The organism is Stenotrophomonas maltophilia, from assembly GCF_002799155.1.
Lineage (GTDB): Bacteria > Pseudomonadota > Gammaproteobacteria > Xanthomonadales > Xanthomonadaceae > Stenotrophomonas > Stenotrophomonas maltophilia_R.
In genome coordinates this window covers 3,169,141-3,282,375 of record NZ_NERD01000002.1, presented here as the reverse complement: position 1 = coordinate 3,282,375, position 113,235 = coordinate 3,169,141, and the positions used below count along the sequence as shown (strand labels likewise).

Here is a 113,235-nt window from a genome sequence, read left to right as displayed (position 1 = left end):
CTGCAGGACACCCCGAGCGTGCGCTTCACCTACAGTGCGCACGTGGTCTCGCGACCGGACGTGATGGTGCTGATGAGCGCCGACAACGACCCGAAGGCCGCGCGTGACGGTGACTACACCTTCAAGATGCCGCAGCCGATTCCGTCGTACCTGCTGGCCATCGCCGCCGGCGACCTGGTGTTCGAGCCGATTTCCGGCCGCTCCGGCGTCTGGGCCGAGCCGACCATGGTCAACAAGGCCGCCAAGGAATTCGAAGACACCGAGAAGATGATCGGTGCCGCCGAGAAGCTGTACGGCGAATACCGCTGGGGCCGCTACGACATGCTGGTGCTGCCGCCTTCGTTCCCGTTCGGTGGCATGGAGAACCCGCGCCTGACCTTCGCCACCCCGACCGTGATCGTCGGCGACAAGTCGCTGGTTTCGCTGGTCGCCCACGAACTGGCGCACAGCTGGTCGGGCAACCTGGTGACCAACGCCAGCTGGAAGGACATCTGGCTCAATGAAGGCTTCACCACCTACGTCCAGGGCCGCATCACCGAAGCCCTGTACGGCAAGGAGATGGCCGAGATGGAGAAGCAGATCGACCAGACCGACCTGCTGGCCGAAGTGAAGGACATGAGCCCGGCCGACCAGGCGCTGGCGCTGCCGCCGCTGAACGAGCGCGACCCCGACGAAGCCCTCAGCCAGGTGGCCTACGTCAAGGGTTCGTGGTTCCTGGAATTCCTCGAGCAGCGCTTCGGCCGCGAGACCTTCGATCCGTTCCTGCGCGGCTGGTTCGATGACCACGCGTTCCAGAGCGCGAACACCGACCAGTTCGTCGAGTACATGAAGAAGAACCTGCTGCCGAAGAATCCGTCGGCAGTGACCGAGGCCGAACTGAAGGCATGGCTGGACGAGCCGGGCATTCCGGCGTTCGCGGCCAAGGCGCAGTCGCGCAACTTCAGCAGTGTCGATACTGCGCGCATCGCCTTCGCCAGCGCCGGCACCGTGCCGAGCAGCCATGTCATCGCCGACTGGAGCACGCAGGAATGGGTGCGCTTCATCGACGGCCTGGGTGCGACCCAGCCGCTGGACAAGCTGGCCACGCTGGACAAGGCCTTCCACTTCACCGGCACCCCGAATGGCGAGATCGCCATGCGCTGGTACCCGCTGGCGATCCGCAGCGGCTACGAGCAGGCCAATGAAGGCGCAGCCGCGTTCATCGAGCGCGTCGGTCGTCGCAAGCTGATCATGCCGATCTACGCCGAACTGGTGAAGACCCCGAAGGGACTGGAGCTGGCCAAGCAGGCCTTTGAAAAGGCCAAGCCGGGCTATCACCCGATCACCACCGCCTCGGTCCAGGACATGCTGGCCAAGGCTGAAGCCAAGTAAGCGGTAGTGCCGGCCGCTGGCTGGCAACCGGTCACTGCTTCACCACCAACGGCGGGGAAACCCGCCGTTGGTGTATCCGCTTTTCGCTGCCGATAGAATCGGGATGCACTCGCAAAGGACCTCCGCCATGAAACGACTGATCCTGCTCACCGCCTGCACCCTGGCCCTGGCCGCCTGCAGCAACCCCGAGGAAGAGCGCAAGGCGCAGGAAGCCGCCGCGGCCGCCGTGCAGGCGCAGAAGGAAGCCAAGGCCGAGGATGTGGCCAAGCAGTACGACATGGCCGTGGCCGCGCAGGACTGGGAGCGTGCGCGCCTGCACGGCGCCTCGCTGCTGGACCAGTACAAGGACACCGCCGCCGCCGAGCGCATCGCCGCCGGCTTCGACGAGGTCAAGGCCAAGGGCGATGCCGCGCGCGACCTGCGCCGCATGCAGGCGCTGTGGCAGTACAACCAGATCCCGGTGGGCAGCAAGGGCAACCAGGTTTCGGCGCAGATCTACAGCAAGGAACGGGTGGACGTGGATGGCAGCGGTGCCAAGCCGGTGCAGCTGGTGTTCCGCGATCACCCGGAATGGAAGCGGCACGCCTACCTGGTGCTGCAGGCCGGCGATTTCCGCTGCCCGCAGTGCACGGTAAAAGTGACCGTGGACGACGGCAAGCCGGTGTCGATGGCGGCCTGGCGGCCGAAGACCGATGAAGCCATCGCCCTGTTCATCACCGACCAGAAGGCACTGTGGAAGCTGGCGCGCAAGGGCAAGTCGATCAGCATCGAGTTTCCGGTCAAGGCCGGCGGCACGCGTACGGCCGTGTTCGAAACCGGTGGTGTCGACGCCAGTCGCATGCCGCAGTGGTGGCAGTGATGATCGCGACGGGCAGCGCAGTGCACGCGTTGTCCGCGATCAGGCACTGGGTGTTCGACATGGACGGCACGCTGACGGTGGCCGTGCATGATTTCGCCGCGATCCGCCGCGCGCTGCAGATCGCGGCCGAGGAAGACATCCTCGACCATATCGCAGCGCTGCCGGACGCACCGGCGCAGGCCAAGCGGGAGTGGTTGCTGGATCACGAACGTGCGCTGGCCGAGGACGCGCTCCCGGCGCCGGGCGCGGTGGCGCTGCTGCGCGCGCTGGCGGAGGCTGGTTGCCGGCTGGGCATCCTGACCCGCAACGATCATGCATTGGCGAAGCTGACGCTGGACGCGATCGGGGTCGGGGCGTTGTTCGACGATGCCGACATCATCGGCCGCGACGAGGCGGTACCCAAGCCGTCGCCGGATGGCTTGCAGCAGCACCTTCGTCGCTGGGGAATCGGGGCTGCGGAGGCGGTGATGGTCGGAGACCACGCCTACGACCTGGAGTGCGGCCGCGCCGCGGGCACCCACACCGTGCTGGTCAACCTGCCGGAGAACCCGTGGCCGGACCACGCTGACTGGCATTTCGCTGATTGCCGCGACCTGTTGGCCGCCTGGCAGCGCAGGGGGTAGTGCCGGCCGCTGGCCGGCAGTGCCGACCAGGGTCGGCACCTGCCAGAGCACAGCGTGTCGACCAAGGTCGACACCCACCGAGCAGATGCGCGGGCAGTTCGGTTTACGCGCCCAGCGCGTAACCGAACTGCTGCTTGAACTGCTCGTTGAACTCATCAAAGGTGAAGCGCTGGTTCTGCGTGCCCGGGTGCTCGACCTTCAGCGCGCCCATCAGGTTGCCCATGCGGCCGATGGTCAGCCAGTCGTAGCCCTTCTGGATGCCGTAGATCAGGCCGGCGCGGAAAGCGTCGCCACAGCCGGTCGGGTCGACCACACGGCGCTCGTGCGCCGGCGGGATGTCGTAGCTCTTTTCCGGGGTGTGGATGACCGCGCCCTTCGGGCCGCGGGTGGTGATGTAGGCCTTCACCCGGCTGACGATCTCCTTCTCGTCCCAGCCGGTGCGTTCCTGCAGCAGGTTCGACTCGTAGTCGTTGACCACCACGTAGTCGGCCTGGTCGATGAAGGCGCGCAGCTCCGGGCCGTTGAACAGCGGCATGGCCTGGCCCGGGTCGAAGATGAACGGGATGCCGTCTTCGTGGAATTCCTGCGCGTTCTGGATCATGCCCTCGCGGCCGTCAGGGCCGACCAGGCCCAGGGTCACGCCCGGCACGCCGCGCACGTGGTTCTCGTAGGAACGCATCATCGCGCCCGGGTGGAAGGCGGTGATCTGGTTGTTGTCGTGGTCGGTGGTGATGAACGCCTGCGGGGTGAACAGCTCATCGATCACGCGCACGCGCGACAGGTCGATGCCCAGGCCGTCGAAGTATTCGCGGTACGGGCCGAAGTCCGAACCCACGGTGCCCATCGGGATCGGCTGGCCGCCCAGCAGGTGCAGGTTGTAGGCGATGTTGCCGGCACAGCCGCCGAACTCGCGGCGCATGCGCGGCACCAGGAAGGACACGTTCAGGATGTGCACCTTGTCCGGCAGGATGTGATTCTTGAACTGGTCCGGGAACACCATGATGGTGTCGAAGGCAAGAGAACCACAGATCAGAGCGGACATCGATGTAAGCCTATGCGGTGAATTTTGGGGTGGGCCGGCCCGGTTCAGCGGGCAAGCAAACGGCGCCCTTGGGCGCCCGACGGCGCAAAGGTTACCCGCTGGTGCCGCTCAGGGCCAGAACCGGGTGAGGCCCGATCAGGCCGAAAGCCTGTGAAGACGCGGGTTCAGCTAGTTTTTTCCTTGCTCGGCGGCAGGCGGGTTGCTAGGCTTGTCGGCCTCGATTTCTGCCCATTTTTTCGCCATCCCGCGGCGGGCACGACACCCCTCAGGACTCCTTCCTCAGATGTTCAAGAAACTCCGTGGCATGTTCTCCAATGACCTGTCCATCGACCTGGGCACGGCCAACACCCTCATCTACGTGCGCGGGCAGGGGATCGTGCTGAACGAGCCGTCGGTCGTGGCCGTGCGCCAGGACCGTGCCATCGGTGGCACCCGCTCGGTGGCAGCCGTGGGCGCCGAAGCCAAGCAGATGCTGGGCCGTACCCCGGGCCACATCACCACCATCCGCCCGATGAAGGATGGCGTCATCGCCGACTTCACCTACACCGAGGCGATGCTCAAGCATTTCATCAAGAAGGTGCACAAGTCGCGCGTGCTGCGCCCGAGCCCGCGCGTGCTGGTCTGCGTGCCGGCCGGCTCGACCCAGGTCGAGCGCCGCGCGATCAAGGAATCGGCCGAGGAAGCCGGTGCCCGCGACGTGTTCCTGATCGAAGAACCGATGGCGGCCGCGATCGGCGCCGGCATGCCGGTCACCGAAGCCCGTGGCTCGATGGTCATCGACATCGGCGGCGGCACCACCGAAGTGGCGGTGATCTCGCTCAACGGCATCGTCTACTCGGCCTCGGTCCGCATCGGCGGCGACCGCTTCGACGAGTCGATCACCAACTACGTGCGCCGCAACCACGGCATGCTGATCGGTGAAGCCACCGCCGAACGCATCAAGGTCGAGCTGGGCTGCGCCTACCCGCAGGCGGAAGTGATCGAGATGGAAATCTCTGGCCGCAACCTCGCCGAGGGCGTGCCGAAGATGATCAAGATCAGCTCCAACGAGGTGCTCGAGGCCCTGCACGAGCCGCTGTCGGGCATCGTCAGCGCGGTCAAGCTGGCGCTGGAGCAGACCCCGCCGGAGCTGTGCGCCGACGTCGCCGAACGCGGCATCGTGCTGACCGGTGGCGGCGCCCTGCTGCGTGACCTGGACCGCCTGATTTCCGAGGAAACCGGCCTGCACGTGCAGGTGGCCGACGATCCGCTGACCTGCGTGGCCCGCGGTGGCGGTCGTGCGCTGGAGCTGGTGGACATGCACGGCAACGAGTTCTTTGCGCCGGAATAAGCCGTCCCGGCCGTTCCTGCCCGCCGCGCCCTTCCGGGGTGCGGCCCGCTGTGATGGCGGGCCGGCACCGGCGGGGCGCCCGCGTGTTTCCCTTCCGCCTTCTGCCAGTTGAATCGTTGCCGTGCCGCCCTACGCCGGTCCTCCCGTCGCTTCCCGATCCGGTGATGCCGCCAGCCCCTTGCGGTTGCTGGCTTATCTCGCATTGGCCATCACCCTGATCGTGCTCGACGACCAGGCCGGCTGGCTGGCGCGCCTGCGCGAGCAGGCCAACAGCCTGGTGCAGCCGGTATGGGCACTGGCTGGCCTGCCCGGCAAACTCGGCAACCAGGTGAAGGATTCCGCCGCCAGCCACACCCAGCTGGTGACCGAGAACCGCGAACTGCGCAACCAGTTGCTGCTGGCCAACGCGCGCCTGACCCGCCTGCAGACCGCCGCGCTGGACAACGCCCAGCTGCGCGAACTGCTGAATGTGGCCGAGCGCAGTGGCCTGGACGTGCAGCTGGCGCCGATCCTGGATATCGACCTGGACCCGGTGAAGCAACGCCTGGTGCTCGATGCAGGTACCCGCGAGGGCGTGCACGTCGGCCAGGCGGTGATCGATGCCGGCGGCTTGATGGGGCAGGTGATCAGCGTCACCGGCGGCACTTCCACCGTGCTGCTGCTGACCGACCCCGACCACGCGGTGCCGGTCACCGTGGCCCGCAACGGCGTGCGCCTGATCGTCTACGGTCGCGGCGACACGCTGGAGCTGCGCGACATTCCGCTCAGCGCCGGGGTGGAAGTGGGCGATGAGATCGTCACCTCCGGCCTCGGCGGGCGTTTCCCGGCCGGCTTCCCGGTCGGCACCATCACCGGCCTGCGCCCGGACGATACCCATGCTTTCCTGGTCGGCGAACTGAAGCCGGCGGCGCAGCTCGACCGCGGTCGCGACGTGCTGCTGCTGCGCCCGGGGGCGGCAATTCGCTTGCCTGCGGCCAGCGAATTGCAGCCGACTGCACCTTCGGTGCAACCGGCCCCCGCACCCTCCCTTAACCCCCCGCCTTCGGCGCGTCCCCTTGAGCCGACCGCACCTTCGGCGCAACCGGCCCGCGCATCCTCCCTTACCCCCGCGCCTTCGGCGCGCCCCCCTCAACAAGAGGGGGGCTCTCCCCCAGCCGGCGCTCCGGTAGCGTCGGCCGCTGGCCGGCAACCGGCTCCGTCTTCGACGAAGCCGGTTGCCCCCGCATCCTCCCTTAACCCCGCGCCGTCGGCGCGCCCCCTTCAACAACAAGGGGGCTCCACTCCAGCCGGCTCTACGGTAGTGCCGGCCGCTGGCCTGCAACCGCAACCCACCCAGCCGCAGCCGGAGGCCCAGCGATGAGCCGCCTGCGCGACAATCCGTGGGTGCTGCCGGCCAGCCTGGTGGTGGCGCTGCTGCTGGGCCTGCTGCCGTTGCCGGCGCTGCTGCAGCCGTTGCGCCCGTACTGGCTGGCGCTGGTGCTGGCGTACTGGGTGATCGAAGCCCCCGAGCGCGTCGGCCTGGGCATCGCCTTCGCCAGCGGCGTGGTTGCCGACCTGCTGTACGGCGGCGTGCTCGGCGAACAGGCGCTGCGGCTGGTGATGCTGGCCTTCATCCTGCAGCGCTTCCGCGCCCGCATCCGCTTCTTCCCGATGTCGCAGCAGATGCTGGCCATCGGCGGCCTGCTGTTCAACGACCGCATCGTCAGCGCGCTGGTGCACATCCTGGTGGGTGAACCCACCCTGCCGTGGTCGTACTGGTGGGCACCGCTACTGGGCATGGGCCTGTGGCCGCTGGTGTTCGTGCTGCTGGACGCGGTGCGATTCGGCAAGCGCGGGCGCTGAGCCATGATCCCGCGCCGCCAGGTCAAGAACCCGCACGCCGAAGCCGAACAGTTCCGCCGTCGCGCGGCGCTGGGCTTCCTGGGCGTGCTGGTCTGCCTGCTGGGCCTGGGTGGCTGGTACTTCAAGCTGCAGGTGCTGGACCATGACGTCTACGCCACGCGCTCGGAAGCCAACCGCATCAAGCCGCGGCCGGTGGTGCCCGGGCGCGGCATGATCTACGACCGCAACGGCCGCCTGCTGGCCGAGAACGTGCCGGCCTTCCGCCTGGACGTGACTCCGGACAAGGTCAAGGACATGGACGCCACCCTGGAAGGGCTGGCGAAGATCATCAACATCAGCCCGGAAGAGCTGGAAGCGTTCAACAAGTCGCGCAAGGCGCGCCGCAAGTTCCTGCCGGTCACGCTGAAGCTGCGCATGAGCGACGAGGAGATGGCGCGCTTCGCGGTTGATCGCTGGCGCTTCCCCGGCGTCGAGCTGGAGCCCTACCTGACCCGCCGCTACCCGTATGGCGATCTGTTCGCGCACATCATCGGCTACGTCGGCCGCGTCGATGACAAGGACCTGGAGATTCTCGGCGAAGGCAATGCCGCGCTGACCCACATCGGCAAGTCCGGCCTGGAGCGCTACTACGAGCAGCAGCTGCGCGGCAAGGTCGGCTACGAGCAGGTCGAGACCAACGTGCAGGGCCGTGCGATCCGCACCATCGGCCGTGTCGCCGCGCAGTCCGGTGCCGACCTGCGACTGTCGATCGACGCCGACCTGCAGCGCGCCATGGTGGCCGCTTTCGGCGACCAGGAAGGCTCGGCGGTGGCGATGGACCCGCGTACCGGCGAAGTGCTGGCGATGGTCAGCCTGCCATCCTATGACCCCAATCTGTTCGTCAACGGCATTTCGCATGCCGACTTCAAGGCACTGAACGACAATCCCTCGCGGCCGCAGTTCAACCGCCTGGTGCTGGGTGGCGTCGCCCCCGGTTCCACGTTGAAGCCGCTGATCGGACTGGCCGGCCTCGATTCGGGCGTGCGCCGGCCCGAAGACAAAGTGCTTTCCACCGGCATGTTCTACCTGCCCGGTACTTCGCGCGGCTGGGGTGACTCGCACCGCGGCGGCCATGGCTGGACCGACCTGCGCAAATCCATCGCGCAGTCGGTCAACACGTACTACTACAAGCTGGCGCTGGACCTGGGCATCGAGCGTTTCGACCATTACATGGAGTACTACGGCTTCGGCCAGCCGACCGGGATCGACCTGACCGGCGAGATCGGCGGCATCCTGCCTTCGCCGGCCTACAAGCGGAAGAGCCGCAAGGAAGCCTGGTACCCCGGCGACACGGTCAACATCAGCATCGGCCAGGGCGACTGGAAGGTCACCCCTCTGCAGCTGGCGCGGGGTGTCAGTGGACTGGCCGACGGGCAGCTGCGCACGCCCCATCTGGTGATCCAGCAGCGCGCGGGGTTCGACCATGACTGGGTGGCGACCGACCCGGGCGAGAGCAAGCCGATCAGCCCGAACCCGAACAACCTGCAGGCGGTGCGCGAAGGCATGATGGCCACCATGCTGCCTGGCGGCAGTGCCGCACGCATGGCGGCCGGCGCTCCGTACACGATGGCCGGCAAGACCGGAACCGCGCAGGTCATCAGCCGCAAGGGCACCGCCGCGGTGAATCCCAAGAGCTTGCCGATGCACCTGCGCCACCGCGCGCTGTTCGTTGGCTTTGCGCCGGTGGACCAGCCGGTGATCGCGCTGGCGATCGCGGTGGAGGGCGGTGGTTACGGCGGCGCCGCGGCCGCGCCGATCGCCCGCAAGGTGTTCGACGCCTACCTGCTCGGCAAGATGCCCGAAGGCATGCAGCCGCTGGACAGCGAGCGCGGCACCACCGCCATCGGCGCCACTGCATTCGACAACGAAGATGTGGGCGCGCGCCAGGCGGGTGACCTCGCCGCGGCGCAGCTGGGTGAGCATCCGGTGCTGGTCGGCGTGCCTGCGCCCGAACCCGCGCCCGCACCGCAGCCGGGAACGCCGGCCGCCGCCGCGCTGCCGGCCACGCCGCGCCCGACCCCCGCGGAGCCCGCACGATGAGAGTGTTCCTGCGCTGGGCCGGCGACATGCTGCGCCGCTTCTTCAGCACGCTGGACTGGGTGCTGTGCCTCGCCCTGGGCGCGCTGATGGTGATTGGCCTGGCCACCTTGAAGAGCGCCGGTGGCGACGGCCTGGTGATGGCCCAGGGCGTGCGCTTCGCGGTGGGCATGGCCGCGCTGTGGGGCATCTCGAGGGTACCGATCCTGCGCATCCGCTCGGCCACGCCGATGATCTACGCGATCTCGATGATCCCGTTGCTGGCGGTGTTCGTGCTCGGCACCGGCAAGTACGGCCGGCAGTGGCTGGACCTGAAATTCTTCTACCTGCAGCCGGCCGAGCTGTTGAAGGTCAGCCTGCCCATGATGGTGGCGTGGTACCTGCACAAGATGCCGCTGCCACCGCGCTTCAGTACCGTGCTGACCGCGCTGGTCATCATCGGCGTGCCCACCGGCCTGGTGATGCTGCAGCCGGACTTTGGCACCGGCGTGCTGATCGCCGCCAGCGGCGTGTTCGTGCTGCTGCTGGCGGGCCTGCCATGGTGGTGGGTCGGTCTGGGCGTGGGCGGCGTCGCGGCGGTCGCTCCGGTGGCCTGGTTCTGGCTGCTGCGGCCGTACCAGAAGGACCGCATCATGATGTTCCTGGACCCGGAGATGGATGCGCTCGGGGCCGGCTGGAACATCATCCAGTCGAAGATCGCGATCGGTTCCGGCGGCTTCGACGGCAAGGGCTGGGGCGAGGGCTCGCAGTCGCACCTGAACTTCATTCCCGAACAGACCACCGACTTCGCGTTCTCGGTGCTGAGCGAGGAATTCGGCTGGATCGGCGTGGCCACCGTGCTGGCGCTGTACCTGGTGGTGATCGGGCGCTGCCTGTGGATTGCCAGCCAGTCGCGCGATTCCTATTCGCGCCTGCTGGCCGGCGCCACCGGCCTGGCGTTCTTCGTCTACGTGCTGGTGAACGGCGGGATGATCTCCGGCCTGCTGCCGGTAGTGGGCGTGCCGATGCCGCTGATCAGCTACGGTGGAACCTCGGCGGTATCGCTGCTGGCCGGTTTCGGGTTGGTGATGGCCGTGCGCAGTCACAACCCGGTGCACGGCGGCTACGGTTGAGTCCGGCGTCGGGGTCAGATCCCTTTTTCCACAGGAAAAAGGGATCTGACCCCACAGCTCGGCCACGGAGAGCAGGAGCACCATGACAGCTTCACGCAAGCGCCCGTTGCTAGCGTGCTGCGCGTGGAATGGAAACGACTGCTTGGCGGCTGCCGTGAGGTGGTGCGCACGATCGATCTGCCGTTGCTGGTCGCCTTGTTGATGCTGATGGGCGCGGGCCTGGCGGTGCTGCACAGCGTGTCCGGGCCAGTGGCCGGGCAGGCGGCGCGCTTTGCCGGTGGGCTGCTGGCCATGTGGCTGCTGTCGCGTGTTTCGCTGCTGCGCCTGCGCGCATGGACACCGGCGTTGTATGCCTTGTCGATGCTGCCGCTGGTGGCGGTGTACGTGATCGGCACCGGAAAGTACGGGCAGCGCTGGCTCAACCTGGGCGCGTTCTACCTGCAGCCGTCCGAGCTGCTCAAGCTCAGCCTGCCGCTGATGATGGCGTGGTACCTGCACCGGCAACCGCTGCCCCCTTCGCCGCGCACGGTGCTGACGGCCGCAGTGCTGATCGGCGTGCCGGCGGTGCTGATCCTGATGCAGCCCAACCTCGGCACCGCCACATTGGTGACTGCCAGCGGCGTGTTCGCATTGTTGCTGGCCGGACTGCACTGGGGCTGGGTGGCCACCGGCGCGGCGGGGCTGTCGGTGGCCGCACCGCTGGCGTGGTTCGGCCTGTTGCGGCAATACCAGAAGGATCGCGTACTGACCTTCCTCGACCCGGCAGCGGACCCGCTTGGTACGGGATGGAACATCCTGCAGTCGCGCATCGCGATCGGCTCCGGTGGCTGGGAGGGGCGTGGCTGGGGTCAGGGCACGCAGGCCACGCTGGATTTCCTGCCCGAGTACACCACCGACTTCGCATTTTCGGTGCTGGCCGAAGAGTTCGGCTGGCTTGGCGTGGTGACGCTGTTCGCGCTGTACCTGTTCGTGGTTGGCCGTTGCCTGTGGATTGCAGTGCATGCGCGCGACACCCATGCGCGGTTGCTGGCCGGCAGCCTGGGGCTGGCGTTCTTCGTCTACGTGCTGGTGAACGGTGGAATGATTTCCGGCCTGCTGCCGGTGGTGGGCATTCCGATGCCGCTGATCAGTTACGGCGGGACCTCGGCGGTCTCGCTGTTGGCCGGCATCGGGCTGGTGATGGCGGTGCGTGGGCACCGGCCTGTACACGGGGGATAGGGTTTCCAGCCAACGGCGCAGCCCCTCGTGGGTGGTCGCGTAACGCGGCTCATGTGTGGGGCGGGCACGGTGGGTTCGCGGGACACGCCGTAAACCCGTCCTTGGGGGCTCGATGGCGCCATCCATGGCGCCAACGGTCCCGCGAACCCACCGCGCCCGCCCCCTGACAGTTTTCGGGCGCGTCCACCCACGGAAAAGAAAAAGAAGATCAAAAGCAAAACCAGCTTGGCCGCCCGCTTCATTGCATCCTGCAGCGCCGAAGGCAGCGGCAGGAGCCGCTGCCAACGTCGCCCATGGCGGCGGCCCGAAGGGTGCCGGTCAGGACGACCGGCATAGCAGTGCTCGGCTCACGAGCAAGCGCAGCGCCGCGACCCGCTTTTGATCTTCTCTTTCTTCTCCGTGGATAGACGCGCACGGAACCTTGGCCTCACCCCTGAACTGCTTTGCGCGGCCACACACGAGGGGCTGCGCCGTTGGCTGGAGCCTTCCTGACTCTGCGCAATGCCCGTTGTGGAAGCGTTCTCACAACGCCGCACAGCAACACGCGCTCTGACCAAATTCCATAAAAAATGTTAGCTGGTTCACATTTTTACAGCGCGTTGATCTTGATCAATGGACTTGTCGTAATCGGCCTGCACAATGGCGGCCCGTTCGGCACGGCGCGCCGTCAATCGATGCAGCGCGAGGGGGCGTCGGGCGGGAAGCAGTACTGATCCAACGGGTACAGGGAGCGCGGGGTACTGCCACTGGGGAGCGGCAGCCGCGCAGGTACCGACCGGATCCGGTCGCCGGTTGCGTCTGCGGGGATGGGGACGCAACCGGCAACCTCTATCTGAATGGGGCGGGGTGATCACGACGTCTTCACATTTCCCGCTGAACGCGGGCAAATCGTTGTGATTCATGGTGTTAGGGGTTTTAATTCATCCATGACCTGCTAACCTGCGACGATGATTCGACGCACTCTGGCCTGCATGCTCACCCTCGGCCTGGTCGCCTGCGCGACCCAGCCGAAGTCCCCACCGTCTTCACCCCAGGCCAGCAGTACGCCGCGCCAGCCCGCCGCCAAGGCCCATGGCCCGGCCGAGGCCGCACCCGAAGCCACTGCCGCCACTGCGCCGCCGGTCGATCTCACCCCGGTGCCGTTCGAGGTCGCGCGGGCCCGCTTCATTGCCGATACCGCCAAGCGCTATGGCCTGAAGCCGGAGCAGATCAGCAACGTGCTCGACCAGGCGCAGGTGCGCCAGCCGATCATCGCGGCGATGTCGCGCCCGGCCGAGCGGGTCAAGCCGTGGAACGAGTACCGGCCGATGTTCATCAGCAAGGCACGCATCGACGGCGGTCGTGCGTTCCTGGCCCAGCACCGTGCCGAACTGGATCGCGTGCAGCAGCGCACCGGCGTCCCGGCCGAAGTGATCGTGGCGATCATTGGCGTGGAAACCAGTTACGGCAAGAACGCAGGCAGCCATCGCGTGCTGGATGCGCTGTATACGCTGGCGTTCTATTACCCGCGCAGCGGCGACCCGGCCAAGCTGGAACGCGAAGTGCGCCGCGAGCTGTTCTTCCGCGATGAGCTGGCCAAGCTGTTCGAGCTGGGCCGCGAAGAGAAACTGGACATCACTACGCTCAAGGGCAGCTATGCCGGCGCGATGGGCATGGGCCAGTTCATGCCGTCCAGTTACCTCGATTACGCCGTGGACGGTAATGGTGATGGCCGTCGCGACCTGTTCACCAGCTACGACGATGTGTTCTCGTCCATCGCCAACTACTTCGTGAAGAAGGGCGGCTGGGTGCGTGGCGGGCAGGTGGCCGTGCCGGCCACGCTGGCGCCGGGCCGCGAGGAATTCAACCCGACCGAATGGATGCCGACCTGGTCGCTGGCCGACCTGGCGCAGCGCGGCTACCAGCCGAGCGCAGCGGTGCAGCCGGGTGCCACCGCCACCCCGGTCACGCTGGAAGGCAGCGCCGGCAAGCAGTACTGGCTGGGCTTCCAGAACTATTACGCGATCACCCGCTACAACCTTTCGAAGATGTACGCGATGGCCGTGTTCCAGTTGTCCCAGGCCATCGCCGGACAGGAGCTGCCCCCGGCATGAACATCAGATGGCTGGTTCCAGGCTTGATCGTCCTCGCGTTGGCTGCCTGCAGCAGCGCGCCGAAGAAGCCGGCCACGGCCGGCCATGGTGGCAAGTCCGGCGGCACGCTGGTGCAGGGGCGTGGCTCGCGCCCGGCGCATTGCCCGGAAGGGTCGCCGTACGCGGCGGCCAAGGAAGACCTGAGCACCCGCGGCAATTACACCGCCGGTGGCCTGTACAAGCCGGGCGTGCGTGACAGCACGCCGGACTACGTTCCGAACGTCGCCTGCATTCCCGAGCCGGAAGTGACCGCCGAGCAACGCTCGGCGATCGGCAACAAGTCGCCGTACGTGGTGCTGGGCAAGTCGTACAAGGTGCTCGACGATACCCGCAACTACGTCGAGCGCGGCACCGCGTCGTACTACGGCGCCAAGTTCCATGGCCGCCTGACCTCCAACCGCGAGGTCTACGACATGTACCAGTTCACCGCCGCGCACAAGACGCTGCCGTTGCCCAGCTTCGCCCGCGTGACCAACCTGGACAATGGCGAATCGGTGATCGTGCGCGTCAACGATCGCGGCCCGTTCCATGATGGCCGCGTGGTCGATCTCAGCTATGCCGCCGCCGTGCGCTTGGGCATCACCCAACGCGGTACCGGCAACGTCGAAGTGCGCGCGCTGCAGCCGGGCGAGAGCAACCTGATGGCGCAGAAGCCGTCGCGCCGCGAGCGTCGTGCCGCCGAAGCGGCTGCCGCAGTGGCCAGCGCGCGGCCCGCAGCGACCGCGCGCGGCACCGCCGACAGCGATATCGATCGCCTGGTCAAGCGCCTGCCGGCCGACGGCATGCCTGCGCGTGGCCAGCCGGCCACCACCCAGGGCGTGGCCAGCGCCGTGCCGGATGTGGCGGTCAGCAGCCTGCCGCCGAGTGCGCCGCCGCCGCGCAGCACCGCGCCGGCACCGGTTGCGGTCGCCAGTGCCGCGCCGCGCGCCGTCGCGCCCGCACCGGTGCGCGACGCCACGTCGGCAGCACCCAGCCTGTCGCAGCAGGTGGTGGGCGCGGTGATGGTACAGGTCGCCAGCTTCTCCAACCGCGACAATGCCAACCGTGCGATGGGGCAGCTCAACGCCGCTGGCATCGTCGGTGCGACCATCAGCGACATTGCCGCCGGTGGCCGCACCCTGTTCCGCCTGCGCGTTCCCGCCAGCGACCATGCCAGTGCTGCGGAACTTGTCGGGCGCATCGCCGGTCTGGGCCTGGGTTCGCCGCAGATCGTCAAGGATTGATCCGCGTGGGCCGGTGCTGCCGGCCCATGCTCCCCCGGCCTTACAATGGCCGTTACGTTCCACCCTCCATTCCTGGCCGTCCCCTGGAGCCTGCTGTCCAATGAATTTCCGTTCCGCCGCCACCGCCCTGGCCGCCACCCTGGTGGTGGGCCTGGCTTCCGCCCAGACACCGCTGCCGACCCCGGCCACGCCGGCGCCTGCCGCCGCTGCCCCGGCCACCGTTGCCACCCCGCCGGCCCCCGCGCCGAGCGTGTCCAAGGCCTGGATCCTGATGGACTACGCCACCGGCCAGGTGCTGGCTGGCGAGAACGTCCACGAGCAGCTGGCACCGGCCAGCATCACCAAGGTGATGACGTCCTACGTGATCGCCGCCGAGGTCAAGAACGGCAAGGTTCGTGCGGATGACCAGGTGATGATGAGCGAGCGCGCCTGGCGCGAAGGTGGCGCCGGCACCGACGGCAGCTACAGCGGCTTCCCGGTCAACCAGACCGCACGCCTGGAGGACATGGAAAAGGGCATGGCGATCCAGTCCGGCAATGACGCCGCGATCGCCCTGGCCGAGCACGTGGCCGGCAGCGAAGAAGCCTTTGCGTCGCTGATGAACAGCTACGCCGCCAAGATCGGCATGAAAAACTCGCACTTCGTCAACGCCCACGGCCTGACCGCCGAAGGCCACCACAGCACCGCCTATGACCTGGCGCTGCTGGGTCGCGCGATGGTGCGTGATTACCCGGAAACCTACGCGTACAACAAGATCAAGGAATTCCAGGTCGGCAACATCAAGCAGCCGAACCGCAACCTGCTGCTGTGGCGCGATGGCAGCGTGGACGGCATCAAGACCGGCCACACGTCCGAAGCCGGCTACTGCCTGATGAGCTCGGCCCAGCGTGGCGACCAGCGCCTGATCGCCGTGGTGCTGGGCGGCGCGTCGGAGAAGCAGCGTGCCGACGACAGCCTGGCCCTGCTGAACTGGGGCTTCCGCTTCTTCGAGACCCACCGCCTGTACGAACCGGGCAAGGCCGTGGCCGAGCACAAGGTCTGGAAGGGCACCAGCGACAAGGTGCAGCTGGGCGTGGCCCAGCCGATGCTGGTGAGCGTGCCGCGCGGCCGCTACAACGACCTGAAGCCGAGCATCGATGTGCCCAAGACCCTGGAAGCCCCGTTCACCGCCGGCCAGCAGATCGGCACCGTGAAGGTCACCCTGGATGGAAAGGTCATCGCCGAGGCACCGCTGGTAGCGGTGGCCGCCGTCGAGCAGGCCGGCTTCTTCAAGCGCCTGTGGGACAGCTTCTGGATGTGGTGGGAATCGGAATGATCCACGTCCCGGCGTGGTGAACGGAAAAGGCCGGCGAATGCCGGCCTTTTTTTTGCCTGTATCGGCGCTGTCGGGCCGGGTCAGGTACGTGGAATTGGTACACGTCCGATGGGTTTGCCAGCGTGTCCGGCCGAGCATGTGCGCATCAGGACTGCCGGGCACTGCGGCTGTCCGTCCCATCCCAGAGGAGTACATGCCAATGACCATGCGCACACTGATATCCGTGATTTCCCCAACGACGCGTTGCGCTGCGCGCCGCACCCCGCTGGCAGTGGCGCTGGCGGGAGCCTTGATGCTGCCGGCAGCCCTGGCTGTCGCAGCAGCGGACCACGGGGACTGCGCCAATGAAGCAACCAATGCGGAGCGTGAGCGCTGCCCCCGTGACCAGGGGCTGACCAGGTCGAGTGTGCTTGCCACCAAGGTTGAACTTGGCGATGGCGCCGTAGCGGGGGGCGCGCGCGATATTGCCATCGGCAATTTCGCGAAGACGGACAGCTCACGCTCGCCGGGCACTGATTCGCCTGACTACTCGATTGCGATCGGACCCGGTGCAGAGGTGGCGGGCGGAGGTTCGCTGGCGCTGGGCGGCGGCGCCAGCGTGGACGGCGCCGCAACCACCAAGATGAAGGCGGTAGCCTTGGGCAATGCCAGCACTGTTTCGGCCGAAGGTGGCGTGGCAGTGGGCTATGAAGCGACCGCCAGCCACAGCAACAGTGTGGCGCTGGGAGCCGGGGCGACCACCCATGCGGACAATACGGTATCGGTGGGCAATGGCGTCGACAATCGCCGCATCACCAATATGGCTGACGGTACGATTGCTGCAGGCAGTACCGATGCCATCACCGGCGCGCAGCTGTTCTCGACCAACGAGCGCGTTGAGCGGGTGGAGAGTGACGTCGATACGATCAAGGACGATGCCTCGAAGCTGGGTGCCCGGGTGGATTCGCTGGGAAGCGACGTTGGCGGATTGCAGGCGCGCATGTCCGGCGCAGAAGGCTCGCTGAAGACGCTGAGTGATGACGTCGCAGGCCTTGCTGACGGCTCCTCCGGCATCGTGACCCATGATTCCGCTACAGGCGTGGTGAGCGTGGCGGCCGGCAAGGGCGGCACTGTGGTGGATTTCGCAGGGGGGGATGGCAACCGGCGCCTGAGTGGCGTGGCCAATGGCCTCAACGATGATGATGTGGTGACCATTGCGCAGCTGCGGGCGGCGGGCGCGATTGACCCGGTCAGCGGTGAGACGCTGAGCGTACTCACCTATGACGATGCAAGCCTGTCCAGGGCCTCGCTCGGCGGAACGGGGGGCACCGTGCTGGACAAGGTCGCCGCAGGCCAGATTGGCCAGTTCAGCATGGAAGCCGTCAATGGCAGCCAGCTGTGGCAGATGAATGCCAACTGGGAAGCCCAGTGGCGACAGATGGACGACCGGCTGGGTTCGATCGAACGTGGGATCGAGGAGGGTTCCATTGGTGGCCCGGGCACCGGAGATCCCGGCACGGGCAATCCCGGTGTCTCCCCCGGTACCGGTGAGGGATCGGTGGCCATTGGCGAAGGGAGCGATGCCTCCGGCAAGGGCGCGATCGGCCTCGGCAATGGAAGTGCGGCATCCGGCGCTGGCTCGGTGGCCGTGGGCGAGGGCAGTGTGGCCTCGGGCACGGGCTCGGTTGCCATGGGCGAAGGCGCCAGTGCGACGGGCAACAACTCGGTTGCTGTCGGTGCCGGATCTACGGCTGACCGCGACAGTGAGTTCTCGGTAGGCTCCCAGGGTAATGAGCGCGTCGTCAGCAATGTCGCGGCCGGTGTACGCCCGACCGATGCCGTGAACGTGCAGCAGATGGATGATCGCTTCAAGGCCGAACGTGAGTACACCGATGGCCGCTTCAACGCGATGGACAAGCGGCTTGACCGCATGGGGGCGATCAGCGCGGCCTATGCGGGCATGGCGATCAACACCGCCGGCTTGAGCGGCAACAACCGTTTGGGTGCGGGTGTCGGTTCGCAGAACGGGCGTTCGGCGTTGGCCGTGGGTTACCAGCGGATACTGGGCGAGAAGAAGAACGTCTCGGTGTCCTTGGGCGGCGCCTTCAGTGGTAGTGACCAGAGTGTTTCCGCCGGTGCGGGTTTCAGCTGGTAAAGCGGTAGCGCCGGACCACGCCCAGGCGCGGTGAACGAAAAGGCCGGCGAAAGCCGGCCTTTTTTTGTTGGATCCGGTGTGCCGGCCAGCGGCCGCCACTCACATTACAGCGCGCGGCTGATGGTGAAACTGCCGAACACCGGCGCTTCGCGCTGGCCGTTGAACTCGCGCGTGCTGTGGTAACGCGCCATTGCAAACTTCCAGCGCCCACGCATCACGGCCACGCCGTAGCCGCCGTAGGCCACCACATGGCGCTTGTCCACGCTGTGACTGTTGCGGAAGGTGTTGCCGTCCAGCGTGATGTCGCGGATCACCCAGGCGACGTCCGAGGTCGCGAACAGGTGCCATGACCAGCCATTGGGGCGACCGCCGCGGGTCGGTGCCGTGTTTTCACCGGCCGGGCGCAACGGCGTGCTGCCGAAGTCGTCCGGCAGCTTCCAGCCGAAGCGCACTTCACCGCCGAAGTTGGCCTTGGTTTCCAGGTTGCCGATGGAGCCGCCGTAGTGGCTGATCGCGTCCCAACCCCAGCCGTCGGCATTGATGCTGGCATCACCCGGCCAGCGGCGCATGCGCTCATGGGTCAGCATGAAGAGCGGCTCGTTGTGCAGCTGGTTGTCCCAGCCCTTGAATTTCTCGTCGCCCAGCACTTCGTGCACGGCATTCTGCACCTGCCTTCCCTGTGCCCACGGGCCAACCACGCCCAGCGTCAGCTGGGTGGTCTGCAGGCGGTCGCCGCTGCGCGCATTGAAACCGAAGTTTGCGATCAGTACGCCGGCGTAAGGGCGGTCATCCTCGATCAGGTCCCTGCGGCTGAAATCGGTCGGGGTGAAGATGCCCTGGCCAATGCTGAAGATCATGTTCTGCTGTTCGAACCTGCCCGGATGCAGGCCTTCCAGATACCGGTTCACCCAGCGCGCCATGCGCGGCAGGCATGGGTCGTCGGTGTAATCGACCAGGTTTGGCGAGACCAGGGTCAACAGCGCACCGTTGGTATAGCCCTGGTCCTGGTGGCGGCCGCCAAACAGATCGTTGTCGACGCGGAAATTGACCTGCGGCGGGTGATCGCGCATCGCGTCCGGGCCACATTGTTCGGCCGCCTGGGCGGCAAGGGGGAGGGTAGCGGCCATCAGGCCGGCCAGCCCGAGGGCTGCGACACTACGCATGGATGGAATGCTCATGGGGAAGGGGGCGATTTTCTGTCGTTTTCTGCAACGTTACGGTACTCGCGCCCGCGTCCCGGAACGAGCACGTTCGGATCACTTGTCTGTTCCGAAAACAACATTGTCCGGCGGACACAATTCGTTACCCGCGCACGCGCCGCGGGCTTGGTGTGAAGGCGACCGCAGGGACGCCCGCACGGTGCCGGGCCCAGTGCGGGACAGGGGATTTTAGTCAGCTGTTGTTTGGCTTTGGCCCGGACATCCGGGGGCACCTGCAACGCAGCAGGCCGCCGGTGCCGTCTTTGACGTTGATGAATACTCTTGGGTTTGTTGCCCTGCGGCCCGATAATGGGGCCATGGAAATCAAGTCCGACAACCCCGACCACGGCTTCCAGTTCCCCGGCCAGTTCGAGCTCAGTGCCATGGGCCCGGCCAACCGCGGCCTGGAGCATGAGCTTCCCCGTCTGCTGCTGGCTGCCGGCATTGATGTGGTGAACGAACGCATCAGCTGGAAGCACTCGTCCAACGGCAAGTACGTGTCCGTGCGTATCGTGTTCAAGGCCGAGAGCCGCGAGCAGTACGACCTGGCGCACCAGGCACTGCGCGACCACCCGGAAGTGAAGTGGACGCTGTAGCCGACAGCTGCCCGGCCGAAGCCGCCCCGGAAGACCGCGCGCCGCGTCCGGCGGTGGTCCGTGACCTCGGCCGCCAGGCTTATGAACCGGTGTGGCGCGCGATGCAGCGCTTCACCGACCAGCGCAGCGACGCCGATGCCGACGAGCTGTGGGTGGTGGAACACGATCCGGTGTTCACCCTGGGCCAGGCCGGCAAGGACGAGCATGTGCTGGCGCCGGGCGAGATCCCGGTGCTGCACGTGGACCGCGGCGGCCAGGTGACCTATCACGGCCCCGGCCAGATCGTGGTCTATCCATTGCTGCGCCTGCCGCGGCTGGGCATCGGCGTGCGCGACTACGTGTGCCGCATCGAGCAGGCCCTCATCGATACCCTGGCCGAGTGGAACATCGGCGCCGAGCGCCGAGAGGGCGCCCCGGGCGTCTATGTCGGTGGCGCCAAGATCGCCGCGCTCGGCATCCGCGTGCGCCGGGGATGCACCTTCCATGGCCTGGCGTTCAACGTGTCCATGGACCTGGAACCCTTCCACCGCATCAACCCCTGTGGCTATCAGGGGTTGCAGGTGACCTCGGTGGTAGACTTGGGCGGCCCCTCAGGGATGGAAGCCGTCAAGCCGGTGCTGCTGGACCACCTGGCCCGCCAGTTCGGCCTGCTGCTGCAGCACACGCCGGAACTGCCCGATCTTTCTGCGGCCGCCTGACCGCCCCCCGGAACTGCCATGACTGAAACCACCGCCCGTTCCATTCCCCTGCAGATCGTGCAGGGCGACTCCCCGTCCGCCGCGCCGTTGCAGGCCGGGGTCAAGCAGCTGGGCGGTGACAAGATCAACCGTTCGCCGGTGCAGTTCGCCGACGCACCGGTGCTGCGCAAGCCTTCCTGGATCCGCGTGCGCATTCCCTCGGGCAATGCCGTGCAGAACCTGAAGGCCAAGCTGCGCGAGAACCGCCTGGTGACGGTGTGCGAGGAAGCCAGCTGCCCGAACATCCACGAATGCTTCGGGCATGGCACCGCCACCTTCATGATCCTCGGCGAGGTCTGCACTCGCCGCTGCTCGTTCTGCGACGTGGCCCACGGCCGCCCGAAGCCGCCGGATGCCAACGAGCCGGCCAGCCTCGGCCAGACCGTGGCCGACATGGGCCTGAAGTACGTGGTGGTGACCAGCGTCGACCGCGATGACCTGCGCGATGGCGGTGCCCAGCACTTCGTCGACTGCATCACCGCCATCCGCGCGAAGTCGCCGGGTACCCGCATCGAAGTGCTGACCCCCGATTTCCGCGGCAAGGGCCGCATGGAGCGCGCGCTGGAAATCCTGGCGCAGAACCCGCCGGATGTGTTCAACCACAACATCGAGACCGTGCCGGACCTGTACCGCAACGTGCGCCCGGGTGCGGACTACCAGTGGTCGCTGAACCTGCTGAAGAACTTCAAGGCGCAGCATCCTGAGGTGCCGACCAAGAGCGGCATCATGCTGGGCCTGGGCGAAGAGTTCGAACAGATCAAGGCCACCATGCGCGATCTGCGCGCGCACGACGTGGACATGATCACCATCGGCCAGTACCTGCAGCCGACCGCGCATCACCACCCGGTGCTGAAGTACTGGACCCCGGAAGACTACAAGGCGCTGGAAGACTACGGCTACGAGCTGGGCTTCAGCCACGTGGCGTCCGGCCCGATGGTGCGCTCGTCGTACCACGCCGACGTGCAGGCCAAGGGCGCCGGCATTTCCTGAGGTGGGTGCGGACCGTTGGTCCGTACGCCTTCGCCAGCCATGGCCCGGCGCTGCCAATGGGGGCCACCACCATGGTGGGCGCGGAGCGTTGGCCCGCACGCCTTTGCCTGCATTCACAATTTGCTACACCGGCCCCGCTAGGCTGGTTTTCCACCGAGCGCGGCCGGGTGACAAACCCGGCAACTTTCGGCACTGTCGTGGTGTCTTAACACCCCGCAGTCTCTCCCTTGGCAAGGCGCCTTCGAGCACGTCAATGAAATTCAAAGCCCCCGCATTCCTGATGGCCCTGGCGCTGGTCGCGCCGCTGGCGCTGGCGGCCAAGGCCGACTCGCCCGCATTGCCCGCGGCGGCCACCGCCGATCAGGTGACCACCTCCAAGCTGGTGTACGGCCTGTTGTCCGACAGCCGCTACGCCTACCGCCCGCGCGCGCTGGACGAGGCCACCTCCAAGGACGTATTCAAGCGCTACCTGGAGACGCTGGACGGCGGCAAGCAGTACTTCACCCAGGCCGATGTGGCGCGCTTCGCGCCGTTCGAAGCGAACATTTCCTCGGCCATCCGTGGCGGCGAGCTTGAGCCAGCGTTCCAGGTGTTCGCGGTCTACAAGCAGCGTGTCGGCGAACGCGTGGCCTATGCGCGCAAGCTGCTCAGGCAGGAGCCGGACTTCACCACCGACGAGCGCTTCGAATACGACCGCAAGAAGGTGCCGTGGGCGGCCAGCAGCGCCGAGCTGGATGAACTGTGGCGCAAGTCGGTCAAGAACGATTGGCTGCGCCTGAAGCTGGCCGGCAAGAAGCCGGACGACATCCGCAAGACGCTGGACAAGCGCTACGCGACGCTGGAGAAGTCGGTCAACGAGCTGAAGGGCGAAGATGTCTTCCAGTTCTTCATGAACTCGTACACCAGCGCGGTCGATCCGCATACCGACTACTTCACCCCCCGCACCGCCGAGAACTTCAACCAGGCGATGTCGCTGTCGCTGGAAGGCATCGGTGCGCAGCTGCAGCGCCAGGACGATGTGGTGGTGATCCGCGAGATCATCGCCGGCGGTCCGGCTGCGGTGGACGGCACGCTGAAGCCGGGTGACCGCATTGTCGGCGTTGGCCAGGGCAAGTCCGGCCTGGTCGAGGACGTGATCGGCTGGCGCATCGACGATGTCGTGGCCAAGATCCGCGGCGCCAAGGACACCCAGGTCAAGCTGGAATTCATTCCGGCTGCCGAAGGTGCCGACGGCAAGCACCACACGCTGGTGCTGACCCGCCAGAAGGTGCGCCTGGCCGAACAGGCTGCCAAGGGCGAGACCATGAGTATTCCGGCTGCCAATGGCGAACCGGCGCGGAAGATCGGCGTGATCAAGCTGCCGACCTTCTACCAGGACTTCGAAGGCCGTCGCCGCAATGCCACCGACTACGCCTCGGCGACCCGCGACGTGGCCAAGCTGCTGGCCGGTTTCAAGAACGACAAGCTGGACGGTGTGGTGCTGGACCTGCGCAACAACGGTGGTGGTTCGCTGGATGAAGCCATCGAACTGACCGGCCTGTTCATCGAGCAGGGCCCGGTGGTGCAGGTGCGCGAGTCCGGTGGCCGCATCACCGTCAACAGCGACCGCAACCAGGGCGTGGCGTGGGACGGCCCGCTGGCGGTACTGATCAACCGTGGCTCGGCCTCGGCCTCGGAGATCTTCGCCGGTGCCATCCAGGATTACGGTCGTGGCCTGGTGATCGGTGAAACCAGCTTCGGCAAGGGCACCGTGCAGAACATCGTCGACCTTGATCGTTGGCCGAGCGGCGAGACCCAGCGCTTCGGCCAGGTCAAGCTGACCATCGCCCAGTTCTTCCGCATCAGCGGCAGCAGCACCCAGCACAAGGGTGTGGTGCCGGACCTGGCCTTCCCGGCCAGCGTCGATGCCACCGAGTTCGGCGAAAGCACCTACGACAACGCCCTGCCGTGGACCCGCATCGCCGCCGTGCCGCACACCCAGTACGGCAACTTCGCGCCGCTGCTGCCGAAGCTGGAAACCCGCCATGACGCGCGCATTGCCGCCGACAAGGAATTCCAGTGGTGGAACGAGGATGTGCAGCAGTTCCGCACCGAGGCCGCGAAGAAGTACATCTCGCTCAACGAGGCCACGCGCCGCACCGAGCGTGAGCGCCAGGACACCCAGCGCAAGGAGCGCCAGGTGATGCGCAAGGAGCTGGGCCTGGCCCTGGATCCGTTGGCTGATGACAGCAGCGACGATGGCCTGACCGGCAACGAGCGTGACATCGTCAAGGATGCCGCGCGCGAGAAGGCTGCCGAGAAGCGTCCGGACCCGCTGCTGCGCGAGTCGGCCTCGATCCTGGCCGACGCGGTGAACCTGCTGGCCAACGACCGTCCGCTGTCCGCACAGGTGCTGCCGCAGTCCACCGGCGCCGGCCGCTGGGCGGACTGAGCCGGCGACGGCATGTGATACCCGAGGGGCCGGCATTGCCGGCCCCTCGGCGTAAAAAGGGACCGTAAAAGGGACCGTAAAAGGGGACGGAGGGAATTAAGTCGTTTGTGGCAGAAACGACGTAATTCCCTCCGTCCCCTTTTACGTGCATGAACCGGGAGCAACGTGGGAGGCCATGTCGACCTGCCGCACACGGGGGCGGGACTACCCTTGGTGCTTCCGTTCTCGCAGGAGTACCCATGCGGGCCTCCCGTCTTTCCGGCGCTGCCGTGGCACTCACCAGCGCCCTGATCCTCTCGGCCTGTGGTGGCCGTGCCGCCGACAGCACCCTGCTGCGCGAATCCTTCGACTCCGGAGATACCTTCTCGCGCACGGTCGATGGACACCCCGCCGATGCCTGCGAGGCGGCGCGGCGCACCCTGCTCAGCCAGGGCTATGCGATTGCCCGCTCCGACGAGGCGCAGGTGGAGGGCAACAAGAACTTCCAGCCGCGCGAGGATGACCATGAGCAGCTGGTGCTGCGCATCTCCTGTGCGCCGCGTGGCAGCCAGGCGCTGGTGTTCGTCAGCGCGGTGCAGGACCGCTACGCCCTGAAGAAGAGCCCGACCTCGGCCAGCGTCGGCGTGGGCGCGCTGGGTTCGGTATCGCTGCCGTTCGGCAGCAATGACGATTCGCTGGTGAAGGTGGCCAGCAGCACGGTCACCGACGCCGAGTTCTATCGTCGCTTCTTCCAGCGCCTGCAGCAGTACCTGCCGGCGGCGACGGGCAAACCTGCGCCATCGCCATCGCCATCGCCATCGCCGGAAGCGGCGCCGGAACCCGCAGCGGCGGTCCCGGACCAGGGTTGAGCGTGCGCGGCAGGTGGCTGATTGCAGCCCTGCTGCTGGCGCCCGCGTGGGTCGGGGCAGCGCCATCTCCGGACTGTGCGCAGGGCCTGCTGCAGCGGCTGGGATGGCGCTTCGAAGAAGCGTCGCTCGGTGCACCGCAGGTGCAGGGAGGGCCTGTGTGCACGCGTGCTTCTCTGGCTGCTTCACAGGCGGCCGGTGACATGCGCGTGCGGTGGCCGGCTGCGCTGTCCGCCGGCGCGCGGCAGGCACTGCTGCAGCAGCTGCTGGATGACCCGGCCACGGTCTGCGCCTATGCCTTCGAGCTGGGGGCGGCCACGCGGCGCGCGACCTCTGCATTGCAGGGCAATCCCTCGTTCCGCTTCTCCGGCCCGCAGTTGGGCTGGATCGGCTTTGGCCTGCACGGCGCGCCGGCACAAGGCTGGCAGCGCACGCGCAGTTTCGGCCGTGGCTTCGTGCCCAGTGCGGGCAACAGCCAGGCGCTGCAGGCGTTCTACAGCGGTGCCGTGCGTGCCGAGTGCGGTGTCGGCCGCCAGGTTGCGCAGCTGGCCGCCCAGCGCGAGCTGTATGGCGATACCGCGTTCGATGCTGAGTTCGCTGCGGATGAGCTGTCGATCGGTACCTTCCTGGCCCTGCACGAGACCGACAGCATCCTGCTCGGCGCGCATGCCGGTGATTTCTTCGCCGATGGCAAGGCGGTGCGCACATCGGCGATGGGACGCCAGGCCTTTGTCGGCGTGCCTGGTTTCATTGAGCACGTGTACGACAAGGGCACCCTGGATGACCTGAGCAACCAGGCCGAGAACTTCGTGGTGGTCGACGTCGGCGAGGGCGCTGCGCAGGCCCTGGCGCAGCACGGCGGCCTGGCCTGGTACGACCAGCGCAATGCCGAGTTGTGGACCCTGGCGCAGGGCATCCCGCGCATCGGCCAGCGCTACTTCGAGCGACTGCTTTTCGAGCGCGACCCTCGCCTGCGTGCACGGCTGGCGCCGCGCTACCACGATACGCTGGCACGCATGGACCACTTGCTGGACGATCCGTTCTACCGGCAGTTCGTGATCTATGTGCATCCGCGCGGTATACGTCCGATTGGCTACCACATCGCCCGCCTGCTCGATCGCAACCCGCGCACGCCGTTTTCAATCGACCTGGCGGTGCACAATCTGCATACCACGCTCTACCGGCGTTGGCGCGAGGCGCAGCTGCGCCACTGCGCGGCTACCGGCAGGCCAGGCAGCCTGACCCTAGACCCCAACTGAAGGTGAAACAATGGATATTGCAATGATCGGCCTCGGCCGCATGGGCGCCAACATGGCCCAGCGCCTGCATCGCGGCGGCCACCGCGTGGTCGGCTACGACCCGGGCGAAGGTGCCCGCCAGCGCGCCGCCGAGGCCGGCCTGGAGGTGGTTGATTCGCTGGCCGCCGCCGTGGCCGCGCTGCCGGTACCGCGCGTGGTGTGGCTGATGGTGCCGGCCGGCGAAACCGTCGACCAGACGCTGGGCCAGCTGACCCCGCACCTGGCCGAGGGTGACATCGTCATCGACGGCGGCAACTCCAACTACCAGGACTCGATCCGCCGCGCCAAGGCGCTGGCCGAGGACGATCTGGGCTATGTCGACTGCGGCACCAGTGGTGGCGTGTGGGGCCTGCAGGAAGGCTACAGCCTGATGGTCGGTGGCGAAGCCTCGGTGGTGGAGCAGATTGCACCGCTGCTGCGCACGCTGGCTCCGGCCGAGGATCGTGGCTGGGGGCGTGTCGGCCCGTCCGGCGCCGGCCACTTCACCAAGATGGTCCACAACGGCATCGAGTACGGAATGATGCAGGCCTATGCCGAAGGCTTCGCGCTGATGGAGCGCAAGCAGGAGATGGAGCTGGACCTGGCCCAGGTGGCCGAGGTGTGGCGCCACGGCAGCGTGGTGCGTTCGTGGCTGCTGGACCTGAGCACCGAAGCCCTCAAGCGCAATCCGTCGCTGGATGGCATCGCGCCGTATGTGGAGGATTCCGGCGAAGGCCGCTGGACTGTCGCCGAAGCCATCGCGCTCGATGTGCCGGCACCGGTGATCACGCTGTCGCTGCTGGAACGCCTGCGTTCGCGTGAATCCAATTCGTTCACTGATCGCCTGCTGTCGGCGATGCGCAACGAATTCGGCGGCCACGCCATCAAGAAATCGTAAGCACCGCGGTGCGGTGGGGTCAGAGCCCTTCGGCGTTGCCGAAGGGCTCTGACCCCAGGCAGATCGGGGTCGGATCCCTTTTCGCAGGAAAGGGCTCTGACCCCATACAGCCAGTCGAGCATGGCTCGACTCTACAAAAGCCTTCTCCGATCGTTCCCACGTCATCCACGCATGGCGTGGATCTACTGGTCAATCCAACGCGATTCGCCGCCCTTCGCGCGCGCTGTCCATGCCGGCCTGCAGCAACCGCATCAGCTGCAGCGCCTGCACCGGACTGACCGCCGGCTCGCCATCGCCCTGCATCGCTGCAGCGAACTGCGCATACAGCCGCCGGTAATCGCCCGGCAGGTTGTCGACCGTCGTGCGTTGCACGTTGTCCTCGGCGTCGCAACGCAGCAGCTCGCCATGCCGCGGATCAATGCCCCAGCCCGGCGCTCCCGGTGCCACGCCACGGCGCAGCTGCGCCTCCTGCACATCCAGTCCGTGCTTGATCCAGCTGCCATTGCGGCCATGCACTGCGAAGTGCGGCGTGGGTGCAGCCACCATCGAACCGGCGTGCACGATCGCGCGGTGCCGCGGGTAGTGCAGCACCGCGTGGAAGTAATCGATGCCGCTGCCGCCTTCGCGCTGCACGGCCAGATCGGCATCGATCGCCTCGGGCCAGCCGAACAGCACCAGCATCTGGTCCAGCAGATGCGGGCCAAGGTCGTACCACAAGCCGCTTCCCGGACCGTTCTGTTCGCGCCAGCGGTCGCGCACCTGAGGCCGGTAGCGATCGAAATGTGCATGGCACTCGGCGACGTCGCCCAGCGCGCCTTCGGACAGCAGCGCCTGCAGGGTGAGGAAGTCGGCGTCGAAGCGCCGGTTCTGGAACACGGTGACGATGCGTCCGGCGTCGCGCGCTGCAGCCAGCACCGTTTCCGCTTCGGCCACATCCAGTGCGAACGGCTTGTCGACCAGCACGTGCTTGCCCGCCGCCAGCGCGGCGATCGCCAGCGGCGCGTGTTGCGCGTTCGGTGTGGCGATCACCACCGCATCCACTGCTGGATCGTCGAACACGTCCTGGGGCGTGGCGCGCACGTGCACGTCGCTGAACACGCGCAACAGGGTGTCGCGTTGCGAACTGACGATGCTGTGCAGCGCCAGGCCCGGTGTGTGCTGGATCAGCGGCGCATGGAAGACGCGGCCGGCGAGGCCGTAGCCGACCAGGGCCAGTTGCAGGTCGGGGCGCATGGCAGAGGGCTCCGGCAATGGGGAAGGGCAGGGTAAACGACGGCGGCGGACAGGCCAAAACTGAACCGTTGCCGTTGGAAACGCTTCGATTCACGGCGGCATGACCGCAACGCCACGCCTGCTCTACGGCCGCTTGTCCAGACTGGCAGCACATTCCGAAGGAGTACGACACGATGAGCAACACTACCCGAACGCTGATTGCTTATGCCCTGACGCTGGGCCTGGCGCTGTCCTCCTCGGCTGCATTCGCCAAGGACCCGGCCGCGAAGAGCCCGCCGACCAGCACCCATCCGACGACCCATGCCGATCGCCATGACTCCAATGAGCCGGTGACCGACAGCTGGATCACCACCAAGGTGAAGGCCGACCTGCTGGCCAGCAGCAACGTCCCGGGCACTGAAATCAAGGTGGAAACCGTGAACGGCGTGGTCAGCCTGAGCGGTGCCGTGGCGACCCAGGCCGAGAAGGACAAGGCGGTCACCACCGCCAAGAGCATCAAGGGCGTGACCCGCGTCGATGCTGCGGCATTGAAGGTCAGCGCCGCAGCCAAGCGCTGAATCCGGTGGGCGCCCCGGCATGGGGCGCCCGCTGCATGGGGTTCCCATAACCTGTTCAGGCAACCCGGCTGGAAACTCCAGAGTTGTGACCGCCTGCGCTATATTGCCGGTTCCGCCGCAGCCGGGTTCGTCCCGGCCAACGCTTCGCGGCTGAGCTGACGAGGAACTATGGCGCTGGTTTTCAGTGACGACATCTGGGACCGCTGGCGGTTGCCGGCCCTGGCGCTGGCCGCTGCCGCGATCATCGTGGTGCCGTGGTTGACCCTGCGCAAACTGCAGCAGGACAGTGAACAAGCGATGGCCTGGGTCAACCACACCCAGGCCGTTGGCGTGGCGCTGCAGCAACTGCAGGCCGACGTGCGCGATGTCGAATCGGCGGCATTGACCCTGTCCAAGGGTGTGGATGCCCCCGGCCTGCGCGAGCGCATGGCCAGGGCCGACGAGATTCCCGGGCGCCTGGCCGAACTGGGGCGGATGACACGCGACAATCCGGATCAGCTGATCCGGATCGGTCGCATTGAATCGATGCTGGAGGGCCGCTTGGCCGTGGCCCGCGATCTGGCCAGGTCCGAACCGAACTCCGACCAGCATGAGCTGGTACAGGACCTGAGCACGCGTTATCCGATTCGTGGGCTGGTGGAAGAGCTGCAGGCCAGCGAGCAGAAGCTGCTCACGCTTCGTGCCGAGCAGGCCGCGCGCCAGCGCAAGCAGACCGAACTGGTGTCGTGGAGTTCGCTGGTGATCCAGCTGGCGCTGCTCGGACTGGTGCTTTGGCTGTTGCAGCGGCAGATCGGCCGCCGCCTGCAAGCGGAGCGGCAATCGCTGCGCTCGGCCGCGCGTGCGGCCTCGGTGCTGCAGACCGTACGCGAACCGATCGTGCTGCTCGACCGCGACCTGCGCGTGCAGCTGCACAACCCGGCATTCGCCGAGCTGTACGGCCTGCAGGACGAGCGCGCTGATGGCCTGTTGCTGGAGACGGTTGGCGACAATGCCTGGCAGGATCCGGTGGTGCGGCAGCGGCTGTCCGACGTACTGTCGCGTGGCCGCGAACTCTGGGACTTCGAGCACGAGCAGCGCACCGCCGACGGCATGGTGCGCTACATGTTGCTCAATGCACGGCGCATGCCGCTGCCCGACACCGATGACGAAGTGGTGCTGCTGACCATCAGCGACGTCACCATGCAGCGCGCGGTGCAGCTGCGGGTGGAAGAGCTGAACCGCCAGCTGGAAGGCAAGGTTGCGCAGGTGTCCGAGGTCAACAGGGAACTGGAGGCCTTCAGCTATTCCGTCTCGCACGATCTGCGCGCGCCGCTGCGCCATGTGGCCGGATTCTCCGACAAGCTGTCGCGCCACCTTGGCGAGCAGGCCGACGACAAGAGCCGCCACTACCTGGAGGTGATCTCCAGTTCGGCCCGGCGCATGGCGGCGCTGATCGACGACCTGCTGGTCTATTCGCGGCTGGGCCGCGTGGCGATGCGCCAGCAGGCGGTGGACATGCAGTCGCTGGTGGCCGATACCCGCGCCATGCTCGATTCCAACCTGCAGGCCGAGGCCGAGAACAGCGGCCATGCGCACCAGGTGGAGTGGAGCATCGCACCGCTGCCGATCGTGGTGGGCGACGAGAACATGATCCGCCAGGTCTGGCTGAACCTGCTCGGCAACGCGGTGAAGTACTCGGGCAACCGCGAGCCGGCGAAGATCCGCGTGGATTACCAGCAGCAGCCCGATGGTGGCCATCAGTTCACGGTCAGCGACAATGGTGCAGGCTTTGACATGGCCTACGCCGGCAAGCTGTTTGGTGTGTTCCAGCGCCTGCACAAGGCCAGCGACTACCCGGGTACCGGCATCGGCCTGGCCAGCGTGCGCCGCGTTCTGACCCGCCATGGCGGCCGTATCTGGGCCGAGGCCGAACCGGACGTCGGCGCCACCTTCCACTTCTACCTGCCTCCCGCGATCGACGCGGACAAACAAGGGCCCTCTGCATGACCACTCTGCGCACCATTCTTCTCGCCGAAGACAGCCCGGCCGATGCCGAAATGGCGATCGACGCCCTGGAAGAGGCGCGTCTGGCCAATCCCATCGTGCACGTCGAAGACGGCGTGGAAGTGATGGACTACCTGCTGCGCCGCGGCGCCTTCGCCAGCCGCGAGGAAGGCCTGCCGGCGGTACTGCTGCTGGACATCAAGATGCCGCGCATGGATGGCCTGGAGGTGCTGCGGCAGATCCGCGAGCACGAAGAACTCAAGCGCCTGCCGGTGGTGATCCTGTCGTCCTCGCGCGAGGAAAGCGATCTGGCCCGCAGCTGGGACATGGGCGTGAACGCCTACGTGGTCAAGCCGGTGGACGTGGACCAGTTCTTCGGCGCGGTGCAGACACTGGGCAAGTTCTGGGCGTTGATCAACCAGGCACCGGAACTCGAGTGAGCCCATGCCCCTGACCGGTCCCGCCCTGGGGGCGCTGCGCATCCTGCTGGTGGAGGACTCACCGGAAGATGCCGAGCTGATGTCCGAACAGATGCTCGACGCGGGCCTGGACGCCCGCTTCGAGCGTGTCGAGAGCGAGGCGGAACTGCGCCAGGCACTGGCTGCGTTCCAGCCGGACATCGTGCTGTCCGACCTGAGCATGCCGGGGTTCTCCGGTGATGACGCGCTGCGCATCGTGCGCGAGACCTCCCCGGACGTACCCTTCATCTTCGTCTCCGGCACCATGGGTGAGGAGAACGCGGTGGCGGCGCTGCAGAAGGGCGCCAATGACTACATCATCAAGCATCTGCCGGCGCGCCTGCCGTCGGCGGTGGCGCGTGCGATCCGCGATGCACGCAGCGCGGTGGAGCGTGCACGCGTGGAAACCGAACTGATGCGCGCGCAGCGCCTGGAAAGCCTGTCGCTGCTTGCCGCCGGCCTCAGCCACGACCTGCGCAACATCCTGCAGCCGTTGCTGATCATGCCTGACCTGCTGAAGGCGCGCACCGAGGATCCGCAGCTGCACCACCTGGCCGACGTCATCGCCGAGTGTGGCCGCCGCGGCCACGAGATGGCCGAATCGATGCTGTCGTTCGTGCGCGGTTCGCGCAAGCCGAGCGAGCGCATCGAGATCGATGGCCTGTTCGATGCCGTGGCACTCCTGTTGCGCAGCAACGTACCCGATGCCGTGCGCCTGGAACTGCAGGTGCAGGACGAAGGCCTGGCGGTCGATGCCAACTACACCGAGCTGCAGCAGGTGATGTTGAACCTGGCGCTCAATGCGATCCAGGCGATGCCCAACGGCGGCCGCCTGAGCCTGACCGCCAGCCATGCCGGCGAGCGTGATGGCGTGGACTGGATGCGGATCTGCGTGGCCGATGAAGGCATCGGCATGGATGCGGACACGCTGTCGCACCTGTTCAATCCGTTCTTCACCACCAAGGCCGATGGCACCGGCCTGGGCCTGATTTCCTGCAAGCGCATCGTCGAAGGTGCCGGCGGCAGCATCCATGTCAGCAGCCAGCCGGGGCAAGGCACCTGTTTCGAGCTGCGCTTGCCGATGCACGAAGCCAGCGACGGCAGCGAGCCGATCGAGCAGCTGGTGGCGCTGGGCAGCGGCCAGTCGATCCTGGTGGTCGACGGCGAGGCCACGCGCCTGTCGCTGCTCGGCAATGCGCTGTCCAGCCAGGGTTACCAGCTGCAGCTGGCCTCCGATGGCCCGGCAGCGCTGCGTTGGATGCAGCAGGAGGCGATGCCGGCGCTGGTGATTGCCGATGCCGGCTCGAAGTTGCTGCCGGCCAGCCAGCTGCTGGGCGAGATGGCCACGCTGGGCTATCGCGGCCCGGCACTGGTGCTGGAGGATGCGGCGATTGCGGTGCCCGCCGATGCATTCCCGGCCGGCGTGGAGGTGCATGTTCTGCGCAAGCCGCTGCAGATGCAGCAGGTGTTCCGCGCGGTGGCCGAAGCGCTGGGCTGATGCCACTGGGGTTCTACAGGACGGTTTCCCACGGGAACCGCGGCAGGGCGTCCACCGCCTGCTCCAGCCGCCGCGACCAGTTCTGGTGGATATCGGCATACAGCGCTGAATCCGCGCCCAGCCGCAGCTGCTGGGCGATGCGCAGTTCACCGTCGCGCAGCAGCGCCAGGTCGATCGGCAGGCCCACCGACAGGTTGGACCGGATGGTGGAGTCCAGCGAGACGATGGCGGTGCGGGCCGCATCCTCCAGGCGCGTGGCCGGGCTGAGGATGCGGTCGAGGATCGGCTTGCCGTACTTGGATTCACCAATCTGCAGGTAGGGCGTCTCCGGCGAGGCGGCGATGGCGTTGCCGAGCGGGTAGATCATGTACAGCCCGGGACGCTCGCCGGCGATCTGGCCGCCGAAGATCAGCGTGGCCTGGGTGTTGACCCCGTCGTGGCCGTGTTCGCTGTGGCTGCTGTGCACCTGGCTGTCCACCAGCAGCTGGCCGACGTACTCGGCGGCTTCGAACAGGTGGGTCATGTCGCGCAGGTTGGGCGCGCGCCGTTCGTCGGCATCGCGTCCCAGGCGCGACACCAGCAGCTGGGTGGTGGCCAGGTTGCCAGCCGCCATCAGCACGTAGGCTGCCTGGCCGGGATATTCGAACACGTGCAGCTTGCGATGCACGCGCACATCGTCCAGCGAGGCATTGGTCCGGGTGTCGGCGGCGAAGACCAGGCCCTCGTCCACCTCGATTCCAACGCAATAGGTCATGTCGGTGCCCTATCATGTGCGTCCCGGATTGTAGGCAGGCCGCCGTGACGACGGCATGTCCACGCCCCCATCGCTGCCACCTGAACCGCATGACGACCGTGCTCCTGAGCCTGGGCAGCAATGTCCAGCCCCGCCGCTACCTCCACGCCGCGGTGGCGGCCCTGCGCGAGCGCTTCGGCGCGCTGCAGGTATCACCGGCTTACCGTACCGCCGCGGTCGGCTTCGATGGCCCGGCCTTCCTCAACAATGCAGTAGCAATCGAGACCGACCTGCCGCTGCAGGAACTGGATGACTGGCTGCATGCGCTGGAAGACGCACACGGCCGCGACCGCAGCGGGCCGCGCTTCTCCGACCGGACGCTGGACATCGACGTGGTGTTCTATGGGGATCTGGTGGTGGAGGGCCCCGGCCACCTGCGCATTCCGCGCCCGGAGCTGAAGCATGCCTTCGTGCTGAAGCCGCTGGCCGACATCGCGCCGGGCTTCATCGACCCGGTCAGCGGGCTGGACCTGGCTACGCTGTGGCGTGCGCACAAGCAGTTTGGTGAGGCGTTCGAGGTGGTGGACCTGGAATGATGGTGAGTGACGGGGTCAGATCCCTTTTCCCGGCGGGAAAAGGGATCTGACCCCGTTGTGGATCCCGGCAACCTTTCAGCTGACCGTACGCCCGCCATCCACGCGCAGGGTGTGGCCGGTGACGAAGCTGGCCTCGGCCACCAGCCAGTACACCGCCTCGGCGATCTCCTCGACGGTGCCGATCCGTGCCAGCGGGGTGCGTGCCAGCAGCGCCTCACGCGCGAAATCGTCCTTGCCCTGTTCCGGCCACAGGATCGCGCCCGGCGCCACCGCATTCACCCGCACCTTCGGCGCCAGCTCCAGCGCCAGCGAGCGGGTGGCCATTTCCAGCGCGGCCTTGGCCATGGTGTAGGCGATGTGGTCGCGCATCGGGTCGGTGCCGTGCAGGTCGGTCAGGTTGACGATGCTGCCCTGCTGGCGGCGCAGGTAGGGCGCCGCCGCCTGTGACAGCAGCAGCGGCGCGCGTGCATTGACCGCATACAGCTCGTCCATCGCCTCGGCGGTGACCTGGCCGAGCGGGGTGGGGAAGAAGTTGGAGGCGTTGTTGACCAGCGCATCCAGCCGGCCGAAGTGGGTGACGGCCTGTTCCACCAGGTCGGGCAGGGCGTCAGCGTCACGCAGGTCGGCCTGCAGGGCCAGCACGCTGCCCGGGCGCACGTTGTCGAAATCGAACGCCGCCTGTTGCAGCTCGGCGCTGGAGGTGTTGGCGTGCAGCACCACCGACCAGCCACAGGCGTGGAACTGGCGGGCGATGGCCGCACCGATCCGGCGCGCGCTGCCGGTGATCAGCACCACAGGGTGGGTGTCGCTCATCGAGGGTCCTCCAAGGCTCGGCTATCCTGTGCACCATTGTCACCGCATTCGAAGACGCCATGCAGCCCACCTTCCCCCTGCCCGAAGCCGATGCCCTGGCCCACAGCGACCAGCTGGCCGCCGCCCTGCGTGCCGAAATCCTTGCGCAGGGTGGGGCGATGCCGTTCTCCCGCTTCATGGAACTGTGCCTGTATACCCCCGGCTGGGGCTATTACAGCGCCGGTGCCAGCAAGTTCGGCGGCAGCGGCGACTTCACCACCGCGCCCGAGCTCGGCAGCCTGTTTGCCGGCAGCGTGGCCAATGCGTTGGCGCCGGTGTTCGCCCAGTTGGGTGCGCAGGCGCGGATGCTGGAACTGGGTGGTGGTACCGGCGCCTTCGCTGAGGCCGTGCTGCTGCGGCTGGCCGAGCTGGACGCGCTGCCATCATGCTACGCCATCCTCGAACCCAGTGCGGACCTGCGCGAGCGCCAGCAGCAACGCCTGCAGCAGAACCTGCCGGCCGAGCTGGCCGCGCGCGTGGACTGGGTTGATCGCCCGTTTGAAGAGGACTGGGAAGGCGTGGTGTTCGCCAATGAGGTGATCGACGCGCTGCCCACCCCGCGCTTCCTGATCAGGGATGGCGAGGTCTACGAGGAAACCGTCGAGCTGGACGCCGAAGGCAACTTCATCCGGGGCGCGCAGCCGGCTGACATCCTGCTCAACGGTGCGGTGCGGCATATCGAGCGTTACCTGGAAAAGCCCTTCGCCGAGGGCTACCGCTCCGAGGTGCTGCCGCAGCTGCCGTACTGGCTGCAGGCGGTGGCTGGCGGCCTGCAGCGCGGCGCGATGTTGTTCGTCGATTACGGCTACAACCGCGGCGAGTTCTACCAGCACGACCGTGGCGATGGCACCGTGCGCGCGTTCTACCGCCACCACGTGCACAACGACGTGCATCGTTGGCCGGGCCTGCAGGACATCACCGCGTCGGTGGATTTCACCGCCATGGCCGAGGCCGGCATGCACGGTGGCTTTGAGCTGGCGGGCTACTGCAGCCAGGCCAGCTTCCTGCTCGGCAACGGCCTGGACCAGGTGCTGCTGCTGGCCGAAGAGCGTACTGATGAGGTCGGCCGCATCCAGCTGCGCGACCAGGTGAAGAAGCTGACCCTGCCGACCGAGATGGGCGAACGCTTCCAGGCAATAGGCCTGCAGCGTGGCGTCGACTTCGAGCCGGCCTTCGAGCTGGGTGACCTGAGCTGGCGCCTGTGAGTGATGCGCAGCCGGTGACCAAGCCGCTGCGTCGGCCGCGTCTGTGGGCCGCACTGTGGGTGTCGGCGGTGCTGCTGGTGATCGTGGTCTGCCTGATTCCACCGCCGCCGATTCCGTTGCCGGAGAACAGCGACAAGGGCGAGCATTTCCTCGCCTATTTCATCCTGGCCGGCAGTGCGGTGCAGCTGTTCCGTCGCGGACGTCCGCTGCTGTGGGTGGGCGTGGGCCTGGTGCTGATGGGTGTCGGCATCGAGTTCGCGCAGGGCGCACTGACCAGCAATCGCACCGCCGACCCGGTGGATGCGCTCGCCAATACGATCGGCGTGCTGGCCGGCATGGCTACCGCATTGACCCCGCTGCGCGACCTGCTGCTGCGCTGGCACGGCTGAGGGCGTGCCAACCAAGGTTGGCACCTACCCGTAGATCCGCGCCATGCGTGGATGGAATTCCAGTAGATCCACGCCGTGCGTGGATGAACTGCCCGAGGTGCCGACCAGGGTCGGCACCCACCAGGACGGACCTGCCGTCATTTCCCCAGCGTGACCTCGTCCAGCACCCACATCGCCGGGCGCGTGTCGCCGGTGAAGTTGATGCACAGGTCACCGGTGCCCTGGGTTCCCTTCGGCAGCGTCGCACGCAGCGTCACGAAGCCATCGGCATCCGGCGTGGCCGGCAGCGGCACTTCGGCCAGCACCTTGCCGCTGCAGTCGCCGCGACGCACCCGCATCTCGCCATGCGCGCGCTTGGCCTTCTCGAAGCGACGCTTGGGTTCGTCATGGGCCAGCTGGAAGTAGTACGGAATACGGCCCGCGCGGACCTCGACGCTGCCGATGCCGTCCAGCTGTGCCTGCGGCCAGCGCCAGCACGGCTGGAAAATGTCGACGTTGAACACCGCGCGCGTTCCCTCGCGCGGGCCATCGTCTTCCAGGCGCAGCACCAGCCCCTTCTTGCCTACGCAGCTGAGCAGTTCATCACTGCGGCGGCTGAGCAGCGACTGCGCAGTGAAGTCCGCGACCGTCGGCTTCGCGGCCAGCATCTGGCCCTGGTAGAACGCGGCGGCCTGCACGGTGGCGGGCAGCGTCGCGGTCAGCGGCTGCTGGTACAGCGGCGACTGCGCGGTCACCGGCTGGCCATCGGTGCTGTAGCGCACTTCATAGCCCAGCGGGTTGGCCAGCGAAACGGTTACGGTGTTCTTCGCACGATCATCGGTGTAGTCCACGCCCACTTCGAATGGGGTCTGCGCATACGCCAGGCCCCAGGCGCGGTAGCGTTGCAGCTGCGCCGGCAGGCGTGCGAGGAAATCGCGGAAGTCACGATGTTCCGGCGTGCTCCAGCCGGTTTCGGCCACCGCGGCCAGGCGTGGGAACAGGTTGTGCTGCAGGCGTGCGTAGCTGCGCGTGTGCTCGGTGAACATGTTGGCCTGCAGGCCGAGGATGTGGCCGCGCTTGTCGGCAGCCAGTTCAGCCGGTACCGGTTCGAAGTTGTACAGCTTGCCGAGGTTGACCTGGGCCGGGCGGCCCGGCGGTTCATTTGGGGAGGCGGTCTGCAGGTAGTCCAGGTACAGGTAGCCGACCGGTGACATGATCACGTCATGGCCGGCGCTGGCCGCAGCCAGTCCGCCTTCGGTGCCCTGCCACGACATCACCGTGGCCTGTGGCGGCAGGCCACCTTCGAGGATTTCGTCCCAACCGATCAGGCGCCGGTCGTGTTCCTCAAGGAACGTTTCCAGGCGCTTGATGATGTGGCTCTGCATGGCCATCTCATCCTTGATGCCCAGTGCACGCATGCGCTGCTGCACCTGCCTGGAGGCTTCCCACTGGTCCTTCACCGCCTCGTCGCCACCCACGTGCACGTACTTGGCCGGGAACAGTTCGATCACTTCCTCCAGCACGTTCTCGAGGAAGGTGACGGTGCTGTCTTCCACGTTGAACAGGTTCGGGAACACGCCCCATTCGCTGATCGGCTTCAGCGGGGTGCTGATCGAGCCCAGTTCCGGGTACGCGGCAATCGCTGCGGTCGCGTGGCCGGGTACGTCGATCTCCGGAATCACCTGGATGTGCAGCTTCGCGGCATAGGCGATCACTTCGCGGATCTGCTCCTGCGTGTAGAAGCCGCAGTACGGGTGCTCCTGGCCACTGACCGGGTCGATGCCACCGTCGCCGGCCGGCAGGCGGCAGCTGCCCACCTCGGTCAGCTTCGGGTAGCGCTTGATCTCCATGCGCCAGCCCTGGTCATCGGTGAGGTGCCAGTGGAAGGTGTTGAGCTTGTGCGCGGCCATCGCGTCGAGCACGCGCTTGATCTCGTCCAGGCTCTGGAAATGCCGTGCCGAGTCGAGCATGAAACCGCGCCAGCTGAAGCGCGGTGCATCCTGGATCTGCACCGCTGGAAGCACGCCGTTGCTGCCGCCGGTGGCGAGCTGGGCGAGCGTGGTGGCGCCATAGAACAGGCCGGTTTCGTTGCCAGCCTGGATCACCACGCCCTGCGCGGTGCTTTCCAGCGTGTAGCCTTCGCCGCTGTCGCGGAAGGTGGGCACGATCTGGAAGCGGATGCTGCCCGACTTGCCAGCAGCCTTGCCCTTGGCCAGTGCAAGACGCGGGCCGCCACTGCGGGCCAGCAGGTCGGCGAACTGGGTGGCGACCCGCTGTGCGGCCTCGCCTTCGGCGCGCAGCACGGTATCGGCGCGCACGGTGATGCCGCTGCCCTGGCCGGGCTGCACGGTGGCCGGGGCGGGAATCAGCATCAGGCTGCCGGCACGCAGCTGCGGACCAGGTGCTTCAGCGGCGGGCGTGGGATCGGCGGCGAGTGCCGGCAGCGCCTGCAACATCGCGAGCAGGCTGCCCAGCAGCAGTGCGCTGCGCATCCGGGCGCGGGAAGGCTTGACCATCGGAACGACTCCTTGGAACGGTGCGATGAACGCTATACATGAAAAACGCCGGGCCCGGAATGACCCAGGCCCGGCGTGCGTGCACGACTCGGCGATGTTGCCGCCGCTGGATCAGTACTTGAAGCGGAAGTTGAGGTAGTACTGGCGACCGTTGCTGTAGAACGAGGTCGGGATGGCCGCGGTCTGGTAGTACTTGTAGGTTGGGTTGTTGAGGTTGAGCGCATCGAAGCTGATGCTCAGCCAGTCGGTGGCCTTGTAGCTCAGCGATGCCGACAGCGTGCCGAAATCATCCTGGTAGTACGGGTTGGCGCCGGACAGGCCGATCAGGAACGACGAACGGCGGGTGTAGCTGACACGCGCACCGAAGGTGTCGTTCTCGAAGTAGGCTCCCACGTTGTAGGTGTTCTTCGAAGTGCCCAGCAGGTTGTCGGTTCCGTCGGCCCAGGTGTGTTCGGTGCTGCCATCGGCGTAGGTGTAGTTGGCATTGACGCCGAAGTACTCGCCGATCGGCTGCTCGTAGGCCACTTCGATACCGCGCACCTTGCCGTCGGCGTTCTTCGGACGCGAGATGTCGTACTCCTCGAGCTGGTTGGTCAGCTCGCTGAACAGCATCTGCTTCTCGGTGCTGAAGGCCACGTAGTCCTTCAGGCGCATCGAGTAGGCACCAACCGACAGCATGCCGCGGGGCATGAAGTACCACTCCAGGTTGGCGTCGAAGTTGGTCGAGATCACCGGCTTCAGCTTCGGATTGCCGCCGCCGCCCTTGCGGTTCAGATCCGAGCCGTACGAAGACGCGCCCAATGCGGAGTAATCGGGCAGCGTCTGGGTCTGCGAGGCGGCGAGGCGCAGCACCAGATCGTCGCGCAGATCGTACTTGAAGTTGGCGCTCGGCAGCACGCGGTTGTGCTTGTTCTCGAAGGCCTCGCGGGTCCATGCGCCGAACAGGCTCCTCACGTCCGGCACGGTCGAACCTGTCGCCGTGGCGTAAGTGTCGATATCCTGCTTGATATTGACGTAGCGCAGGCCGACGTTGCCGCTCCAGCGGTCGCCACTGAAGTTGCCCTGCACGTAGGCAGCGAAGTTCTTCTCGGTCACCTTCCATTCCGCGCCGTAGTTGTGGCGGCCGTCGGGACCATCGTTGCCGGACAGCCATTCGGAATTGTTGGTCACCGCATTGCGCAGCGCTGCTGGGGTGTAGTACCAGATGTTGCGCGGGAAGTTGCCGCCGATGTCGTCGGCGAAGCCACCCGGATAGTTGGCGGTCGGGCTGCCACGCAGGGCGTCCCAGATGTTGCCGGGAGTGGCGCCTTCCGGCGACTTTGCTTCACGCGTGTGGTCGGCGTAGCGTGCGCCGAAATCGATCGAGCTCAACACGCCCGCGTTGAAATACTGGCTGAAATCAACGTTGGCCCACTTTTCCTTGTCGATTGCAGTGACCTGCTGGTTACCCCAGGTGCCGCCCCAGCTGGCGCCGGCGGGGCTGATGTCGCCCCCCACATTCCAATCCACCGGCGAGCCGTTGCCATGAGTGGTCCAGCTGGCGCCACCCCCGTTTGCGGTCAACAGCTCGGCGATGTACTGGCGCGGCGTTTCGCCAGTGCCCTTGGTGGTACCGGCCTGGAACTTCGCGGTCAGGTTGTCGCTGACCTGCCAGTCGGCATCCAGGGTGATGTAGTTGGTCTTGGCCGTCGACTCGCGGTAGATCATGTCGTACACCGCGTAGTTGGTGCCCGGCTTGCCTGCATAGCTGGCCTGGGTCAGCACGCCATCCTTGACCACGTATCCCGGATCAGGTGCCTGCGACTTGCCGAAGCTGTTGCCGAACATCATGAAGTTGCGATTGTAGTTGTTCGCTTCCAGCTTGGAGCTGAAGCCGCTGAGTACGAAGCTCAGGTCATCGGTCGGCTTGAACTGCAGCGAAACCAAGCCGCCGGTGCGCTTGCGGGTCTGTTCGAACAGGGTGGAGCCCAGCAGGCCCGGGACCTGAACGCCGACCAGATCCGGATTGGTCTGGGCGACCGGATCATTGGCTTCAATGGTGAAGAAGCCACCCGGGATTTCCTGCGCTTCGCGGCGCAGCTCGCGCTTCTGGCTGAAGGCCTGCAGCATCACGCCGAAGGTGCCTTCGTCGTTCTTGTAGTTGAACAGGGCCGACAGCTGCGGGTCGTTCGACTTGGCCTGGTCCGAACGCACCATGCCGATCGAGCCTTCAGCGGTGAACGGCTTGGAGAATTCCAGCGGCTTGCGGGTGATGATGTTGACGGTACCGGTGGTGCCGCCGTCCTGCAGCTTGGCCTGCGAGGACTTGTTCACTTCCACCGAGCTGACCAGTTCCGACGGCAGCAGCGAGTAGCTGACGCTGCGACCGACGTTGTTGCCCTGGCTGAGCACGAACCAGTCGGCCGAGCCGACGGTGTGGCCGTTGATCAGGGTCTGGGTCAGGCTCGGGCTGGTGCCGCGCAGGCTGACACGGTCGGCTTCGTCGAAGCCGCCTTCATCGGCGCTGGACGAGCTGATGTTCACGCCCGGCAGGCGCTGCAGGGTGTCGGCGACGTTGTGCGCCGGCAGCTTGCCCACGTCTTCGGCGGTGACCACTTCCACGCGCGCATTGGCTTCGCGCTTGGTGTCCAGCGACTTTTCCATCGAACCACGGATGCCCGTGACAGTCACGGTGTCCAGGTCGGTGGCGGTCGGGGCAGCCTGCTGCGCGTGCGCACTGAAGGCGATGCAGCTGACGATGGCGGCCGAAAGCAGGGTCTTGCGGGTGTTCATGATGTCTCTCCTCATCACTCGATTGGATGCCGGCGGCGGTGTTCGGTTGCGGTTGCGATGACATGCGCGGGGCGGCGGCGAAGTCCCGTGCGTTGGCGTGCCACGTACAGCGTGCTGCGATTGCGTTGAAGCCTGTTGCGGTGTCAGGCGGCCGACTGCTGCAGGTACCAGCTGGCAGCGCCGACCACGCCCAGCTGGCCGTGTTCGACGACCTTCACCGGGATGCGTGCCAGCGCTTCGCCCATCGGCCCCTTCTGCAGGTAGCGTTCGACGAAGGTGCTGGCGTGCAGGTACTCGCGGATCTGCGGCAGGATGCCGCCGGCCAGGTAGACGCCACCATGGGCGCCGTAGAACAGCGCCATGTCGCCGATGGTGCTGCCGAGCAGGCCGCAGAACACATCCAGCGCCTGGCGCGCATGTGCATCGCTGTCGGCCATGGCCGCAGCGGTGACCGCGTCGGGGCTGGCCAGGGTCGGCGCCTGGCCCTGCAGCGCGCATACCGCGCGGTACAGGTTCATCAGGCCCGGGCCGGAGATCGCGTGTTCGATCGACACGTGCGCGCGGTCGCGCTGCATGTGGCGGACGATGGCCATTTCCAGTTCGGTGCTGGCGGCCAGGGTCGGTTGGCCGGCTTCGGTCGGCAGGACCACCGGGCCATGCGCGGTGGGGATCCACAGCGCGGCGCCGAGGCCGGTGCCAGGGCCGACCACCAGGGTCGGGCCGCGCGCGGCGGTGTCCGGCCCGCACAGGTGCAGCACGCCGCTGGCGTCCACCTGCGCAGCGGCATAGGCCACCGCTTCGAAGTCGTTGACGATGTAGACCCGCTGCAGGCCGACGTCCGCTTCCACCTGGCGGGCCGACAGCGGCCACGGCAGGTTGGCGGTGATCACGGTGCCGTCCTCGCGGGCATAGCCGGCGCTGGCGACCACGCAGTGTGCCGGGCGCGGGCCTTCGCCGAGGAAGTCGGACAGGATCGCGCTGAGGCCGGCGTGGTCGGCATTGCGGTACTTGCGGTACTCCAGCACCTGCACCGGGTGGGCGGCATCACCGCTGGCCTGGACCCGGGCCACGCGCACATGGGTGCCACCGACGTCCGCGGCCAGGAACGAGGGCGCGACGCGGGACAGGACATGGGCCGGGGCGGGGTGGCTGGCGGTCACGCGGGCTCCTGCTGCAGGTGGGGCCGACCCCGGGATCGGGGCGGCGATTGGGGCGGAGTCTGTAACCCTGCTGACAACGATGTCAACGAGTTCGTGACACTTTCGTTGCTGCGCCGCAACGAATGCGGCAGGCAGTAAACGTTTACATGACGTGAGTGCTGGATTCACACGGGAACCGTTGCCGCATGGGGTTCAAGGGCTATCGCGCATTCAGTGCGGTGCGCGGCAATCGGCTTGCGCAGTGCAGCACGAGGTTGATGGGGGCGTGCACGGAAGTTGACAAACCGCGGTTGTCCATCGAAAGAATGTGACAACGTTGTTCCCAGCCACTCTCCGACGCCGCGTTCTGCGGCCGTCGCCGCAGGAGCCCTCCTGATGTCCGCCGTCCCCGCTGCAAGCGCGCGCCCGAACGTGGCCACCTCCATCGCCATCGTCGGCGTGTTGTTCTTCCTGATCGGCTTCTTCACCTGGCTCAACGGCCCGCTGATCACCTTCGTCAAGCTCGCCTTCGAACTCAGCGAGGTCGGCGCCTTCCTGGTGCTGATGGTGTTCTACCTGTCCTACTTCTTCCTGGCCCTGCCGGCCTCGTGGATCCTGCGCCGCACCGGCATGAAGAAGGGCCTGAGCCTGAGCCTGCTGGTGATGGCCGGTGGTGCCGCGTTGTTCGGTGAGTTCGCCACCCAGCGCTGGTATCCGGGGGCGCTCGGCGGCCTGTTCGTGATCGGCAGCGGCCTGGCGCTGCTGCAGACCGCGATCAACCCCTACATCTCCATCCTCGGCCCGATCGAGACGGCGGCACGCCGCATTGCGCTGATGGGCATCTGCAACAAGATCGCCGGCATGCTGGCGCCGGTGCTGATCGGCACGCTGGTGCTGCACGGCATCGGTGACCTCGATGCGCAGGTGCAGGCGGCAGATGCGGTCACCAAGGCCGCGCTGCTGAACGAGTTTGCCGCCAAGATCCACACCCCGTACCTGGCGATGGCTGCGCTGCTGGTGGTGCTGGCGGTGGCGGTGCTGTTCTCGCCGCTGCCGGAAATCAAGTCGTCCGAAGCCAACGCCACGCCGGCGGCTGCCGGTGCCGCCGAGCGCCGCAGCATCTTCCAGTTCCCGCACCTGTGGCTGGGCGTGCTGTGCCTGTTCGTCTACGTGGGCGTGGAGGTGATGGCCGGTGATGCGATCGGTACCTACGGCCATGGTTTCGACCTGCCGCTGGACCAGACCAAGATGTTCACCTCGCTTACCCTTGGCGCGATGCTGGTCGGCTATGTGGTCGGCCTGCTGTTGATCCCCAAGGTCGTTTCGCAGTCGCGCTACCTGACCTTCTCTGCCGTGCTGGGCGTGGTGTTCTGCCTGGGCGCCTGGGCCACCCACGGCTACGTATCGGTGGCCTTCGTGGCCCTGTTGGGCTTCGCCAACGCGATGATGTGGCCGGCGATCTTCCCGCTGGCGATCCGCGGCCTGGGCCGCTTCACCGAGACCGGCTCGGCCTTGCTGGTGATGGGCATCGCCGGTGGCGCGATCATTCCGCAGCTGTTCGCCGTGCTCAAGCAGCACATCGACTTCCAGCTGGTGTTCGTGCTGCTGATGGTGCCGTGCTACCTGTACATCCTGTTCTACTCGGTGATCGGCCATCGCGCCGGCCTGCCGCAGGAGCGCTGATCGGCGATGATGGACGGCAGCCAACCCGAGGGAAAACCCATGCGCAGAGCGACCATCAAGGACGTTGCGGAGAAGGCCAAGGTCTCGCTGAAGACGGTCTCGCGGGTGATCAACAACGAACCTTCGGTGATGCAGGCCACCCGTGCACGGGTGCTGCGTGCCATCGCCGAGCTCGATTACGAGCCCGATCCGTCCGCGCGCAACCTGCGCAGCGGCACCACCTTCGTGATCGGGCTGGTCTACGACAACCCGAACCCGTACCACATCATCGGCGTGCAGAACGGGGTGCTCGCTGCGTGCCGCGAGACCGGCTTCGGCCTGCAGATCCATCCCTGCGATTCCAGCTCGCCGCTGCTGGCCGATGAACTGGCCGACTGGGTGCAGCGCTCGCGGCTGGCCGGGCTGGTGCTGACCGCGCCGATGTCCGAGCGCCGCGACCTGATCCAGGCGCTGACCGCGCGTGGCATCAAGCTGGTGCGCATCATTGCGGCCACCGAAGACCCGGCCGACGGTGCCTGCGTATTCGTCGACGACCGCGAGGCCGCCTACGAGATCACCGAGCACCTGATCCAGCTGGGTCACCAGCGCATCGGCTTCCTCTGGGGCGGCATCTCGCACCGGTCCTCGGGCGAGCGCTATGCCGGTTACGAAGCCGCGCTGAAGGACTACGGCATGACCGTGGACAAGCACCTGGTGGTGCAGGGCGACTACACCTTCGACGATGGCTTCCGAGGCGCGCGCCGCCTGCTGGCGCTGCGCGAGCCGCCCACCGCCATCTTCGGTTCCAACGACGAAATCGCCGCCGGCGTGCTGGCCGCCGCGAAGTCGGCCGGCATGAACGTGCCGTATGACCTGTCGATTGCCGGTTTCGAGGACAGCCCGTTCTCCCGCCAGTCGTGGCCGCCGCTGACCACCGCCAAGCAGGCCACCGAGGACATCGCCCGCCACGCTGCGCGCCTGCTGATCGCGCAGCTGCGCAGCGATGCCTACGACGATGCGCCGGCACCGCTGCACAACCAGGGCTTCGTGCCGCAGCTGGTGGTGCGCGGTTCGACCGCGCCGATGCGCCCGGCCGGCGCACGCCCCCTTCCTTCCGATCCTGCCTGAGCCTGCCATGTCGCTGTCAGACCCCACTGCCACCCTGATGTTTGCCGAGGCCGCTGAAGCGGCCGACGTGGTCGCGCGCCAGTTCTCGCGCAACCACGCCACCATGGAAACCCTGGCCGCCAGCCTGCGCGCCGCGCCGCCGCCGTTCGTGGTCACCTGCGCACGCGGCAGCTCCGACCATGCCGCCACCTATGGCAAGTACCTGCTGGAGACCCAGCTGGGCCTGGTGGTTGCCTCGGCCTCGCCGTCGGTGGGGTCGGTCTACGCTGCTCCGCTGCAGCTGCGTGGTGCGCTGTTCATCGTCATCTCGCAGTCGGGCAAGAGCCCGGACCTGCTGCGCAATGCGGAAGCTGCCAAGGCCGCCGGTGCGCGCGTGGTCGCGCTGGTCAACGTCGAGGATTCGCCGCTGGCGCAGCTGGCCGATACGGTCATTCCGCTGCATGCCGGTGCCGAGAAGAGCGTGGCGGCCACCAAGAGCTACCTGGCTTCGCTGGCGGCACTGCTGCAGCTGGCCGCGTACTGGAAGCAGGACAGCAGCCTGCGTGCGGCGCTGGATCTGCTGCCGGACGCGATGCGCGAGGCCTGGCAGTGCGACTGGAGTGCGGTGACCGAGGGCCTGGTCGATGCCACCAACCTGTTCGTGCTGGGCCGTGGCCTGGGCCTGGGCGCGGCGCAGGAGGCGGCATTGAAGTTCAAGGAAACGTGCAGCCTGCATGCCGAAGCCTACAGCTCGGCCGAGGTCAAGCATGGCCCGATGGCCCTTGTCGATCGCGGTTTCCCGGTGCTGGCCTTCGCCCAGCCGGACGAGACCGGCGCCGGTACCCGTGCGGTGGTCGAAGAATTTACTTCGCGCGGCGCGCAGGTGTGGATGGCAGGTGCCGGTGGCAACCTGCCGGTGGCTGCCGCGCCGCATCCGCTGTGCGCACCGTTGCTGACCGTGCAGAGCTTCTATCGCGCGATCAATGCGCTGGCGCTGCGCCGTGGCTTCAACCCGGACCTGCCGCCGCACCTGAACAAGGTTACGGAGACGGTGTAATGGCAACGGTCCTGCGCAACGCCCGCATCCTTGCGGGCGATGAGTTCCGCGACGGTCTGGCGGTAGTGATCGAGAATGGCCGCATCAGCGCGCTGCTGCCCGATGCAGCGCCGCAGCTGGGCCAGGCGGCCGAGCAGGTCGATCTGGGCGGTGGCTGGCTGCTGCCCGGCTTCATCGACGTGCAGGTCAATGGTGGCGGCGGCGCGCTGTTCAACAACACGCCGGACGTGGCGTCGCTGCGCACCATCGCGCAGGCGCACCGCCGCTTCGGTACCACCGCGATGCTGCCGACGCTGATCAGCGACGACGTGGGCGTGATGCGCGAAGCCATCAGCGCGATGCGCGATGCGATCGAGCAGGGTGTGCCGGGTGTGATCGGTATCCATCTGGAAGGCCCGTACATCGCGCCGGCCCGCAAGGGCACGCACGATGCCAGCAAGTTCCGCGTGCCGGACGAAGAGGAGATCGCGCTGGCCGCATCGCTCGACAACGGCGTGACCCTGCTGACCCTGGCGCCCGAACGCGTGCCGCTGGAGACCATCCGTGCGCTGGTCGAGCGCGGTGTGATCGTTGCCGCTGGGCATACCGCAGGCACCTACGAAGAAATCCGTGCCGGCCTGGATGCCGGCGTGCGTGGCTTCACCCATCTGTACAACGCGATGTCGCCGCTGCAGGGCCGTGAGCCCGGCGCGGTGGGCGCTGCGCTGGAAGACCGCGACAGCTGGATCGGCATCATCGTCGATGGCGTGCATGTGCATCCGGCCAGCCTGCGCGTGGCACTGGCGGCCAAGCCGCGCGGCCGCCTGCTGCTGGTGACCGATGCGATGCCGCCGGTCGGTGCGGATGATCCCAGCTACGTGCTGTATGGCGAAACCATCACTGCCATCGATGGCGTGGTGCGCAATGCCGCCGGTTCGCTGGCCGGCTCTGCGCTGGACATGGCCACCGCCGTGCGCAACACCGTGCAGCTGCTCGGCCAGCCGCTGGCCGAAGCCGCACGCATGGCCTCGACCTACCCGGCGCAGTTCCTCAACGTCGACGACCGCCTCGGCCACATCGCCGAGGGCTACCAGGCCGACCTGGTCCTGCTGGATGACGCCTTGCAGGTGCGCGGCACCTGGATTGCCGGACAGTACGAGGCCGCCTGATGAATGGTATGCCGCCGCGCCGCTTGGGCTCGATCGATGCCCTGCGCGGCATCACCGTGGCGGCAATGCTGCTGGTCAACAACCCGGGCGACTGGAGTGCGGTGTTCGCGCCGCTGCGTCATTCGGAATGGCACGGCTGCACGCCTACCGACCTGGTGTTCCCGTTCTTCCTGTTCCTGGTCGGCGTGTCGATGGCCTTCAGCGTGGCACCGCGTGCGCGGGATGCGGTGGCGCGACCGGCATTGGCGCGCGGCGTACTGGAGCGCGCGCTGCGCATCCTGGTGGCCGGTGCGCTGCTGCACCTGCTGATCTGGTGGGCACTGCACACCCCTCACTTCCGCATCTGGGGCGTGCTGCAGCGGATTGCGGCATGTGCGGCGCTGGTGGGCGTGCTGGCCGTGTATGCCCGCCCGCGCGCACAGGCGGCCGTGCTGGTCACGCTGCTGGTGGGGTATACCGTGCTGCTGCTGGGTATCGGTGATCTGGCGCCATGGACCAACCCGGCCAGCCGCCTGGATACCACGCTGTTCGCACCGTGGATCTACCAGTGGCACGCCGATACCGGGCTCGGTCATGACCCGGAAGGATTGCTGAGCACCTTGGGCGGCCTGGCCAGCACCGTACTCGGCCTGATTGCCGGTGGCCTGCTGCGCAACGGGCGTCCGGCAGCATTGGCCGGGCTGGGTGTGGCGACTGCTGTGCTGGGCCTGCTGCTGGCTACGGTGCTGCCGCTGAACAAGCAGCTATGGACGCCCAGCTATGTGCTGTGGACCGGCGGCCTGGCCGCGCTGGCGCTGTGGCTGGGGCACGTGCTGATCGACCAGAAGGGCTGGCCGGCGTTGGGCCGGCGCTTCGGGGTCAACGCGATCACCGCGTATCTGGGGGCATCGGTGATGTCGGTGGTGCTGATGGCGACCGGCGCCTGGGGCTGGATCTGGCAGCAGCTGGCCAACGTGATGCCGCAGGCACTGGAACTGGCGTCGATGCTGCAGGCGCTGGCGTTCGTCGCACTGTGGTGGGGTGTGGCGTGGTGGCTGGACCGGCGGAAGATCTATCTGAAGATCTGATGGCGCGTCATCCATGCATGGCGCGGTTCGGCCTGTACACGGGGCGAACGCGATGGAGGTGGCGCGGTGGAAGTGGAATGTCCGGTAGATGACGCCATGCGCAAATGCTCTCCACTGATTCATGATCGCTGCAAAGATGAACGATTTCAGCCAGGTAGAAGCGAAGTGATGCCCGATCAGGTTCGAATCTGAACTGTGATAAGTGGCACGCAAATTCACCTATCGAAACCGTTCACCACACGTCACACTGCCCGCGCAGTTCTGCAGTTCCTGATCCCCTGTACAGGAGTACTGTATGTCCCGTGCCGCCCCGCGCGCTTTCCGTCCACGCCGCCTCACTGTTTCCCTGCTGCAGGCCCTGGCCGTCCCGTCCGTCATACTGTTGACCGCCAGTGCCGCCTGGGCCGGCTGTGACAATGCCACCCCGGCCGCCGGCCAGACGGTCACCTGCGACGCCAACGCGCCGAATCCGCAGACCGTTCCCGTCACCGCCAATGGCGCGGCCGGCATCACCGTCAACGTCGCCAACGGTGCCCAGTTGCAGCAAAGCGGTGGTGGGTCGGCCATCGCCCTGGTCGGTGCAGGCGGCCACCTGTTGTCAAACCAGGGCGCGATCAGTTCGGCGGGCGGTGTGGCGGTCCAGCTGGGCGGTGGCAGCCGCGTCGAAAATACCGGCAGCATCAGCACCGGCAACAACACGGCCCTGCAGTTCGTTGGCGCAGGCGACAGCGTGCTGGTCAACAGCGGAACGATCAGTGGGCGCACCGGCGTGCAGTTCGGCGCCGGCAATGATCGCCTGGAGATGCAGGCAGGCAGCATCTCCGGCGGTGTCCTGCAGGGCGACGGCAACGATGTGCTGCTGCTGAGCAATGGCACCATCGACAGCGTCGACCAGGGCAATGGCGATGACCAGCTGACCGTCACCGGCGGCACCGTCACCGGCGTGGTGGCGCAGGGCAGCGGCCGCGACGATTTCGTCATGAGTGGCGGCACGATCGGCGCGCTGCAGCAGGGCGACAATATCGATACGTTCCGCATGAGCGCTGGCCGCATCATCGGCGCGTTCGAGGATGGCGACCAGGCGTGGATGACCGGTGGGCGCATCGGCCGCGTCAACATGAAGTTGGACAAGAACCTGTGGGACCAGTCCGGCGGCACCGTGGACGGCAACGTGGTGACCGGCTTCGATACCGACACCATCATCATCTCGGGTACGGCGTATATCGGCGGCAACATCAGCGTCAGTGGCGGCGCCGACAGCGTGACCATCACCGATGGCACCGTGCGCGGCCAGGTGCTGCTCAGTACCGGTGACGACACCTTCAACTGGAATGGCGGCGGCATCGTCTACGGCGCGATCGACATGGGCCCGGACAACGACGTGGCCAACTTCAGCAACCTCAACCAGGGCAACCTCGGTGCAGTGCCGCTGTTCGACGGTGGCAGCGGCATCGACCAGCTCAACTTCAGCAACGTCAAGACCGAGGGCGTGGGCCGATTCCAGAACTGGGAGACGATCCGCCTGGCCAACAGCACCGAACTGGCCTTCGATGGCGACCTGGTGCTCGGCGACAGCGCAACCGGCACTGGCACGCTGACCGTAGATGACACCAGCACCGTCTACGCGGGCAGTGGTGGCCACGCCATCCGTCCGCTCAACGGTGGTGCCCTGGTGGAGATGGTCAACGCCGGGCGTATCGACCTGACCGGTACTGGCGCTGGCGATGTGTTCACCGTGCGTGGCAACTATCGCGGTGATGGCGGTGGCCTGTACCTGCGCACCGTGCTGGGTGCGGACGATTCCACCAGCGACCGCCTGGTGATCGATGGCGGTACTGCCACCGGGACTACCGGCATCGGTGTGCTCAATGCGGGCGGCAGCGGCGCGGCCACGCTGGCCGATGGCATCCTGGTGGTGCAGGCCTTGAATGGTGGCCGCACCGCGCCGGGCGCGTTTTCGTTGTTTGCACCGGTCGCGGCCGGTGCCTACGAGTACTTCCTGTTCAAGGGCGGTGTCAGTGCCGGTACCAGCGAGAACTGGTACCTGCGCTCGACGCTGGTGACCGGGCCGACGCCGGCACCCAACGGCGGCGGCAGTGCCACGCCACCGCCATTGACGCCGCCGGTAGCCCCACCGCCGCCGATCACCCCGGCACCGCCGCCGCCGCCCGAAGGCGCCACCGATCCGGACCTGACCGCGGGCGAGACCGCGCCGCCACCGCCGCCGCCGGAACCGGCACCGGTGGCGCCGCCCAGCGATCCGGCAGTGCCGGACGTGCCTGTGGCCGGCGGTGCATTGCCCGGAACCGGGCAACCGCCGACGCCGGGTGCACGTCCGGCCGAAGGGGCAGTGGTACCGCTGTACCGCGTGGAGACCGCCGCTTACGCCGTGGTGCCGCCACTGCTGCGCGAGACTTCACTGGCCAGTCTCGGCACGTTCCACGAGCGGCAGGGCGAACAACGCCTGCTGTACAACCAGGGCGCATTCCGCACCGCCTGGGGCCGGTTGGTGGGCCAGAGCAGCGAGATCCACTGGAAGGGCGATGCACAGCCGGGTTTCGATGGCGATGTGATGGGCCTGCAGGCCGGTCTGGATGTGTGGGCCGCTGCTTCTGACAACCATCGCAACCAGATCGGCGTGTTTGTCGGCCGCACCCGCGCGCAGGGCAAGACCACCGGCCTGGCATTGGGGTGGGAGAACGTGCAGGTGGGCCAGAACCGCCTGGACGACAAGCACGTGGGCCTGTACTGGACGCTCACCGACAGCAGCGGGGGGTACATCGACGCGGTGGCGATGCAGAGCCGCTACGACGGCCGCGTGCGTTCCTCGCGTGGGCTCGGCTTCGGCCTGAGCGGCGACGGCACCAGTGCGTCGGTGGAAGCGGGAAAGCCGCTGCTGCATTTTGGCCAGTCCGCGTGGTGGCTGGAACCGCAGGTGCAGGTGATCTGGCAACGCACCTCGCTGGATGACCGCCGCGATGAGGTTTCGAGCGTGCGCTTCGACAACGACAACGCCTGGACCGGCCGCGTCGGCCTGCGCCTGGCCGGTGATTACCAGTTGGCCGACAACGGCTGGCAGCCGTATTTCAAGCTCAATTACTGGCATGGCCGTTCCGGCGAAGATCGGATCCGCTTCGACGACGACGTGATCGTCAATTCGCAGCGCTCGCGCGCGCTGGAAGCCGGTGTGGGTGTGGTAGGTCGCTTCAATCGCACCATCAGCGCTTATGCCGTGGCCGATTACACGCGCGAGCTGGGCAGCGACCGCAACGAGAAGCGCCGCATCATTGAAGGCAACATCGGCCTGCGCGCGGATTGGTGACAACCGCAGGCTTGGGTAGGTGCCGACCTGGGTCGGCACTCACCCCATCACAGCCATGATCCGCTCCGGGTTCCAACCGACGCGCCGATCCGCTCTGGATTCCAACCGGCGCCATAATCCGCTCTGGTGGGTGTCGACCTTGGTCGACACGAATCCAGCGGCGTCACGATGCCGCGCGCGCACCCGGTGCCTCCGGCCCACCTGCATGATCGGCCAGCACCACCACCGCGTGCAGCAGGCCTTCCTCCACCTGCGGCAGGCACTGCGCCGGCGCATCCTCCATCTCGCGGGCCGGCTGCGCCGCGAGCAACATGCCGCCGCACGCAGACAATGCAGCTAGGCAGCGCGTAGCCTTGGCCAGTTCCCGGCGACGCGCCTCGCTGAGGTGCCGTTCGCGCCAGGGCTGGCCATCGGCAGCGTGGCTTTCCGCGATACCACGCAACCGCGCGAAGAATGCGGATGGGCGCCTGCTCGATGGCTTCGGTCAGCGCATCTTCCATGAGCAACGGTAAATCGCCTCCCGCACGGCGCATGCCAAAGCCGGCACACAACGATGGTGGCGAACGCGTATGCTGCGGTACTCATCCACGACGAAGGAACGTCGAATGCCTCTTGATCTCCGCGTGATGGCCGCTGCACTGGGTGTCTTGTTCTGCAGCAGCGCACAGGCCGCCGCCCCGGATGCCATCGACCTGCCGACAGCACAGGCGCAGGCCCAGCTGCTGGACATGCTTGAGAAGGAATCGCTGCACCGCGACCGCGTGGACTGGCCCGCCATCCGTACGCGCCTGAAGGCGGCGCAGAACGATCCGGCCAAGACCCGCGAGCTGCTGCGGGAGGCCACCGGCCGCAGTTCCGGAGGGCATGGTGCCTGGATCAGCGCGAAGCAGCTGCAGGCGAAGGCAGAGCGCCTGGCGCGCGCCAATGGCGCATCGGCGCCAGCCTCGGGCGCAACGACTGCCCCGGCTGAATCACTGGACCCGCGCATCGGTCGGGTGGAGATCGGGGGCTACGGTGTCATGCAGGGCCCTACCGCGCATCAGCAGATGAAGGAACGTGCGCAGCGCTGGCAGGCGATCATCCGTGACCAGGACAGCGGCCTCCGTTGCGGCTGGATCGTTGATCTGCGTGGCAACACCGGCGGCAACATGTGGCCGATGCTGCTGGGCGCGGCGCCGCTGCTGCGGACCACGCCCGGCGCCGAAGAGGACGTGGGTTCCTTCGCCACTGTGGACGGTCCGTCGCGCTGGCAGCTGACTACGACCAGCGTGCGCCTCGGCGGGCGCGTGCGGATCGATCTTGGCGGGCCCGGCCATCTGCTGAAGCACCCGGGAGCGCCCGTGGCCGTACTGACCGGGCCGCGCACCGCCAGTTCCGGCGAAGCGACCGTGCTTGCCTTCCGCGGTCGCCCGCAGACGCGCAGTTTTGGCCTGGCCACCTCGGGGCTTTCCACCGCCAACGTGATGCGGCCGCTGGTCGATGGCAGCGCGCTGCTGCTGACCACCAGCGTGATGCAGGACCGCAACGGCCAGGGGGATGGGCTGAAGATCGAACCGGACCAGCGCATCGAAGGTGATGCAGCTACCGTGGCCGCCGCGCAGGCCTGGCTGCTGGCCCAGCCCGCCTGCCAGGCGCGCTGACCCATGATCCTGATCGGCCAACAGGAACGGGTGGTGATCGTCGGCCCCACCGAAGCGCACCACTGCCTGCGCTGCCAGGCGGAAACCGAGTTCGCCCTGCAGCTACGCTACAAGATGGCGCGCATCGACCTGCTGTTTGGCTTCACCTACCAGCGCCGCTACGAACTGGCCTGCACCCGCTGCGAGCACGGCTGGGTGCTCGATACCGAGACCATGGACCAGCAGCTGGGCGGGGTGCCGATCCCGTGGCGGCACCGCTTCGGGCTGCCGCTGATGCTGGTGGTGGTCGCCGCGCTGGCGGTGGCCGGATGGATGTGGCGGAACCTGTATTCCTCCTAGGGAGAGGGGGGCCGACATAGCCTCAGCAGGCCGTTCCAGTGGGCGCTAGCCTCGGGTGGAGCCAAGCAATTCACGCTGGCCTAGCCCAGGCGCATCGCTGTTCGGGTCTGCTCTTGGGTTTGCTCTTGCTGAGCGACCTGATGTGCCTGCGAAATCTGCTCGACCTTGGCGAGCGACTGCTCTACGGGTGTATTGACGGCCTCGCTGACCGCAATCGATGCCCGCAGGTGTGCCGGATTGTCGAGCGCTCCCTGCACGACGAACATGCGAGGGCCTGAACCATCGCTGGGGGTGTTGCCCAAGACAACATGATCGACGCGTTCCAGGCCGCTGCGCTTGGCCGTTGCAAGCAGGCCGGCCGTCACACGCTCACTGGTTTCATCGAAGCTGCGCCCGTGCCTGGCATCCACGGCCGATACACCATCGCGAATCTGCCGGTAGAGCGCATGGTCTGGGTGGCCTTCCGTTCTGGGATCCAGGCCTGCCTTGTCCAAGGTTGATTCGATGCTCTCCTGCAATGAGCTCTTGGGAGCGAAGCCTGGGTTGCTCAGAGAGGGCGAGCCCATTTCGGTCGCCTCTTGGACCAAACGCTCCCCTGGTTTCAATGGGTTTTCTGCGCGCTGCACGGCTTCGGCTTCGCGACGGACGTATGCTCCGGCTTCCTCGGTGCCGCGAAGGTAATTGACCCCGTCGCGCAGGAGTCCAGGGCCACCGCCGACAAGTACGGTCGCTCCCAGGCGTAACTGGTGGATGTCTTTGCGATACTCCACTATCCGGCGCAGGTCCTCCGCATCTGTGATCCGCGCCTCGGGGTCGTCCAGCACGGACTGCAATGGACCCTTGTCGGTCATACGGTCAATGAAGTGAACCATTCGATGGGAATCACCCAACTGGACCGCAACCGCAGCGGGCATGACATGGCCGCTTTTCATCCCAAGCGATCCGAGCGAGGCGATGCGCTGGCCCTGCTCGGCATTGCGCAGGACCTCCAGTTCCTTGGGCAGCGCGTACATCTCAACCTTGCCGTAATGAGGGCCGGCCGCACTAACCAGGTCGCCCGCCATCACATGGTTGGTGAAGGGCGCCGCATTGGCCGGCTGGCCTTCAGGCAGGCGATACGCCAACCCGGCAGCGCCGTAGGGATTGAAGGCGTCGCCCGGGAGGTTGTAGTGGTGGGCAGTGATCTGCGCGAGTGCGCCGCCTAGGGAATGTCCAGTGACGTACACCGGACCATATCCGTTTTCTCAGCTTGCTTGATTGCCTGCTTGGTCAGTACGAGGGCATCATCAATCTGTGCGTTGACTCTGGCGCTGACCATCGCTGCGTCGACGCCGCCATCAAGTATGGCCTGGCGATCAAACTCGGTGCCTCGATGGGCGATGATGATCTCGTTGGTCTTGATGTTCCGGTACACAACGCCTTGATAGCCGCTGGCTGCATCACGCCGCCCTAGAACTTCGAAGTCTTCACCATCAACGCGCAGCGATTCCTTATCACCTGGGGCTGGATGTGACGGTGGGGAGTAGGCTGCATTGGCCAGGGCTGCATTGGTTAGAGGTCTCATGGGACGAATCCTTTCGAAGGAGACGATATCTCTATGGGAAAGTACTTCTGCTTCTCGATATCAGACAATCTGTCGTAGCTATACTGGGACTGCGTTCGCACCCACCCCGGCGTCGAACTCGCTGTTTGCAGGGTCATTTGACTGTCTGCGTACGAAATCGACGTGAGTAGTTTCTTCAGTTCGAGATGGTGGACGGCAACTGATATGAAGCCTTCGTGTCCCTCGGAAATGACTGGGAATGAAGCTCGAATGATGCTGGGTTTCCATTCGCATGGCCCGCGCCCGTAATAGTCAGCGACTGCCATGCCGTCCTCGAACACGGTGCTGCTGAACTCGGTTGCACTGACACGTTGTACTGGGAACTCTACTGACTGCCGTTGGGGGGCGTACTGCACACCCTCGTAGTTGTTGATCGGCGGGAGGCAGAGCGGATCTATCTCGTAGGAGACGAAAACCTTCGGGAGAGCGAGCTCCACAGGTGCATCGTGGACCCGAATCACAATCGGTAGCGCATCCTTGGGTGCCGGATTCTCGCGATAGACCGGGTATGAGCGTTCCTTGTTGCATCCAGAAACGGCCAGTGTGATCAAGGCGATCAACACAACGTGAGTGAGGGGGGGGGAGGGTTTCAGCATGAGCGGTCCGTGTCGCTTATTGAGGTACTACGGGGGGCGCCTCTTCAGGGTTACTGCGGGGCACGGTTCTCTGCGCGTGAGGATACCGGCAGGATTGCCCTGATCCTTGATCGGCTGGACAGGAGGGATGGCCGAGGAAGACGGCGCGATGTACCGCGTTACGGGGCACATGCGACAGGTTGCGCCGCTCGTGCTGCCAGCTTCCTTGGCCTCCATCCATGCATGCCTGTGGCGCGAGGCCTTGCGAGGTAGCGTTCATCGGCGTTCCATTGCTCTACGTCATCCGACTATACGACCCGCTCCAACCGTGCTCAAAGCTCCTGGTCATGCCAGTCTCAACGTCCTTCCAGGATTGAGTGGAGCGGCGCCGGCACACGGTCACAAGCGAATTGGACACATTGACCATTTCGTCAGACTGTCGAAGCAGGTCTTAACAATTCCACCGTCGAACGGTTCAGGTGGGGTAGCAGGGTTCGTCGCATCTGCGGCCGGCCGTATCCTGCCCGCCATGCTTTCCTTCCAAGGCTATCAAGACTTCCGCACGGCCCCGAATCCCTATGGCCGGGCCCAGGCCGGTGAGCGCTGGGCGCTTTGGTACATCGGCCACTGAAGCCCCGCGAGTCCCTGCCGATGCGCTGCCGTGCCTCACCCCCGGCCTGCTAAAGTTGCAGCCTGCAATCACGTACCGGAACCGACCATGGACCACGACACCCCGTTCGAACCCCTCAACGACCTCGAGGTGCGCCTGCTGCAGGCCCAGGACGGCACGCTGACCGCATCGCAGTTCCTCGACGGCCTGCTGACCTCGACGGCGTTCGTGCTGCTGGACAAGGCCATTGGCGAAGACGGCGCCTGGGACGAGAGCATCTCGCCTCTGGTGCTGACCAGCGAGAGCGGCGAGCCGATGTTCGCGGTGTTCACCGCCCCCGAGCGCGCGGGCCTGTGGCACGAGCAGCTGCCGCAGTTCGCGCATGCCATGCCGATCGCGGTGCACGCGCTGCTGGCCGGTATCGGCGATGGCGTCGGCCTGGTGCTGAACCCGGGCCTGGACGTGGGCATGGAGATGATTCCCGATGCCGTGGCCCAGCTGAAGCAGCGTGCGGCAGCGATCACCCGCGGCATGGCGCACTGAGTCCAGGGATTGCCTGGTTGCCGGCCAGCGACCGGCACTACCCGGTGCTTCAGCGGGCGGCGGCGATGGCTTTCACCCGTGCCTTGGCCAGTGCCTCACCGATGGCTGGGCCCTTCAGATGCGTGGTATCCAAGTCCCGCGCCTGCACTGACAGTGCCGCCTGGTGCAGCCGCTTGAGCGTCTCGCCCTGTGGGTAAGCGGCGTCCTCGAAGCCGAGCCGGCCGCGTTTGTCGGCCTCGCAGCACAGTGCGATACGAGCCACGCGTTCTGGCCGGCGCAGTGCATCACAGCGGCCCAGCAGTTCCAGCACGGTGGCATCGCGCAGTTCGTCGATGCGGTGCACGTTCAAGTGTTCGCGGCAGACCGCTTCTGCCAGCTGTTGGTGCTCGGTGGGAATCTTCAACCGTGCGCACAATGCCTTCAGTGGCTTGATGCCGCGCTGCTCGTGCATGATGTGGCGCGGCCATTCCTCCGGCGGGGTCAGGCCCTTGCCGAGATCGTGGGTGAGGGCAGCGAAGCCGACCAGGTCATCGCCCGGCGCCAGCCTCGCGGCCATGTCGCTGACCATCTCCTGGTGGATCCCGGTGTCGACTTCTGGGTGGAATTCGGCACGCTGCGGCACGCCATACAGCGCTTCCAGCTCGGGCAGGATCGGGCCCAGTGCCTGCGCATCGTGCAGCGTGCGCAGGAAGGCGGAGGGCCGTTCACTGGCCAGCGCCTTGCGCAGTTCCTGCCAGACGCGTTCCGGCACCAGCGCATCCAGTTCGCCACTGGCGGCGACTTCGCGCATCAGCGCCATGGTCTCCTCGGCGACGGTGAAGCCCAGTGGCGCGAAGCGCGCCATGAAGCGCGCCGCGCGCAGCACGCGCAGTGGATCTTCCACGAACGCAGGGCCGACGTGGCGCAACACGCGCTGCTCGATATCGCGCACACCGCCATAGGGATCGACCAGCGTGCCGGTGTCTTCGTCACAGGCAATTGCGTTGATGGTGAAGTCGCGGCGCTGCAGGTCTTCTTCCAGCGTCACCGCCGGATCGGCATCGACCACGAAGCCGCGATAGCCACGGCCGGATTTGCGCTCGGTGCGCGCCAGCGCGTATTCCTCGCCGGTCTTCGGGTGCAGGAACACCGGGAAATCGCGGCCGACGGCGGCGTAGCCCTGCGCTTCCATCTGCGCGGGCGTGGCGCCGACCACCACCCAGTCACGGTCGCCGGCAGGGCGCTGCAGCAGGCGGTCGCGCACGGCGCCGCCGACAAGATAGATCTTCATGGGGGGATGATCGCATGGCCGGCACTACCGATGCAGAGGCACTATGGAAGGCCGCGCCACTCCGGCACGAACAGGCCGGCCACGAACCACAGCCCGTAGACGATCCACAGGCAGAGGAAGTAGAGCTTGATCTGCGCTTCGTCCCACAGGCTGCCCCAGCTGTCGACGAAGGCCAGCGACTTCCAGCCTTCCATCCAGGCCGCGCCACCCCAGCGCAGCACCCAGGTGGTGAACAGGCTCCAAGCGGCGAATATTCCGATCCAGGCCAGCAGGCTCATTGTTTCCCTCCCCAGGGAAAGGATATCGGGTCGTGCCGGCCAGCGGCCGGCACGACCGTGCTGCGATCAATCGCCGCCCTGGTCGGCGTTGGCCGCGCAGCTGAAGCTCTTGCGCTTGTCCACCAGGCGACCCATCAGGCGGTCGCTCAGCGGCAGCGCATCGCCGTTGAGGCGCCAGTCGTAGATCACGCTGAACGCGAGCACGCGCGCCACGTACTCGCGGGTTTCCTTGTAGCTGATGGTCTCGATCCACAGGTCCGGATCAAAGCCCGGGCGCTGGCTCTGCCAGCGCGCGGTGGGCGTGGGACCGGCGTTGTAGGCAGCGATGGTCACGTACGGCAGGCCGTCGTACTTGTTCATCAGCTGGCGCAGGTAGGCGGTGCCGATGGCGATGTTGGTGTCCGGGTCGTACAGGCTGTCGGCACCGCCGTAGCCGGTCAGGCCGATCGACTTGGCCACGCCGGCACCGGTGGCCGGCAGCACCTGCATCAGGCCCATGGCATTGGCAGGCGAGCGCGCGCGCGGGGTGAACGTGCTCTCAGCGCGGATCTCCGCCGCCACCCAGGCCGGATCGATCGCGTTGCGTGCCGACTCGCGGCGGATGGTGGCGTCGTGGTGCAGCGGGAAGCGCAGGTCGTAGAGACGCTGCTCCTGCGGCTGCTTGCCGAGCGCGAACACGGCGCGGTCGAACCAGCCGTTGTCCTGCGCCACGCGCACGGCGAGGCGGCGCTGGGTGTCATCGAAACGCGACAGCGCGCTGTTCCATTCGGCCACGGCCCAGCCGGCGCGATCGATCTGGTAAAGCGCCATCGCGCGCTGGATGGCCGGGTCACGCGCGATCACCGCCTGCGCCTGCGCGCTGTCGTTCGGCTTCCACGGGCACAGCGTGTAGCCCTGCTGCAGCTTGTCGGCGGCGAGGAAGCCGTGGAAGGTCGGTGCGCGCGCCGCCTCGCGGAACAGCGGCTGCGCCTGTTGGGCCTGGCCGGTCTTCTCCAGCATGCGGCCTTCGAAGTAGCGCCAGCGCGGATCGCTGCGCTGCTTGCTGCCCATCTTGCGGATTGCGGTCAGCGCCGCCGGCCAATCGCCGCGCGACATTGCCTCGCGCACGCGCCACTCGTGCAGGCGTTCGTCATACGCCGATTCTGGCACCGCGTTGAGGCGGCGCGCCGAATCGGGCAGGTAGGAGGCCACCGTCCACAGCGCGATCTGGTACAGCACCTGGCCCTGCTGCTCGGCACTCAGGCCGAGGGCCTGGGCGTACTGCGGCAGCTGCTGTTCGGTGGCGCCGGGGTCGGCCTTGGCCAGCTTGGCCAGGCCATCGGTGGCGATGCGCCGGCTGCGCTCGTTGCGCGGCCAGTTCAACGCGCTGGCATTGGGCTTGTCGACAAAGGCAGCGTAATTGTTGGCCAGTGCCAGGTCGGTGGCGGGCAGGCCGCGTGCGGCGCTGCGCATCACGGCCGGCTGTTGCGCGTCGGCGGCGGCATCGATGCGTTCCCAGCGCAGGGCGTCGCTCAGACCACCCTGGGCCTGCAGCACGGCGAAAACAGCGTCACAGCCATCCGGCAGCGACTTGCCGTTCTTGCGCCACAGATCCTGCGCTTCACTGATCCATTGTGGATCGACCTTGCCGGTCACCTGGCGCGCGGTCAGCTGCGCACAGCGCAGGCCGGCATTGTCGGTGGGCACCCAGTTGGCCAGCAGGGTCGGCCAGTCCTGGCGGCGTGCGACCGAGGGCAGCCACACGCTGCGGAAGGTGGTGGCCACAGCCTGGCCGTCGTAACGCTTGAGGAAGGCCTGGGCCTGCGCGGTATCGACGGTGTCGATGTTGCGGCGCAGGTTGGCGTACTCCAGCCAGCCGTAAGCCGGATGGCGGCTGAGCGCAGCGGCCTGGCCGGGATCGAACTGGCCGCGTTCGGCGGCCGCGATCGCGGCCTTGAGCTGCGCGTTCTGGGCGTCGAGGGACTGGGCATTGGCGCAGCCGATCAGCAGCGTGGTGGCCAAGGGCAGCAGGGACAGGGCGGTCGAAGAGCGTCGGGTCATGGCGGGCAGCATAGCGGGCAATGGCTGAATTCAGTTTCGCATTGCGTGCACGCCGGGCGTCGACAACGACAGCTGAATGATCCCGCGCAGGCCCCTGCCACAGGTGATGGCAGGCGTCGTAACGTCGGTCCTGGGCGAACGGCCCGGCTGCAGGGAGCGGCACATGGCGTTCAGTAGCGCAGGAAGAAGCGGCCCGCTGGCGGACATCAATGTCACGCCACTGGTGGATGTGATGCTGGTGCTGTTGATCATCTTCATCGTGACCGCGCCGATCGTGGCCCGGCCGATTGCCGTGCAGTTGCCACAGGCCACCGATCGCACGATCGATCGCCCCGAACCACCGCCGCCGATCGAGCTGCGCCTGGATGCGTCGAACCAGCTGAGCTGGAATGGCCAGCCGATGGCCATCGACGATCTGCAGGCGCGCCTGCAGGCGCAGGCCGGCGAGCATGCCGGCAACCTGCCGGAGCTGCGCATCGCCACCGATCCGTCAGCCGAGTACGAAGGCATGGCGCGGATCCTGGCCGCCGCCGAGGCCACCGGCATGGAGCGCATCGCCTTCGTGCGGTGAGTTTCATGCGGTGAATCCCGCAACGGGCGGCCTGCTGTCGGCGGGCCGCTCTTCCTGTCAGGGAACGTGGCATGCGATACGGGACACAGCGCGCGACCTCACTGATGGCCACCCCCAATCTGGCACCGCTGGTGGAGGTGTTGCTGGTGCTGCTGGCGCTGGTGATCACCACGTTGCCGATGGCCCAGGCAACCGGCCTGCTGGCGTTCCAGCAGCGCACCTCGTGCCCACCCTGGCCGGCGTCCTCGCCCGCGCCGATCAACCTGCGCATCGACGCGCCAGGCAATTAGCGGCGGCGCTGGCAAGACCGCTTGATGGGCTGTGGCGGATCTCGGCGCAGGCTGTCGCAGTCGGCATCAAGATAAAGAGTGGTGAACAGTATCGTCCGGTTCTAAGACGCCCTCATGTGACGTAAATGGCCGTCAATTGCGTCAAAACTACGTGAAATAGTGTCGATCATCACGCCGTGATTTTTACCGCTTGTTTACAAAGGAGACGCTGCCGCCATGCAGGGGGGAGCGCGGCAGTCCATGTCCCGACATTCCTTTGGAGAGAGAGCGAATGAATCACCTGCACCACCGCCCGTTGGCGGTTGCCGTCACGCTGTGCGTGATGGCCCTGGCACCCTTGGGTGCCGCTGCACAATCCACCACCAACCTCGACGCGGTGGAAGTCACCGGTACCCGCATCAAGCGCGCTGAAGTCGAGGGCCAGGTCCCGATCCAGACGCTGACCCGCGGTGACATCGAACGCACCGGCCTGAACTCGATCAGCGAGGTGCTGCAGCAGCTCACCGGCTCCGGTTCGGCGCTCAATGCCAAGTTCAATTCGTCCGGCAACTTCGGCTTCCCGCCGGATGGCAGCGGCGTGGGTGCCGGTTCGGCGCAGGTCGACCTGCGCCACCTCGGTGCCAAGCGCGTGCTGGTACTGGTCGATGGCATCCGCTGGGTCAACGAGTCGTCGGCATCGGGCGTGGGTGCGGCCACCGACCTCAACACCATTCCGCTGGCCATCGTCGAACGCATCGAGGTGCTGGAGGATGGCGCATCGTCGCTGTATGGCTCCGACGCCATCGCCGGCGTGGTCAACATCATCACCCGCCGCGACTTCGATGGCGGCCAGGTGACCCTGAACTACGGCGAGTACAGCAAGGGCGACGGCACGCAGAAGGGCGTGGACCTGGCGTGGGGCAAGAGTGGCGATCGCTACAGCCTGTTCCTCGGTGCCAGCTGGACCAAGCAGGACCCGGTGTTCGCCCGCGACCGCGAGCAGTCGCGCTTCCCGATCCCGGGCACCGGCCTGGCCTTCGGCAGCGGCGGCATTCCGCAGGGCCGCTTCGCCTTCGTCGACCCCAACACCGGTGCGGAACAGGACATCGTGCCCAACACCGGCGTGAACAGCCCGCGCTACGACGGCAGCGCCGGCTGCAACCGCACCGACGATTACCACTGCTTCACCAGCGCCGACCGCTTCAACTTCGCCGAATACAACATGGTGCTGACCCCGTCCGAGCGTAAGGGTCTGTTCGGCCAGTTCCGCTTCGACATCACCGACAACGTGCAGTGGTACATCAAGGCGCTGGGCAACCGCCGCGAGTCGACCAACCAGGCCGGCCCCGAGCCGCTGTTCTTCGGCCCGGACGGTGCCACCGGCAACCCGCTGGCCGACAACATCGTGGTCTCGCGCCTGAACCCGTACAACCCGTTCGGGTTCGATCTGGTGTCCTCGGGCAACATGAGCCTGATCGGCCGCCGACCGGTGGAGGGCGGCGCGCGCGTGTTCAAGCAGGAGGTCAACACGACCTACGTGGCCACCGGCCTGGTCGGCAACTTCCAGGCCGCCGACCGCAGCTGGTACTGGGACGTCAACGGCATGTACAGCAAGAACAAGGCCGAACAGACCAACTACGGCAGCTACAACATCTACAACGTCAACATGGCGCTGGGTGATCCGGCGGTGTGTGCGGCAACGCCGGGCTGCGTGCCGCTGAACATCTTCGGCGGTGTCGGCTCGATCACCCCGGACATGCTGAAGTGGATCCAGCCGGTGGTGCGCGACCGCAGCCAGAACGAGCTGAGCCTGTTCACTGCCAACCTGTCCAGCGACCTGTTCACCCTGCCGGCCGGCCCGGTGTCGTTCGCCAGCGGCTATGAGTACCGCAAGTACAAGGGCTGGTACCAGCCTGATCCGCTGACGGTGATCGGCCACTACAACGGTGTGCCGTCGCAGCCGACGTCCGGTTCGTATGACGTCAACGAAGCGTACTTGGAGCTGAGCGTTCCGATCTTTGCCGACTCGGCGCTGGGCAAGAAGCTGGACCTGAGCCTGGCTGGGCGCTACTCGGACTACTCCACCTTCGGTGGCGAGTTCACTCCCAAGTACGGCCTGCGCTGGCAGGTGACCGACGACTTCGTGCTGCGCACCACCTATGCAGAGGGCTTCCGTGCGCCGTCGATCGGTGAACTGTACGGCTCGGCTGCGCGCGCCGACCTGCAGCTGTTCGACCCGTGCTCGGTGGGCCTGGGCGGTACGCCGCCGCGTGGCAGCGCCGCCAACTGTGCCGCGCTGGGCGTGCCGGCCGGCTTCCAGCAGGCCAATTCGCAGATCTCGGTGACCACCGGCGGCAACCGCGAGCTGGAACCGGAGCGCTCGCGCAGCTTCAGCACCGGCTTCGTGTGGAGCCCGTGGTTCGGCAACAACGCATCGTGGTCGGAGCGCTTCGACGTGGAAGTGACCTTCTACCGCCATGCCATCGATGGCGCGATCCAGGCGATCAACGCGCAGACCCAGCTGGACCTGTGCGTGGACACGCTCGATCCGGTGTACTGCGATGGCATCACCCGCGCCAGCACCGGTGCGGTCAGCAGCTTCAACAACCGCCTGACCAACCTCGGCTCGATCAAGACCGACGGCTGGGACGTGGACCTGTTCTGGACGCTGCCGCAGAGCTCCATCGGCCAGTTCAAGCTGGCCTGGAAGAACACCTTCGTCGGCCGTTACGAAGCCACCGGCGCGGCCGGGCAGAAGCAGCCGCAGAAGCCGGGCGTGGAAGTGGCTGACAGTTCGATTCCGGAATGGACCAGCAATGCCAGCATCGGCTGGACGCTGGACCGCTGGAGTGCGAACTGGACGGTGCGGCACATCTCTGAACTGACCGAGGACTGCGGCGATGCCGTGGCGTTCCCGGTGTGCAGCAACCAGGCCGCCGGCACCAACACGCTCTCGGCCACCACCTTCCACGACATGCAGGTGGGCTACAAGATCGACTGGATGAAGGGGCTGCAGCTGACCGCGGGCCTGAACAACGTGTTCGACAAGGATCCGCCGATCTGCCTGTCGTGCTCGTTGAACGGCTACGACGCTTCGACCTACGACATCCCGCGTGGCCGCTACTGGTACCTGCGCGCGGACCTGCGGTTCTGATGTGGGAGCGGCGCCGGGTTATCCCGGCGCCGCCTTGTGGCGTAGAGCCGAGCCCACGCTCGGCTACAGGTGCGGGGCGATCATGCCCCGCGCCTGATCAGAACGACCAGGTGAACGTCAGTGAGCCATTGCGGCCGTCACCGAACGCGCCGTAGCCGTTGATCTGCGAGTAGTACTTCTTGTCCAGCAGGTTGTTGAGGTTGGCCTGCACGCTGAACTCCGGCGAGATGCGGTAGCGCACGAAGGCACTGACCAGTGCGTAGCCGCTCTGCTCGATGCGGCCATAGGCCGGTACCGGGTAGTAAATGCGGTTCTGCCAGTTCGCACCGCCACCGACGGTCAGCTCCTGCAGCGACTGCGGGGTATAGCTGGTGAACAGCTTCAACGCGGTCTGTGGCAGGTTGGTGTTGATGTCGGCGTCGTTGATGTCCTTGGCCACATAACGCGAAGCACCAAAGGTCGCGTTCCAGCCGGGTGCCAGCTCGCCGTTCACTTCGAACTCGAAGCCACGGCTGACGGTGCCGCGCGCAGCGCGATAGGCGAACTCGTTCTGGCTGCCCTGCACCGGTTCACCGGTGGCCTGGCCGACGTTGTCCTGTTCGATGCGGAACACGGCCAGCGAGGCATTCAGGCGGTTATCGAACCAGGCGCCCTTGACGCCCACTTCGTAGCTCTTGCCGTCGACTGGGTCGAGGTAGCTGCCGTTGCGGTCCTTCAGTGTCTGCGGCTGGAAGATCTCGGTGTAGCTGGCATAGGTGGAGTACGTACCGTTGATGTCGAACACCAGTCCGGCGTAGGGCGTGGTGACCTTGTGCGCGCGGTCGGCGCCTTCGCCCTCGCTTTTCCAGTCGGTGTAGCGGGCGCCGATGATCAGCTTCAGCGGGTCGGCCAGTGACAGGCGTGCGGCCGCGTAGCCGGCCTTCTGGGTGATGGTGCCCTCGCTGGCCAGTGCCAGCGGGTTCCAGTTCGGTTCGCTGATGTTGCCCGTCCAGTTCAGATAGCTGGCGAACGGGTCCCACGTCTGGCCCGCGCCTCCGACCTGGTAGTCGCCGTAGTTGGCATACTCGCGCTTGTTGTAGCTCAGGCCGGCCATGAACTGGTGCTCACGGCCGAACAGCTGGAACGGACCGTCAACGTAGCCGTCAACGCCGGTGACCTTGCGCTCGGTGTTGTAGAAGCCCGCGGATGGCGAGATGCCTGTGCCGGTGCTCTTGTCGAAATTCGACGCGCCCGTGGTCCAGTCGTTGTAGGCCGGGTAGAACAGCTTGTCGTCGGCCTTCGTCTCATCGTGCGTGGCACCCACCTTGAACTTCCAGCCGTTGCTGAAGGCGTGCTGCAGGGTGGCGAACGCACGCTTGCTGGTGGTGTCCCAGTAGGTCCAGTTCGGGCTGGCGTTGAACGATTCGTCGTAGCCCGTGCGCGAGCCATCGGAGTACAGCATCGGGAAGCCGCCCCAGGTCGCGCCATTGGCGCGCTTCTGTTGGTAGTCGTAACCCACGCTCAACTGCGTGTCCGGGGTCAGGTCGGCGTCGATGACGGCGTAGCCCAGCGTCTTGCGCTGGTTGTAGCGGTCCATCTGGCCATCGGTGTCCAGGTAGCTGCCGATCACGCGGCCTCGCACCGTGCCACTGGCGTTCAGTGCGCTGCCCACGTCCACCGTGGTGCGGGTGCGGCCCCAGCTGCCGACGTTCACCGAGACGCTGCCGGCCAGCTCGGCGCTGTCGGCGTGCTTGCGGATCAGGTTCACCGACGCCGAGGGATTGCCGGCACCGCTGAGCAGGCCGGTGGCACCGCGCACCACTTCCACGCGGTCGTACAGGGCCAGGTCGAGGCCGGAATCGCCGTAGCTCCAGTTCTGCACCATCTGCGTCGGCAGGCCATCGAACTGGTAGGCATCGATGTAGAACCCGCGCGCGTAGAACTCGGTGCGCTCGCTGTCGGACTGGGTGCTGGTCACGCCGGTGGTGTTGGCCAGCACGTCGATGATGTCGTCCAGGTTCTGATCTTCGATGCGCTGGTGGCTGATGATGCTGACCGACTGCGGGATCTCGCGCGGTGCAAGGTCGAAGCGGGTACCGGCCGAAGTGCGGCGCACCGAATAGCCTTCGGCGCGTTCGCCCTTCACCACCACCTTGTCGAGGGTGGTCGGGTCGGCGGCGGTGTCGGCGAAGGCGGCCGGAGCCACGGCGCAGAGTACGGCAAGCACGGCAACGGACAGCCGCTGGGGCTGCGGAATACGGAAGGCGGAACGGGTCATGGGGGTCCTGGACGAGCACGCGCGCTCGGCCGGCATCCAGAAGGCGAGGCGCTACGGGTGGGAAACGGGCGGGCAGGCCGTCCTGGCACCACCGGAAACGAAAGAAATGGTAATACGAACTATTCCTATTTACAAATCATGAATGACGAAGGCGCTCAAGCGGGGTGCGACGCCGTGCATGGGGGTCAGCGCAGTAGTGGCAGTGGATCGCGCGCGCCGTCGGCGCCGTAGATGCCCCAGTGCAGGTGCGGCGGCGTGCCCCTGGCATTGCCGCTGTCGCCGACGTGGCCGAGCAGGTCCCCGGCCTGGACCACCTGGCCGCGCGCCAGGCCCTCGGCCCAGTCCTCCAGATGCGCGTAGTAGTAGCGTTCGCGCCCGGGCCCGATCACCCACACCTGGCGGCCACCGAGGCCGCGGTCGCTGACATCCACGACGACGCCGGCGGTGGCACTGCGCACCGGGGTACCGCGCTTGGCGAAGATGTCGATGCCGGCGTGGGAGCGGTCACGGCCACGCGGCGCGCCGAAAGTGTCGGCGATCTGGCGGGGGCGGACGCCCTCCACCGGCACCGGCAGGTGCGTGGCGGCCGGCATCCGCGAAAGCGACCAGAGCATCTTCGGTGCGGCCGCCCATGGGCTGTTCCACAACGCCATCGCCGCAACGAGGGCCATGGCCAGCCACAGGCCACGCAGCAGCCAGCGGCGCAGGCGACGGGCGGGGGAGGGGAGTGCATTCATGGTTTCCGACTGTAGCGTCGAGCCATGCTCGATGGCTGTCGCTTTGCGGTAAAAAGGCAGTCGAGCATGGCTCGACGCTACAGAACCGGTGCCAGCGGGACCTCGAAACTCCGCTTCAGCGTGCCCAGTGCCACCGAGGTGCGGAAGCGCTCGATGTTGTCATCGCCACCGAACAGGCGCTCGGTGATCGCCTCGTACTCCTCCATCGACGCCGCCGAAAGCAGCAGCAGGAAATCGCCATCGCCGGTGATCGAGTAACACTGCTGCACCGCGGGGTCATCCTGCACGCGGCGCTTGAACGGCGCCACGCGTTCACGCTGCTCGCTGACCACGCGCACCTCGACGATGATGGTCAGCGGCCGCCCGACCTTGGCGGCGGCGAGCACCGCCACGTTGGCCGCGATCACGCCGCTGTCCTGCAGGCGCTTGATGCGGCGCTGCACGGCCGGGGTGGACAGGTGCACGGCCTCGGCGATTTCGCGCTGCGGCAGCGTGTTGTCCCGCTGCAGCAGGTCGAGGATGGCGCGGTCGAAGCTGTCGAGCACAGGGGCGGTGGCCATGGCGAGCAGAAGTTGCACGAACGGGCCGTCAATTGAGCCAAGTGCTCGGCGCCGGCGCAATAGACTTTGCCCATGCAGACCTCACGACTTGCGCCGATGTTGCCGGCGCTGGCGGTGCTTGGCTCGGTCACCTCGCTGGCCATCGGCACCTCCTACGCAAAACACCTGTTCCCGCTGATCGGCGCCCAAGGCACCAGCGCGCTGCGCGTGGGCTTCTCGGCGCTGTTGCTGCTGCTGTTCTGGCGGCCGTGGCGCTGGAAGACCAGCCGCGTGGATGCGATCACCATCCTGCGCTACGGGCTCACCCTGGGCCTGATGAACCTGCTGTTCTACATGGCCCTGCGCACGATTCCCTTCGGCATTGCGGTGGCCATCGAGTTCACCGGACCGCTGACGGTGGCGATGTTGTCGTCGCGGCGGCCCATCGATTTCCTCTGGGTGGGTTGTGCGGCGGTGGGGTTGCTGTTGCTGCTGCCGATCGGCGGCGGCCCGGCGCTGGATCCGGCCGGCGTGCTGTATGCGATGGGCGCAGCGGCGTGCTGGGGCCTGTACATCGTATTCGGCAAGCGCGCCGGCCACCTGCACGCCGGGCATTCGGTGTCGCTGGGGCTGCTGGCGGCGTCGCTGGTGGTGGTGCCGGTGGGCGTGGTGCATGCCGGTGCCGCGCTGCTCGATCCGAAGATCCTGGCCGCTGGCCTGCTGGTGGCGCTGGTATCCAGCGCGATCCCGATGTCGCTGGAGATGATGGCACTCAAGCGCCTGCCGAAGGAGACCTTCGGCATCCTGATCAGCATGGAACCGGCGGTCGCCGCGCTGTGGGCGATGCTGCTGCTGCACGAGCACCTGCACGGGCTGCAGTGGCTGGCGATCGGCTGCACGGTGCTGGCCTCGGTGGGCAGCACGATGACCGCGCGGCGGTTGAAGGTACCGGTCACCGCATGAAAAAAGGGACGGAGGGGATTAAGTCGTTTGTGCCTCAAACGACTTAATCCCCTCCGTCCCCTTTTTCGGGTTCAGCGCAGGGCGTTGGCTGGGACGTCGATCGCCATCGCCAGGGCAAGGTGATCGGAAAATGCGGCCGGTATGGCTTCCACGGTGCGGGTCTGCAGGCCACTGCTGACCAGGATGTGGTCGATGGCGCGGTCGGGGCGCCAGCTGGGGAAGGTCGGCACAATGCAGCCTGGCGGCTGCAGCCGGGTCTTCTGGTACAGCACCTGCATTTCCGGGCGTTCGGCCAGGCAGTTGAAGTCGCCCATCAGTACCGCATTGGGGTGGTCGGACAGCAGCTCGGCGATGAAGCCCAGCTGCGACATCCGCGAGCCCGCGCCCAGCGACAGATGGGCCACCGCCACCGCCAGGCCGTCGGTACCGTCGCCGAACTTGGCCAGCAGCACGCCGCGCCCGCCGATGCGGCCGGGCAGGGCGTGGTCCTGTACCTCCACCGGTTCCAGCTTGCTCAGCAGGCCATTGGCGCTGGACGCGACGCCGCCCATGCGCCGGTTCGGCTGGTGGCTCCAGTAGTTGAAGCCGGCGCGCTGGGCCAGGTAGTGGGTCTGGTTGGTGAAGCCCGAGCGCAGGCTGCCCGGGTCGGCCTCCTGCAGGCCGACAATGTCATGTTCGCGCGCCAGGGTGGCGATCGCGTCCAGGCTGCTGCGCTTGCGACCCGCCGGCAGCGCATGTGACCAGCTGCGGGTCACATAGTCGCTGTAGCGGCGGGTACTTGAGCCGGCCTGGATGTTGGCCGTCAGCAAGCGCAGGGTCCGTGTACGGGGGGAATTCACGGCCGGGAAACGCTTCTCTTGGATCAGTGAGCCTGGGCCGCACCGCGTTCGCGGGCGATCAGGTGGTCGGCGATGCGCAGCATGTCCGGGAAGCTCTTGCCTTTCACCAGGTACTTGCCGTTGACGATGATCGACGGGGTGCCGCTGATCTGGCTGCGCTGGGCGAACTGCTTGGCCGAGTTGGTCTTGGCATTCACCGCGAAGCTGCCCATGGTGGCGGCGAACTGCTTCGGGTCCACGCCGTAGGCGGTGTAGAACTTGGCGATGTCTTCCACCGAGTCACGGCCGCGCTCGCCCTTCAGCGTCTTCTGCGAGTGGATGGCGGCATACAGTGCTTCGTGGGTCTTTTCCTGCACGCCCAGGGTCTGCGCGGCGTAGAACGCACGGGCGTAGTCATCCCAGGTGCCGCCGAACATGGCCGGCACGTAGACGAAGTTCACGTCACTCGGCAGGCCGGCCTTCCACGGGCCGACCAGCGGCTGGAACGCGGCGCAGGCCGGGCAGACGTAGCCGAAGATCTCGGTCACTTCGATCTTGCCGGCGGCCGGCTGGAACGGCTGGCCGTTCGGGATCACCTGGTAGTCGGTGCCTTCCACCGGGGCCGGGCCGGTCAGCGCAGCGGTGGTCGGGGCCGGCGCGGCGGCGGGGGCGGCTTCGGCCGGGGCCTTCTCGCCTTCGGCGGTGGCTGGGGCAGCGCCCTCGGCGCCAGCGGCAGGCGCAGCGGGTTCGGTGGTGGCCGGGGTAGCTGCCGGTTCGACCGGGGCGGCGGTGGTGTTGGTGCTGCCGTCGTCGGCCTTGCAGGCGGCCAGGATCGGCAGCAGCGCTGCGAGGGCGAGGGCGTAACGGATCTTCATGGAAACGTCTCCAGCATCTGGAATGGTGGGGCCGGCGGCAGGCGCCGGCCAGAGGGAAATGATGACACGCGGCGGCGACAGCGCCGTGTCGGTGGTGGGTGTTGGTTCAGCGGCCGCGGGCAGCGCGGGCCTGGGCAATCAGCGCCGAGGCGATGCGCAGCTGATCGTCGAAGCTGTCACCACGGACCAGGTACTGGCCGTTGATGATCAGCGCCGGGGTCCCCGGGATCCTGGTGCGCTGGGCGAATGCGCGGGCGGCATCGACCTTCTTCTGTACGGGATCACCGCGCAGGGCCTGCAGGTAACGGTCCGGGGTCACGCCGTAGGCCTTGTAGAAGGTGGCGAGCTCATCGGCCGAGACGTTCTGCATCGGCAGCGAGCCGTCCTGGTGCAGGGCCTTGAACACGGCCGCGTGGCTGCGCTTGGCCACGCCGACTTCATCGGCGGCGTAATAGGCCAGGGCCCAGGCGTCCCAGGCGCCGCCGAAGGCGGCCGGAACCGGGGTGAAGCGCACGTCGGCCGGCAGCTTGGCCGCCCAGGCTTCCAGCTGCGGTTCGAAACGGGCGCAGTGCGGGCAGGTGTAGCCGAACACCTCGACCACCTCGATCTTGCCGGCCAGCGGCTGGAACGGGCCAGGCTGGGCGATGCGCTCGTAGTCTTTGCCCTCGACCAGCGGGGCATTGGCGGGGGTGGCGGCGCAGGCTACCAGCGGCAGCAGCACCAGCAAGGACAACAGCAGGCGGGAAATCAACCTCATCGACACGCATCTCCGTTGAAAAAAGCAACGCCGGCGCGGTCGCCGGCGTGATGGAAACATACCGCAGGCGAGGGCCGCGGTGACGGCCCGGGCCGACCAGTGGTGGTCAGGGGGCGGCAGCCGGTTGCACCGGCGGGGTGGCTGCGGCGACATCATCAGCCTTGTTGTGCAGGCCCTGCAGGTAGCTCGACAGCGCCTGCACCTCCTGCTCGCTGAGCTTCTGCGCGACCGCGGCCATGATCTGGAAGTGCGCCTTGTCGGTTTCGTTGGTCTGGCCGGCCTGGTACTCCTGCAGGCGGCGCGCGACATAACTGGCGTGCTGGCCACCGATGTGCGGATAGGCCGGACCCGGATTGCCGGCGCCACTGGGGCCGTGGCAGGCCATGCAGGCCGGCAGCCCACGCTTGGCATCGCCACCGCGGTACAGCTGCTGGCCGATCTCATAGAACTTCATGCCCTTGTAGGGGCCGTCGGCAACCACGGTGTCGTCGGCGATGCCGGCGGTGGCCTTCTGCGTGGCGAAGAAGGCGCCGATATCACGCATGTCCTGCGGGGTGAGGTTCTGCACGAACGGCACCATCGCCACCGCTGCGCCCGAACTGCGCTGGCCATTGGCGATCAGGGCCATCTGCTGGGCCACGTAGCGTTCGCTCTGGCCGGCGATGGACGGGTACATCTCCACCGTGGAATTGCCGTCGGCGCCATGGCAGGCCGCGCAGGCCGAGGCCTTGGTCTGGCCGGCCTTGGCATCGCCCCAGTGGGTCTTGCTGAAGTCCACCTCCAGCGAGGCGGTGTTGATCGGCCCGTTGTCGGGCAGCGGGGTCAACGTGGTCTGCGCGAACGCAGCAGCGGCAACAACGACGGCAGTGGCAAGGGCAGATACGGCAAGAACGCGAGCGTGGCGCATGCTGAAGCTCCGTATGGACCGGGCCGGGCGGTGGCCGCCGGCATCGCCCGGATTATCAACGCCGTTTCCGCGCACGGTCAACGCAGCAGTGCAGCAAAATGGCCGCAGCGGCCGCCGGCACGGGCGCGCGGCGCCGCAACATGCGATCCTAGGCACATGACATTGCTCATCGAACGCGCCCGTTACCACCTTTCGGCCCACAACGTGCGGCAGCTGCCGCCCGACGAAGGGGCCGAAGTGGCCTTTGCCGGCCGCTCCAACGCCGGCAAGTCCAGTGCGCTCAACGCGCTGACCCGCCAGAACGCCCTGGCCCGTGTCTCCAAGACGCCCGGCCGCACCCAGCAGCTGGTGTTCTTCCAGGTCACCCCGGACGCCCATCTGGTCGACCTGCCCGGTTACGGCTACGCCAAGGTGCCGCTGGACCTGCAGGCGCACTGGCAGGCCTTCATCGACCGGTATTTCCGTACCCGCGAGGCCCTGAAGGGGCTGGTGGTGGTGATGGACATCCGCCATCCGCTGAAGGATTACGACCGGCAGATGCTGTCCTATGCCGTGCAGCGTGGCCTGCCGGCGCACGCGCTGCTGACCAAGGCCGACAAGCTCAGCCGCAGCCAGCAGATGCAGTCCCTGCAGAAGGTGCGCAAGGAGCTGCAATCGGCTTACGGCGACAGCGTCAGCGTGCAGGTGTTCTCCGGCGAGGACCGCACCGGCGTGGACGAAGCCCGTGGCGTGATCGGCGGCTGGCTGGGGCTGGAGTAAGAACTCGGCAACAGCGGCTCATTCCAGCGGGAAATACGCTGCCGGTACTCATGCCACATGGGCGCCGAGCAGGCGACCGACGCCGGCGGCGGCGGCCATCGCCAACGCACCCCAGAACACGACGCGGAGTGCACCGCGCAACGGCGAAGCACCGCCGGCCTGGGCCGCCATCGCGCCGGTCAGGCACAGGCCGAGCAAGGTGCTGGCGGTGGTCATCATCGCGACCTTGTCCGACGGCGCCAGCAGTGCGGTCAGCACCGGCAGCGCCGCGCCACAGGTGAAGGCGCCGGCCGAGGCCAGCGCCGCCTGCAGCGGGCGGGCGCGCAGCGTATCGGTGATGCCCAGTTCATCGCGGGCGTGGGCGCCCAGTGCATCGTGGGCAGTGAGCTGTTCGGCCACCTGCCGGGCAAGCGCAGGCTCCAGGCCGCGCTGGCGGTAGATCGCGGCCAGTTCTTCCAGCTCGCTGTGCGGGTCTTCGTGCAGTTCGCGCTTTTCCATCGCCAGGTCGGCGTCTTCGGTGTCGGCCTGGGTCTGCACCGAGACATACTCGCCGGCGGCCATCGACATCGCGCCGGCCACGGTGCCAGCCACGCCGGTGGCCAGGATGGTCACTGCGGAGGCACCGCTGGCGGCCACGCCCACCACCAGGCCGGCCACCGAGACGATGCCATCGTTGGCCCCCAGCACGGCGGCACGCAGCCAGCCGACGCGCTCGGAGCGATGCAGTTCGGGGTGTCGCGAATGGCGGCTCATGGCCTTGAGTGTACGAGGGTCAAGAGGGCGTCGGTGGGATGCTGCAACCTGCCACCGTCGCATGACGCAACGGGTCGCCACGCTATAGTGCGCCCTTGCGATGGAAGGCCCCGGGCCCCACATCCCCCGCCACAGTCCAGCGAGCCTTCCCCTTGTCGAGCCCCAGCCACGTCGCCGATACCCCCATTACCGACCGCTCGCAGCTGGTGGAGGTGATCGCCTCCGGCGAGAAGCCCCGCGCACAATGGCGCATCGGTACCGAGCACGAGAAGTTCGGGTTCCGCCTGGATGACCTGCGCCCGCCGACCTTCGAAGGCGAGCGCGGCATCGAAGCGCTGCTCAACGGCCTGGTCCGCTTCGGCTGGGAGCCGGTGCGGGAGAATGGCAACACCATCGCCCTGTTGCGCGACGGGGCCTCGGTGACGCTGGAACCGGCCGGCCAGCTGGAACTGTCCGGCGCGGCGCTGGAGACCATCCACCAGACCTGCGTCGAGACCGGTACCCATCTCAACGAAGTGGCACAGGTGGCCGGTGAACTGCAGCTGGGTTTCCTCGGCATGGGTTTCCAGCCGAAGTGGAAGCGCGATGAAATGCCGTGGATGCCGAAAGGCCGCTACAAGATCATGCGCGCGTACATGCCCAAGGTCGGCTCGCTCGGCCTGGACATGATGACCCGCACCTGCACGGTGCAGGTGAACCTGGACTACGCCACCGAAGCGGACATGGTGAAGAAGTTCCGCGTGTCGCTGGCGCTGCAGCCGATCGCCACCGCGCTGTTCGCCGATTCGCCGTTCACCGAAGGCAAGCCGAACGGCTACCTGAGCTACCGCTCGCACATCTGGACCGACACCGACGCCGACCGCACCGGCATGCTCGACTTCGTGTTCGAGGATGGCTTCGGTTACGAGCGCTATGTCGACTACCTGCTCGACGTGCCGATGTACTTCTCCTACCGCGACGGCACCTACCACGACGCCAGCGGGCAGAGCTTCCGCGATTTCATGCAGGCCAGGCTGCCGGTGCTGCCGGGTGCGCTGCCCACGCTGCGCGACTGGTCGGACCACATGACCACCGCGTTCCCGGAAGTGCGCCTGAAGAAGTACCTGGAGATGCGTGGTGCCGACGGTGGCCCGTGGAGCCGCCTGTGTGCGCTGCCGGCGTTCTGGGTCGGCCTGCTGTACGACGACACCGCGCTGGATGCGGCGTGGGACCTGGTGCGTGACTTCACCCTGGCCGAGCGCCATGCACTGCGTGACGGCGTGCCGAAGCATGCGATGAACCTGCCGTTCCGCAACGGCACGGTGCGCGACCTGGCCCGCGAGGCGGTGAAGATTTCGGTGGAAGGCCTCAAGCGCCGCGCGGCGCGCAATGCCGATGGCCAGGACGAGAGCAAGTTCCTGGACGTGCTGCAGGAGATCGTCGAATCCGGCCTGACCCCGGCCGAGCGCAAGCTGGCCCTGTTCCATGGCCGCTGGCACGGTGATGTCGATCCGGTGTTCCGCGAGTTCGCGTACTGAGTGGATTGCGGTGGCGGCCGGGCATGGCCCGGCGCTACCGATGGACGTTGCCTGGCCGGCGATGCGGTCAGCCCGGTTTGCCGTCGCGTCGAGGGCTCAGGTAGATCCAGCCCAGCCGGGCCACCCATGGGGACAGTGCCAGCAGCCAACCGATGGCGGCGGCGAAATGCCACGCATAGGCATCGGGCATCAGCTCGGCAAGGATGCGCATGATCGCCACTGCCTGCAGCGCGACGAACGCGAACCAGGCCACTGCCGGCATCACCAGCGGTCGCCCGGAATGACCTTGGGTGACCCGGGTCACCATCGCCACCAGCAGGCTGCCGAACAGTCCCACGGCGAGTGCGTGCAGCGGCGCGCGGCCGAGCAGCTGCGGATGGGCGAGCATCTGGCCGATGTCCTGCAGCAGATACAACGCGAAGCTGATCGGCAGCCACGCCAGCGCCAGGAACAGGGCCACGAGCAGGCCCGGCATCGGCCCGCGTGGCCACCAGTGCCATAGCGCCTGCAGCGACAACACCAGCAGCGGCGCATCGGCCAGCCACAGCAGGTTGTCGATCTGCAACGCACTCAACAGCAAGCGCAGCATCAGCAGCGCCCACATCGCGGCCAGCCAGCGCAGCGGTCGCCACGGCACGTAGCCGTCCACCACGTTGTTGGCGAAGAACGGGATCATCCGATGCGCGACGGTGAGGTAGACCGGCAGCAGCAGGCCGAACGTACCGAGTGCCACAGTGACCGGCATCAGCGTGGCGTGGCCGCGCACCACCGCCATGAACAGCAGCAGCCCCAGCCAGCCCAACAGCAGAGCTGCATGGCAGGCGCGCGCATGCCAGTTGCGGTTGGGGCCGGCGGCCTTGAGCACGCGTCCCAGCACGATCAGTCCGGCGCTCCAGCCGGCCAGTGCCAGCAGCAGGCCGGGCCACAACCCGGGTGCCCAGCCGCAGGCGGTGGCAATCAGCAGCGCCTGCCCGCCAAACAGGCCGATGCCCACCGGCGCGTAATGGTTGCGTGACAGCTCCGGTTGCGCCATCCAACGCGGGAACACCGTGAGCAGGAAACCGAAGATGAAACTGGGCAGCACCAGGTACTGCATCAGCAGCGCGTGCAACCAGGCCGGTGGCAGTGGCGGCGGCTGCGGCGTCCACAACCCGCGCAATGCGCCCAGCCACATCGCCCACCACAGCATCGCCAGCAGCAGGTTGCTGGCGCCGATGAAGAACAGCAGTCGATGCGGCGCGCGCATCAGCATCGCAGGGGAGGGCAGGCGGGCCATGCGGTGAGTCTGCGCCTGGGCGGTTGCCGCCTCCTTGACCTTCGTCATGCCCAATGCATGGGTCGTGCCGGCCAGCGGCCGACGCGACCCAAAAGAACCCCGGCAGTGCCGGGGTTCTTCGTTCACAGTCGCCAATCGGTCAGGCGGCGTTCTTCATCGTCGCCATGTCGATCACGAAGCGGTAGCGCACATCGTTCTTCGCCATGCGTTCCCAGGCCTCGTTGACGTTCTTGATGTCGATCATCTCGACGTCGCTGACGATGCCGTGCTCGGCACAGAAGTCCATCATTTCCTGGGTCTCGGCCATGCCGCCGATCGCCGAGCCGGTCAGGTGCTTGCGGCCGAAGATCACGCTGCCGCCGGTCAGCGGCGGGTCCAGTTCGGTCAGCACGCCGACCAGGCACATGGTGGCCTCGCGCTTGAGCAGGCCCATGTACGGGTTGGTGTCATGGCCGACCGGGATGGTATTGAGCAGGAAGTCGAAGCTGCCGGCGTGCGCCTTCATCTGCGCGGCATCGCGCGAGACCAGTACTTCATCGGCGCCCAGGCGCTTGGCGTCGGCACCCTTTTCCGGGGTGGTGGTGATCATCACCACGTGCGCGCCGAGCGCCTTGGCGAACTTCACGCCCATGTGGCCGAGGCCGCCGAGGCCGATCACGCCGACCTTCTGGCCGGGGCCGACCTTCCAATGGCGCAGCGGCGACCAGGTGGTGATGCCGGCGCACAGCAGCGGCGCGGCCGCCTTCAGGTCGAGGCTGTCGGACACCTTCACCACGAAGCGCTGCTCGACCACCACGTGGTCGGAATAGCCGCCGTAGGTCGGCGCACCGCTTTCGCGTTCACGGCCGTTGTAGGTCCAGGTCGCGCCTTCGGCGCAGTACTGCTCCAGGTCATGTTCGCAGGCGTCGCAGTGGCGGCACGAGTCGACCATGCAGCCCACGCCGGCGTGGTCGCCGACCTTGAAGCGGGTGACGTTGCTGCCGACCTCGGTGACCCGGCCGATGATCTCGTGGCCCGGCACCATTGGGTAGATCGAGCCACCCCAGTCATCACGGGCCTGGTGCAGGTCCGAATGGCAGATGCCGCTGTAGAGGATCTCGATGCGCACATCGTTCGGGCCAACGGCGCGGCGCTCGAACTCGAAGGGTACCAGCGGGTCGGTATGGGTATGGGCGGCGTAACCACGGGCGAGGGACATGGGGGGATCCTTGGCGGGTTTGTCGAAAGGCGTTTTACAATACGCGCCGTAACCCGGGCCAAGAAGCCCGGATATCGGCATGATTCATCAAGTGGAACTGCACAATCATGGCCACTGACAATCTTTCCCACCTGGCCGCGTTCGCGGCGGTCGCCCGTCACCGCAGCTTCCGCCGTGCCGGCGCCGAGCTGGCGCTGTCGACCTCGGCGGTGAGCTATGCCATCCGCGCGCTGGAAGAACGGTTGGGCGTGGGCCTGTTCCATCGCACCACCCGCAGCGTGGCCCTGACTGAGGCCGGGCAGCGCCTGCTGGAGCGGTTGCAGCCGGCCTTGGGGCAGGTGCATGACGCACTGGAAGAGATGAACCAGTTCCGCGCCGCTCCGGCGGGCCTGCTACGCATCAACGCCACCCGCGCGGCGGTGCCGACCCAGCTGGGGCCGCGGCTGGCGCGCTTCCTGCACGCGCATCCGGACATCCGCGTGGAACTGACCGAAAACGATGGCCTGGTCGACATTGTCGCCGAGGGCTACGACGCCGGTGTGCGCCTGCATGAGTTCGTGCCCGAAGACATGGTCGCGGTGCCGATGGGCCCGCCGCTGCGCGGCCTGATCGTTGGTGCGCCGGAGTACCTGCGGCGGCGGGCCGCACCCCGGCACCCGCGTGAGCTGGCCATGCACGAATGCATCCGTTTCCGCTTTGCCAGTGGTCATCTGTACAAGTGGCAGTTCGAGCGCGACGGGCAGGCGCTGGAGATCGACGTGCCGGGGCGGCTGACCCTGGGCGAGCAGGGCACCGTGGTCAGTGCCGTGCTCGATGGCATCGGGCTGGCCTATGTGCTGGAAGACACCGCGCGGCCGTACATCGATTCGGGGCAGATGGTGGCGGTGCTGGAAGACTGGAGCGAACCGTTCGCGGGATTCGCGTTGTACTACCCGAAGCAGCGGCAGATGCCTGGCGCGCTGCGCGCGTTCGTGGATATGTTGCGGGAGTAGCTGCGATGGGAGATGCAGTCCCGGCCAAGGGCCGGCACCGACCACGATCGGTCATTCGACCAGCGCATCGTAGCCTTCGCGGCTGAACTGGATCAGGCAGAAGCCGTGGCCGAACGGATCGGCCAGTACGGCGATCCACCCCCAGCGTCGCGCGCGCACCGGTTGTTCGAGTGTTGCCCCAGCCGTTACCGCGCGTGTCAGCGCGGCGTCGATGTCATCCACCACCCAGTCCAGGTGCAGCGGCGTCCAGTGGCGCTCGTAGTCGCGTACATCGCCGTCTTCGGTGGCGGCGCTGCCAGCCTCGTTCTGCAACAGGTACAGTGGTGTCGGTCCACCGAGCAGTTCCACCGCGCCGGCACCGAGCCGACGTCCGATATGCAATCCAAAGGCGGCCACGTAGAAGACTTCGGCGGCGGCCAGGTCGGGCACGTCGATGTTGACGATGAAGCTGCGGGCAGTGGCGTTCATGGCGGCGATTTCCAGCATCCGGTGCTTGCAGTCTAGTCCTGCCGCCGGCTGCTGCCGGTACATCTCCTGCGCGGATTCGGGCAAGCTGGGCGGCCTCCATCGGCAAGGACATCCATGAGCGCGCTATCTGACATCGAACAGGCCACCGGCCAGTCCTTCCCGCCCTTGTTCAAGCAGTTGCATGCCGCGGGTCGATTGAGCTGGGGCACTCCCCATCCGGAATGGTCCGAGGTGGTGTTCCCTACGCTGCAGGCGGATCCGCCGGTGCTGCTGTACGCCCAGGACTACGAGCCGTTGGAACACGATGAGCTGCTCGAGGCGTGGCAGGAGCTGACCGCCGAGGATCACTACAACCCCCTGCGCACTGACCTGCAGCTGCTGCCCTTTGCGCGCACCGGCGCGGGTGACAGCTACTGCTTCTGGAGCAACGCGCCCGGTTTCAGCGAGCCGCCGGTGGTGATGGTGTGGCATGACGACGACCGCGCGGATGTGCTGGCCGCCAGCTACCAGGATTTCCTGTTCCGCAAGATGGTCGAAGCCGTTGCCGACTACCAGCCGCCGTACACGCTGCTGTCGCACGGCGAGCTGGCCGGGAATCTGCAGCGCTGGCTGCAGACCCATCAGTCCTTCCTGCGCGGCGACCAGTACGTGGCGTTGCAGCGGCTGTTCGCCCGCGTTGACGATATTGAAGAAGGCAACATCAGTGAAGACGACGCGCAGGCGATCGTCGCTGACGTGATCGGCTTTGCGCGGTTGGACGAGTCGTTCGCCTACGTGCGCGAGGACGCCTGAACCAAAGGTCGGAGCCCCGCCTGTGGTGGGGATCCGACCTCGTGCGGGATCAGCCTGCAGCCGGGTAGTCCAGGTAGCCTTCCCTGCCGCCCCCGTAGTAGGTGCTGCGGTCGGGCGTGGCCAGCGCGATGTCCCGCTGCAGGCGTTCGACCAGATCCGGGTTGGCGATGAACGGTTGGCCGAAGGCGGCGATATCGATGGTGCCTTCGTCGACCAGGCGCAGCGCGCGTTCGCGGGTCATGCCGCCGGCCAGGATCACGTTGCCACCGTAGGCCTGCTTGAACTGCTGCAGGAAGGCCTCGCCCAGCACCGCCTGCCCCGCCTGCAGGTTGTCGTTGAGATGCACATAGGCCAGCCCGCGCTTGCCCAGTTCCTCGGCCAGGTACAGGTAGGTGGCCTCGTTGTCGGGGTAGTACGGCATGTCGAAGGTGAGGTTGTTCGGCGCCAGGCGCACGCCGATGCGGTGGGCGCCGATGCGCTCGGCCATCGCATCCACCGTCTCCAGGATCAATCGCGCACGGTTCGGCAATGAGCCGCCGTAGCGGTCTTCGCGCTGGTTGATGAGTGGGTTGAGGAACTGCTCGAACAGGTAGCCGTTGGCGGCATGCAGCTCGATGCCATCGAAACCGGCGGCGATGGCGTTGTCGGCGCCGCGCACGAAGTCCTCGACGATGCCGGGAATCTCTGCGGTCTCCAGTGTACGTGCCGGGGTGGGATCGGCGTGGCCGCGGCTGCCATCGGCCAGGTACACGAACGAGGTGTTCTTCGGTGCGCTGGCGACCGGGCGGGTACCGGCGCTGACCGGTTGCCCGCCGTCAGGCTGCAGCGAGGAATGCGACATGCGGCCGACGTGCCAGAGCTGGGCGAAGATCGTGCCCTGCGCGGCATGCACCGCCTCGGTGACGACCTTCCACCCGGCCACCTGCTCGGCCGACCAGATGCCGGGCACGTCGATGTAGCCCTGGCCCTGCGGCGAGACCGGCGTGCCTTCACTGATGATCAGGCCGGCGCTGGCACGCTGCCGGTAGTACTGCGCGGTGAGTTCATTGGCGACCGCACCGGGGTTGCGGGCGCGGGTCATCGGGGCCATCGCGATGCGGTTGCGCAGGGCGGTGCCTGCCAGGTCGAAGGGGTGGAACAGGGCGGCGGTCATGTCGGTCATCTCGGTGCGGGGGGAGGAGCGCCAGGGGCGCGATGCACACAGGATGGAGTTGACATGCAGGCGCATAAAGCGCTTCGATCTCCCTTCGGACGGGACTATTTGTCCCCAATGTGGGGTGAGAGATGCTGCCGCTGGAATCGTTGAATGGCCTGGTCACGTTCGTCACCACGGCCCGCTCGGGCAGCTTCACCGAGGCTGCCGACGCGCTGGGCATCTCGCGCTCGGCGGTGGGCAAGGCCATCGCCCGGCTGGAAGCGCGGCTGGGCGTGCGTTTGTTCCACCGCACCACGCGGCGCATCGCGCTGACCACCGACGGCGAGGCGTACTACGCATCGTGTGCGGCGGCGCTGGAAGAGATCTCCGCCGCCGAGGCCTGCCTGGGTTCGGCCGGCCTGCCCAGCGGACGGCTGCGCATCGACATGCCGTCCTCGTTCGGGCGCCTGGTGGTGCTGCCGGTGCTGTTGCGCCTGTGCCGGCACTACCCGGACCTGCAGCTGACGATGACCTTCACCGATCACTTCGTCGATCCGGTCGAAGAGGGCATCGACCTGCTGATCCGTTTCGGCGGCCTGCACCACGCAGAGCACCTGGTCGCGCGTCGGCTGGGCCGCCAACGCCTGGTCACCTGCGCATCGCCGGAGTACCTGCAGGCGCATGGCGTGCCGGCTACCGTGGAAGAACTGGCGCAGCACCGCAGCATCGTTGGCTTCCGCCACGGGCAGCCGGTGTGGTGGCGGATTGGCAGTGACGATGCCGAGGGAACGTTCGTCCCGAACGCGGCCTACCAGCTCAACGACGGCGACGCGGTGATCGAAGCGGCCATCGCCGGGCTGGGCATCTGCCAGATGCCCATTTCACTGGTGCGCCGTCATCTGGAATCCGGCGTGCTGCACTCGGTGCTGGACGCACACATGCAGCGGCACATCGACATCCATGCGCTGTGGCCACCGACCCGCCACCTGCGGCCGAAGGTGCGCTATGTGGTGGACGAGCTGGCGCGGCTGGCGGCTCAGGGCGTGTTTGACTGAGCCCAGGGCGTCAGTAGCTGACGATCCGGGCGGACGTGTCTTCGCCATCCTGGAGTGCTTCAAGCACATCAATCAGAAGCGCAATCAGATCACGCCCATGTGCAGTGACGAAATAGGTCGCCAAGCTGTCGATATCGGGAGCGATATCGTCCCCCCACGGCGGACGCTGCGCTCGATCATCGAACGACCAGATGGCATGGGTCGGTTGCATTTCGGCCAGCTCAGTGCGGATGACGTACATCTCGGACAGCGCGGTGGCCGCATCTGATTTCTGCACGCAGCCGGCATAGAGCTGCTTCATGATGATCGGGAAGCGGCTTCCCCATCCATCCGGTTCCAGATTGCCGGTGATTGTCGAGAAGAACGCATACAGAAAATCGCTGCTGCCGATTTCATCGGTGATGCGCCCGAGTTGGATGCCAATACCCATTGTTTGATTCCAGCTGTTGCCGACCCAGAGCTTGCCTGACACAGTGTTGGCGGCCGCTGGATCGTCGCAAGTAATTGATTCGGTTGGATTCAAGGCTGTTTCAGAAAGCCATTTGCGTCAAGTCATAGGCTTCTATGTATACTATCCCCCAGTATAGTTCCGAGGTGGCCTCGCCATGCCGCACTCCCCCGAAGAGAAGAAAAAAGTCCTGGCCCGCGTGCGTCGCATCCGCGGCCAGTGCGATGCGTTGGACCGCGCGCTGGAAGCCGGAGCCGACTGCGGGCCGGTGCTGCAGCAGATCGCCGCCATCCGTGGCGCGGTCAACGGCCTGATGTCCGAGGTGATGGAGGCCCATCTGCGCGAGGAGTTCGGCCAGCCTGCGGCCTCTGACGAACAACGCGCCGAACGCGTGCGCGACATGAGCGCGTTGATCCGCTCGTACCTGAAATAAACGACGGCGCAACATGGCGCCGCCCATCCTGTCATTGCCTGTCTCTGGAGAAACCACCCATGAAGTCCCGTGCCGCCGTCGCCTTTGGTCCCGGCCAGCCGCTGCAGATCGTCGAGATCGACGTCGCCCCGCCGAAGAAGGGCGAAGTGCTGGTCAAGATCACCCACACCGGTGTCTGCCACACCGATGCGTTCACCCTGTCCGGCGATGATCCGGAAGGCCTGTTCCCGGTGGTGCTGGGCCATGAAGGCGCCGGCATCGTGGTGGAGGTGGGCGAGGGCGTGACCAGCGTCAAGCCGGGCGACCACGTGATTCCGCTGTACACCGCCGAGTGCGGCGAGTGCCTGTTCTGCAAGAGCGGCAAGACCAACCTGTGCGTGTCGGTGCGCGCCACCCAGGGCAAGGGCGTGATGCCCGACGGTACCAGCCGCTTCAGCTACAACGGCGAGCCGCTGTACCACTACATGGGCTGCTCGACCTTCAGCGAGTACACCGTGGTGGCCGAGGTGTCGCTGGCGAAGATCAATCCGGAAGCCAACCCGGAGCACGTCTGCCTGCTCGGCTGCGGAGTCACCACCGGCATCGGCGCGGTGCACAACACCGCCAAGGTGCAGGAAGGCGACAGCGTGGCGGTGTTCGGCCTCGGTGGCATCGGCCTGGCGGTGATCCAGGGCGCGCGCCAGGCCAAGGCCGGCCGCATCATCGCGGTGGACACCAATCCGTCCAAGTTCGAGCTGGCGCGCGCATTCGGCGCCACCGACTGCATCAACCCGAAGGACTACGACACGCCCATCCAGCAGGTCATCGTCGAGATGACCACCTGGGGCGTGGACCACAGTTTCGAGTGCATCGGCAACGTCAACGTGATGCGTGCGGCGCTGGAATGCGCGCACCGTGGCTGGGGCCAGAGCGTGGTGATCGGCGTGGCGGGTGCCGGCCAGGAAATCTCCACCCGCCCGTTCCAGCTGGTGACAGGCCGCAAGTGGATGGGCACCGCCTTCGGTGGCGTGAAGGGCCGCAGCCAGCTGCCGGGCATGGTGGAAGACGCGATGAAGGGCGATATCGAACTGGCGCCGTTCGTCACCCACACCATGGACCTGGACAAGATCAACGAAGCCTTCGACCTGATGCATGAAGGCAAGTCGATCCGTTCGGTGGTCCACTACTGAGCAACGCCGGGTGGCAGGCCGCCGTGCCTGCCACTCTTCCGGAGGAACCCATGGAACGCATTGAACATCGCGCCTGTTTCGGCGGCTGGCAGGACGTCTACCGCCATCATTCGGCCACGCTGGGCTGCGACATGCAGTTCGCCGTGTACCTGCCGCCGCAGGCGGAAACACAGAAACTGCCGGTGCTGTACTGGCTGAGCGGCCTGACCTGCACCGAGCAGAATTTCATCACCAAGTCCGGCGCGCAGCGTTACGCAGCCGAGCACGGGGTGATCATCGTCGCGCCGGACACCAGCCCGCGGGGCGATGACGTGGCCGATGCCGAAGGCTACGACCTGGGCAAGGGGGCAGGCTTCTACCTCAATGCCACCCGCGCTCCGTGGGCGAAGCACTACCGCATGCACGACTACGTGGCGCAGGAGTTGCCGGCGCTGATCGAGGCGAACTTCGCGGTGACCGATGGGCGCGCGATCAGTGGCCATTCGATGGGCGGCCATGGCGCGCTGGTGATCGCCCTGCGCAACCCGGGGCGCTACCGCAGCGTGTCGGCGTTCTCGCCGATCGTCGCGCCCAGCCATGTGCCGTGGGGGCAGAAGGCGTTCCATGCCTACCTGGGGGACAACCCGGCCGACTGGGCGCAGTGGGATGCCTGCGAGCTGATCGCCGTGGCCGGCGAGCGCCTGCCGCTGCTGGTCGACCAGGGCGAGGCGGATGAGTTCCTGCAGAGCCAGCTGCAGCCGCAGCGCCTGCGGGAAGCCTGCAATGCCGCAGGCCATCCGCTGACCCTGCGCCTGCAGCCGGGTTACGACCACAGCTACTACTTCATTGGCAGCTTCATCGGCGAGCATATCGCCCACCACGCCCAGGCCCTGCAGGGCTGAACGCAGTCCGGTAGTGCCGGCCACCGGCCGGCACCCTCCGGCGCCGGTGTGTCCAATCGGGTTTTCTGCGGTGGATCACGCCCTTGTGGCGCGCTGCCGCGCTATCGTGCGCGCATACGGCCTTGCGGATCGGGGGAAGCATGCCGGTAGTGCTGGCGCTGCTGTACGTGGTGTGCCATGGCCTGGTCGTCACCGTGTGGCCTGGGGTGACCGGCGCGGGTTCCTTCGTGTTCCTGGCCGGGGCGCCGCTGCTGGCTGCGGCCGCCTGCCTGTGGCGGGCGCGTCGTGACCGTGCCGCGCTGGGCTGGCGTGCCACCGCACTGGCGCTGCTGCTGTGGGCGGGCGGCATGGTCATGAACATGATCGACGCGCTGGGGGCAGGGCGCGCGGATGCGACGCCGCAGGCCAGCCTGTTCCTGTACGTGCTGTACGGCGTCCCGCTGGTGTTCATCCTGGCCCGCGCGCGCCGCGAGCGGATGAGCATCAGCCTGATCGATGCCGCGATGGCGGCGCTGCTGGGCGTGCTGTTCTTCGTGCATGCGCAATCGTTCGCCGCCCGTATCGACGTCGATGATTCGGCGATGGCCAGCATGCAACGCTTGTTCGACATCCAGAACCTGTGCATCGCCGGGTTCGCGGTGGTGCGATGGCTGGCCGTTGACGTGCCCGAGCGGCGCAGTTTCTTCCGCGCGTTGGCGCTCTACGCGCTGGCTTACCTGGTGGTGGCCTACTACATCAACCACTTCACCTCGGAGGATTCCTTCGGTGCCTACAACGATCTGCTGATCGATCTGCCGTTCCTGCTGCTGGCGCTGCTGGCACTGAGCCATACGCCGCTGCCGGCCTCCATGCCGCATCCACGGCTGGCGCGCACAGTGCAGGCGGCCGGGCCGATGATCCTGCCGTTGCTGCTGCTGGTGGTGGGCACCCTGGTGGTCGACCACGCACGGCCTCTGGCGGTCACCGGTTTCGTGGTGGCGACGCTGGGCTTCGGCCTGCGCAGCATCCTGCTGCAGATGGACCTGATGGAACGGCAGGCGTCGCTGGATCAGCTGGCGCGCCAGGATGGCCTGACCGGCGTGGCCAATCGTCGCCAGTTCGACGCACTGCTGCAGGCGGAGTGGAACCGGGCGCGCCGCAGCGGCAGCGAGCTGGCCCTGCTGCTGGTCGACATCGATCACTTCAAGGCATTCAACGACCAGCACGGGCACCCGGCCGGGGACCGCTGCCTGCAGGCGGTGGCTGCGGTGCTGAAGGTCATTGCCGGTCGCGGCGGCGACAGTGTTGCGCGTTACGGCGGCGAAGAATTCGCGGTGATCGTGCCGGCAAGCCCGCTGTCGGGCGTGCTGGCACTGGCCGAACGCCTGCGCGAGGCAGTGGAAGTGCTGCCGCTGCCGGAGGGGCGGGTGAGCATCAGCGTTGGCGTGGGCTACCTGCACCCGCCCGCGCTGGCCAGTGCGGACCAGCTGCTGGCCGATGCCGACGCCGGCCTTTACGCCGCCAAGCGCGCCGGCCGCAACCGGGTGGTACTGCATGCGCAGGTGCTTGACGACGAAGGCAGCGCACACGGAACGATCGACTGCTGAATGCCATGCGGCCGCGTCCGCGCGTGGGTTCAGCGCTGACGCAGCCAGCCGGCCGGGTCCAGCAATCTCAGCCCGACCGGTGACAGCGAGCGCTGTCGCAACGTCAGGTTCGCCGCGTGGACAGCACGTGCGCAGCGCGCCAACTGCTGGCGCAACGTTGCCAGCGCGTCGTCCTCGCGGGGGCGTGCATGCTGCCACTGGGCAATGCGCAGCAGACAGACCAGCAGGTCCAGTTCGCTGGCGGCAATGAAGGGAGAGCCGGCGGGTAGCAGGTCGATCGGGGCGGCGGGCGCGGCCAGCAATGGCAGCAGGGCGACGAACGCATCGCGGCCCTCGCGGTCCAGACCAAGGTGGCTCAAGCCGGCCAGCCCTTCGGGCTGCAGCATAGGGTCACCCAGCTGGCGTATCGCCACCAGTAGCGCCTGCTCGCCACGGCCGAACTGGCGGCCGAAGGCACGGTAGCTGACCCGGGTGGGAAACAACGGGGAACGGGAAGCCATGGTTGCTAGGGCTGTGGGTCGCGGGTTTCCACCAGCACGGGACAGGGCGCGTGGTCGATGGTCCATTGCCCGATCGAGGGTTCGAACAGGCGTTCCAGGCGGGACAGATGGCGGTGGCCGATCACGATCAGGTCGCACTTCAGGCGCCGGGCCTGCTCGCTGATCACTTCGCCCGGATCGCCGGAGGGAATCTGCGCGATGGCGTCGACGCCGCGCTCGCGCAGCTCGGCCAGGGCTTCGGCCAGCACCGCCTCGGCCCGCGAGCGCTGGCGCGCGGCTTCCGGGTACTCGATGCGGTCGGCTTCACTGGCATCGGCGGCCAGCGCGAATTCGGGGTCGAGCACGCACAGCAGGTGCAGGCGGCTGCGCGGGCCGGCGATGGCCGCGGCCAGGTCCAGCACGCGTGCGTGCTGGGGGCCGCCGTCCAGGGCGACCAGCAGGGTGTTGAACATGGATGTCTCCTTGGCAGGCCGGGGATGGTCGCCGATGTCTCCGCGCGCACCCATGCCGTGCGCGGCAGTCAATGAATGCGTATAACGCAATCCACTGAGGTTACACGTGTCGTAGAGTCATCTGATTTACGGGAGACTGTCATGCCCCTGCCGGACCTGAACCTGTTGCTGGCACTGGACGTGCTGATCGACGAATGCAGCGTGGCCGCCGCCGCGCGGCGGATGAACCTGAGCGCCCCGGCGATGAGCCGTACCCTCGGCCGGATCCGTACCGCCCTGGGTGACCCGGTGCTGGTGCGAGCCGGTCGCGGGTTGGCGCCCACGCCGCGCGCCCTGCAGCTGCGCGAGCAGGTCCGCGACGTCATCGAACAGGCCCACCGTGTTTTCCATGCGGGCCGCGAGATCGACGTGGGTACCCTTGAGCGCACCTTCAACGTGCGTGCCAACGATGTCTTCATCGGTGGCTTTGGCGGTCGCCTGCGCGAGATATTCCGGCAGCAGGCGCCGCGCGCGGTACTGCGCTTCGTGCCTGAAGGCGATACCGATGATGATGCGATGGCGCAGGGCCGGATCGATCTGTACATCAGCACCGCCGGCAAGCACGCGCCCGACACCAAGGTGCAGAACCTGTTCAGTACCTCGTTCATGGGTGCTGCCCGCGAGGACCATCCGTTGTTCGATGGCGAGATCAGTGCCGAACGCTTTGCCGCCTGCGATCACATCGCGGTGTCGCGCCGTGGCCTGCCACGCGGACCGATCGATGACGACCTGGCCGCGCTCGGCCTGCAGCGACGGGTGGCACTGATCAGCCCGACCTTCCACGGTGCGATTTTCGCGGCGGCCGAATCGGACCTGATCCTGCCGCAGATGCCGAGCGTGATGCTGGAGCGCATCATCAGCATGCGCCTGCCGTTGCGCCTGTTCCCGCTGCCGATTCCGGTGCGCACGGCGGCCATCGTGCAGGCCTGGCACCCGCGCCTGGACAACGACGCTGCCCACCAGTGGCTGCGCCGCTCGATCAAGACCATGTGCGAAAGCGTCGAGGACATCCGTCGCTGAGGTTACGGGCGTGCGCCCGACGCACGCCTGCGATGCCGGTGACGCCATTTTTTGCACGTTACCGGCTCCCTAGACTGCGCTCCCCGGAGTTTCACTGAGCGCATTCCAATGACCCCCAACATGCCGTGCCCTGCACGGATTGGTGCCCGGCGATGAGTACGCCGGCCGCCGCTGTCCCGGCCGCTGCAGCGCCCCGTCCTGCCGCCGCCCCCGGGCTCGACCGCCGCGTCCTGGTCGGCCTGTGCGGCGTGCTGCTGGCGGTGCTGGTGTCGGGCTTCAACGAGAACATCACCAAGGTCGCCCTGGCCGACATCCGCGGTGCGATGGGTTTCAGCGTCGATGACGGCAGCTGGATCGTCGCCCTCTATAGCGCCATGTCGGTCAGCGCGATGGCCTTCGCACCGTGGTGTGCCGCCACTTTCTCGCTGCGCCGTTTCGCGCTGGCGATGATAAGTGGCTTCATGGTGCTGGGCGTGCTGTGCCCGCTTGCCCCGAACCTGCAGGTGTTCCTGCTGCTGCGCGCGCTGCAGGGCCTGTGCGGTGGCGCGCTACCGCCGCTGCTGATGAGCGTGGCGCTGCGCTTCCTGCCGCCGGGCATCAAGCTGTACGGCCTGGCCGGCTACGCGCTGACGGCGACGTTCGGCCCGAGCATGGGCACGCCGCTGGCCGCGTTCTGGGTCGAGCAGGTGGGCTGGCATTGGGCGTTCTGGCAGATCGTGCCGTACTGCCTGGCGGCCATGGCGATGGTCAGCTGGGGCCTGCCGCAGGACCCGCTGCGGCTGGAACGCTTCGCCCAGTTCGATACGGCCGGCTTGCTGCTGGGCCTGCCGGCGCTGGTGCTGCTGGTGCTGGGCCTGGTGCAGGGCCCGCGCCTGAACTGGTTCGACTCGCCGATGATCACGCTGATGATTGGTGGCGGTGCCGGCCTGATGGTGCTGTTCATGATCAATGAATGGTTCCACCCGCTGCCATTCTTCAAGCTGCAGTTGCTGGCCAACCGCAACCTCAGCTACTCGCTGGTGACGTTGGGCGGCGTGTTGTTCGTGCTGCTGGCAGTGATCTCGATCCCGTCCGGTTTCCTGGCCAGCGTGCAGGGCTACCGACCGCTGCAGACCGCACCGATGCTGCTGTGGGTGGCGTTGCCACAGGTGATCGCGCTGCCGCTGGTGGCGGCGCTGCTGAACATCCGCGCGGTGGACTGCCGCTGGGTGCAGGCCACGGGCCTGGCGATGCTGGCCCTGGCCTGCTGGCTGGGCTCGCACCTGGATGTGACCTGGATCCGCGACAACTTCCTGTGGGTGCAGCTGCTGCAGGTGTTCGCCCAGCCGATGGCGGTGCTGCCGTTGCTGATGCTGGCCACCGGCGGCCTGGCGCCGCAGGACGGCCCGTTTGCCTCGGCGTGGTTCAACACGGTCAAGGGCTTCGCTGCAGTGCTCGCCAGTGGCGTGCTGGATGCCGTCGCGCAGGGCCGCCGTCATTTCCATTCCACCGTGCTGGTCGACCGCCTTGGCGAGCAACCGTGGCTGGCCGAGGGCCCGCAGCTGGGCGCGCGCCTGCATGCACAGGTACAGGCGCTGACCTCGGCCGACCTGTACTGGGTGGTCGCGCTGGTGGCACTGGCCTTCATTCCCCTCATTGCCTGGATGCCCACCCGCATCCATCCGCCACGTGCCGTGGCCTGAACCTTTCGCAGGAACCCCCTCATGACGATCAATCGAACCACTCTCAATACCGGCCTGGGCCTGGGCGTTCTGGCGCTGGCCATCGGCGCCTGGCTGCTGCTGCGCGACGGCGGCCACCAGACCACAAACAATGCCTATGTCGTGGCCGACTACACGCTGGTGGCGCCGAAGATTCCGGGCTTCGTCAGTGCCGTGGACGTAGAGGACAACCAGCCGGTGAAGGCCGGCGACGTGCTCGCCCGCATCGACGATCGCGACTACCAGGTGGCCTTGCAGGCAGCCCGTGCCGACCTCGCCAACGCCCGTGCACAGCTGGCCAACGCACAGGCCGCACTGGCCCAGCAGGACTCGCTGATCGAACAGGCCAGGGCCAGCGTCGATGTCAGCCGTTCCGAACTGACCCTGGCCAGCGCCGACCAGCAGCGTTACCGCGAACTGGCCCGCGACGGCGCCGGTACCGTACAGAACGCGCAGCAGGCGCAATCGAAGCAGGCCGTGGCCAGTGCCCACCTGCAGCAGGGCCAGGCTGCGCTGTCGACCGCGCGCCAGCGCACCGGCATCCTCAGCGCTGGCGTGCAGGCCGCGCAGGCGGCGGTACAGCGTGCCGAGGCGGCGCAGGCACGCGCCGAACTGGATCTGTCGCACACCGTGCTGCGTGCACCGATCGATGGCATGGTTGGTCGTCGCGCAGTGCGCGTGGGTGCCTACCTGACCCCGGGGACGCCGGTGGCTGCGGTGGTGCCGCTGAAGCGCGCCTTTGTGGTCGCCAACTTCCAGGAAACGCAGATGACCCGCATGCAGGCCGGCCAGCAGGTCGAGCTGAAGGTGGACGTGTTCCCGGGCAAGCCGCTGCGCGGGCACATCGACAGCATCGCACCGGCCACCGGCGTCACCTTCGCCGCCGTCGCACCGGAAAACGCCACCGGCAACTTCACCAAGGTGGTGCAGCGCATTCCGGTGAAGATCGTGCTGGAACCGGGCCAGCCACTGCTGGACCAGCTGCGTGCCGGCATGTCGGTGGAAGCCCGCGTTGACCTGGGCAGCCGCGCGCGCGCGCAGAGCGTGCAGCACCGTCCGGGGCACAAGAGCGGGGAGGGTGCATGAGCGCCGTCACCGTGTTCCGCACCGTCGTTGCGGCCAGCCTGTGTACGGCCCTGGCTGCCTGCACGATGGGTCCGGACTTCGTACGCCCGCAGGCAGAACTGCCCAGCCACTGGCAGGGAGAAGCTGTCGCCGGCAGCGCCATCGACCAGGACGCGGACTGGTGGGCCGGTTTCGACGATCCGCTGCTGGGGCGGTTGGCCAGCCAGGTGCTGGCGGCCAACCTGGACCTGCAGCTGGCCGCCAACCGCGTGCAGCAGAGCCGCGCCGCGCGTGGCATCAGCGCCGCCGACCGGCTGCCCAGCGTCAGCGCGAGCGCCAGTGGCGTGCGTGCACGCAACAGCGAAGTGGGCTTGAACGATCCGTCCGGCAACGGCGGCCGCGACGACTACGGGCTGTTCCAGGCCGGTATCGGCCTGAGCTGGGAGCTGGACCTGTGGGGTCGCGTGCGTCGCCAGGTGGAAGCCGCGGACGCACGCGTACAGATGGCCGAGGAAGATGCACATGCGGTGCGCATCGCGCTGCTGGCGGAAACCGCGCGTGATTACCTGCAGCTGCGCGCGACGCGGCAGCTGCTGGCGATCACCGAGGACAACCTCAGCATCGCCCTCGACATGAAGCGCCTGACCGAGGCACGCCAGCAACAGGGCGTGGCCAGCATGCTGCAGGTGTCCAGTGCGGCCGCGCAGGTGGCATCGTTGCAGGCGCGCATCGCGCCGCTGCGGCATCGCGAATCGCAGCTGCGCAACGCGCTGGCGTTCCTGCTGGCGCAACCGCCGCAGGCGCTGGATGCTCAGCTGCAGGGCGTGCGCCGTGACTGGCCGGCGTTGCCGGCCGTGGCGGTGGGGGTGCCGAGTGAACTGGCCGAGCGTCGCCCGGACATCCGTCGTGCCGAAGCGGCATTGCATGCGGCAACGGCCGGCATCGGCGTGGCCAAGGCCAGTTTCCTGCCGCGCATCACCTTGAATGGCGATGCCGGCTTCCAGGCCAGACAGCTGGATGATCTGGATGGCTGGAACGCGCACCGCTTCAGCATCGGGCCGTCGATCAGCGTGCCGATCTTCCAGGGCGGGCGGTTGAAGGCCAACCTGGCGCTGAGCCGGCTGCAGCAGCAACAGGCGGCGCTGCAGTTCCGCCGCACCGTGCTGCAGGCCTGGCATGAAGTGGATGACGCCATCGATGGCTATGCCGCCGAGCAGCAGCGGACCGTGCAGCTGCACGTGGCCGTGGACGAGAGCGAGACCGCACTGGCTGCGGCGCGCCGGCAGTACCAGGCCGGTGTGGTCGACATGCTGGATGTGCTGAGCACCCAGCGCATCGCGCTGGACAACCAGGCCGCGCTGGCCAACAGCCAGGCCACGGCGGCGATTGCACGGGTGGAGCTGTACCGCGCGTTGGGTGGCGGCTGGTAGGGAATCGTCGGGGGAGTGCCGGCCGCTGGCCGGCACCTTCATGGTTGTTGCGGTTGCAGGCCAGCGGCCGGCACTGCCAGGGCCTGGCCTCAACGCACGTCGCGCAGTTCCCAGTGATGGCCAGCCAGCAGGCGCAGGCGCTGCTTGAACACGTCACTGTCGATGCGGGTGGTGGCGACCAGGTTGATGCGCAGGTCTTTCTGCTCGCCGGTCACGGTGGCATCCGGATCGGTCACGCCCCATTGCGGTTCCACCGCATCCGGGTCGGGCTGCTTGGCCTTCCAGCGCTCGAACAGCGTGCCGTTGCGCAGGGCGTCCTGCAGCTCTTCGGCGAAACCGGCGGCGCCCTGTGAATGGAAAGACAGGTCGGGGTCATTGCCGCGGGCCTTGGACGGGTCGGGCAGGCTGATGTGGTACTGCGCAGGCATGGAGTTCTCCTTGAAGTGCGGCAAGGCTGGCACAACCGCGGTGGAATCGATGTGCAGATTCCGGCCGCGGCCAGCGCTCATTCGAACCGATGCGGCCCATCGGCAAAGCCCACGGTGACTGCGCCCTTGCCGACGTTGACCATGCCGGTCAGGCTCATCACCGATTCGTACACGGTCACGCCGTGGCCGGCACAGACCTCCTTCATCCGTGCATAGCCGGGCAGGGTGCGCAGCTCGTCCAGTTCGCCGCCGTAGCTGACGCACACCGTTGGCGTCATCAGCCCGACACGCACGCGCTGGCCGACCACCGCGAACAGCTTCTGCACGGCACTGTCGAAACCCTTGATCTTGGCCACCGGCCCGGTCTCGCCACGGTAGCCGTGCAGCACCGGCTTGATGTCCAGTGCGCTGCCCAGCGCGGCGCTGAGCAGGCCGACACTGCGGTCACCCTTGTGCCGTGCACGTGCGCGCATGTAGTACAGGTCGCGGGTGACCATGTAGCCGTGCACGTTGCCGGCCAGTTCTTCCAGCCGTTCGCGGATCTGCTGCACGCTGGCGCCACTGCCACGCAGGCGTACCGCCTCCACCGCGGTCACCGCCTGCGCGGCGAACAGGTTCTGGGTATCGAGCACGCGCAGCGCGAACGGTGAGTTGTAGCCCGCCGCCTGCCGCACCGGCTTGTAATCATTGAGGATGGCGAAGCTGGCCTGCAGCGCGTTGTCGTGGATCGGGCTGCGGGTCTTGGTGATGGTCATGCAGAACACGTGGTCGTAATCGATCACCAGCTGCTGCAGGAACAGGTCGCGGATCTGGTTGACGCTGAAGGGGATGGTCTCCGCTTCAGCACCATGTTCGGCCACATGCGCGTGCAGGAAGCTCAGGGTGGCCTGCTCATCGCGATGATCGGCCAGCACGGCTTCGCCGATCCGTACAGTGATCGGCAGCAGCACGATGTTGTGCTCGGCAATGAAGTCCTGCGGCAGGTCGCAGGCCGAGTCGACGACGATTCCGATGCGCATCCGCGGCTCCCCCTCCAGGGCGGTTGTAGGTTCGGAAACGTGAAATCTATCTCAAAACATGGCGGGGCGCGCGAGGGAAACGCGCCACGCCCTGTTCAGCGACTGCGCTGCACCGCCACCGGCAGGCTGGCCAGGCGCTGCCACTCGGGTTGCTGCAGCAGGCCAGGGTCGGCCAGCACCGCCGCCATCAGCGGGTGGGCGTCGTTGCCCCAGAACAGTTCGCCATCGATGGCCAGGGTCGGCACGCCGAACACGCCGGCGGCAATGGCGGCCTCGGTGTTGCGCCGCAGCTGCTCCTTGACCGCCGGGGCGGCGATGGCGCTGGCGACATCCTCGATCCCCAGCCGTGCAGCCGGTTCGCGCAGGGCCTCGGCGCTGTCGGCGGCATTGCCGTCGCGCCAGATCCAGTCGAACAGCACGTCCACTGCCTGCACGCTGCCACCCGCCGCCAGGCACAGGCGCAGCGCCGACAACGGATTGAACGGGTGACCCGGCGGAAACCGCAGTGGTGTGCCTTCGGCCTGCGCGGTCCACAGCAGCTGGCGGTAGATGAAGCGGCGCTTGGCCGGAATCTCGGCCGGCCCGAGGTTGCCCAGGTGGTGCAGGACCGCGCCGAAGGCGATCGGCACGGTCTGGATCTGGGCGAACCGGGGCAGCTGCTTCAGCTTCTGCCAATGCAGGTAGGAATAGGGCGAGACGAAGTCGAAGTACCAGCGCAGCGTGGCCATTGGCGGCTCCTTGCAGGCAGTCAGGGGTGCGCGTTGCGCTGCAGGTAGCGGTCGCGCAGTTCGGTCTGGCGCGAGCGCATCGGCATTGCACGACCGCCCAGCCAGACCTGCTCGGCATAGTGCGCCACGTCCAGTGGGTCGCCCTCCCACAGCACCAGATCGGCGCGCTTGCCCGGTTCGATGCTGCCGATCTGGTCGCCCACGCCAAAGGCCTGTGCAGGCACCCGGGTCAACCCGGCCAGGCCGTCGGCCCAGGGCAGGCCGTTGGCCACGGCATTGCCCGCCAGCTGGCGCATCTTGCGTGCGTTGTGGGAGGCGTCGCCCCGTTGCACGAACGAGACGGCTACGCCGGAACGTTGCAGGCGTGCCGCATTTTCCAGAGTGGCCCCGATCTGGTCGAAGCTGGCCGGCAGGTTGGACAGCACGTCGACGAACACCGGCACCTGCGCGGCCGCCAGCTCCGGCGCCAGCTGCCAGGCTTCGCTGCCACCGGCAATGGCGATTTTCACCTTCTCGCGGGCGGCCCAGCGCAGCAGTTGGCGGATGTCGGCGGCACGGTCCGCTTCCACCACGATGCGGCCCTGGCCGGCCAGGTAGCGGCTGAGCGTGCGGCGCCCGGCAGGCGTCAGCAGCGCGTGCGGCGAGTCCGCGGCCACCTGTCCGCGTGCTTCGTCGATCATCTGCTGCAGCAGCATCCATTGCGCGGCGCGCGAATGCCCGGTCAGTTCGGAGGCCGCTGCGCCGATGCGCAGGAACAGGGCGCGCGGGCCGATCGGGTCGGCGCTGCCGTCCAGCCGCATCACGCCGCCCTGGCCTGCCACGAAGCCGCCGCCGGTGGCCGCGCCCAGTGCAGTGAAGCCGATGCCTTCCAGTCGCGTTACCGGGATCAGTACCGAGGCCGGGTTGTAGGCCAGGGTGACATCGAATTCCGGGCGCAGCGGCTGCTCGCCGATCTTCAACGTGCTGTCGACCGTGCTCGCTTCGCCGGAAACCTCTTCGATGCCGATCTCGGTGATACCCCCGAACAGCGCCGGGGTCAGCGGCCGGCCGTTGGCCTCGACCACGGTGGCGCCGGCCGGCGCGGCCAGACCGTTGCCCACCGCACGGATGATGCCCCCCTGCACCAGTACGTCCGCATTCTGCAGGCTGCCGCGCGTGCTGGCGGTATGCACCGTCGCGTTGCGCACCAGCAGGTCCTGTGCCTGTGCGGATGCGGAGATGCAGGCCAGCACCATGACGATCGGGCCGAGCCATGCCCGGCGACGCTTGTTCAACGCGCCCATCAGTGCACCTCCTGGCCGAGCTGGAAATCGGAACGCGGCGTTGCTGCCGGCGCACTGCGGTCGTACAGGCGTCGTCCATCGACGAAGACCTGTTCGGCCAGCGCATACGAACTGAAGGGGTTGCCATTCCACACCACCACGTCGGCCATCTTGCCCGCCTCCAGGGTGCCGGTCTGGCCTTCAATGCCCAGCGCCTTGGCGGCGTTGGCGGTCATCCAGGTGATGGCGTGTTCGGGCGTGATCTCCGGCATGCGTGCGCGGCGTGCGGCGGCCATCACCTTGGCCGCTTCCTGGTTCAGGCGCTGGATGCCTTCGGGCGAGTCGGAGTGGACGATGGCGCAGCTGTTCTTCGGGCGGTCGACCAGCGCGATGTTCTCGGGGATGCCATCGAAGGCTTCCATCTTGAAGCCCCACCAGTCGGCCCACAGCGCACCGCAGACGCCATCGGCGGCCAGCCGGTCGGCCAGCTTGTAGGCTTCCACGCCGTGGTGGAAGGCGGCCACCTTGAAACCGAATTCCTTGGCCAGGTCGAGCATGGTGGCCATCTCGTCGGCGCGGTAGCAGTGGATGTGCACGCGGATGTCGCCTTCGATCGCGCCAGCCAGCGTGTCCAGCTTGAGATCGCGCTTGCCGCCGGCGTCACCGGCGCTGTCGCCCTTGTCGCTGCCGAACCAGCCCTTGCGCTTGGCCGGCTTGGGTTTGCTTTTGGCGATGTAGTCGGCGGCATCGATGAAGGCGGCGCGGTAGCCGGCGACATTGCCCATCCGCGTGGCCGGGGCCACGCCCTTGCCTTCGCCGTAGACCCGTTTCGGGTTCTCGCCGCAGGCCATTTTCAGCCCCCACGGTGCGCCGGGAAACTTCATCGCCTGGTAGGTGATGGCCGGTACGTTCTTCAGGGTCACGCCACGGCCACCGACCAGGTTGGCCGAGCCGGGCAGCACCTGCATGCTGGTCACGCCGCCGGCCAGTGCGGTGGCGAAGCCTGGGTCCTGCGGCCATACCGAGTGCTCGGCCCAGACGTTGGCGGTGACCGGCGCGGTCATTTCGTTGCCGTCACTGTGCGCGCCGACACCGGGGCTGGGGTACACGCCCAGGTGCGAATGCACGTCGATCAGGCCCGGGGTGACCCACTTGCCCTGCGCGTCGATGCGGGTGACGCCGGCATCGGCCTGCAGCTGGCGGCCGACCGCGACGATGCGGCCCTCGCGCAGCAGCACGTCGGCATTGTCCAGGCGCTGGCCGGTACCGGTCAGCACGGTGGCGTTCTGGATCAGCACCGGCGCATCGGGATGGGCCTGGTAGGTGCTGGGGTAGGGATCGGCGACGAAGCGCGAGGCGCCCACCGCTGGCGCCGTGCTCAATGAAAGCAGCGCCAGTGCCACCCCGGCGCGCAACAACGTCGATGCCATGCAGTTCCCCTCGCAGCGTAGTCCAGCCGCCGACGCTAGCCGGACGGCGGCGTGCTTGCCAAGTGACCTTCTTCACACGCGTGCCGGCAATGCCTCGACGGGGCCGCCCGGCTGGCTGAAAATAGCCGGTTCCCACGCCGTACACCGGACCACCGCCCATGAAGAGCAAGCAGGAAATCGTCGACAACTGGCTACCGCGCTACACCGGCGTGCCCCTGGACCAGTTCGGCCAGCACATCCTGCTGACCAACTTCGGCGGCTACCTGCACACCTTTTCCGAGCTGACCGGTGCCCCCGTCATCGGCCTGGACCGGCCGATGGCCAGTGCCACCATCGACGGCATCACCATGATCAACTTCGGCATGGGCAGCCCCAATGCCGCGATCATCATGGACCTGCTGTCGGCGGTGATGCCCAAGGCGGTGCTGTTCCTGGGCAAGTGCGGCGGCCTCAAGCGCAAGAACCAGCTGGGCGACCTGGTGCTGCCGATCGCGGCGATCCGTGGCGAGGGCACCTCGGGTGACTACCTGCCGCCGGAGGTGCCGGCGCTGCCGGCGTTCGCGCTGCAGCGTGCGGTCTCGACCATGATCCGCGACCTCGGCCACGACTACTGGACCGGCACCGTCTACACCACCAACCGCCGGGTCTGGGAGCACGACGAGGCGTTCAAGGAGCGGCTGCGGGCGATGCGCTGCATGGCCATCGACATGGAAACCGCTACCGTGTTCGCTGCTGGCTTCGCCAACCACATTCCCAGCGGTGCGCTGCTGCTGGTATCGGACCAGCCGATGATCCCCGACGGGGTCAAGACCGAGGCCTCCGATGCCAAGGTCAGCTCCCAGTTCGTGGAAAACCATATCCAGATCGGTATCGAGGCGCTTAAGCTTATCCGGCGCAACGGCAAGTCGGTCCGACACCTGCGCTTCGACGAATGATGATGATGGCCTGGCGGCGCGCCAGCCCTGGGGAGTAGGTGATGGACGTTGCCGCGCAAGTGGTGGATTTCTGGAAAGAGGCGGGCCCTGCGAAGTGGTTCGCCCGCGACGATGCGTTCGACGCGCAGTTCCGCCAGTTGTTCCTGGATGAGCACTACGCGGCGGCTTCGCGCGCGCGCGAACACTGGCTGGGCAGTGCCGATGGCGCACTGGCGCTGATGCTGCTGCTGGACCAGTTCCCGCGCAACTGCTTCCGCGGCACCGCCCATTCCTACGCCACCGATGGCCTGGCCCGCCATTACGCCATGCGCGCGATCGAGGAAGGCCTGGACCTGCAGCTGGTGCCCAAGCTGCGCGCCTTCATCTACCTGCCGTTCGAGCATTCCGAGGATCCGCTGGACCAGGACCGCTCGGTGGCGATGTTCGACGTGCTGGGTGACAAGGAATACCTGCAGTACGCCGAACTGCACCGCGACATCATCCGCCGCTTCGGTCGCTTCCCGCACCGCAACGCCGTGCTGGGCCGCATTCCCTCGCCGGAAGAACTGGACTACCTGGCCGAAGGCGGTTTCGCCGGCTAAGAAAAAGGGGACGGAGGGGATTAAGTCGTTATTGCCACAAACGACTTAATCCCCTCCGTCCCCTTTTTCAGTGCCGATCAGTACTTCGGCACGCCGTTGTCGACGTCTTCCGACCAGGCGTTGATGCCGCCGGTGACGTTGAACACCTTGGTGAAGCCCAGGGCGCGGAACTGCTCGGCGGCCTGCGCGCTGCGGCCACCGTGGTGGCAGATGAAGGCCAGTGCAGTGTCCTTCGGAAGGGCTTCCAGCGCGGCGCGGCCGTTGCCGTCGAAGGTCTTGAACGGTACGCCCACAGCGGCGATTTCACGCTCGTCGGCCGGGCGCACGTCCACCAGGGTGATGTTGCCTGCACGCACCAGGTCGTCGGCATCGCGCACGCTGATTTCCTGCACCGGCTTGGGCGCGTTCGGGTTGTCGATGGCCAGGCCCTTGCCGCGGATGTCGTCCACCCAGTCAATGGTGATGCCGTTGGCACGACGGGCGCTGGCCAGGTCGAACTGCACACGCAGGCCGTTGGACTCGGTGGCGATGGCGCCCTCGTCGTGCGGGGCCAGCTGGAAGTTCGGCTGGAAGCCGGCGTCGATGGACAGCTGCAGGGCGGCGCCCGGGGCATCGGCCAGCGCGCCCTTGAGCATTTCCACGGCGGCCGGGGTGACGGTGATGCTCGGCGGGGTACGGTCCGGCGCAGCCAGGCCCAGCACGCTGCTCAGCTCACCGCTGGCGGCCATCTGCAGCACGATGTCGCTGCCGCCGACCAGTTCGCCGTCGATGTACAGCTGCGGGATGGTCGGCCAGTCGCCATAGGCCTTGATGCCTTCACGGATTTCCTGGTCGGCCAGCACGTTGACGTGGGCGAACTCGACGCCGAGGTCCTGCAGGGCGCCTACGGCCTTGGCCGAGAAACCACACTGCGGCATCGACGGCTGGCCCTTCATGAACAGCACGACGCGGTTGGCGTTGAGGATGGATTCGATGCGCGAACGCAGGGCGGGATCGAGGGACATGGACGTCGGGGTTCCGGGAATTCGAATCATCAATTCTAACCCCCATGGCATCATGGGGGATGAGCAACGCAGGAACATTGCATCGCATCCCGACCCGGCCCTGGCGCTGGCTGCCCTGGCTGGTGGCGTCGCAGCTGGCCGTGATCCTGGCCTGGGCCCTGGCCGGCTGGCACTGGGGGCTGCCGCTGATGGTGGCCAGCCACGCCCTGTTCATGGTGCCGGTCTTCCTGCCCAACAGCCGCTTCTACGCGCCGGTGCTGAGCCGGATGCCGGAGGCCGGCAACAGCGTCTGGTTGACCATCGATGACGGTCCTGGCCCGGAAACCCGTGCCGTGCTCGACCTGCTGGACCGCCACCAGGCCCGTGCCACCTTCTTCCTGGTGGGCGAGCGCGCGCTGGCGCAGCCGCAGCTGGTGCAGGAGATCCTGCGCCGCGGCCACGACCTGGGCAACCACAGCCACAGCCACCCGCAGGCGCGCTTCTGGCGGCTGGGCCCGGCGGCGATGCGCGCCGAGATCGAGGGCTGCCAGCATGCCCTGCAGGCGGTAAGCGGCCGCCCGGTGCGCTGGTACCGTTCGGTGGTGGGCATGACCAATCCGTTCGTGGCACCGGTGCTGCAGCGGCTGGGCCTGGTCCGGGTCGGCTGGAGCGCGCGCGGCTTCGACGGTATCGGCTGCACGGCGCAGGGCGTGCTCGACCGGCTGCTGCCGGACCTGCGTCCAGGTGCCATCGTGCTGCTGCACGAGGGGGCCGCCCACGGCCACAACCTGGCGATCATCGAACGCGTGCTGCAGGCGCTGGACGAGCGTGGGTTGAAGGCGCAGTTGCCGGCCGGATAGCTTCGGGCCGTGGCCGTATCGAGCAGCCGAGCCTGGGCTCCGCTCTACAGCGCAGGGCGTTGGGCCACCAGCAGCCAGCTGTTGAACGGGGTGCGCCCATGCAGGGGGCGTGGCGATGTCACCTGCAATTCCGCTTCGGCCAGTGTCGCCTGCAGCACCTGCAGGTCGGGGTAGTGGCGCGGCCGCGTACCCATCCAGCCGACCATCCATGCCAGCCGATCGGCCACGCGCGTGGTGCGGTCGCGGCCATCGCCGGTGGCAAGCGGCGTGCGCAGCAGCAGGCGGCCGCCGGGAGCGACCCGTGCACTGGCCGCGCGCAGCAGTGCCTGCTGTGGGCCCGCATCCAGGTACTGCAGTACATCCAGTAGCAGGACATGCCCGGCCTGCGCTGGCAGCGGTGCCTGCACGTCCAGGCAGTCGAAGCGCACATCGTGCAGGCCGGTCGCGGCACGCCGGGCGCGCGCGATCTTGCCGGCATCCACGTCCACGCCCAGGTAGGGTTGGCTGCCGCCGCGCTGGCGCAGCACATGGGCGAACAGGCCGAGCCCGCAGCCCAGGTCCAGCAGCGGTTGCCCGTCGTCAGGGAGATGCTGCAGCACGCCGTCGTACAGCGGGTCGCTGCCGAGCTTGCCGCGGGTGTAGTAGTAGTCGCGACGGCTGCCCCAGGCCCGTGCCGGGCGGAACGCCTCGGCGATCGTGCGGGCCTGCGCGGCGCTCAGGGGTGTGCAGGGCAGGGGGAGGCCGTTCCGTGGCGTGCCATCCATCGCGTCAGTCCGTTCCGCCAAGCAGGTGCGCGGCGACCGGCAGCGCGCGTGCGCTCCACAGTGCGTACATCCGCGCTGACGGGTGCAGGCCGTCGTCGGCGATCATCGCCGGGTTGTCCCCGTGGGCACGGCTGATGTCGGTGATGTCGACGAAGGCCACGCCCTGCTGGGTGCTGATCACCTCGGCGGCCGCGTTGTACTCGTCGGTTTCGATCTCGATGGTGGCCAGGTCGCGGCCACTGCCGGCACCGAACGGGGTCGCACCCCAATCGGGGAAGGACAGCACCAGCACGCGGCCGGCATCACCGCCCGCGAAGCCGATCGCCCGCTGCAGCAGCGCCTGGAACTGGCTGCGGTATTCGTCCAGCGGACGTCCGCGGTACTGGTTGTTGACGCCGATCAGCAGGCTGACGAAATCGAACGGTCCCTGCGGTGCACCCGCATCGATGCCAGCGTCGAGTTCGTCGGTGGTCCAGCCGGTGGTGGCGATGGTCTGCGGATCGGACAGGTCGATGCCCTGCGCACGCAGCGCCGCGGCCAGCTGGTGCGGCCAGCGGCCTTCGACTGCAACCGCTTCACCGATGGTGTACGAATCGCCCAGCGCCAGGTAGGACAGGGTCACAGGTCAGGCCACCGAACGGCGTGGCTTCAACGGCACGACCTTGGTGGCGTCCTCGGCACGCCGCGCCAGCACGCGGTCGATGCGCGCGAACACATCGCGCATCACCGAAGCTTCCGGCATCAGGGTCACGCGGAAATGGTGGCGGTAGGGCACGTTGAAGCTGGAACCCGGTACCACCAGCACGCCTTCGTTGTTCATCAGGTCCAGCGCGAAGTTGTGGTCGTCGAAGCCCTTCGCAGCGGCGCCGATCACGGCCGGGAACGCGTACAGCGCACCGGCCGGTGCGACCAGCGACAGATTCTCGCTCGCTTCGCAGGCCTCGATCACAGCACGGCGGGTCTCATACAGGCGGCCACCCGGCGTGCACAGCTCGGAAATGGTGTCCGGGCCGTTCACCGCGGCCTCGATGGCGTACTGGCCCGGCACGTTGGCGCACAGGCGCAGCGCGCCCAACAGGTCCAGCGCGGCGCGGAAGTCGCCCAGTCGGGCATCGTCTCCGCTGAGGTGGGCCCAGCCCACGCGCCAGCCGCAGGCGCGGTGCACCTTGCTCAGGCCACTGAAGGTCAGGCACGGGTGGTCGCCGGCCAGCGGCGCGACCGGCTGGAACACCGCATCGTCGTAGAGGATCTGGTCGTAGATCTCATCGACCAGCAGCAGCAGGTTGTGGCGGCGTGCGATCTCGACCACGCGCTCGAGCAGTTCGCGCGGGTAGCTGGCGCCGCTGGGGTTGTTCGGGTTGATCAGCACGATGGCGCGGGTGCGTGACGACACCAGCGTCTCGATCTCGCTCGGGTCCGGCTGGAAGCCGTTCTCCGGCGCGCAACGGTAGTACACCGGGCGGCCATCGTTGAGGATGGTCGAGGCCGACCACAGCGGGTAGTCGGGCGAAGGCACCAGCACTTCGTCGCCGGGATTGAGCAGCGCACGCAGCGACAGGTCGATCAGTTCGCTGACGCCATTGCCGAGGAAGACACGGTCCGGATGGGCATCGGGCGCGCCACGGCGCGCGTAGTACGCCGCGATGGCTTCACGTGCCACCGGCAGGCCCTGCTGGTGGGTGTACGGGTCGGTGCGACCCATGTCGTCGGCGATCGCACGCTGCAGGTGCTCCGGTGCACGGAAGCCGAAAGCGCCGGGGTTGCCGATGTTGAGCTTGATCAGCTTGCGACCCTGCGCCTCCAGCTCCCGGGCTCGCCGCGCCAGTTCTCCGCGGATTTCGTAGCGCACTTCGGAAAGGCGCTCGCGGATGGCCAGGGGCTTGGGCGAGTTGGTGGACATGGGAGCGGGCCGTCAAAAGGCATGGGGCTTCCATCCTACCGGAATTGCTGCAATGCATGGCAAGGGCTCCGGGCCCGTCATTGCTGGGCTGGCAGGGCGCCGGCACAGGTAGAATGGCGGCGATGACCCAGACCCCCGATTTCATCGCCCTGCAGACCATTGGCTGGCCCTGGCCGGGCCCGGCGCAGCAGGCCGACTGGCAGGCCGCGATGGCCGCACATCCGCAGGCCCGCCCGGCACGGGTGATCGAACAGCACCGCACCCATTACGTGGTGGCCGATGGCCCGGAGGCGTCGATCAAGGCCGAGTCGCTGCCGGAATGGCAGCGCCCGCGCTTCCCCAGCCATGAACGCCCGGCGGTGGGTGACTGGGTGCTGCTGGACGGCATCCGCATCGTCGCACTGCTGCCGCGGCGTACCGCCATCAAGCGTGGCGCCGCCGGTGAGCACTACCACCAGCAGGTGATCGCGGCCAACATCGATACGGTGTTCATCGTCTGTGGCCTGGATGCCGACTTCAATCCGCGCCGCATCGAACGCTACCTGCTGCTGGTTGGCGGTGGCGGCGCCGAACCGGTGGTGGTGCTGACCAAGGCCGACCAGACCGAATACAGCGAAGACGCGCTGGCGGTGCTGGAAGAGCTGGAGATGCAGGGTATCGCGCTGCATGCGATCAACGGCCTGGATGCCGGCAGCGTGGCGGTGCTGCAGCCGTGGCTGGGGCCGGGCCGCACGGTGGTGCTGGTCGGTTCCTCCGGTGCTGGAAAGTCCACGTTGACCAATACCCTGCTCGGCGAGCAGCGGATGAAGACCAACGCGGTGCGTGCCAATGATTCGCGCGGCCGCCACACCACCACCCATCGCGCGCTGATGCCGCTGCCGACCGGCGCCTGCCTGATCGACACCCCCGGCATGCGCGAGCTGAAGCCGACCGGGGAAGAAACCCTGTCTGAAGGTGGCTTCGCCGATATCGAAGCGCTGGCCGCTCAGTGCCGTTTCAACGACTGCAAGCACCAGCAGGAACCGGGCTGCGCGGTGCGCGCGGCGATCGATGCCGGCGAAATCGAAGAGAGCCGCCTGCTGAACTACTTCAAGCTGAAGGAAGAAGTGGCGGCCGCTGCCGCCAAGCTGGCCGTGCGCCAGGCCGAGACCGCGCAGGAGCGCGGCGGCAGGAAGGGCAAGGGCCAGCAGTTCCGTCCGGCGGGCAAGCCGCGCAGGCGCTGACCCCGCGGTGCCGGAAACCTGTTCCTGGTAGGTGCCAACCTTGGTTGGCACCTACCAACGCGCGGGCAGGGCGCTATAGTCCGCGCATGGAACCGACCGCGACGCTGGACCGTGAAGTGGCCCACCATGCAGCGCTCGATGCGCGCCTGGTCGAGGCCGTGGGAGGCATCCGCCTGCTGGGCCTGACCAGCTGGCCGGCAACAGTGCAGGCACCGTTCCTGGACAGCATGGCGCGCAGCCAGCCAGTGCTGCCAAAGGTGGATTACCCCCGGCTCGACTTCAGCGAAGAGCGCCGCGCGCTGGCCGCGATCGCTGCCGACTGCGATGACAGCCACCCGCTGGGCCATTACGTGCAGCAGTCCGCGCAGAGTTGGGACCTGGCAGCGCAGCTGCTGGAAGGGCTGGGCACCGCCGCCGTCGATACCTGCTCGGTGCAGCTGTTCGGTGCCCCCGAGCAGCCGCTGCCGGGCAATGGCCCGAGCACGCGCGAAGCGGCGCGCCACTTCATCCAGATCGCGGCCGAACTGGACCACGAACTGCTGGCGCCGGAAGAACAGGTGCCGGTCTCGGCCATCGCGTTGCAGCTGCAGCTGCAGAACGATCTGGACGCCTTCTTCGAATCACGCATCATCCAGGTGCAGCTCGATCCGGAACTGGTGTCCAAGGCCGCCGCCGGCCCGACCCGCATCCGCTTGCGCACCAGCGCGCGCTTCAGTGCCTACGACCGCGCGCAGCTGTTCCACCATGAAGCGCTGGTGCATTCGCTGACCGCGTTGAACGGCCGCGAGCAGCCGGTGCTGCCGAGCCTGGCATTGTCCTCGCCGCGGGTGACCGCGACCCAGGAAGGGCTGGCGACCTTCGCCGAGCAGATCACCGGCAGCATCGACATCGAACGGCTGAAGCGCATCAGCCTGCGCACCGAAGCGATTGCCATGGCACGCGAAGGCGCCGACTTCATCGAGGTCTTCCGCTACTTCTGCGATGCCGGGCAGAACACGGAAGAGAGTTTCGCCTCGGCGCAGCGCGTGTTCCGCGGCGTGCCGCCGAGTGGTGGACTGGCGTTCACCAAGGACACGGTGTACCTGCGCGGCCTGGTGTCGGTGCACACCTTCTTCCGCCACATGCTGGCCGAGGACCGCCTGCAGGTCTGCCGCTGGTTGTTCGCGGGCAAGATGAGCCTGACCGATGCGATCACGTTCGCGCCGCTGTTCGAAGCGGGGATATTGAAGCCGCCGCGTTGGCTGCCGCACTGGGTGAGCCGGGCGAACGGCCTGGCGGGCATGCTGGCGTTTTCGCTGTTCGCCAACCGGATACGGATGGACCAGCTGGCGCCGGAATGAAATGCGTTGGCGGCCCCTCCAGCGCCTGCCTGCTATCGGTGGGGAGGAGGCGGGGCACCCTGGCCAGGACACGCAAAAGCCCATCCATGGTGCTCGATGGCGCCATCCATGGCGCCAACGGTCCTGGCCAGGGTGCCCCGCCTCCTCCAGACAGTTTTCTGCGGGCGCGGTAGCAGGCCCACCAGAGGGATTGCGCTTGAAAAGCAAAGAGCCGGGCAACGCCCGGCTCTTTGCTTTTGCTCTTGCTTTTCATTGCCTCCGCGCCATGCAGGAACACTCAATGCGCCGCAGCGCCTGCTTCTGACTTAGAACTCCGCCGCCACCGTCATGAACAACTGCCGCGGTGCACTCGCATGGATCGCATAACGCGTCCCCTTCGGATCAGTCGGCGCGAACGAGCTCAGCTGGCCGGCGTAGCGCTTGTTGGTCAGGTTGGTCGCGTTCAACGATACCCGTACGTTGCGCAGGCCCAGGCCCGGGCCGAAATCGTAGCCCGCACCGGCATCGAAGGTGGTCACGCCCGGCACCGACTGATCGTTGGTGTAGGTGTAGTAGCGCTTGCCGGTGTACTTGGCGCGCAGGCTGGCGAAGAAGCCGTCGCGGTTCCAGCTGATCTCGCTGGAGGCCATGCGCTGCGGCGTATCCACCGTGATCTTGCCGGCCACCGGAACGATCGCACCACCCGAGGTGTAGTCATCCTCGTAGGTGGTCTTGTTCCAGGACAACGCGTTGTACCACTGCAGGCCATCGATCGGCTTGAGGATGAAGGTCAGCTCCGCGCCGTGGCTCTTCACCGAACCGACGTTGATGAAGCGCGTCACGCACTCCGGGCGCGTGCCGACTTCGATGCTCGAGCACGGGTTCAGCGACAGCAGGCGGTTGTCGAACTTGACGCTGTAGGCCGCGATCGACGCCTGGTACTTCTCGCCGAAGGTACGGAAGCCGGCTTCCAGGCTCTTGGACTTCTCCGGCTCCAGCCCGGCGCTGGCCGCGAACGATTCCGGCGACACCTGCAGCGGGCCGCCGCTGCCACCGCCGACGAAGGCGGCGATGTTCTCGGCGTAGGAGGCGAACAGCTCGTTGTTGGCGTTGAGCTTGAAGCCCACGCCCACCTGCGGCAGCACTGATTCCTTGGCGGTCAGCGTGCCCGAGGCGATGCTGGTTTCCACGCCCGGCCTGGCGGTGGCGCGCATGCGGGTGTTGGGGCTCTTGAGGCCGACGTCCACGGTCAGGCGCTGGTCCAGGAAGCGCATGCGGTCCTGTACGTAGAACTGGCGCGTGCGGATGTCGAAGTCCTGGTTGAACAGCAGGCGGTCCGGGTTCTTCAGGTACAGGTCGTCCAGGAACGGGCCGCTGATGTAGTAGAAGTTGCGCGAAACGTTGTGGTCGTTCTGTTCATACCACAGGCCGGCTTCCAGCTCGTGGATGCCCACTGTCCACGACAGCGCGGCGGTCAGGCCATCGCGGTTGATTGTGTAGTTGGTGCTGCGGATCGAGATCGGCAGCATCCTGTCGGTGCCCGGGTAGGACGGCTGGCCCGGTGCCCACCAATGGCCCTGGCCACGGTTGTCGTGATGGTAGGCCAGCAGCTTCAGGCGGCCCTGCTCGCCCAGGCGCAGGTCGGCATCGACCGAGTACAGGTTGTCGTCACGCAGCGCACGGCTCTGGTAGTACGCATCGTCGATGCTGTTGACGCCACCGCTGAACGCACAGCGCGCCTTGTTGTAGGTGCCCGGCGCGCAGTACGCGGCGGCAACGGCGCGATCCCAGTCCGGTGCGTAGATGTTCCAGTCATAGCCCAGGCCGCGCGCCAGCATGTCCTTGGACAGGTAGGCGTAGTTGGCCTGGCTCGCGCGCGAGGTGGCCACGAACGCACCGAAGCGGTGGTCGCCGATATTCCACACCGCCTTGGCGTTGAACTGGCGGGTGGTCTGGTTCTGGTACGGCGCGGCCCACATGTCCTGGTCCTGGTGCACGCCGGACACGTAGGCCGAGAAGCCGTTGATGTCGCCGGTATCCACGCGCAGGTAGCCGCGGCGCTGGTTGTCGTCGCCAACGGTGACGCTGGCGCGGCCACCGAATTCGGTCGACGGGTCCATCGAGAAGTACTGGATGGTGCCGCCCAGGTTGCTGGTCGAGGCCACGCCCAGCGAACCGATGCCCTGCGACAGCTCGGCACCGGCCAGGTTCTCGGCGATGATCGCGCGGGCGATGCTCAGGCCGTTGTAGTTGCCGTAGCTGTTGTCGCCCAGCGGGATGCCGTCCAGCGTGTAGCCGAGGCGGCTCTTGTCGAAGCCGCGCAGGCTGATGGTCTGCGATTCTTCGTTCGCGCCGAAGGCATCATTGGACTGCACCGACACGCCCGGCAGGCGGTCGAGGATCTTCTGGCCGCTGGTGCCCGGCGGCAGCACCTGCTTGTCCACTGCCGTGATGCGCTGCACCTGGCGGGTTTCGCCTTGGCCGATCACGGAGACGGTATCCAGCGTCTGCGCGCTCAGCGCGGCATCGGCGCCGGCATCGGCGGCGGTGGCGGCATGTGCGCTGGCGGCGGCGGCGGCGGAAATCGCGATCGCCACGGCGATCGTCAGGTGTCGGGTCTGCATGGTGGTCCGTTGCATGGGGGATGGTCACCGGCACGCGTGCGCGGTGCATGGCCACTATGCGAACGGAACATGAAACCTTCTTTACGAAAAACCAACGAATGGTGCAGGGCAGTGGTGTGCGTCCTGCAACCTGTTCGTCATGGTGGTATGTCGGTGGGAATCAGAAGCGCTCCCCTGGCCAGCTCAATTTGAGCTGGTCCATGCAGTCACGGTCATGTTCGGAGAATGAGAACCCGATCTGGATGCCGTTCACTACCGTACCGAACACCGTGGACTCGTCGAGGCTATGCCCTGACGGGACGGAAAGGACGTTGAAGTCGGGGTAGCGACGACCCATCTGCTTCCGCGAGATGCAGGCGCCGCCCAGCGACAGCGTAATGCCTTTGATGATTCGCCCCGACGCATCGGTGTAGATCTGGCCAGAAGGCCCCTTGATCCTCCCAGCGACCACGAATGGCGCCAGGTCGATGGTGGCGCTGTCACCCCGGCCCCTTCTTGCTTCCGAACGCGAGCCGGCCGGAGCCAGTGGTGACAGCTGTGCGACAAGGTCAGAGCGTGCCAGTTGCAAGGACCAGCGCTCCACGAGCCGCCAGGTTGCGTCCGCCTCTTCCGCAGTGGCAGCGGACGTGGCTGCAGTTGCAGAACCGGAAACCAACAGGCTCAGGAGCAGAAGAAGTTCAGGGACGGGCGGCGATCGCTTCATCGTAGATTCTTCCGTAGAAGTCGTTGTAGTTCTCGCCGGTGGTTGAAGTTACGTTGTTGTCGCAGAACAGCTTACCTACCCGCCGGTCCAGGTCTTCACCGCCGGCATCGGCTTGTGCGATGAGGCCAGGACCGTTGGATGCAGCTACGCCGATGTCGTAGTACCCCAGGCTGGTCACCAGAAGCTCACTGCGCGCGGTGAGGTTGTTGAGTACCGCTTTCCCCTCCATGGTGCAGAAGTGCTGGATGAACGCGCCTCGGGTGCTCAAGGCGATACCTTCGAAGTACAGTGCGTGTCCCACTTCATGGGCAATGGCTGCGATCCGGAAGTAATAGCCTGCAATGTCGGAGGAATCGCAGTCGAAGGACTGGATGTAGATCCGGATGGGATTGCGATTGGTATAGGACGCGGGAGCCCAGGCGAAGGTCCACTCCGGATGGCCGGTGATCTGCGCGTCGAGCGTGGGCGCGCCTGGGATCAGCCAGTCGGGGCAGCCCAGACCCGTGATCACCCGCATGGGCGGGGGCTCCGCGCGGGCCGGCGTCGCCAGCAGCGTAGCGACCACGAGAAGCGCAATCAGCAATGCACGCATGCCGACCTCCTTGATCCGCGATTCCGACCGTTCATCCATCGGGCTCAGCGAGCGTTGGCAGGTATAGCACCGGTTCTGCCGATGTATCGGGAAGTGCGTCTCAGAAATGCAGAAATTAAAAGGGGCCGGATCCCCCTCGCAAGCGAAGGTTCACCGGCCCCGCGCACTCCGTGGGGGAGGCGGTCCACGCGTTGCGTGGAGACGGGCTCAACCCATGTACAGGCCACCGTTGACCGGATAGTCGGCGCCGGTCACGTACGAGGCTTCGTCCGAGGCCAGCCAGGCGCACAGGCCGGCCACTTCCTCGGGGCGACCCAAGCGGCGCACCGGTACCGAGGCGGCCAGCCGGTCCAGTACATCCGGCGGGAAGCTGCTGATCGCCTGGCTGGCGATGTAGCCCGGCGACAGCGTGTTGACGGTGACCCCGCGCGAGGCCACTTCCGCGGCCAGCGCACGACTGAAGCCATGCATCGCGGCCTTGGCGGTGGCGTAGTTCACCTGGCCGATCTGGCCCTTGTGGGCGCTGACCGAGCCGATGTTGATGATGCGGCCCCAGCCGCGCGTGGCCATGCCGTCGACCACCTGCTTGGTCAGGTTGAACAACGCGTTGAGGTTGGAGGCGATCACCGCATTCCAGTCCTCCACCGTCATCTGCCGGAACAGCAGGTCGCGGCTGCCACCGGAATTGTTGACCAGCACGTCCACTTCACCGACTTCAGCGCGGACCTTGGCGAACGCGGCGCTGGTCGAGGCCCAGTCGGTGGCGTTGCCTTCGGAGGCGATGAAGTCGAAGCCCTGTTCGCGCTGCTCGCGCAGCCAGTTGGCCTTGCGCGGCGAGTTCGGCGCGCAACCGGCGACCACGGTGTGGCCGCTGCGGGCCAGGCTCTGGCAGATGGCAGTACCGACACTGCCCATGCCGCTGGTGACGTAAGCGATTCGAAGCGTCATTGCAGAAGGCTCCTTGGTAAGGGGTCAGGCAGCGAGCGGGTACAGGCCGAACAACAGGCTGCCGACCATCAGCAGCATCGAGATGGCGATGGCCCACTTCAGGGTGAATTTCTGGTGGTCGGCGAATTCGACCTTGGCCAGGCCCACCAGCAGGTAGGTGGACGGCACCAGCGGGCTGAGCAGGTGCACCGGCTGTCCGGCCAGCGAGGCACGCGCCATTTCCACCGGGGTGATGCCGTAGTTGCCGGCGGCCTCGGACAGGATCGGCAGCACGCCGAAGTAGAACGCGTCGTTGGACATGAAGAAGGTGAACGGCATCGATGCCACCGCCGTGATCACCGCCAGGTACGGGCCCCACGATTCCGGAATCACCGCCAAGAAGCTGTGCGACATCGCTTCAACCATGCCGGTGTTGTTGAGGATGCCGGTGAAGATGCCTGCGGCGAAGATCAGCGACACCACCGACAGCACGTTGCCGGCGTGGTTGACCACGCGGCGGCGCTGCTCGGCCAGGTTCGGGTAGTTGATCACCAGGGCGATGGCGAAGCCGACCATGAACAGCACCGGCATCGGCAGCACGCCGATGATCAGCGCGGTCATCAGCGCCACGGTCAGGGCCAGGTTCACCCACAGCAGCTTCGGCCGCTTGATGTCTTCGGCGTCTTCCACGGTCGGCAGCGCGTTGCTGTCGTCGGACACGCTGTTGTCCATCCAGCTGCCACCCTTGGGCAGGGTCACCACACCGAGGCGACGGCGTTCCTTCAGGCCCAGGTACCAGGCCAGCAGCAGCACGCCGGCACAGGCGATCACCATCGACGGGATCAGCGGTACGAACACATCGGCCGGGTCCACGTGCAGCGCGGTGGCCGCGCGTGCGGTCGGGCCGCCCCACGGGGTCAGGTTCATCACGCCGCCGGCGAGGATGGTCACGCAGGTCATGTTCAGCGCGTTCATGCCCAGCCGCTGGTACAGCGGCAGCATCGCCGAGACGGTGATCATG

The 113,235-nt window shown here is 67.0% G+C and carries 102 protein-coding genes (2 of these 102 cut by a window edge); 58 read left to right on the top strand and 44 right to left on the bottom strand.

The window, feature by feature from the left end; all coding sequences use genetic code 11:
* The 3 genes from B9Y82_RS15695 to B9Y82_RS15685 form a co-directional block, all read left to right on the top strand.
* On the top strand, positions 1-1,371 hold the 3' portion of the coding sequence (locus tag B9Y82_RS15695; RefSeq protein ID WP_100473950.1) for a M1 family metallopeptidase. It extends 558 nt beyond the left edge of the window; only the last 1,371 of its 1,929 coding nucleotides appear in the window; its start codon lies off the left edge, out of view; it ends in the stop codon at positions 1,369-1,371.
* A gap of 127 nt (positions 1,372-1,498) precedes the next feature.
* Positions 1,499-2,230 (top strand): hypothetical protein, encoded by a 732-nt coding sequence (locus tag B9Y82_RS15690; protein ID WP_005419405.1) that lies wholly within the window; start codon positions 1,499-1,501, stop codon positions 2,228-2,230.
* Positions 2,230-2,853 (top strand): HAD family hydrolase, encoded by a 624-nt coding sequence (locus tag B9Y82_RS15685; protein WP_100473949.1) that lies wholly within the window; start codon positions 2,230-2,232, stop codon positions 2,851-2,853. The genes B9Y82_RS15690 and B9Y82_RS15685 overlap by 1 nt, the downstream gene beginning before the upstream one ends.
* A 103-nt stretch (positions 2,854-2,956) precedes the next feature.
* Here B9Y82_RS15685 and B9Y82_RS15680 read toward each other — a convergent pair whose 3' ends face one another.
* On the bottom strand, positions 2,957-3,895 hold the full coding sequence (locus B9Y82_RS15680) for a carbohydrate kinase family protein (protein WP_049463230.1): 939 nt from the start codon (positions 3,893-3,895) through the stop codon (positions 2,957-2,959).
* A 283-nt stretch (positions 3,896-4,178) separates the two neighbouring features.
* On the opposite strand from B9Y82_RS15680, the gene B9Y82_RS15675 reads away from it, so the two are divergent.
* From B9Y82_RS15675 to B9Y82_RS15630, 10 genes are all read left to right on the top strand, one after another.
* Positions 4,179-5,225: a rod shape-determining protein gene (locus B9Y82_RS15675; RefSeq protein WP_005419402.1), complete on the top strand. Its 1,047-nt coding sequence runs from the start codon at positions 4,179-4,181 to the stop codon at positions 5,223-5,225.
* Between the two features lie 121 nt (positions 5,226-5,346).
* Positions 5,347-6,585, top strand: coding sequence for a rod shape-determining protein MreC (mreC, locus tag B9Y82_RS15670; RefSeq protein WP_100473948.1), 1,239 nt, complete (start codon positions 5,347-5,349; stop codon positions 6,583-6,585).
* Positions 6,582-7,067: a rod shape-determining protein MreD gene (gene mreD / locus B9Y82_RS15665; RefSeq protein WP_049470244.1), complete on the top strand. Its 486-nt coding sequence runs from the start codon at positions 6,582-6,584 to the stop codon at positions 7,065-7,067. Before mreC ends, mreD begins: the two co-directional genes overlap by 4 nt.
* 3 nt (positions 7,068-7,070) lie before the next feature.
* Entirely contained in the window at positions 7,071-9,146 is a 2,076-nt protein-coding gene (gene mrdA / locus B9Y82_RS15660; RefSeq protein WP_100473947.1) for a penicillin-binding protein 2, read from the top strand.
* Entirely contained in the window at positions 9,143-10,255 is a 1,113-nt protein-coding gene (gene rodA, locus B9Y82_RS15655; RefSeq protein WP_100473946.1) for a rod shape-determining protein RodA, read from the top strand. The genes mrdA and rodA (B9Y82_RS15655) overlap by 4 nt, the downstream gene beginning before the upstream one ends.
* A gap of 123 nt (positions 10,256-10,378) precedes the next feature.
* Entirely contained in the window at positions 10,379-11,473 is a 1,095-nt protein-coding gene (gene rodA, locus B9Y82_RS15650) for a rod shape-determining protein RodA (RefSeq protein ID WP_202908158.1), read from the top strand.
* Positions 11,474-12,420: 947 nt separating this feature from the next.
* Positions 12,421-13,566: a lytic murein transglycosylase B gene (mltB, locus tag B9Y82_RS15645; protein WP_100473944.1), complete on the top strand. Its 1,146-nt coding sequence runs from the start codon at positions 12,421-12,423 to the stop codon at positions 13,564-13,566.
* Positions 13,563-14,828 (top strand): septal ring lytic transglycosylase RlpA family protein, encoded by a 1,266-nt coding sequence (locus B9Y82_RS15640; RefSeq protein WP_100473943.1) that lies wholly within the window; start codon positions 13,563-13,565, stop codon positions 14,826-14,828. The genes mltB and B9Y82_RS15640 overlap by 4 nt, the downstream gene beginning before the upstream one ends.
* Positions 14,829-14,928: 100 nt before the next feature.
* The gene (locus B9Y82_RS15635; RefSeq protein ID WP_100473942.1) at positions 14,929-16,143 is read left to right on the top strand and encodes a D-alanyl-D-alanine carboxypeptidase family protein; all 1,215 of its coding nucleotides are present in this window, start codon (positions 14,929-14,931) and stop codon (positions 16,141-16,143) included.
* A 37-nt stretch (positions 16,144-16,180) separates the two neighbouring features.
* On the top strand, positions 16,181-18,277 hold the full coding sequence (locus tag B9Y82_RS15630) for a YadA family autotransporter adhesin (RefSeq protein WP_100473941.1): 2,097 nt from the start codon (positions 16,181-16,183) through the stop codon (positions 18,275-18,277).
* Between the two features lie 104 nt (positions 18,278-18,381).
* On the opposite strand, the gene B9Y82_RS15625 is transcribed toward B9Y82_RS15630, so the two are convergent.
* Entirely contained in the window at positions 18,382-19,440 is a 1,059-nt protein-coding gene (locus B9Y82_RS15625) for a lipid A deacylase LpxR family protein (RefSeq protein WP_202908128.1), read from the bottom strand.
* A 353-nt stretch (positions 19,441-19,793) separates the two neighbouring features.
* Here B9Y82_RS15625 and B9Y82_RS15620 point away from each other — a divergent pair, with 353 nt between their 5' ends.
* The 7 genes from B9Y82_RS15620 (at position 19,794) to gnd (ending at position 27,250) form a co-directional block, all read left to right on the top strand.
* Complete coding sequence (locus tag B9Y82_RS15620; protein ID WP_005411067.1) at positions 19,794-20,072, top strand: YbeD family protein; 279 nt, start codon at positions 19,794-19,796, stop codon at positions 20,070-20,072.
* Positions 20,060-20,770, top strand: a complete 711-nt coding sequence (gene lipB, locus B9Y82_RS15615) for a lipoyl(octanoyl) transferase LipB (RefSeq protein ID WP_006470564.1) — start codon at positions 20,060-20,062, stop codon at positions 20,768-20,770. The genes B9Y82_RS15620 and lipB overlap by 13 nt, the downstream gene beginning before the upstream one ends.
* An 18-nt stretch (positions 20,771-20,788) precedes the next feature.
* Positions 20,789-21,799 (top strand): lipoyl synthase, encoded by a 1,011-nt coding sequence (lipA, locus tag B9Y82_RS15610; RefSeq protein WP_100473939.1) that lies wholly within the window; start codon positions 20,789-20,791, stop codon positions 21,797-21,799.
* A 253-nt stretch (positions 21,800-22,052) separates the two neighbouring features.
* Entirely contained in the window at positions 22,053-24,230 is a 2,178-nt protein-coding gene (locus B9Y82_RS15605) for a carboxy terminal-processing peptidase (protein WP_100473938.1), read from the top strand.
* 239 nt (positions 24,231-24,469) lie between these two features.
* Positions 24,470-25,078, top strand: a complete 609-nt coding sequence (locus B9Y82_RS15600; RefSeq protein WP_100473937.1) for a DUF2242 domain-containing protein — start codon at positions 24,470-24,472, stop codon at positions 25,076-25,078.
* Between the two features lie 17 nt (positions 25,079-25,095).
* Positions 25,096-26,334, top strand: coding sequence for a hypothetical protein (locus tag B9Y82_RS15595; RefSeq protein ID WP_100475252.1), 1,239 nt, complete (start codon positions 25,096-25,098; stop codon positions 26,332-26,334).
* A 10-nt stretch (positions 26,335-26,344) separates the two neighbouring features.
* The gene (gene gnd, locus B9Y82_RS15590) at positions 26,345-27,250 is read left to right on the top strand and encodes a phosphogluconate dehydrogenase (NAD(+)-dependent, decarboxylating) (RefSeq protein ID WP_014648435.1); all 906 of its coding nucleotides are present in this window, start codon (positions 26,345-26,347) and stop codon (positions 27,248-27,250) included.
* Between the two features lie 189 nt (positions 27,251-27,439).
* On the opposite strand, the gene B9Y82_RS15585 is transcribed toward gnd, so the two are convergent.
* On the bottom strand, positions 27,440-28,483 hold the full coding sequence (locus B9Y82_RS15585; protein ID WP_100473936.1) for an oxidoreductase: 1,044 nt from the start codon (positions 28,481-28,483) through the stop codon (positions 27,440-27,442).
* A 173-nt stretch (positions 28,484-28,656) separates the two neighbouring features.
* Here B9Y82_RS15585 and B9Y82_RS15580 point away from each other — a divergent pair, with 173 nt between their 5' ends.
* The 4 genes from B9Y82_RS15580 to B9Y82_RS15565 all read left to right on the top strand — a co-directional run bounded on the left by B9Y82_RS15580 (position 28,657) and on the right by B9Y82_RS15565 (position 32,979).
* Positions 28,657-29,040, top strand: coding sequence for a BON domain-containing protein (locus tag B9Y82_RS15580; protein ID WP_100473935.1), 384 nt, complete (start codon positions 28,657-28,659; stop codon positions 29,038-29,040).
* 168 nt (positions 29,041-29,208) lie between these two features.
* A complete protein-coding gene (locus B9Y82_RS15575; RefSeq protein WP_100473934.1) occupies positions 29,209-31,026 on the top strand; it encodes a sensor histidine kinase in 1,818 nt (605 codons plus the stop codon).
* On the top strand, positions 31,023-31,463 hold the full coding sequence (locus B9Y82_RS15570; protein WP_087923644.1) for a response regulator: 441 nt from the start codon (positions 31,023-31,025) through the stop codon (positions 31,461-31,463). The genes B9Y82_RS15575 and B9Y82_RS15570 overlap by 4 nt, the downstream gene beginning before the upstream one ends.
* Before the next feature lie 4 nt (positions 31,464-31,467).
* A complete protein-coding gene (locus B9Y82_RS15565) occupies positions 31,468-32,979 on the top strand; it encodes an ATP-binding response regulator (protein ID WP_100473933.1) in 1,512 nt (503 codons plus the stop codon).
* A 13-nt stretch (positions 32,980-32,992) separates the two neighbouring features.
* Here B9Y82_RS15565 and B9Y82_RS15560 read toward each other — a convergent pair whose 3' ends face one another.
* Positions 32,993-33,733 (bottom strand): 20S proteasome subunit A/B, encoded by a 741-nt coding sequence (locus B9Y82_RS15560; RefSeq protein WP_100473932.1) that lies wholly within the window; start codon positions 33,731-33,733, stop codon positions 32,993-32,995.
* 89 nt (positions 33,734-33,822) lie between these two features.
* On the opposite strand from B9Y82_RS15560, the gene folK reads away from it, so the two are divergent.
* A complete protein-coding gene (gene folK, locus B9Y82_RS15555) occupies positions 33,823-34,308 on the top strand; it encodes a 2-amino-4-hydroxy-6-hydroxymethyldihydropteridine diphosphokinase (RefSeq protein ID WP_087923641.1) in 486 nt (161 codons plus the stop codon).
* Positions 34,309-34,383: 75 nt separating this feature from the next.
* On the opposite strand, the gene B9Y82_RS15550 is transcribed toward folK, so the two are convergent.
* On the bottom strand, positions 34,384-35,121 hold the full coding sequence (locus B9Y82_RS15550; RefSeq protein WP_100473931.1) for a pteridine reductase: 738 nt from the start codon (positions 35,119-35,121) through the stop codon (positions 34,384-34,386).
* A gap of 59 nt (positions 35,122-35,180) precedes the next feature.
* Here B9Y82_RS15550 and B9Y82_RS15545 point away from each other — a divergent pair, with 59 nt between their 5' ends.
* On the top strand, positions 35,181-36,365 hold the full coding sequence (locus B9Y82_RS15545) for a class I SAM-dependent methyltransferase (RefSeq protein WP_100473930.1): 1,185 nt from the start codon (positions 35,181-35,183) through the stop codon (positions 36,363-36,365).
* The gene (locus tag B9Y82_RS15540) at positions 36,362-36,754 is read left to right on the top strand and encodes a hypothetical protein (RefSeq protein WP_100473929.1); all 393 of its coding nucleotides are present in this window, start codon (positions 36,362-36,364) and stop codon (positions 36,752-36,754) included. The genes B9Y82_RS15545 and B9Y82_RS15540 overlap by 4 nt, the downstream gene beginning before the upstream one ends.
* A gap of 137 nt (positions 36,755-36,891) precedes the next feature.
* Here B9Y82_RS15540 and B9Y82_RS15535 read toward each other — a convergent pair whose 3' ends face one another.
* From B9Y82_RS15535 to B9Y82_RS15525, 3 genes are all read right to left on the bottom strand, one after another.
* Positions 36,892-39,249 carry a family 20 glycosylhydrolase gene (locus tag B9Y82_RS15535; RefSeq protein ID WP_100473928.1) on the bottom strand — a complete coding sequence of 786 codons (2,358 nt, stop codon included), beginning with the start codon at positions 39,247-39,249 and terminating at the stop codon, positions 36,892-36,894.
* Positions 39,250-39,360: 111 nt separating this feature from the next.
* Positions 39,361-42,021 carry a TonB-dependent receptor gene (locus B9Y82_RS15530; RefSeq protein ID WP_100473927.1) on the bottom strand — a complete coding sequence of 887 codons (2,661 nt, stop codon included), beginning with the start codon at positions 42,019-42,021 and terminating at the stop codon, positions 39,361-39,363.
* A 143-nt stretch (positions 42,022-42,164) separates the two neighbouring features.
* Positions 42,165-43,181 carry a glucokinase family protein gene (locus B9Y82_RS15525; protein WP_100473926.1) on the bottom strand — a complete coding sequence of 339 codons (1,017 nt, stop codon included), beginning with the start codon at positions 43,179-43,181 and terminating at the stop codon, positions 42,165-42,167.
* Between the two features lie 375 nt (positions 43,182-43,556).
* On the opposite strand from B9Y82_RS15525, the gene B9Y82_RS15520 reads away from it, so the two are divergent.
* From B9Y82_RS15520 to B9Y82_RS15495, 6 genes are all read left to right on the top strand, one after another.
* Positions 43,557-44,843, top strand: coding sequence for a sugar MFS transporter (locus B9Y82_RS15520; RefSeq protein ID WP_100473925.1), 1,287 nt, complete (start codon positions 43,557-43,559; stop codon positions 44,841-44,843).
* A 39-nt stretch (positions 44,844-44,882) separates the two neighbouring features.
* The gene (locus B9Y82_RS15515; RefSeq protein ID WP_006391719.1) at positions 44,883-45,950 is read left to right on the top strand and encodes a LacI family DNA-binding transcriptional regulator; all 1,068 of its coding nucleotides are present in this window, start codon (positions 44,883-44,885) and stop codon (positions 45,948-45,950) included.
* 7 nt (positions 45,951-45,957) lie between these two features.
* On the top strand, positions 45,958-46,986 hold the full coding sequence (locus B9Y82_RS15510) for an SIS domain-containing protein (protein ID WP_100473924.1): 1,029 nt from the start codon (positions 45,958-45,960) through the stop codon (positions 46,984-46,986).
* Positions 46,986-48,134: an N-acetylglucosamine-6-phosphate deacetylase gene (nagA, locus tag B9Y82_RS15505; protein WP_100473923.1), complete on the top strand. Its 1,149-nt coding sequence runs from the start codon at positions 46,986-46,988 to the stop codon at positions 48,132-48,134. The genes B9Y82_RS15510 and nagA overlap by 1 nt, the downstream gene beginning before the upstream one ends.
* Complete coding sequence (locus B9Y82_RS15500; RefSeq protein ID WP_100473922.1) at positions 48,134-49,201, top strand: acyltransferase family protein; 1,068 nt, start codon at positions 48,134-48,136, stop codon at positions 49,199-49,201. The genes nagA and B9Y82_RS15500 overlap by 1 nt, the downstream gene beginning before the upstream one ends.
* A 295-nt stretch (positions 49,202-49,496) precedes the next feature.
* Entirely contained in the window at positions 49,497-52,523 is a 3,027-nt protein-coding gene (locus tag B9Y82_RS15495; protein WP_100473921.1) for an autotransporter outer membrane beta-barrel domain-containing protein, read from the top strand.
* A 163-nt stretch (positions 52,524-52,686) separates the two neighbouring features.
* Here the strand turns inward: B9Y82_RS15495 and B9Y82_RS15490 are convergent, their stop codons facing one another.
* Positions 52,687-52,965, bottom strand: a complete 279-nt coding sequence (locus tag B9Y82_RS15490) for a hypothetical protein (RefSeq protein ID WP_238381621.1) — start codon at positions 52,963-52,965, stop codon at positions 52,687-52,689.
* Positions 52,966-53,128: 163 nt separating this feature from the next.
* Between B9Y82_RS15490 and B9Y82_RS15485 the strand changes: the two genes are divergently transcribed.
* On the top strand, positions 53,129-54,163 hold the full coding sequence (locus B9Y82_RS15485) for a S41 family peptidase (protein WP_100473920.1): 1,035 nt from the start codon (positions 53,129-53,131) through the stop codon (positions 54,161-54,163).
* A 3-nt stretch (positions 54,164-54,166) separates the two neighbouring features.
* Positions 54,167-54,502, top strand: a complete 336-nt coding sequence (locus tag B9Y82_RS15480; RefSeq protein ID WP_100473919.1) for a hypothetical protein — start codon at positions 54,167-54,169, stop codon at positions 54,500-54,502.
* 80 nt (positions 54,503-54,582) lie between these two features.
* On the opposite strand, the gene B9Y82_RS15475 is transcribed toward B9Y82_RS15480, so the two are convergent.
* From B9Y82_RS15475 to B9Y82_RS15470, 3 genes are read right to left on the bottom strand one after another with little or no spacing between them, the layout of a single operon-like run.
* Positions 54,583-55,728 carry an XVIPCD domain-containing protein gene (locus tag B9Y82_RS15475; protein WP_238381620.1) on the bottom strand — a complete coding sequence of 382 codons (1,146 nt, stop codon included), beginning with the start codon at positions 55,726-55,728 and terminating at the stop codon, positions 54,583-54,585.
* Positions 55,704-56,066 (bottom strand): hypothetical protein, encoded by a 363-nt coding sequence (locus tag B9Y82_RS20935; protein ID WP_238381619.1) that lies wholly within the window; start codon positions 56,064-56,066, stop codon positions 55,704-55,706. The genes B9Y82_RS15475 and B9Y82_RS20935 overlap by 25 nt, the downstream gene beginning before the upstream one ends.
* A complete protein-coding gene (locus B9Y82_RS15470) occupies positions 56,063-56,701 on the bottom strand; it encodes a hypothetical protein (RefSeq protein ID WP_100473918.1) in 639 nt (212 codons plus the stop codon). Before B9Y82_RS15470 ends, B9Y82_RS20935 begins: the two co-directional genes overlap by 4 nt.
* Positions 56,702-57,398: 697 nt before the next feature.
* Between B9Y82_RS15470 and B9Y82_RS15465 the strand changes: the two genes are divergently transcribed.
* Positions 57,399-57,833 (top strand): SseB family protein, encoded by a 435-nt coding sequence (locus B9Y82_RS15465; protein ID WP_005411035.1) that lies wholly within the window; start codon positions 57,399-57,401, stop codon positions 57,831-57,833.
* Positions 57,834-57,882: 49 nt separating this feature from the next.
* On the opposite strand, the gene B9Y82_RS15460 is transcribed toward B9Y82_RS15465, so the two are convergent.
* The 3 genes from B9Y82_RS15460 to B9Y82_RS15450 form a co-directional block, all read right to left on the bottom strand.
* Complete coding sequence (locus B9Y82_RS15460; protein ID WP_100473917.1) at positions 57,883-59,103, bottom strand: multifunctional CCA addition/repair protein; 1,221 nt, start codon at positions 59,101-59,103, stop codon at positions 57,883-57,885.
* Positions 59,104-59,144: 41 nt separating this feature from the next.
* On the bottom strand, positions 59,145-59,381 hold the full coding sequence (locus B9Y82_RS15455; RefSeq protein ID WP_100473916.1) for a hypothetical protein: 237 nt from the start codon (positions 59,379-59,381) through the stop codon (positions 59,145-59,147).
* 66 nt (positions 59,382-59,447) lie between these two features.
* Complete coding sequence (locus tag B9Y82_RS15450; protein WP_100473915.1) at positions 59,448-61,433, bottom strand: transglycosylase SLT domain-containing protein; 1,986 nt, start codon at positions 61,431-61,433, stop codon at positions 59,448-59,450.
* A 151-nt stretch (positions 61,434-61,584) separates the two neighbouring features.
* Here B9Y82_RS15450 and B9Y82_RS15445 point away from each other — a divergent pair, with 151 nt between their 5' ends.
* The 3 genes from B9Y82_RS15445 to B9Y82_RS15435 all read left to right on the top strand — a co-directional run bounded on the left by B9Y82_RS15445 (position 61,585) and on the right by B9Y82_RS15435 (position 65,415).
* A complete protein-coding gene (locus B9Y82_RS15445) occupies positions 61,585-61,992 on the top strand; it encodes an ExbD/TolR family protein (RefSeq protein ID WP_100473914.1) in 408 nt (135 codons plus the stop codon).
* A gap of 104 nt (positions 61,993-62,096) precedes the next feature.
* On the top strand, positions 62,097-62,282 hold the full coding sequence (locus tag B9Y82_RS15440) for a hypothetical protein (protein WP_238381618.1): 186 nt from the start codon (positions 62,097-62,099) through the stop codon (positions 62,280-62,282).
* A 322-nt stretch (positions 62,283-62,604) separates the two neighbouring features.
* A complete protein-coding gene (locus tag B9Y82_RS15435; protein ID WP_428993188.1) occupies positions 62,605-65,415 on the top strand; it encodes a TonB-dependent receptor in 2,811 nt (936 codons plus the stop codon).
* Between the two features lie 97 nt (positions 65,416-65,512).
* Here the strand turns inward: B9Y82_RS15435 and fhuE are convergent, their stop codons facing one another.
* The 3 genes from fhuE to B9Y82_RS15420 form a co-directional block, all read right to left on the bottom strand.
* On the bottom strand, positions 65,513-67,672 hold the full coding sequence (fhuE, locus tag B9Y82_RS15430; RefSeq protein ID WP_100473912.1) for a ferric-rhodotorulic acid/ferric-coprogen receptor FhuE: 2,160 nt from the start codon (positions 67,670-67,672) through the stop codon (positions 65,513-65,515).
* A gap of 185 nt (positions 67,673-67,857) precedes the next feature.
* On the bottom strand, positions 67,858-68,409 hold the full coding sequence (locus B9Y82_RS15425) for a M23 family metallopeptidase (RefSeq protein WP_100473911.1): 552 nt from the start codon (positions 68,407-68,409) through the stop codon (positions 67,858-67,860).
* Positions 68,410-68,486: 77 nt separating this feature from the next.
* Positions 68,487-68,969: an Lrp/AsnC family transcriptional regulator gene (locus tag B9Y82_RS15420; RefSeq protein WP_100473910.1), complete on the bottom strand. Its 483-nt coding sequence runs from the start codon at positions 68,967-68,969 to the stop codon at positions 68,487-68,489.
* Between the two features lie 72 nt (positions 68,970-69,041).
* On the opposite strand from B9Y82_RS15420, the gene B9Y82_RS15415 reads away from it, so the two are divergent.
* On the top strand, positions 69,042-69,911 hold the full coding sequence (locus B9Y82_RS15415; protein ID WP_033835229.1) for an EamA family transporter: 870 nt from the start codon (positions 69,042-69,044) through the stop codon (positions 69,909-69,911).
* Between the two features lie 71 nt (positions 69,912-69,982).
* On the opposite strand, the gene B9Y82_RS15410 is transcribed toward B9Y82_RS15415, so the two are convergent.
* The 4 genes from B9Y82_RS15410 to B9Y82_RS15395 all read right to left on the bottom strand — a co-directional run bounded on the left by B9Y82_RS15410 (position 69,983) and on the right by B9Y82_RS15395 (position 73,268).
* Positions 69,983-70,720, bottom strand: a complete 738-nt coding sequence (locus B9Y82_RS15410; protein WP_202908127.1) for an endonuclease/exonuclease/phosphatase family protein — start codon at positions 70,718-70,720, stop codon at positions 69,983-69,985.
* Positions 70,721-70,773: 53 nt separating this feature from the next.
* A complete protein-coding gene (locus tag B9Y82_RS15405) occupies positions 70,774-71,604 on the bottom strand; it encodes a thiol:disulfide interchange protein DsbA/DsbL (RefSeq protein ID WP_100473908.1) in 831 nt (276 codons plus the stop codon).
* Positions 71,605-71,710: 106 nt separating this feature from the next.
* Complete coding sequence (locus tag B9Y82_RS15400) at positions 71,711-72,361, bottom strand: thiol:disulfide interchange protein DsbA/DsbL (RefSeq protein WP_100473907.1); 651 nt, start codon at positions 72,359-72,361, stop codon at positions 71,711-71,713.
* A 106-nt stretch (positions 72,362-72,467) separates the two neighbouring features.
* The gene (locus B9Y82_RS15395; RefSeq protein ID WP_100473906.1) at positions 72,468-73,268 is read right to left on the bottom strand and encodes a c-type cytochrome; all 801 of its coding nucleotides are present in this window, start codon (positions 73,266-73,268) and stop codon (positions 72,468-72,470) included.
* Positions 73,269-73,424: 156 nt separating this feature from the next.
* Between B9Y82_RS15395 and yihA the strand changes: the two genes are divergently transcribed.
* On the top strand, positions 73,425-74,027 hold the full coding sequence (yihA, locus tag B9Y82_RS15390; RefSeq protein ID WP_100473905.1) for a ribosome biogenesis GTP-binding protein YihA/YsxC: 603 nt from the start codon (positions 73,425-73,427) through the stop codon (positions 74,025-74,027).
* 48 nt (positions 74,028-74,075) lie between these two features.
* On the opposite strand, the gene B9Y82_RS15385 is transcribed toward yihA, so the two are convergent.
* The gene (locus tag B9Y82_RS15385) at positions 74,076-74,780 is read right to left on the bottom strand and encodes a VIT1/CCC1 transporter family protein (protein WP_100473904.1); all 705 of its coding nucleotides are present in this window, start codon (positions 74,778-74,780) and stop codon (positions 74,076-74,078) included.
* A 152-nt stretch (positions 74,781-74,932) separates the two neighbouring features.
* Between B9Y82_RS15385 and B9Y82_RS15380 the strand changes: the two genes are divergently transcribed.
* The gene (locus B9Y82_RS15380; protein ID WP_100473903.1) at positions 74,933-76,297 is read left to right on the top strand and encodes a glutamate--cysteine ligase; all 1,365 of its coding nucleotides are present in this window, start codon (positions 74,933-74,935) and stop codon (positions 76,295-76,297) included.
* Between the two features lie 67 nt (positions 76,298-76,364).
* Here the strand turns inward: B9Y82_RS15380 and B9Y82_RS15375 are convergent, their stop codons facing one another.
* Together B9Y82_RS15375 and B9Y82_RS15370 are read right to left on the bottom strand one after the other, a co-directional pair.
* Positions 76,365-77,621, bottom strand: coding sequence for an NnrS family protein (locus B9Y82_RS15375; protein ID WP_100473902.1), 1,257 nt, complete (start codon positions 77,619-77,621; stop codon positions 76,365-76,367).
* Positions 77,622-77,712: 91 nt separating this feature from the next.
* Positions 77,713-78,771: an NAD(P)-dependent alcohol dehydrogenase gene (locus tag B9Y82_RS15370; RefSeq protein ID WP_100473901.1), complete on the bottom strand. Its 1,059-nt coding sequence runs from the start codon at positions 78,769-78,771 to the stop codon at positions 77,713-77,715.
* Positions 78,772-78,878: 107 nt separating this feature from the next.
* On the opposite strand from B9Y82_RS15370, the gene B9Y82_RS15365 reads away from it, so the two are divergent.
* A complete protein-coding gene (locus B9Y82_RS15365; protein WP_100473900.1) occupies positions 78,879-79,763 on the top strand; it encodes a LysR family transcriptional regulator in 885 nt (294 codons plus the stop codon).
* A 51-nt stretch (positions 79,764-79,814) separates the two neighbouring features.
* On the opposite strand, the gene B9Y82_RS15360 is transcribed toward B9Y82_RS15365, so the two are convergent.
* Positions 79,815-80,231, bottom strand: a complete 417-nt coding sequence (locus tag B9Y82_RS15360; protein WP_100475251.1) for a VOC family protein — start codon at positions 80,229-80,231, stop codon at positions 79,815-79,817.
* A gap of 114 nt (positions 80,232-80,345) precedes the next feature.
* On the opposite strand from B9Y82_RS15360, the gene B9Y82_RS15355 reads away from it, so the two are divergent.
* A complete protein-coding gene (locus B9Y82_RS15355) occupies positions 80,346-81,023 on the top strand; it encodes an SMI1/KNR4 family protein (protein ID WP_100473899.1) in 678 nt (225 codons plus the stop codon).
* A gap of 49 nt (positions 81,024-81,072) precedes the next feature.
* Here B9Y82_RS15355 and B9Y82_RS15350 read toward each other — a convergent pair whose 3' ends face one another.
* A complete protein-coding gene (locus tag B9Y82_RS15350) occupies positions 81,073-82,176 on the bottom strand; it encodes an alkene reductase (protein ID WP_100475250.1) in 1,104 nt (367 codons plus the stop codon).
* A 131-nt stretch (positions 82,177-82,307) separates the two neighbouring features.
* On the opposite strand from B9Y82_RS15350, the gene B9Y82_RS15345 reads away from it, so the two are divergent.
* Positions 82,308-83,213: a LysR family transcriptional regulator gene (locus B9Y82_RS15345; protein ID WP_100473898.1), complete on the top strand. Its 906-nt coding sequence runs from the start codon at positions 82,308-82,310 to the stop codon at positions 83,211-83,213.
* Positions 83,214-83,223: 10 nt separating this feature from the next.
* On the opposite strand, the gene B9Y82_RS15340 is transcribed toward B9Y82_RS15345, so the two are convergent.
* Positions 83,224-83,736 carry an Imm70 family immunity protein gene (locus tag B9Y82_RS15340; RefSeq protein WP_238381617.1) on the bottom strand — a complete coding sequence of 171 codons (513 nt, stop codon included), beginning with the start codon at positions 83,734-83,736 and terminating at the stop codon, positions 83,224-83,226.
* A gap of 82 nt (positions 83,737-83,818) precedes the next feature.
* Between B9Y82_RS15340 and frmR the strand changes: the two genes are divergently transcribed.
* The 4 genes from frmR to B9Y82_RS15320 all read left to right on the top strand — a co-directional run bounded on the left by frmR (position 83,819) and on the right by B9Y82_RS15320 (position 87,730).
* Positions 83,819-84,094, top strand: a complete 276-nt coding sequence (gene frmR, locus B9Y82_RS15335; protein ID WP_005411009.1) for a formaldehyde-responsive transcriptional repressor FrmR — start codon at positions 83,819-83,821, stop codon at positions 84,092-84,094.
* Between the two features lie 59 nt (positions 84,095-84,153).
* On the top strand, positions 84,154-85,263 hold the full coding sequence (locus tag B9Y82_RS15330; RefSeq protein WP_100473896.1) for an S-(hydroxymethyl)glutathione dehydrogenase/class III alcohol dehydrogenase: 1,110 nt from the start codon (positions 84,154-84,156) through the stop codon (positions 85,261-85,263).
* A 50-nt stretch (positions 85,264-85,313) separates the two neighbouring features.
* Positions 85,314-86,144, top strand: coding sequence for an S-formylglutathione hydrolase (fghA, locus tag B9Y82_RS15325; RefSeq protein ID WP_100473895.1), 831 nt, complete (start codon positions 85,314-85,316; stop codon positions 86,142-86,144).
* Positions 86,145-86,284: 140 nt separating this feature from the next.
* Positions 86,285-87,730 (top strand): GGDEF domain-containing protein, encoded by a 1,446-nt coding sequence (locus tag B9Y82_RS15320; RefSeq protein WP_100473894.1) that lies wholly within the window; start codon positions 86,285-86,287, stop codon positions 87,728-87,730.
* Between the two features lie 29 nt (positions 87,731-87,759).
* Here B9Y82_RS15320 and B9Y82_RS15315 read toward each other — a convergent pair whose 3' ends face one another.
* Both B9Y82_RS15315 and B9Y82_RS15310 read right to left on the bottom strand, forming a co-directional pair.
* Positions 87,760-88,230 carry a hypothetical protein gene (locus B9Y82_RS15315; protein ID WP_100473893.1) on the bottom strand — a complete coding sequence of 157 codons (471 nt, stop codon included), beginning with the start codon at positions 88,228-88,230 and terminating at the stop codon, positions 87,760-87,762.
* Between the two features lie 5 nt (positions 88,231-88,235).
* Positions 88,236-88,682, bottom strand: coding sequence for a universal stress protein (locus B9Y82_RS15310; RefSeq protein ID WP_100473892.1), 447 nt, complete (start codon positions 88,680-88,682; stop codon positions 88,236-88,238).
* 141 nt (positions 88,683-88,823) lie between these two features.
* Here B9Y82_RS15310 and B9Y82_RS15305 point away from each other — a divergent pair, with 141 nt between their 5' ends.
* From B9Y82_RS15305 to B9Y82_RS15290, 4 genes are all read left to right on the top strand, one after another.
* Positions 88,824-89,741, top strand: coding sequence for a LysR family transcriptional regulator (locus tag B9Y82_RS15305; RefSeq protein ID WP_100473891.1), 918 nt, complete (start codon positions 88,824-88,826; stop codon positions 89,739-89,741).
* Between the two features lie 152 nt (positions 89,742-89,893).
* Positions 89,894-91,423 carry an MFS transporter gene (locus tag B9Y82_RS15300; protein ID WP_100473890.1) on the top strand — a complete coding sequence of 510 codons (1,530 nt, stop codon included), beginning with the start codon at positions 89,894-89,896 and terminating at the stop codon, positions 91,421-91,423.
* 21 nt (positions 91,424-91,444) lie between these two features.
* Positions 91,445-92,527: an HlyD family secretion protein gene (locus tag B9Y82_RS15295; RefSeq protein ID WP_100473889.1), complete on the top strand. Its 1,083-nt coding sequence runs from the start codon at positions 91,445-91,447 to the stop codon at positions 92,525-92,527.
* Entirely contained in the window at positions 92,524-93,936 is a 1,413-nt protein-coding gene (locus tag B9Y82_RS15290) for an efflux transporter outer membrane subunit (RefSeq protein ID WP_100473888.1), read from the top strand. The genes B9Y82_RS15295 and B9Y82_RS15290 overlap by 4 nt, the downstream gene beginning before the upstream one ends.
* Positions 93,937-94,025: 89 nt before the next feature.
* On the opposite strand, the gene B9Y82_RS15285 is transcribed toward B9Y82_RS15290, so the two are convergent.
* From B9Y82_RS15285 to B9Y82_RS15265, 5 genes are all read right to left on the bottom strand, one after another.
* On the bottom strand, positions 94,026-94,364 hold the full coding sequence (locus B9Y82_RS15285) for a hypothetical protein (protein ID WP_040007100.1): 339 nt from the start codon (positions 94,362-94,364) through the stop codon (positions 94,026-94,028).
* Between the two features lie 77 nt (positions 94,365-94,441).
* Positions 94,442-95,383, bottom strand: coding sequence for a DegV family protein (locus B9Y82_RS15280; RefSeq protein WP_100473887.1), 942 nt, complete (start codon positions 95,381-95,383; stop codon positions 94,442-94,444).
* A 95-nt stretch (positions 95,384-95,478) separates the two neighbouring features.
* Entirely contained in the window at positions 95,479-96,111 is a 633-nt protein-coding gene (locus tag B9Y82_RS15275; RefSeq protein WP_100473886.1) for a 2-hydroxychromene-2-carboxylate isomerase, read from the bottom strand.
* Between the two features lie 20 nt (positions 96,112-96,131).
* Positions 96,132-97,394, bottom strand: a complete 1,263-nt coding sequence (locus tag B9Y82_RS15270) for an amidohydrolase family protein (protein ID WP_100473885.1) — start codon at positions 97,392-97,394, stop codon at positions 96,132-96,134.
* Positions 97,394-98,803: an amidohydrolase gene (locus tag B9Y82_RS15265; RefSeq protein ID WP_100473884.1), complete on the bottom strand. Its 1,410-nt coding sequence runs from the start codon at positions 98,801-98,803 to the stop codon at positions 97,394-97,396. The genes B9Y82_RS15270 and B9Y82_RS15265 overlap by 1 nt, the downstream gene beginning before the upstream one ends.
* 158 nt (positions 98,804-98,961) lie before the next feature.
* On the opposite strand from B9Y82_RS15265, the gene B9Y82_RS15260 reads away from it, so the two are divergent.
* Together B9Y82_RS15260 and B9Y82_RS15255 are read left to right on the top strand one after the other, a co-directional pair.
* Positions 98,962-99,738: an AMP nucleosidase gene (locus B9Y82_RS15260; protein WP_005414446.1), complete on the top strand. Its 777-nt coding sequence runs from the start codon at positions 98,962-98,964 to the stop codon at positions 99,736-99,738.
* 41 nt (positions 99,739-99,779) lie between these two features.
* Positions 99,780-100,319: a DUF924 family protein gene (locus B9Y82_RS15255; protein WP_100473883.1), complete on the top strand. Its 540-nt coding sequence runs from the start codon at positions 99,780-99,782 to the stop codon at positions 100,317-100,319.
* Positions 100,320-100,396: 77 nt separating this feature from the next.
* On the opposite strand, the gene grxD is transcribed toward B9Y82_RS15255, so the two are convergent.
* Positions 100,397-101,323, bottom strand: a complete 927-nt coding sequence (grxD, locus tag B9Y82_RS15250; protein WP_100473882.1) for a Grx4 family monothiol glutaredoxin — start codon at positions 101,321-101,323, stop codon at positions 100,397-100,399.
* A 59-nt stretch (positions 101,324-101,382) separates the two neighbouring features.
* On the opposite strand from grxD, the gene B9Y82_RS15245 reads away from it, so the two are divergent.
* Complete coding sequence (locus B9Y82_RS15245; protein WP_100473881.1) at positions 101,383-102,162, top strand: polysaccharide deacetylase family protein; 780 nt, start codon at positions 101,383-101,385, stop codon at positions 102,160-102,162.
* A gap of 44 nt (positions 102,163-102,206) precedes the next feature.
* Here the strand turns inward: B9Y82_RS15245 and B9Y82_RS15240 are convergent, their stop codons facing one another.
* The 3 genes from B9Y82_RS15240 to B9Y82_RS15230 are packed head-to-tail and all read right to left on the bottom strand — an operon-like array spanning position 102,207 to position 104,826.
* Positions 102,207-102,926, bottom strand: a complete 720-nt coding sequence (locus tag B9Y82_RS15240) for a class I SAM-dependent methyltransferase (protein ID WP_100473880.1) — start codon at positions 102,924-102,926, stop codon at positions 102,207-102,209.
* A 4-nt stretch (positions 102,927-102,930) separates the two neighbouring features.
* On the bottom strand, positions 102,931-103,548 hold the full coding sequence (locus B9Y82_RS15235; RefSeq protein WP_100473879.1) for an SGNH/GDSL hydrolase family protein: 618 nt from the start codon (positions 103,546-103,548) through the stop codon (positions 102,931-102,933).
* 3 nt (positions 103,549-103,551) lie between these two features.
* A complete protein-coding gene (locus B9Y82_RS15230; RefSeq protein ID WP_100473878.1) occupies positions 103,552-104,826 on the bottom strand; it encodes a pyridoxal phosphate-dependent aminotransferase in 1,275 nt (424 codons plus the stop codon).
* Positions 104,827-104,939: 113 nt separating this feature from the next.
* Here B9Y82_RS15230 and rsgA point away from each other — a divergent pair, with 113 nt between their 5' ends.
* Together rsgA and B9Y82_RS15220 are read left to right on the top strand one after the other, a co-directional pair.
* Positions 104,940-106,049, top strand: coding sequence for a ribosome small subunit-dependent GTPase A (rsgA, locus tag B9Y82_RS15225; RefSeq protein ID WP_100473877.1), 1,110 nt, complete (start codon positions 104,940-104,942; stop codon positions 106,047-106,049).
* Between the two features lie 86 nt (positions 106,050-106,135).
* Positions 106,136-107,389: a flavohemoglobin expression-modulating QEGLA motif protein gene (locus tag B9Y82_RS15220; protein WP_100473876.1), complete on the top strand. Its 1,254-nt coding sequence runs from the start codon at positions 106,136-106,138 to the stop codon at positions 107,387-107,389.
* 305 nt (positions 107,390-107,694) lie between these two features.
* On the opposite strand, the gene B9Y82_RS15215 is transcribed toward B9Y82_RS15220, so the two are convergent.
* The 5 genes from B9Y82_RS15215 to B9Y82_RS15195 all read right to left on the bottom strand — a co-directional run.
* Positions 107,695-109,992, bottom strand: coding sequence for a TonB-dependent receptor (locus B9Y82_RS15215; protein ID WP_100473875.1), 2,298 nt, complete (start codon positions 109,990-109,992; stop codon positions 107,695-107,697).
* Positions 109,993-110,152: 160 nt separating this feature from the next.
* Positions 110,153-110,695, bottom strand: coding sequence for a hypothetical protein (locus B9Y82_RS15210; RefSeq protein ID WP_100473874.1), 543 nt, complete (start codon positions 110,693-110,695; stop codon positions 110,153-110,155).
* A complete protein-coding gene (locus B9Y82_RS20930) occupies positions 110,670-111,287 on the bottom strand; it encodes a hypothetical protein (RefSeq protein ID WP_238381616.1) in 618 nt (205 codons plus the stop codon). The genes B9Y82_RS15210 and B9Y82_RS20930 overlap by 26 nt, the downstream gene beginning before the upstream one ends.
* A gap of 207 nt (positions 111,288-111,494) precedes the next feature.
* Entirely contained in the window at positions 111,495-112,235 is a 741-nt protein-coding gene (phbB, locus tag B9Y82_RS15200; RefSeq protein ID WP_005419193.1) for an acetoacetyl-CoA reductase, read from the bottom strand.
* A 24-nt stretch (positions 112,236-112,259) separates the two neighbouring features.
* Positions 112,260-113,235, bottom strand: partial view of a CitMHS family transporter gene (locus B9Y82_RS15195; RefSeq protein ID WP_049480602.1) — the 3' portion only. It continues 353 nt past the right edge of the window; 976 of the gene's 1,329 nt are visible here — the last part of the coding sequence; the start codon falls outside the window, past its right edge — the gene reads right to left on this strand; the stop codon is at positions 112,260-112,262.

Bases quoted from the DNA above. Each gene is read 5' to 3' on its own strand.
- B9Y82_RS15690 (WP_005419405.1), top strand. From the start codon at position 1,499: ATGAAACGACTGATCCTGCTCACCGCCTGCACCCTGGCCCTGGCCGCC.
- B9Y82_RS15685 (WP_100473949.1), top strand. From the start codon at position 2,230: ATGATCGCGACGGGCAGCGCAGTGCACGCGTTGTCCGCGATCAGGCAC.
- B9Y82_RS15680 (WP_049463230.1), bottom strand. From the start codon at position 3,895: ATGTCCGCTCTGATCTGTGGTTCTCTTGCCTTCGACACCATCATGGTG.
- B9Y82_RS15675 (WP_005419402.1), top strand. From the start codon at position 4,179: ATGTTCAAGAAACTCCGTGGCATGTTCTCCAATGACCTGTCCATCGAC.
- mreD (WP_049470244.1), top strand. From the start codon at position 6,582: ATGAGCCGCCTGCGCGACAATCCGTGGGTGCTGCCGGCCAGCCTGGTG.
- mrdA (WP_100473947.1), top strand. From the start codon at position 7,071: ATGATCCCGCGCCGCCAGGTCAAGAACCCGCACGCCGAAGCCGAACAG.
- rodA (WP_100473946.1), top strand. From the start codon at position 9,143: ATGAGAGTGTTCCTGCGCTGGGCCGGCGACATGCTGCGCCGCTTCTTC.
- mltB (WP_100473944.1), top strand. From the start codon at position 12,421: ATGATTCGACGCACTCTGGCCTGCATGCTCACCCTCGGCCTGGTCGCC.
- B9Y82_RS15640 (WP_100473943.1), top strand. From the start codon at position 13,563: ATGAACATCAGATGGCTGGTTCCAGGCTTGATCGTCCTCGCGTTGGCT.
- B9Y82_RS15635 (WP_100473942.1), top strand. From the start codon at position 14,929: ATGAATTTCCGTTCCGCCGCCACCGCCCTGGCCGCCACCCTGGTGGTG.
- B9Y82_RS15630 (WP_100473941.1), top strand. From the start codon at position 16,181: ATGCCGGCCTTTTTTTTGCCTGTATCGGCGCTGTCGGGCCGGGTCAGG.
- B9Y82_RS15625 (WP_202908128.1), bottom strand. From the start codon at position 19,440: ATGCGTAGTGTCGCAGCCCTCGGGCTGGCCGGCCTGATGGCCGCTACC.
- B9Y82_RS15620 (WP_005411067.1), top strand. From the start codon at position 19,794: ATGGAAATCAAGTCCGACAACCCCGACCACGGCTTCCAGTTCCCCGGC.
- lipA (WP_100473939.1), top strand. From the start codon at position 20,789: ATGACTGAAACCACCGCCCGTTCCATTCCCCTGCAGATCGTGCAGGGC.
- B9Y82_RS15605 (WP_100473938.1), top strand. From the start codon at position 22,053: ATGAAATTCAAAGCCCCCGCATTCCTGATGGCCCTGGCGCTGGTCGCG.
- B9Y82_RS15600 (WP_100473937.1), top strand. From the start codon at position 24,470: ATGCGGGCCTCCCGTCTTTCCGGCGCTGCCGTGGCACTCACCAGCGCC.
- gnd (WP_014648435.1), top strand. From the start codon at position 26,345: ATGGATATTGCAATGATCGGCCTCGGCCGCATGGGCGCCAACATGGCC.
- B9Y82_RS15585 (WP_100473936.1), bottom strand. From the start codon at position 28,483: ATGCGCCCCGACCTGCAACTGGCCCTGGTCGGCTACGGCCTCGCCGGC.
- B9Y82_RS15580 (WP_100473935.1), top strand. From the start codon at position 28,657: ATGAGCAACACTACCCGAACGCTGATTGCTTATGCCCTGACGCTGGGC.
- B9Y82_RS15575 (WP_100473934.1), top strand. From the start codon at position 29,209: ATGGCGCTGGTTTTCAGTGACGACATCTGGGACCGCTGGCGGTTGCCG.
- B9Y82_RS15570 (WP_087923644.1), top strand. From the start codon at position 31,023: ATGACCACTCTGCGCACCATTCTTCTCGCCGAAGACAGCCCGGCCGAT.
- B9Y82_RS15565 (WP_100473933.1), top strand. From the start codon at position 31,468: ATGCCCCTGACCGGTCCCGCCCTGGGGGCGCTGCGCATCCTGCTGGTG.
- B9Y82_RS15560 (WP_100473932.1), bottom strand. From the start codon at position 33,733: ATGACCTATTGCGTTGGAATCGAGGTGGACGAGGGCCTGGTCTTCGCC.
- folK (WP_087923641.1), top strand. From the start codon at position 33,823: ATGACGACCGTGCTCCTGAGCCTGGGCAGCAATGTCCAGCCCCGCCGC.
- B9Y82_RS15550 (WP_100473931.1), bottom strand. From the start codon at position 35,121: ATGAGCGACACCCACCCTGTGGTGCTGATCACCGGCAGCGCGCGCCGG.
- B9Y82_RS15545 (WP_100473930.1), top strand. From the start codon at position 35,181: ATGCAGCCCACCTTCCCCCTGCCCGAAGCCGATGCCCTGGCCCACAGC.
- B9Y82_RS15535 (WP_100473928.1), bottom strand. From the start codon at position 39,249: ATGGTCAAGCCTTCCCGCGCCCGGATGCGCAGCGCACTGCTGCTGGGC.
- B9Y82_RS15530 (WP_100473927.1), bottom strand. From the start codon at position 42,021: ATGAACACCCGCAAGACCCTGCTTTCGGCCGCCATCGTCAGCTGCATC.
- B9Y82_RS15520 (WP_100473925.1), top strand. From the start codon at position 43,557: ATGTCCGCCGTCCCCGCTGCAAGCGCGCGCCCGAACGTGGCCACCTCC.
- B9Y82_RS15515 (WP_006391719.1), top strand. From the start codon at position 44,883: ATGCGCAGAGCGACCATCAAGGACGTTGCGGAGAAGGCCAAGGTCTCG.
- B9Y82_RS15510 (WP_100473924.1), top strand. From the start codon at position 45,958: ATGTCGCTGTCAGACCCCACTGCCACCCTGATGTTTGCCGAGGCCGCT.
- nagA (WP_100473923.1), top strand. From the start codon at position 46,986: ATGGCAACGGTCCTGCGCAACGCCCGCATCCTTGCGGGCGATGAGTTC.
- B9Y82_RS15500 (WP_100473922.1), top strand. From the start codon at position 48,134: ATGAATGGTATGCCGCCGCGCCGCTTGGGCTCGATCGATGCCCTGCGC.
- B9Y82_RS15495 (WP_100473921.1), top strand. From the start codon at position 49,497: ATGTCCCGTGCCGCCCCGCGCGCTTTCCGTCCACGCCGCCTCACTGTT.
- B9Y82_RS15485 (WP_100473920.1), top strand. From the start codon at position 53,129: ATGCCTCTTGATCTCCGCGTGATGGCCGCTGCACTGGGTGTCTTGTTC.
- B9Y82_RS15480 (WP_100473919.1), top strand. From the start codon at position 54,167: ATGATCCTGATCGGCCAACAGGAACGGGTGGTGATCGTCGGCCCCACC.
- B9Y82_RS20935 (WP_238381619.1), bottom strand. From the start codon at position 56,066: ATGAGACCTCTAACCAATGCAGCCCTGGCCAATGCAGCCTACTCCCCA.
- B9Y82_RS15470 (WP_100473918.1), bottom strand. From the start codon at position 56,701: ATGCTGAAACCCTCCCCCCCCCTCACTCACGTTGTGTTGATCGCCTTG.
- B9Y82_RS15465 (WP_005411035.1), top strand. From the start codon at position 57,399: ATGGACCACGACACCCCGTTCGAACCCCTCAACGACCTCGAGGTGCGC.
- B9Y82_RS15460 (WP_100473917.1), bottom strand. From the start codon at position 59,103: ATGAAGATCTATCTTGTCGGCGGCGCCGTGCGCGACCGCCTGCTGCAG.
- B9Y82_RS15455 (WP_100473916.1), bottom strand. From the start codon at position 59,381: ATGAGCCTGCTGGCCTGGATCGGAATATTCGCCGCTTGGAGCCTGTTC.
- B9Y82_RS15450 (WP_100473915.1), bottom strand. From the start codon at position 61,433: ATGCTGCCCGCCATGACCCGACGCTCTTCGACCGCCCTGTCCCTGCTG.
- B9Y82_RS15445 (WP_100473914.1), top strand. From the start codon at position 61,585: ATGGCGTTCAGTAGCGCAGGAAGAAGCGGCCCGCTGGCGGACATCAAT.
- B9Y82_RS15440 (WP_238381618.1), top strand. From the start codon at position 62,097: ATGGCCACCCCCAATCTGGCACCGCTGGTGGAGGTGTTGCTGGTGCTG.
- B9Y82_RS15435 (WP_428993188.1), top strand. From the start codon at position 62,605: ATGGCCCTGGCACCCTTGGGTGCCGCTGCACAATCCACCACCAACCTC.
- fhuE (WP_100473912.1), bottom strand. From the start codon at position 67,672: ATGACCCGTTCCGCCTTCCGTATTCCGCAGCCCCAGCGGCTGTCCGTT.
- B9Y82_RS15425 (WP_100473911.1), bottom strand. From the start codon at position 68,409: ATGAATGCACTCCCCTCCCCCGCCCGTCGCCTGCGCCGCTGGCTGCTG.
- B9Y82_RS15420 (WP_100473910.1), bottom strand. From the start codon at position 68,969: ATGGCCACCGCCCCTGTGCTCGACAGCTTCGACCGCGCCATCCTCGAC.
- B9Y82_RS15415 (WP_033835229.1), top strand. From the start codon at position 69,042: ATGCAGACCTCACGACTTGCGCCGATGTTGCCGGCGCTGGCGGTGCTT.
- B9Y82_RS15405 (WP_100473908.1), bottom strand. From the start codon at position 71,604: ATGAAGATCCGTTACGCCCTCGCCCTCGCAGCGCTGCTGCCGATCCTG.
- B9Y82_RS15400 (WP_100473907.1), bottom strand. From the start codon at position 72,361: ATGAGGTTGATTTCCCGCCTGCTGTTGTCCTTGCTGGTGCTGCTGCCG.
- B9Y82_RS15395 (WP_100473906.1), bottom strand. From the start codon at position 73,268: ATGCGCCACGCTCGCGTTCTTGCCGTATCTGCCCTTGCCACTGCCGTC.
- yihA (WP_100473905.1), top strand. From the start codon at position 73,425: ATGACATTGCTCATCGAACGCGCCCGTTACCACCTTTCGGCCCACAAC.
- B9Y82_RS15385 (WP_100473904.1), bottom strand. From the start codon at position 74,780: ATGAGCCGCCATTCGCGACACCCCGAACTGCATCGCTCCGAGCGCGTC.
- B9Y82_RS15375 (WP_100473902.1), bottom strand. From the start codon at position 77,621: ATGACGAAGGTCAAGGAGGCGGCAACCGCCCAGGCGCAGACTCACCGC.
- B9Y82_RS15370 (WP_100473901.1), bottom strand. From the start codon at position 78,771: ATGTCCCTCGCCCGTGGTTACGCCGCCCATACCCATACCGACCCGCTG.
- B9Y82_RS15365 (WP_100473900.1), top strand. From the start codon at position 78,879: ATGGCCACTGACAATCTTTCCCACCTGGCCGCGTTCGCGGCGGTCGCC.
- B9Y82_RS15360 (WP_100475251.1), bottom strand. From the start codon at position 80,231: ATGAACGCCACTGCCCGCAGCTTCATCGTCAACATCGACGTGCCCGAC.
- B9Y82_RS15355 (WP_100473899.1), top strand. From the start codon at position 80,346: ATGAGCGCGCTATCTGACATCGAACAGGCCACCGGCCAGTCCTTCCCG.
- B9Y82_RS15350 (WP_100475250.1), bottom strand. From the start codon at position 82,176: ATGACCGCCGCCCTGTTCCACCCCTTCGACCTGGCAGGCACCGCCCTG.
- B9Y82_RS15345 (WP_100473898.1), top strand. From the start codon at position 82,308: ATGCTGCCGCTGGAATCGTTGAATGGCCTGGTCACGTTCGTCACCACG.
- frmR (WP_005411009.1), top strand. From the start codon at position 83,819: ATGCCGCACTCCCCCGAAGAGAAGAAAAAAGTCCTGGCCCGCGTGCGT.
- B9Y82_RS15330 (WP_100473896.1), top strand. From the start codon at position 84,154: ATGAAGTCCCGTGCCGCCGTCGCCTTTGGTCCCGGCCAGCCGCTGCAG.
- fghA (WP_100473895.1), top strand. From the start codon at position 85,314: ATGGAACGCATTGAACATCGCGCCTGTTTCGGCGGCTGGCAGGACGTC.
- B9Y82_RS15320 (WP_100473894.1), top strand. From the start codon at position 86,285: ATGCCGGTAGTGCTGGCGCTGCTGTACGTGGTGTGCCATGGCCTGGTC.
- B9Y82_RS15315 (WP_100473893.1), bottom strand. From the start codon at position 88,230: ATGGCTTCCCGTTCCCCGTTGTTTCCCACCCGGGTCAGCTACCGTGCC.
- B9Y82_RS15310 (WP_100473892.1), bottom strand. From the start codon at position 88,682: ATGTTCAACACCCTGCTGGTCGCCCTGGACGGCGGCCCCCAGCACGCA.
- B9Y82_RS15305 (WP_100473891.1), top strand. From the start codon at position 88,824: ATGCCCCTGCCGGACCTGAACCTGTTGCTGGCACTGGACGTGCTGATC.
- B9Y82_RS15300 (WP_100473890.1), top strand. From the start codon at position 89,894: ATGAGTACGCCGGCCGCCGCTGTCCCGGCCGCTGCAGCGCCCCGTCCT.
- B9Y82_RS15295 (WP_100473889.1), top strand. From the start codon at position 91,445: ATGACGATCAATCGAACCACTCTCAATACCGGCCTGGGCCTGGGCGTT.
- B9Y82_RS15290 (WP_100473888.1), top strand. From the start codon at position 92,524: ATGAGCGCCGTCACCGTGTTCCGCACCGTCGTTGCGGCCAGCCTGTGT.
- B9Y82_RS15285 (WP_040007100.1), bottom strand. From the start codon at position 94,364: ATGCCTGCGCAGTACCACATCAGCCTGCCCGACCCGTCCAAGGCCCGC.
- B9Y82_RS15280 (WP_100473887.1), bottom strand. From the start codon at position 95,383: ATGCGCATCGGAATCGTCGTCGACTCGGCCTGCGACCTGCCGCAGGAC.
- B9Y82_RS15275 (WP_100473886.1), bottom strand. From the start codon at position 96,111: ATGGCCACGCTGCGCTGGTACTTCGACTTCGTCTCGCCCTATTCCTAC.
- B9Y82_RS15270 (WP_100473885.1), bottom strand. From the start codon at position 97,394: ATGGGCGCGTTGAACAAGCGTCGCCGGGCATGGCTCGGCCCGATCGTC.
- B9Y82_RS15265 (WP_100473884.1), bottom strand. From the start codon at position 98,803: ATGGCATCGACGTTGTTGCGCGCCGGGGTGGCACTGGCGCTGCTTTCA.
- B9Y82_RS15260 (WP_005414446.1), top strand. From the start codon at position 98,962: ATGAAGAGCAAGCAGGAAATCGTCGACAACTGGCTACCGCGCTACACC.
- B9Y82_RS15255 (WP_100473883.1), top strand. From the start codon at position 99,780: ATGGACGTTGCCGCGCAAGTGGTGGATTTCTGGAAAGAGGCGGGCCCT.
- grxD (WP_100473882.1), bottom strand. From the start codon at position 101,323: ATGTCCCTCGATCCCGCCCTGCGTTCGCGCATCGAATCCATCCTCAAC.
- B9Y82_RS15245 (WP_100473881.1), top strand. From the start codon at position 101,383: ATGAGCAACGCAGGAACATTGCATCGCATCCCGACCCGGCCCTGGCGC.
- B9Y82_RS15240 (WP_100473880.1), bottom strand. From the start codon at position 102,926: ATGGATGGCACGCCACGGAACGGCCTCCCCCTGCCCTGCACACCCCTG.
- B9Y82_RS15230 (WP_100473878.1), bottom strand. From the start codon at position 104,826: ATGTCCACCAACTCGCCCAAGCCCCTGGCCATCCGCGAGCGCCTTTCC.
- rsgA (WP_100473877.1), top strand. From the start codon at position 104,940: ATGGCGGCGATGACCCAGACCCCCGATTTCATCGCCCTGCAGACCATT.
- B9Y82_RS15220 (WP_100473876.1), top strand. From the start codon at position 106,136: ATGGAACCGACCGCGACGCTGGACCGTGAAGTGGCCCACCATGCAGCG.
- B9Y82_RS15215 (WP_100473875.1), bottom strand. From the start codon at position 109,992: ATGCAGACCCGACACCTGACGATCGCCGTGGCGATCGCGATTTCCGCC.
- B9Y82_RS15210 (WP_100473874.1), bottom strand. From the start codon at position 110,695: ATGAAGCGATCGCCGCCCGTCCCTGAACTTCTTCTGCTCCTGAGCCTG.
- B9Y82_RS20930 (WP_238381616.1), bottom strand. From the start codon at position 111,287: ATGCGTGCATTGCTGATTGCGCTTCTCGTGGTCGCTACGCTGCTGGCG.
- phbB (WP_005419193.1), bottom strand. From the start codon at position 112,235: ATGACGCTTCGAATCGCTTACGTCACCAGCGGCATGGGCAGTGTCGGT.